This is a genomic window from Paraniabella hibiscisoli (assembly GCF_022512515.1).
Classification (GTDB): domain Bacteria; phylum Bacteroidota; class Bacteroidia; order Chitinophagales; family Chitinophagaceae; genus Niabella; species Niabella hibiscisoli.
In genome coordinates, this window is the sequence record NZ_JAKWBK010000001.1 from 2,243,469 (window position 1) to 2,356,491 (window position 113,023).

Here is a 113,023-nt window from a genome sequence, read left to right on the forward strand (position 1 = left end):
AAGTTGTCCCATTTTTTATTATTTTCGGTAACGTAAATCGAAACAACCTGTTGCGCAACCTTTTATTGATACTATATTTTATACCTTTTTTGTGGCGCAGGACGCACACTACATGAACTACCTGCATTGCAGGCTGGTGAATATTGCACAACCTGTTAGCCAGCAGTGCGATTGTGAGCAGCTTTTAACTTCTTCGGAAAACGAACCAGCATCCCCTGAAAAACAACCCGCAAGCCACGTACATGCACATCTCGATGTATATTTTTATCATGCTAAGTTTTTAAAAGCAAACGAACCGTTCGTAAGTGATCATAGGCAGGCTTATCCTCTTTTGAGGGATCAGGTTTGCGAGGGCATATATCTACTTCCCTGGCGCCCTCCGGCATTTCTATCTTAAATAACATATATCAAATCAATCACGAAAGCTTTTCCAGCTTTCGTGTAATGCTGTATGGGTAACGCATGCCTATGCGCATACTATTTCTATTCAATCATTTTCAAATTATTTAAGATGCAAAAATTAATCGCCTCAATCATATTATTCTTATCCTTTCTTTTAGTAAATGCCCAGGAAAAAGCGGCACCCGATAAAATCATTTATGGCCAATGTAGTATTAACGATTTAAAACAAGCTCCTTACGCAAGCTGGTTTAATACAGGGTTTGATTCTTATATTCCTGATTCGCCGGTAATTGATCAGCTGAAAAGGATCGGCTATAAAGATGTTTCAATAGAAATTGTATTCGGTTCCTGGTGTGGAGACTCTAAAAGAGAAGTACCGCGGCTACTCAAGGTTTTATCTTCTGTTGCATTTCCTGAAAAACAAATAAAGCTTATAGGTTTGGGCGGCACTGATTCGATTTACAAAAGAAGTCCAAACGGAGAGGAGAGAAGGCAAGGGTATTTATCGGGTGCCTACATTTATTATTTATAAAAATGGAAAAGAAATAAGCCGTATTAATGAGTTCCCGGTTTATACATTTGAAAGAGACCTGTTGGCTATTCTTTCTGGTAAGACGTACACACCTAACTATGCAAGTTTTACACTCATCCATCAGTGGGAGCAAGAGGGTGTGTTGATCCATCGGCATACGAATATGCGAAGCCTGGCAGCCATGCTCAAGCCCTTTGTAGACAACGAGCACCTGTTAAACAGTGTAGGCAATTTATTTGTAACACAAAACAAAATAAAAGAAGCGCTAAGTATTTACAAAGCTAATTACCTATTATACCCGGAGTCGGATATTGCTATATCCGGGCTGGGCAAAGGCTTCTTGAAAAATGGAGAAATAAAAACAGCGATAGAATACCTGGAGTATGCTTTGCAGGTAAATAAAAAGCCTGAAAATGTAAAAGACATATTGAAGGTGCTGTATGAAGCCAAAGAAGCGGAACGCCTTAAGTAGAAAACGTTTATCAGGATCAAGCTGCCCCGGGGCAGCTTTTTTTATTATCCGGCACTGGTAATCAGTATGCTGAAAACGGATAGGATTAAATGTTTTTCTCTTGACTGGATGGGGGAAACAATTTCAAACGTTGTAATTAAGTATTAGTTGTTATCCATGATTAAAAACACTATTTTAGTTAGGATTATTAACGATGCCATAAACCTTCCAAAAAGGATTTAACAGACTTCTAAAACTTGTTTTGTACTAATCAATCGAAACTGTAGTTTATAACGATTCGCTGCAGCTTCATTTATTTTTTTTGAATAAACCTAAACCGATGCTGATAATAGCAGACATGCTGTTATTGGTATCTATTTAACGATTAAAGCTTTATTTATATGAGAAAAAACAATCAGTTATTTTTCAGGGCAGGCTTGTGCCTGTTATTATTCCTCTGTATTTCGTTTGTTTCTTTTGCTCAAAATGCGAGGCCGGTGTCTGGAACCGTCAAGGATGATAAGCAGCAGCCGCTTGCGTCAGTGAGTGTTATGGTAAAAGACTCTAAGCTGGGCACCATAACTGATGAGCAGGGGCACTATTCTATTCAAAACGTGCCGGCAGGCGCTACCTTGGTATTTAGCTATACGGGGTATCCAGCGCAGGAAATCAGGCTAACGAATCAGCCCAGTATCGATGTGGTAATGACGGCCAGCTCATCCGACATGAATGAAGTCGTTGTAATCGGCTATGGTACCGCGCGGCGTAAAGATTTGACAGGTGCTGTAGCATCTGTACAAGCTACCAAACTAGAGAAGGAAGCCCCCGATCGGTGCAGGATCTCTTGCGGGGAAATGCAGCTGGTATGGTTATCGGTCAAAGTAACCCTGGCAATACCGCCCGTGGTGACGCCGATATATTGGTGCGTGGATCTGGTACGCTCAAAGCAGGCAGTAATCCGTTAAACGTAGTAGACGGCGTTATCTTTGACGGTACATTCGCTGACATTAATCCCAATGACATTCAATCTATCGACATCTTAAAAGATGCGAGCGCTACAGCTGTGTTTGGTGCAAAAGCTGCTAACGGCGTGGTATTGATTACCACTAAAAAAGGTGCAGCTGGTAAACCCAGGATTACGCTCAACGCAAATTTAGGATTTGTAGAGGCCGCCGGGATGCCCCGTGTAATGAATGGGGAAGAATTTTTAGCCTGGCGATACGATTATGAGATTGGAAGAAGAACCCAGGCTTTTCACAACCAGTATCCCGAAATGTTTATCGATCCGAGAAAACTAAGTAGTAATATTAATCAACTAACCTGGTATAATTACGATAAAACAACTCCGGCTACTTCCGTAACAGATGAAGATCTGGTTCGCACCTGGTTGACCCGGCTTGAACTAAGAACGCCCGAAATAGACAACTACCTGGTTAACAAAGTAACGAACTGGCAGGACCTGGTTTTTAAGAAAGGTTTTCAACAGGATTATACTGCAGCTGTATGTATCTAATAGAAATGAAAATTCTAACTACTATTTTTCTCTGAATTATGTGGACAGAGAAGGTATTGTTGTTGGCAATCGTTTCACCAATTTCAGAACCCGTTTAAATCTTGAATCCAAAATTACTTCATTTTTAAAAGTAGGTGCCAATACCAACTTCGCGGTTAGGGATGAGGGATTTCTTCAGGCAGATTGGGGACAGTCTGCCATTATTTCTCCTTATGGGTCTAATAATCTTGACGATCCAAGCAGCCTTTATAGAAGGCTTCCCACCGGAGATGCAACACCTGTAAATCCATTTCATGACAACTTGTACAGAGATCGGAAGGATGCTTACAATACACTCAACTCTAGTATTTATGGTGTTATTACCTTACCTCTTGGATTCGAGTTTCAGAGTAATTTTACGCCTTCATTTACCTGGCGGGAATACTACAATCACGAGTCATCTAAAAACCCCCAATGGGCGGCTAATGGAGGTAGCAGCGAACGCACTTTCGAAAAAACCTATAACTGGCAAATCGATAATGTGCTTAGATGGAAAAAGCAATTCGATGATCATAAACTGGAGGTAACGCTCTTGCAGAACGCGGAAAAAGGACAGTTTTGGAGAACGAAAGCTACTGCCTCAAAATATACACCCAGCGATATTCTTGGCTACCACCGCCTGCAGGCAGGATCGGTACCGTTAAATGAAAGTAATGATACCTACCGGACGGGAGACGCTTTAATGGGCCGCTTGTTTTATTCTTTCAAGGATAAATATATGTTGACCGGTTCTGTGAGAAGAGACGGTTTCTCTGCCTTTGGAGCTCAAAACCCACGCGCTACTTTTCCTGCTCTTGCTTTTGCATGGGATTTCTCTGAAGAAGCATTTATGAAATCAACATCCAGCTGGTTAGATTATGGTAAGCTGCGACTATCATGGGGCAAAAACGGTAACCGTGATATTGGTCAGTATGAAGCCTTATCAGATATGACATCAGGTTTACACCCGTACATTGATCAGACAGGTAAAGTTTACCTATCCTCCCAGCTTTATGTAAACCGGATGGCTAACCTGGGCTTAAAGTGGGAAAGTAAATCATCCTACAATGTCGGGTTAGACTTTTCTATTTTCAAAAGCAGGCTGACTGCTACAATTGATGCGTATACGGCGACAACAATAGATCTGCTTGTAGATCGGGCCTTGCCGGAAATTATAGGATTCAATAGTGTTGCAGCAAATCTTGGACAGTTAAATAATAAGGGTCTTGAGTTTTCTTTGAATGGCAAAATCCTGGAGAAAAAGAATTTAGTTGGAATTCAGGACTCATCTTTATGATCAACCGGAGAAAAATAGTTAAGCTATATGGTGATATGATTGATGTGAAAGACGCCCAGGGAAACATCATTGGTCAGAAGGAAGCTGACGATATTAAAAACAGATGGTTTATTGGCCGCGATCCTGATCAGTTCTGGGATTACGAACGTACAGGTGTCTGGCAGAATGGTGAAGAAATTGCCGCAGCTAAATATGGAAACCAGCCAGGAGACTTTAAGTATAAAGACCAGAACGGAGATAGCGTAATGACGGATGCCGACAGGGTTTTTCTGGGTTATAAAAGCCCTCGTTTTCGCTGGACCTGGAGAAATGATTTTGACTATAAGGCGTTTACTTTTTCCATTTTTATTTACTCCAACTGGGGGCAAAGAGAGCAGTTTAACAGATCGGCTAACAATAACAGTTTTCCTGACAGGTCGAGTGATTATGTACAGCCAAGATGGACTCCCAATAATCCCATTAACGACTATGCACGGATAGGTTCCAGAAATATTGGTACCAACTATGTTGAACGGTCTTTTATAAGATTGGACAACCTCTCACTATCCTACGGTCTGCCGCAATCTTTTCTAAAAAAGATCAGCATTCAAAGTGCCCGGGTGTCTGCCGCTGTAAGAAATGTTGCCTTCTGGGCGCCTCACTGGAAATATGGTGATCCCGAATCGGGAGGATTTCGTACCCGGAATCCAGACGGGAATGAATATACGCCGGGCCAGCCCACACCTCGTACGTACAATTTGAGCATCAATTTAACACTTTAATTTTCCTCTTATGAAAAGGATTCTATTAATAAACATTTTCTTATTCTCTCTAATGGCACTATTACTGGCTGCCTGTAATAAAGAATGGCTCAAACCCCAACCGCTCTCCTTTTATGAGCCCGGTGTTGCTTTATCTGATGCGCAAGGCATGTATTCGGCCATTACCGCTTGTGAAAGAAATATGCGGCATGAGTATTTTGGCGATGCTGCACCTGCTATTACCGAGATCATACAATCTGAGGTGGCGGTTGAAGGAACAACAGATAAGGCCGGCCCTCAAATGAATATGGATATTTCCCTACTACCCGATGCGCAGCTGAATAGTAACGATTTCACAAAAGTGGGTTGGTACTGGTACGAGGGATATAAGGGCATTAAATACGCCAACCTCGTAATTGCGCGCATAAATGATGCTACGTTTAAAGATGAAAATGAAAAAATGCGGTTCTCGGGGCGGCCTATTTTCACAGAGCATACAGGTACTTTAAGCTAACACACCAGTTTGGAGATGTGCCGTATATCGGTGATGAAATCAACGAACCTAAATATGATTTTTATTCTTATGACAGATGGAGCATTTTGGAGAAAATGAAAAAGGATATGGAATTTGCCTACCAGTGGGTTCCTGAAAAAGTAGACAGGGGCCGCACTTCCAAATCGGCATGCGGCGTTTTACTCATGAAAATTTGTATGTCGCTAGCCGACTTTGATCGAGCCATTGCGGTAGGAAAAGAAATCGTGGCGCTTCATCCTTTGATGAAAAACAGGTTTACAGTCAATGCTACAAAACCTAGCACTAATTTGATGTTCGACCTGCATAGTGTAGAGGCGAAATTAGACATGTCAAATACAGAGGGTTTAATGTATGTGGTATCTTATCCGCTGGTGGACGGTTCTGATAGAATTCAAACCATGCGAAACGCTGTTCCCTTCTGGAATAGTGGAGCGATCATAACGCCCGATGGAAGAACAGGAACCAGTGTTGATCTTGCAGCAAATGAAACCGACGTTTCACTGAATTTAAACAAAGCTTATGGCAGGGGTATTGGCAGGTTGAGATCCACCTGGTATTTTACCAATGAAATATGGCGCGCCGATAAGGAAGCCAATGATACGAGGGGAATATTAAATAAAGATAGTTGGAGAAAAATGACAGATCTGCGATACAACCACCCGTCTTTAAAATCGGGCAATAACCAGTGGTACGCTAAAAATTTTGTAAAGCCGGCCGCCATGAGTGTAGAGGATACCATACGAACCTGGTACTCCTGGCCACATTATAAGGTTTTTGTTCCTGACCCAACACAAAGCGGGAATTGGGCCGGTGGCGAAACACCCTGGTATATTTACCGTTCTGCAGAGGTGTACCTGATGCTGGCAGAATGTTATTATTGGAAGAACGATCCTGCACAGGCAGCCATTAATTTGAATGAAGTACGCACCAGGGCCGGAGCAGCTACCTTAACCGCTGCTGAAATAAACATTGGAGAAATATTGGATGAAAGAGCGCGTGAACTGTATTATGAAGAAAACCGGCATATAGAGCTGGTGAGGATCGCGTATATCTATGCCAAAACAAAGAAGCCATGTGAAATATTTGGAGGCCGCGTTTACCAACTGGAGAATATAAGCGGCCCTGGAGGTAATAATGCCAACATAAAGCAAATGGGCGTCAACTTCTGGTATGACAGGGTGGTAAGCAAGAGTAATTTCTACAACAAAGGATTAAAGCACCGATGGGCTGAGTATAAAGTAAGTGTACACCATATGTTATGGCCAGTGCCGGCTAATGCGATCAATACAAATATTAAGGGAATCATTAATCAAAATATAGGCTACCCGGGCGCTGAGAAAAATGTAGCTCCATTAAAAGTGGAGTGATTTTAATAGAAAGTTCTTTTAAGTTTTCAGGTGTTGAATAAGGGATGGTTTTCGGCATTAAGGCTTCCGTAAGGGAGCCTTAATTATAGAGTCTGGTTTATTTCAAACGTTGTAATTTTAATAGATACTTGCGCTCTAAGTCCGAACCTTTATCTTAGTAGTCTCACATATATCAAAATGATTTTTGCTTGCCTGGCGATTGCAATATTGGATAGAACAAGCGCCGGCTTTAATCTGATCTTTTACGATAGTAAATTTTAAAAAATGTCGTCCAACACAAAAAAGGAAGAAGAAGTTTTCTAAAGAATTCTTTTACACTTACTGCCGGTGGAATATTGCTGCAGGGTGCGCCAACCATTGTTCCTTCTACAGTTTTTGGCAGAAATGCTCCCAGCAATAAGATCAATATTGCTCAAATAGGCTGCGGACGGATTGCCCGTACACATGATCTGCCAGAAACATTTAAGAATGATGTTGCCCGGATTATCGCCATTGCCGATGTTGACAAATACAGGCAGCAAAAGGGGAAGGAATTGATTGAAGGCTGGTATGCAAAAAAAACGGGCCAGGCAAATTATATCAACGTAAAACTGTACGACGATTACCAGGAGCTTCTTGCCAGTAAAGATATAGATGCTGTTATCATCAGTACACCTGATCACTGGCATGCGCAGCCTGCAATGGAAGCTGCTATGGCGGGTAAACATATCTATCTCCAAAAACCTACTTCGCTTACAATAGAAGAAGGCAGGCACATGAGTAATGTGGTAAGAGCCAAAGGCGTGGTGTTTCAATTAGGTAGTCAGCAACGGTCGGTTAATCCCTGGCCACAATTTAAAAAAGCGTGCGAGTTAGTTCGCAACGGCCGTATAGGAAAACTAAAGGAAGTACATGTGGGTTTGCCTGCTGATCCGCCCGGTGGCAATACAGCCGAAATGCCCATCCCCAAAGAACTGAATTATGATAAGTGGCTGGGGTCTACACCGTACATCTATTATACACAAGACAGGGTTCATCATCCTACTGACCTGGATTCACGGCCGGGTTGGTTGCGCCTTGAACAATTTGGAGCCGGCATGATCACCGGTTGGGGCGTGCACCATATTGATATTGCTCATTGGGGCATGAATACTGAATTGACGGGGCCAATAGAAGTAAGCGGCTCGGCACAGTTCCCAAAATCTGGTTTGTGGAATGTACATGGCGATTATGAAGTGGAGGCTAAGTATGCGAATGGTGTAACCATGCATGTGAATAGTAAAAATCCGAATGGTGTAAAGTTTGTTGGTACAGATGGGTGGATCTTTGTATCCCGCGGTAATGTGGGCGTTACAGCAACCGATCCCACCAGTGGCGACAAGTCTCAGCCTAGGGCCTTTAATGCCAGCAACCCGGCTATATTGCAATCGGTGATCCAACCAAATGAAATTCATTTGTATGAAAGTCCTGAGCAGCACCGCAACTGGCTGGAATGTATACAGAATAAAAAAACTACCATCAGTCCTGCGGAAATAGCGCATCGCTCCTGTAGCGCCTGCCTGGTGGCTTTTGCAGCCATGAAAATGGGAACTAAATTGTACTGGGATCCTGCTAAAGAAGTATTTAAAAATAATACCGAAGCCAATAAGCTGTTAAGCAGACCCCAGCGTCATCCTTATGGTACCAGTTATGTTTATAATAAATTCAAAAAATAGTATGATTCGCAATGTGTTCATTTTGTCTTCCGTTATGGCTTTAATGTCTTGTAATTTCAACGATACAAAGAAAGAAGAAAAGGCTGCTGATTTCACACTGGTAACACTGGATCCTGGGCATTTTCACGCTGCCCTGGTTCAAAAAACAATGTATCCGGGTGTAGATAGCAACGTGTATGTATATGCTCCGGAAGGACCGGATCTGCAATTGCACCTGGGTAGGATAAATGCTTATAATACAAGAGCAGATCAACCTACTCACTGGAATGAACAACTGTATACAGGGGCTGATTTCTTTCAGAAAATGATTGCCGAGAAAAAGGCAACATCGTGGTAATGGCGGGCAATAACCAAAAAAAGACAGAATACATTTTTAATACGGTTGATGCAGGCATGAACGTGTTGGCCGACAAGCCAATGGTAGTTAACAGTGATGGATTTGAACTGCTTAAAAAGCTTTTGCAAAAGCAGACGAGAAAAAGGTATTGTTATATGATATCATGACCGAGCGTTTTGAAATTAATACCATGCTGCAAAGAGAATTTTCACAGGTTAAAAAACTCTTCGGCGACCTGGAAAAAGGAACACCCGATAATCCTGCAGTAACCAAAGAAAGTGTGCATTATTTCTACAAGTTCGTTTCGGGTAATGTGTTACAAAGACCATCCTGGTTTATGGATGTAATGCAACAGGGGGAAGGGATTGTGGATGTGACCACTCATTTGGTTGATCTGGTGCAATGGGAAAGTTTCCCGGGGCAGGTACTGGATTATAACAAAGATGTGGCGCTTGTTTCAGCCAAACGCTGGCCCACCAATATGACGTTGAGTCAATTTGCCGCGATCACCAAACAAAGTGCTTTCCCGGAGTATTTGAAAAAGACCAGGTAAATGACAGCACTATAGGCGTTTTTAGCAATGGAGAAATTAACTATACATTAAAAGGGGTGCATGCCAGGGTTTCTGTTACCTGGGGGTATAAAGCGCCGGAAGGCACCGGAGATACTCATTATTCTATCATGCGAGGCACCCGTACCAACCTGATCATAAAGCAGGGGAAAGAAGAAAACTATAAGCCCGTTTTATATATCGAACCGGTTAATAAAAAAGACGCCGATTTTGAAAAAGATCTGAATGAAGCTTTACAAACCGTACAGGCTCAATTCCCAGGCGTTGTTATAGAGAAAACTGCCAAAGGCTGGCGAACAGTGGTGCCTGAGAAATACAATACCGGGCACGAAGCACATTTTGGCCAGGTTACAGAAAGCTATTTAAAGTACCTCAAGGAAGGCAAGCTCCCCGATTGGGAAGTGCCTAACATGATCACCAAATATTACATCACTACCTCGGCATTGGAGCTGGCAAAAAAATCTGCTGCTAAATAATGGAATGGATCAATCTGCTTAAGAATTGGAAACGTTGTATCGGCCTTGCAGTACTGCTGAACCTGCTGGTATTTACCTCCGCCAACGCGCAACGTATTGCTACTTTACGAGCCACAACAACGGGTAAGGAATTGTTTAATATACCTATGCAAACTGCATTGGATGCAATTACAACATTGCCCGATAGCAGCCTGCAATTAGTAGAAATACGAAATGGACAAAAAGTAAATATCCCTTTTCAGATTACTTCAACCAGCGATGGACGAAATCTGTGCTGGATGATAGCCCCTTCGGTAAAGGCAAGCAGGGTATTTGAGTTGATACGTGTTGCAGCCAAGGGGAACTTCCCGATGATACAGGCAAAGGAAAGCAACGGTGCATTAGTGCTGGAAGATAATGGGAAAGAGCTGTTGCAATATCATTTTGAAACAGTTTATCCACCGGCAGGTATTGATACTGCTTAAAGCGCAGCGGATTTATACATCCTTTAAATACGCCGTCAGGTCATGCTTTAACCCGAATTAATGCGCCCGACCACTATCATCATTGGGGTTTGTGGAATCCATGGACACATGTGCGGTTTGAAAACGAAGTGGTTGATTTCTGGAACCTTAAAGACAGGAAGGGGACCGTTCGCTTTTCAGGGTTTAATGCTATCGAGGCCGGCGCTGTATATTCAGGCTTTAGCGCTTTGCATGAGCATATTGTTTTTAAAAAGACGGTACCGAAAAGACGGCCATCAATGAAGTTCAAACAGTAAAGATTTACAAGGCACAACCCAACGATCAGTATTATATCCTGGATATTACTTCGCAATTGAGCTGTGCGGGTTCAAGTCCTGTGCTGTTACTGGAGTATCGTTATGGTGGTATAGGCATCCGTGCAACAGAGCAATGGGATAATAAAAACAGCACTACTTTAACCTCAGAGGAAAAGACCGTAAGGAGGCCGATGGCAGTACTGCCCGATGGTGTCTTACGCAGGGAAGTCTCGGCAATGATTTCGGGGGCTGGAAATGATGAGCCACCCCATCAACTATAATCACCCCGAACCACTAAGAGTATGGCCCGAAAACTCCAATGGCCGTGGCGATGTCTTCCTGAACTTTTCTCCCACTAAAAACAAAAACTGGTTACTGGAGCCTGGCAAGAGCTACCTGTTAAAGTACCGCTTTCTGATTTTTAATGATAAGCTTAGGCGTGCCCAGGCCGAAGAAGCATGGCAGTCTTTTGCGCATCCTCCTAAACTTCTTATTCAAAAATAAATGGCCGGATAAAACTGAACCGATGATGCTTAAAAATATAATGAAGATGAAATATAGTCTGATATTAATTTTGTTGATGATAGTTCTCCCGGCTGCTTCGCAGGCACAAACACCTGTTAACTGGAAGACGGTAAAGGTTTTGGTGTACAAAAAAATGGCAAAGGCTATGTGCATGATAATATACCTTATGCTGCACAGGCAATCATCGACCTTGGAAAAAAACATGGCTTTAAAGTAGATACTTCTTCCAGCCCGTCAGTAATGACCGAAGAGCATCTAAAGCAATATCGGATGCTGATCTTTACGAGCACCAATAACGATGTGTTCGATACAGATGCCCAACGCCTCGCTTTCAGAAGGTACATTGAAGCTGGTGGTGGATTTGTCGGGGTTCACTCAGTAACGGGCACAGAGCGTAACTGGCAATGGTTTAAAATGATGTTGGGAGGAACCTTCTCCTGGCATGCGTCCTTTCAAACATACACTGTACGTGTAATAGATACCAAACACCTGTCTATGAAAGGCACGCCTGCGGTATGGAGTAAAGCCGACGAATGTTATTTCGCCAAAGAGCTATACCGGGACCGACTCCTGTTATGGTTAATGATTTCTCAACCATTGATACCAGTAACGTAAAACAGAAAGAGCTACTTAATAAAAATGCGGGTGCTTTCGCCACTTATTTCCCCAGCGCCTGGTACTATAATTTTGATGGAGGCGTTACCTGGTGCACTACTTTAGGGCATGATAAAAAGATTATTCCGATCCGGTATATTTAAAGCATATCATGGGGGCATCGAATATGTGGCAAGTGCTGTTAAGAAAATTGATTTTTCAAAATCCTATGCAGTTTCTTTCAACGAACCGGTGAGATACTAATGCACAATAAGCTCGCAGGGTATTTTTATAGATACAGGCGGGGCCGATTCAGTAGGATTGTTGATAAGATTCATGAGCAGGTCAGCAGCTTTTAATCCCATTTCGTAGGAGTTCTCTTCGAGCGAAGCTTTGGGTTTGGTATCGAGGTACTTGATAAGCGGTAGATTGCCAAAACCAATGATGTCTATTTTACGAACCAGTTTCGGATGATGGATCTTTACATAATTGATCGCATCCAGGCTCACATATGTTTTAAAAACAAAAAATGCGGTGGGTGGATTTTTAACTTTCAACAGATCCCTCATCGCCCGATGCGTTTGCTCTTCAGAAAAGTCTACCTCCTGCAACAGCTCAGCGTCAAAGTCTATTTTCAGCTTTTCCAGGCCCTTTTTGTATCCTTCCAATCTTTGATGGCTGGTGCTCAGCATTTTGGGGCCCATTAAATGAGCAATACGACGATGGCCGAGTTGATATAGATAGTCAATGGCCAATGTGCCTGCATGTATATTGTCTGCAGTGACATTATTAAAAACAGGTTGACCAAATGAGCGGGTAAGGAATACTACGGGTATGCCGTTCTGTTCCAGCTGCGTAAACAGCTCGGGTTTGTTGGTGTTTTTTGAAATAGTGATGATCACCCCATCCACCCGGTTGCTGATGAGATTTTTAATGATCTGTTCTTCCTTATCGGCATCTTCGTGCGATTGGGCAATAATTACCTGGTATTTATGCTTACCGGCTATTTCTTCCACACCGCGTATGGCCGCTACAAAAAACTGGTCTATCAGATCGGGTATAACAATGCCAATAGTAAATGACTTGTTTTGTTTAAAATGCCTCGCAGCTTCATTGGGTACATAATTCCATTCCCTGGCCAGTTGCTGCACCCTTTCCTTCGTCAAATCACTAATATTAGCATGATTGCTCAGCGCTTTCGAAACCGTTGAAACAGACATATTCAGCTTTTTCGCTATGTCCTTTATAGTGATCCCTTTTTCACAGGCAAAATATACAAACTATTTCGGTAAGTTCCCCGAATTAGTGAACAGGGCGCTCAAAGGATATTTTTGGCTACGACTTATATATTTTGTTCTTTTGCTACCTTGTTTAATCAATTCTACATATAATGATACAGGTGGGCGGTACAAAACTGTCTTTGAAAGATTTCGAGGAAATTCTTCTTTATAAAAAGCCGATTGCCCTGGATAAGGCTGCTATTGAAAGAGTACAGGCATCCTTTGATTTTTTAAAGCAATTCTCCAATCATAAACTTATTTACGGCATTAATACCGGATTTGGGCCAATGGCTCAGTACAAAGTAAGTGATGATAATATTCTTCAGTTACAGTATAATCTCATTCGCAGCCATAGCAGCGGTGGAGGGGCGGTACTAAACCCTTTATTGGGTCGCGCTGTAATGATTGCCCGGTTGAATAACCATTTGCAAGGCTATTCTGGTGTGCATTTGGAGCTAGTCGAGTTAATGACCGCCATGATCAATGCAGATCTTGTTCCCTGTATTTATGAGCATGGAGGTGTGGGTGCCAGTGGCGACCTGGTGCAGTTAGCACATTTGGCTTTGGGATTAATTGGAGAAGGCGAGGTTTGGTACCAGGGACAATTAATGCCTGCTGCACAAGGATTTGAACAAGCCGGTCTGAAACCCCTGCAGGTGCATATCAGGGAAGGTCTTTCGCTCATCAATGGTACTTCTGCAATGACGGGTGTAGGATTATTAAATATCATCCGTGCGCACAAGCTGGTTGATTGGTCCGTTACTCTTTCGGCTATCACGAATGAGTTGATGGAAGTGTATGATGATCATTTCTCTCATGAGTTAAATATTGTAAAGCATCATAAAGGGCAGAATCATATAGCCGCGGCATTCCGCGAGGTTTTGGCTGGTAGCCAGATGATCCGTAGCCGCTCAGAGCATTTATACAATCCGGAAAATATTCAGCACGATGTGTTTGAAGATAAGGTACAGGAGTATTATTCCCTGCGTTGTGTAACACAGGTGTTAGGCCCTGTATATGATGCACTTATGCAGGCTGAAAATACCGTAGTAAACGAACTGAACTCGGTGAACGACAACCCGGTAGTGGATGTCGCCAACCAGAATATATTTCATGGTGGTAATTTTCATGGCGATTATGTATCCTTCGAAATGGATAAACTGAAGATCGCTATCACCAAGCTTACGATGTTAAGCGAACGCCAGCTCAACTACTTCCTCAATAGCAGGTTGAATCAAAAGTTTCCGCCATTTGTAAACCTTGGTGTACTTGGATTTAATTTTGGAATGCAGGGTATTCAGTTTACAGCCACTTCTACCACGGCTGAAAACCAAACCCTTTCATTCCCAATGTATGTGCATAGCATCCCTAACAATAATGATAACCAGGATATTGTAAGCATGGGCTTTAATGCGGCTCAGCTTACCAAAAAGGTGATCGACAACGCTTTCGAAGTTATTGCAATACAGGCCATGACCCTTTTGCAAGCCGTAGACTACCTGGAGTGCCAGGAAAAAATGTCGCCTAAAACAAAAGCGGTATATGATGCCCTTCGCAATATCTTTCCAAAATTTGTAGAAGATAGTCCGCTGTATAAAAGCCTGGCTAAAGTACGTACATGGCTGGAGGCCAATGCGCCAGCAACTGTGTATGGCTAGGTTTTATGTAACCGGCGGCAGTGTAAGTGGCACCGGTATTGCCACGCCCGCCTGTACCATTCGGGCAGGCTCAGTTGATCGTTCGGTTATGATATCAGCAATACAGAGGGGACTAAGGCCCAGCCAACCGAAAGGTCGGGACATGCGTTTCAATAGCAGCATTTACTATTAACAATTATCCATCAACTATTAACTAAATATGAACTGTGCTCTTGTAACCGGCGGCTCGCGTGGTATTGGTAAAGCCATTTGCATAAAATTGGCTACCATGGGTTTTTACGTTGTAATTAATTACAAAGGCAATCAGCAAAAAGCGGAGGAAACACTGGCTGAAGTAAGGGCCGCAGGTAGCGATGGCGAATTGTTGCAATTTGATGTAGCCAATCGCGAAGAAGTGCAAACAGTATTAAATGGCTGGATGGAAGCCAATACGAATAAAGTAATTGAAGTATTGGTGAATAATGCAGGTATTAAGGATGATGTACTGCTGATGTGGATGAAGGACGAACAATGGGATAATGTATTGGACACCAGCTTAGGTGGTTTCTTCAATGTAACGCGCATTATTGTTAATAGCATGCTGCGCCAGCGGTATGGCCGCATCGTAAATGTAGTGTCTCTGAGTGGTTTAAAAGGGTTAGCGGGACAAACCAATTACTCTGCAGCAAAAGGTGGTGTTATTGCTGCAACCAAGGCGCTGGCACAGGAAGCGGGTAAACGCAATGTAACAGTAAATGCGGTAGCACCCGGCTTTATCAAAACAGATATGACCGTAGATATTGACGAGGCTCAAATGAAGCAACTTATCCCTGCCAACCGTTTTGGTACGCCTGAAGAAGTAGCCCATGCAGTAAGCTTTTTTGTAACAAAAGAAGCGGGTTATGTTACCGGACAGGTGCTTTCTGTAAACGGCGGTTTATACACATAATGAGAAGAGCGGATCACAAGTGCCGCTAAAGTCTAATATCTGACATCCAGTATCTAACATCCAACACCTTACCATTTCATCAATGCACTGGCCCAGGTAAAGCCGCTGCCAAATGCAGACAAACATACCAGGTCGCCTTCTTTTACCTTACCGGCTTCCCAGGCTTCACAAAGTGCAAGCGGTACAGAGGCGGCAGTCGTATTGCCATATTTCTGGATATTGTTAAATACCTGGTCGTCACGCAAACGAAGTTGTTGTTGTATAAACTGTGCAATACGCAGGTTGGCCTGGTGGGGAATCAACAGCTTTAGATCTTCGGGTTGATAGCCATTCTGATTTAAGGCTTCATAAATCACTTCCGGCATTTTTACCACGGCTCTTTTAAAAACAGCCTGTCCGTCCATATAGGGAAAATATCTTCCTTGTCCAGCAACTCCTGCGTTATAAATATATTGCCATACGGACTTTCGGGAACAGGAGGCCTCCATTGAGGATTATGTACACCGGCATGAAAACCGGGGTTAGGCATGCTGAGTATCTCTGCGTCAGCTCCATCACTATGTAGATGTGTACTTAATATGCCGCGATCGGGAGTAGGAGAAGCTTGTAGTACCACGGCTCCGGCGCCATCGCCAAAAATTACAGATACATTGCGGCCCCTTGTGCTAAAGTCCAGCGCATAAGAATGAATCTCGGCGCCAATAACCAATATATTTTTATACATACCAGTTTTAATAAACTGGTCGCCGATGCTTAAAGCGTAAACAAAGCCACTGCATTGGTTGCGTACATCCAAAGCGCCAATCTCTCTCAGACCTAATAAACGCTGCACCAAAACGCCACACCCGGGGAAGAAGTAGTCTGGACTTAAAGTGGCAAAGATCAAAAAATCAATATCTTTTGCGGTAACGCCGGCACGTTCCATAGCGAGCCTGGCTGCGTTAGCACCAATAGTAGCTGTAGTTTCCTCAAAGCGGGTCGCATAGCGTCGTTCACGAATACCCGTACGCTCCTGTATCCAGGCGTCATTGGTATCCATCACCTTGGTCAGGTCGTCGTTGGTAACCACATTTTCGGGAACATATTTTCCTATTCCGGCAATAATCGTCGAGTTCATACTAACAAGTGTTATTGATAGCAAGATAATAAATACCTGCAATTTGTAACAGTTGTAGTGTGAAATAATTACAGTGAAGGAATGCTGTATTAAAGTGCCCAGGCTTTATCTCCTTTTTTATAAGGGTACGCGCCGTCATAACGACCCGGCGTTTCAACATAACGCAGGGCTTTGGTCATGCCTTCTTTGGAAGAAAAATAGCCCCAAAGCGTTAATTGTCGCATCATTGCAAAGTAATGAGGTGGATAGTTTTGTTTGATATAGCTTGCGCCGAAGTTATGTTTAGCTTCCTCAGCCTTAATCCACGCCTCCTGTTGTTGGTTAAACAGGTCTTTTTCTTTTTGTAAGCTTCTGTTTCTTTATACTCTTTGGCTTGCTGATGCAAGCTGGTCAGGAATGCTTCTTTTTCGCTAACTGATAAACTGGTAAATGCTTTTTGATACTGCTCTTTACAGGCAATTTTAAATGTCACGATCCCCTTAATAAAATGGTCCTGCTCTATTTTGGTATAACAGTCTGTTACAATCTGCTTCATAAATGCGCCCACCAGGGCTGCTTTGCCGCCGCCCGAATCGGGTGTAGTAGGGATAATTGTTTCTGCTATATCATCCAATAGGGTGAGGTCGTCGGCACTGAATAAGCTGGCTGAGGTTGAGGTATTTTTACAGCCGGATAAAAACACTTCAGCGCCAATAATGGCTCCTCCTAATAAAACGGAAACACTTGCTAAAGCCTCTCTTCTGTTCATAATTCTTAGTAGTTAGATTTTTAGACGATAGATAAAGAACATTAATTGGTAACTATTACAGATTTCCCTTTTTAAGTTCAGCTACGGCGTAATCTGCGGCACGGGCGGTAAAAGCCATATAAGTTAATGATGGGTTCACGCATCCTGCCGATGTCATAAATGAGCCATCTGTTACAAACACATTAGGCGCATCCCAAACCTGGTTCCATTTGTTTAGTACAGAAGTTTTCGGATCATTGCCCATACGCGCGGTGCCCATTTCATGTATGCCTTGTCCCATCACGCCATCCTTGTCAAATCCGTACACATCCTTCACACCTGCTTTTTCGAGCATTTCCTTCCCATCTTCTACTATATCCTTACGCATCTTTTTTCATTGTCTTTTAATTCTGCATCTATCGCCAGGATATTTAAACCCCATTTATCCTTCCTGTTTTTGTCGAGCGTAACCATATTCTCGTAGTAAGGAAGTACTTCACCAAAGCCGCCCATCCACACCCCCAGTTCCCGGGTTCGCTAAGTGCTTCTTTTAATGCAACACCCACCGCTATATCGTCCGCTGCTTTCGAACCCCTGTTTCTACCGGCGCCGCCCTGGTAACCAAAGCCGCGGAGATAATCTCTCTTTTCATTGTTCAGGTTCCTGTAACGTGGTATATAAACGCCATTCGGCCTGCGGCCGTACACATAATGATCTTCATAACCCTCAATTCTGCCTCCTGCGCCTGAGCCTAGGTGATGATCCATTAAATAATGGCCCAAAGCTCCACTGCTGCTGCCCAGGCCATCGGGCCATACATCTGTAGCAGAGTTAAGCAACAGCCAGGTACTATTAAGGGTGGAAGCATTTACAAAAACTATTTTAGAGCGGTAGGTATAAGTTTGATTGGTTTCTGCATCCAGCACTTCTACACCCGTTGCCTTTTTTTGATCCTTGTCGTATAGTATTTGTGTAACTATACTCATGGGGCGAAGGGTGAGATTACCTGTTTTAACAGCTGCCGGCAGGGTTGATGACTGGGTGCTGAAATAACCACCAAATGGACAGCCAAATTCGCATTTATTGCGGTATTGACAAGGTGTTCGTCCGGGCACCGGGGCAGTTAGGTGTGCACATCGGCCAATAATCATACGGCGTTGATCGTTATATTCTTTTTAATGCGGGCCGCAATATCTTTTTCAACGATGTTCATCTCCATAGGAGGTAAAAACTGTCCGTCGGGTAACTGCGGGAGGTTTTCTGTACTTCCGCTTACACCAATGAATTTTTCTACTTTATCATACCAGGGCACAATTTCCTTATAACGCAGGGGCCAGTCGATCTCTATTCCATCTTTTGCGTTGGCTTCAAAATCAATATCGCTCCACCGGTAGGTTTGCTTCCCCCATAACAAAGAACGACCACCCACCTGGTAGCCACGAAACCAGTTGAATTGTTTGATTTCTGTATAAGGTGTTTCGGCATCATTGGCCCACCAGTCCAGGTTCTTCTCATTAGGCCCAAACCCTCTGATGCGATTTACATAAAGCTCTTTCTGGGCTAAGGTAAGATTGCCATGATGAGGGAATTCCCAGGGACCTTTTGCAGTATTTACATAGTCTTTGATGTGTTCTACATTCTTGCCCCGCTCCAGCATCAAAACTTTTAATCCTTTTTCGCAGAGTTCTTTAGCAGCCCATCCTCCGCTAATGCCTGAACCAACAACAATGGCATCGAAATACTGTTCTTTCATAAAATTCAATCGTTTTAATTATTATAGCACTCAATGGTACGAACAGCTTTGGTCGTATTCAGTAAATAAAGGCAAGTTCCCTTGAGTAAAGCGAAAATATAAATTTTCTACGAATTGAAACCGATTTCATTTTTAAGTAGCAAAACCTAAAAACCCGGATAAACGTATCCACGTTAATATTTGGGTATATGTCGTTTCTTAGACTATTTCACACGTTTCTGTAGATCATCTACTTTCAGGTTCATCATACGTCCCACTTTTTCTTTATTGCGGTAGGTGATGATGCGGAGCTGCGATGCACCTTTTGGAATGATCAGCGGTTCTTTGTAAGCCGGGTAAAAATTATCGGGAGGTGAATTGTCAAAGCTATAATGCATGGTTAAGCCGCTGATCTCTGGTGTGAGCTCAACTGCGTACTTGGCATTAGCCAGTTTTTTAACTGTTACAGCCGGATCATACATTGCGGGAGAATAGTTGGTTTCCGCATATTGTAGTCTTTTAAAATGATCTTCGGTTTTAGCTACAAAGCCATCCCAGTTCTTTTTTCTTCAGAAGACCATAATGACTCTGCAATGGCAAACCCACGCGGCCAGGTCATATATTCCGCATAGCGCATGGTATATACCTGTTCGGTCCATAAATTGGCTTGTCCTCCCAAAATATATTTCGCATTTGCCCCCTTAGGCAGTGGATTAAACTTATAAGACTGGTTTAAAAGTAGCTTCGCATACACGGGAGATTCTACGGATACATCGCCCTGCATATAATCGATATATGCAAAAGTGGTTGGGCTCATTACTACATAATGGCCTTTTTGAGACGCTTCTATGCCAGCCTTTTCTCCGCGCCAGCTCATAATAGCGGTAGAGGGTGATACACCTCCTTCCAGCACCTCATCCCATCCCATCATTTTCTTGCCCTTTGCTTTTACAATAGTTTCAACCCTTTTTTCGAAATATGCCTGTACTTGTGGAATGGTCTTTAATCCTTCCCGCTTCATCAAGGCCTGTACCTGTGCATTCTTTTCCCAGAAATTATGCGGAGCTTCATCGCCACCCAGGTGTATATATTCAAAAGGAAAAAGTTGAGCTACTTCGGTAAGCACTTTATCCATAAAACCGTATATTTTTTCATTAGCCGGGCAAAGCGTATTATCTAAAAGCGCAATAGGAGGGGCGCCGTGCGACCAATCCATAATGGGTTGACCATAACGGGGCTGGTATTTATCCGCTCCGGGTGTGCAGGATAACTCGGGATAAGCGGCAACAGCAGCAAGGCTATGACCGGGAACATCAATTTCTGGAATAATATTTACGAAACGCTCACTGGCATATTGCACGAGTTCTTTAATGTCTTCATGCGTGTAAAAGCCGCCGTAGGTTTTAGGCTCGTTAGGTTCAGGCGCTCCAAAGCTGTTAAAGGTACCTGTTCTGTCGATCCTCCAGGCGCCCACTTCGGTAAGTTTGGGCAGGCTTTTAATTTCCAAACGCCAGCCTTCGTCATCGGTTAAGTGAAAATGAAGCATGTTGTATTTGTACCGAACCATGGCGTCAATATATTGCTTTACTTCATCTACTGTAAAAAATGCCGCGATACATCCAGCATCAAACCCCGCCAGTTGAGTTTAGGCTGATCTTTGATCTCTACTACAGGTATTTCCCATTTAACGTTCTCAACGGGTTGTTTACTTTCAATAGCGGGTGGTAGCAATTGCAATAGGCTTTGAACACCATAAAATAGTCCCGCTGGTTTATTGGCTTTTATTAAAATTTTGGTTGAGTTAACAGATAAGGTGTATCCTTCACCACCTAACTGATTCCCCGGTACAAGCTCTAATAATATATTGGCCTGTTTAATATCTGTAGTGGTTGATGCAGTATAACCGGTAGCCGTAGACAATTTTTGCTGCAGGAATTGTATTGTTGGTGATAGTTCTTTAGAAGCGGGTGCTGATATCCTGATCTCCTTGGGTAGCTCAAAGCTTCCCGACCCCTTAATAAGAGATGCAGGTTCGGGGATGACTTTTACAGATTGTTGAGCGTGGACCGTTAGATACGAAGCAAATAAGAGGAGGATAATAATAGAAAAAAGTTTTGTCATACAGAATTTTTTACGAGCGATAGCAATAAAATTGAAGATACGGAAACTGTACAAATGAGAAGATGCTAATGGGCTTGTGTGTATTTTTAATACAAAAAATTACAATGGTTATATAATTAGCATGTTAAGGGTGACTATCTTGCACCAATTTATTAAGAATTACAAAGAATTTTTTCTGCTTTATGATGATTCAATTTATAATACTGCTAATAGGCATCATCCTTTTTGTATACCTGGCGTTCTCTGCTCTTAAAAAAAGAATAAACCTTTAGTAGTGCCATTACCTGCAAAGTATAAAGATCTATTACAGCAGCATGTGGCTTTTTATCAAAAGCTGGACGAAGAACAAAAAGAAGCATTTGATACAAGAGTTCAACATTTCCTGGCAACTACAACTATTACCGGGGCGGGCACGGAGGTTGAAGACCTTGACCGGGTGCTTATTGGCGCCAGCGCCATCATCCCCATATTTGGCTTTCCCGATTGGGAGTATGTGAATTTAGAGGAAGTACTATTGTACCCGGAAACTTTTAGTCAATCTTTTGAGCAGCAGGGTAGCGGAAGAAATATATTAGGGATGGTAGGCACGGGTGTAATGAATAACACCATGATCCTTTCTAAACACGCGTTACGTGAAGGGTTTAGCAATAAAACCGATAAGAGCAATACGGCTATTCACGAATTTGTGCACCTGATAGATAAAACAGATGGAGCGACAGATGGTATACCCGAGTTGCTGTTAAAACACCAGTATGTAATGCCTTGGCTCAACCTGATGCATAAAAACATAAAAGAGATACAGGCCGATAAATCTGATATTAATCCCTACGCAACCACTAACCAGCAAGAGTTTTTTGCTGTTGCGGCCGAGTACTTTTTTGAACGACCACAATTAATGAAAGAGAAGCATCCGGAGCTGTATGGTATGTTAGAAAAAATGTTTCATTCGGCAGTTCATCCTTAGTTGTCAATCTGGCAGTAGTAGTTATCTACCAGCTTACCCGTCTTAAAAGAAGCGTACGATGGTTGTCTAAAAAAGCCACATAATAGCTTTTGCCAATTTCTTCCGCCGAAATAAAGGCTCTGGCGATTTTATACTTCGTTGTAGTAAGTGCCGCTTGGGTTTCTGGTGAAAGCCTGTTGTCCCTGTTCGATTCGGTAAATCCTATGGCCGGCAGGTGGTTCATGAGCCGGTTGTATATTTCCTGGCTCGTCTGCACAACAAAGACGGAAGTATAATCTCCAAATTGATCGGGGAAGCTCGCCGATTTATAAAGAAACCTGGCTTCTTCAGGGAACGGCAATCGGGTTATCTCCTTATAATCAGTTTTATAAAATGACTCATGGGGAAAATCGCTGTCCATACCATATAGGTAAATCCTAATAGCGGAATCAACGTGGCATATTTAAGCAGGCTATCGTGGTACTTGTTCTTAACATATCTGTATGCCAGGTAAGTAAACACGACAGGCGCAACCAGAAGCAAGAGCAGGATTAATAAAAATAAGGCACCCATACAATGACAACTCCAATGCTATTGACCCGCCCAGGGTGTGCCGAATATACCAACAGCTAATTCTGCCCATATTATAAAACCTATAAAAAGAATCACTGCTGCAGTAAGCAAACGATAAGGCATCCTTTTTATTTTTCTTAAAGCCAGTTCAATAACAAGTCCGGTACTGAGTAATAAAACGCCGGCTACTACGAAATCTGATGAACTCCAATTGACTTCATTACTAAACTGCATGGCAATTGCTGGTATTGTTAGTAAAAATGCAACAGCGCCTATAATGCCGGCTAATCTTTTATTTTGTGTAATCATTTTTTATTTTTTAAAAGTACTTTGAATTGCAAAGTAAATGAATGTTTGTAATATCGGCAAAATATTTTTTTAACCAATACAATGCCTCGGAGCAATACGGGTTTCAACAATTCTTCTTTTTGTCTGTTGTACTTTTGCACAGATTTTTATGAGTACCGCAGCAACTATTATCCAGCCCCGAACATTTAAAAATGTAAAACAACTACCAGAAGCTAACAGGAGAATAGCCACCTGGATATCTTTTCTGCTCATACCACTTTCGGGACTGATCACAGATATCTATATTCCATCCATGCCGCACATGGCTCAGGACCTGCACCAGCCGGAGCATAATATACAGTTAACCCTTACTTTATTCCTGATCAGCTATGGCGCATCCCAGTTTATTACGGGCAGCCTTATTGATAGCTTTGGCCGCTTCCGGCTCACTTTGTTTTCACTGGTCGTATTTATTTTCAGCAACCTGGTAATTGTTAATACCCGGCAAATAGAAATGATCTATGCTATGCGCATTGTGCAGGGCATTACCACCGGATTTATTGTGGTGTCTAAACGCGCTTTTTTCGTTGATGTATATGAGGGTGAAAAACGAAAGCATTACCTCAGTATTATGTCTATTGTTTGGTCATCAGCACCTGTTATCGCCCCTTTTATAGGCGGATACCTGGAGAAGTATTTTAACTGGCAGGCCAATTTCTACGCCCTGGCAGTATATGCGCTCATAATGCTGGTATTGGAGTGGGTTTATTCAGGTGAAACATTACAGAACAGGCGTATTTTCAAAGGAGGACAAATATTAAAAGATTACCGCTTCATGCTAAAAGATAAAAGCTTTGCCTGGGGTATTGCCATGTGCGGCCTGTCCTATGGCGCAACAATGGTCTTTAGCTTGTCAGGCGCTTTTATTATCGAACACCGGTTGCATTTTTCCCCCGTAGTAGCCGGTTATGCTGCGCTGTTAATGGGCCTGGCCTGGATGACCGGTGGTTTTATTGGTAAGGCCTTGCTTAATAAACCCTTTTTACCTAAACTAAAAGTCAGTAATGTGCTGCAGCTCATTTTCGCAGTAGGAATGATCGGCATGGCTACATTTTCTTATAATATTTATACCTTATTAAGCTTTGCCTTTTTGGTACATATTTGTGTGGGTTTCATCTTTAATAATTATTTCGCCTTCTGCCTGGGACGGTTTCCTGCAATGGCTGGGATGGCCAGCGGACTTACGGGAGGTGGTGTATATATTGTTACCTCAGTTGCGAGCTATACCATCGTAGGTTTACTGCAACCACAAAATCAACAAGACCTGGGCTATAGTTACCTGGTTACAGGCATCTTATCATTTCTTATACTTCATCTCCTTTTAAGAAAAGTAAAAGCAAAGTAACAAGCTACTCGGGTAAAACTAATGAATAGGATTTGCCGGCCTTTATCGTTAATGAGTTACCACGCAACCAGGGATTTAATGTTCTCAACACTTTATAAGTAGTGCCGTTACTACGGGCAAAATTGACCAGGTTAGGAATATTTTGGCTGACGTTTACCGTTCGGGTTTTTAACTCAGTATACCGGTAGCTGCCAGATAAGTCATACCCCAGTTCATCTGCATTAGAGAGTAAATGTTTAAAAGTTAGAATGCGGAAAATATAACGATTGGTTTCTTCGGGCAAAACGAGGTCGTAATAATCGTTGGAACCTTGTTGAGTGGCTCTTTGGTTATAGCCTCCCATACCGCAGTTGTAGGAAGCCGCAGCAGCGGTCCAGTTGCCAAATTTATTATAGGCTTGCTTTAAATATTTGCAGGCCGCTTCAGTAGATTTTATGACGTGGTAGCGCTCATCCACCGTTCCCGATACCTCCAGGTTATAACCAGGCGCTGTAGTAGACATAAACTGCCAAAAGCCCGTCGCACCTACTTTTGAAATAAGATTTTGCAGGCTGCTTTCTGCAACACATAAATATTTAAAATCGTCCGGAACATTATTAGCCTTCAATATCGGTTCTATTTGCGGAAAGTAACGCTCTGCCAGCTTGAGAATATATACTACATTCTGTGGCTGAAAATAGTTATAGGTGAGTTCTCTATCTAATTGTTCTTTTATTTCCCAACGATCTAAAGGAACTGTTTCCCCGGCAAAACTCATACTTGCGGGTAATACTGGTGCTTTATACAAACCAGGTACAGCTATTTTTTCCACGCGGTCGGGCTTGCCTTTAAAGCCCAGTGCACTCATTATAGTAAAACAAACACCTATGCCTGCAAAGAACATCACACCGGCAATAGTAATTTTTTTCATTAGTTCATATTTAAAGATAAAGGAGTGCCTCGCGTCGCGTTGAACCGGCTACCATGGCTCTTCTTCAAATATAAACATTCGCAAAGAATATGCCTCTCTAGTTCGAGGGTAGGGCTCTTTTAATCTGCCTGATATGTCGTTCGTTGTGGTAGATTACCACCCTCAGTGTATCGCCAAGCCTTAATTTAATGAAAGAGGAAATACTGATGGATGTTCTGATGGTGTTAAGATTTGCGTTATAGCACTGCTGCAATAAGTCCAGCATGGTTTGTAACTGAAGAATGAGTTGAGTAATTACCGATCTGTCTAAGTTGCTGTTCAAAGGATTCATTGCCGCAAATGTTTTCATCTTATTCAGCTTTTCTTTGGGGAGCATACTGTTTGCGAAATAATTACCCAGCCATCCGCTTTTAAATACAGGAGTAGCATACGCCTTGCTTTCTTGTATGCGTTTTCTTATTTCCGGTAAATAAAAATTGCCATACCGGTTTAAATGCTCAACACACTCTAATGCGCTCCAGTTGGTTGCATTGGCTTTTTGGGTTAATGCCCGATCAGGAAAAGCCTGTAACTGCTGAATAAAAGACAGATGCTGTTGGGTTAATTCAACCAAAGCATCCAGTAATTGTGTTGCCGCTATTTTCATATTGCAAAAATGAGCATAGCTGGTTCGCTAAACATTGATAAATGTCAACGTTTTTTCAATCGCGATAATGTTTCGGCGCTCATGCGCAGATAAGCAGCAATATACTTGTTCGCAACTTCCTGGAATAATTGAGGGCTTCTTTTTAGTACCCGTTCATAGCGTTCGCGGGGCGATTGTATCAGTAAATCCTTTTCGCGCTCTATCTGCTGCACCACCAGGCCTTCCAGCATCTTTATCCATAATAAAGCGCCTTTTTCATTTTGTTGTATAAATCCGTTAAACGATTTTTTAGAAACGATCTTAACCTGGCATTTCTTTATAGCCTGGATATAAAATTCAGAAGGGCGCTCTGTCAGAAATGAATCCAGCGAAACAATAATATTGCCTTTATAGCCAAACCGAACAATACGCTCCTCGTCTCCGTCAACAATATACGCATATACGGTTCCATCCTCTATATAGTAAATATTGGTATCTGTTGAGCCTCCTTTTTTAAAAAGTCACCTCTTTCCAGGGTAATGGTCTTTTCAAATAACCCATTAGAATCCAGTAGTGCTGCAATATCAGGAGGCTTCATCATCTTTAAGAGCGCTTGTTAAATATTTATTGATTGGTTGAATCAAATCTATTTTCTAATTTCACCGGCAAAATACTAATTTATGAATGAAGATGTAATACTGGTATCGCAGGCTACTGATGTAGAAAGAGCCGTTTTTTATAAAAAAACCTACCTGCATGTAGCAATGGCCATTTTAGCTTTTATGGTAATAGAGGGATTTTTACTGAGATCAGTTCCGCAGGAGTTTATAAAGCAAATGATGTCCGGAAGGTTTATCTGGATGTTTATTATAGGGTTATTTTGGGTAGGTAGCATATTAGCAGATAGGCTTGCTTTTTCTGTTAGCCGGAATATGCAGTACCTGGGTTTAGGGCTGTTTGTTTTGCTGGAAGCGATTATTTTTCTTCCTGTTCTTTACATAGCATTAGTAATGACCGATGGTGCAGCTGTAGTGCAACAGGCTGCTGTAATTACCCTGTTTATGTTCGGTGGACTTACAGCTGTAGTTTTTTTGACAAAAAAGATTTTTCATTTTTAAGATCTGCCCTGGTTATTGGAGGTTTTGTAGCATTAGGACTAATTGTTGCAGGCGCTATTTTCGGCTTTAACCTGGGTTTGTGGTTTTCGGTTGCTATGGTAGCACTGGCTGCCGGCAGTATTTTATACCAAACCAGCGAAATAAAAAATAGGTATGCTACCGGGCAATATGTAGGCGCGGCTTTACAGCTTTTTTCTTCGGTAATGCTGCTGTTTTGGTATATTTTGAGAATTTTAATGTCGAGAAGAGACTAAAAACTGGTTATACTTTAATACAACAAGGCCCCGTTAGTTACGCTTACGGGGCTTTACTATTTTAGGTTATCTGTATATTAATAATAGCACGATGTAGGTTTGGCTCAATAAAAGCCGTACCTTTGCGGTTTTTTTGGGGGAGTAAATTTTTTATGAATTTGCAAAATTCCCAAGATTTCAACCTAAAGGCATGAATTTAAGAAACATAGCTATTATAGCACACGTAGACCACGGTAAAACTACCCTGGTAGATAAAATATTACACGCTACCAAGGTGTTCCGTGACAACCAGGATACAGGTGACCTGATAATGGACAGCAACGACCTGGAACGTGAACGTGGTATCACCATTTTTAGTAAGAACGCATCGGTTACTTATAAAGATTTTAAAATCAATGTAATAGATACTCGGGTCACGCCGATTTCGGAGGTGAAGTAGAGCGTGTATTGAAAATGGCTGATGGTGTAATTCTTTTGGTGGATGCTTTTGAAGGCCCCATGCCACAAACCCGTTTTGTGTTACAAAAAGCTTTGGCTCTGGGGCTTAAGCCAATTGTAGTTATTAATAAAGTTGACAAACCTAACTGCCGCCCTGATGAGGTGCATGATGCAGTTTTTGACCTGTTTTTCCACTTAGATGCAACTGAAGAGCAGCTGGATTTCCCTACCTACTATGGTTCGGGCAAAAATGGCTGGTTCAACGACTCTTTAACCGAGATCGATAATATCGATCCTTTGCTGGATGGTATCATTAAATATGTACCACCGCCGCAAATCCACCACGGAACTCTGCAAATGCAGATCACTTCCCTGGATTATTCATCTTTCCTGGGTAGAATCGCTATCGGTAAAGTAGCTCGTGGCTCTATTAAAGAAAGCCAGCAGGTTGCTTTGGTACAGGCTGATGGTGCTGTGAAAAAGATTCGTGTAAAAGAATTGTATGTTTTTGAGGGAATGGGCAAGAAGAAAGTAGCTGAAGTACATGCCGGCGATCTTTGCGCTGTTGTAGGTATCGAAGACTTTAATATTGGTGATACAATCGCAGACGTGGAAAATCCGGAAGCATTGCCTGTTATCAGTGTAGACGAACCTACTATGAACATGTTGTTCGGTATCAATAACTCTCCTTTTTATGGTAAAGACGGTAAATTTGTTACCAGCCGTCACTTGCGCGACAGGTTGACAAAGGAAATGGAGAAAAATCTGGCTTTGCGTGTTGAGGAAAGTGAAGGTGGGGAAAGCTTCCTGGTTTATGGTCGCGGTATCCTGCACCTGGGTGTATTGATCGAAACCATGCGCCGTGAAGGATATGAGCTAACCGTAGGTCAGCCACAGGTATTAGTAAAAACAATCGATGGTAAAAAGTATGAGCCATACGAGACTTTAGTGGTAGATGTGCCTGAAGAGTTTGCGAGTAAGGTAATTGATCTGGTTACACGTCGTAAAGGCGAAATGCTGATCATGGAAACCAAAGGTGAAATGCAGCACCTGGAATTTGACATTCCTTCCCGCGGTTTGATCGGTTTACGTACACAAATGCTGACCGCTACTACCGGTGAAGCAGTAATGGCGCACCGTTTCAACGATTATCAACCCTGGAAAGGAGCAATTCCCGGCAGGAACAACGGAGTGTTGATCTCTAAAAACCAAGGCAAAACCACAGGTTATTCTATCGATAAATTACAGGATCGCGGTACTTTCTTCGTAGATCCGGGTGAAGAAGTTTATGCAGGCCAGATCTTGGCGGAGAACATCAAGCCAGGCGACCTGATCGTTAATGCTACGGAAGAAAAGAAATTAACGAACCACCGTGCCAGCGGTAGTGATGATGCTACCCGTATTGCTCCTAAAACATTACTTACATTAGAAGAATGTATGGAGTATATCCAGCATGATGAATGTATCGAGGTTACTCCTAATTTTATCCGCATGCGTAAGGTAGTGCTGGATGAGATTGAGCGTAACAGGCAGGCTAAGAAAATGTCTGCTGACGCATAGTCTTATAATTCAAATACTTATACTTAAATCCCGGTCATTTCCGGGATTTTTTATTGATATGAAATGTAAATTCCGTCAGTATATTGACTGAATTAATATAAATACCGTCAGTATATTAACTTAATTAATATAAATTCCGTCAGTTTAGTTATATTTGTATAGTGTTGAACCGCGCCTTGTTTAATAAAATGTTATCGGATTGCTCCCGGCAAAAGGTCTCCCTGTTAGTGGGAGCCAGGCGTGTTGGAAAAACAGAGCTATTGCTAAAGATAAAAGAACATTTTTCTACCGACTGTATATGGCTGAACGGAGAAGACGAGGATACGGAACTGATTTTAAAGGAAAGAACGGTTGCCAATTACACACGCCTTTTAATGGGCAAAAAATTGTTGATCATTGATGAGGCGCAATACATACCCGATATAGGCCGGAAAGTAAAATTGATGATAGATGAGATAAAGCCACTTCATATTATCATTACCGGCTCCAGCAGTTTCGACCTGCAGCAAACCGCCGGAGAGCCTTTGGTAGGGCGCACATTAACTAATATTATGTATCCTGTTGCACAAATGGAGCTAGCCGCAACTGAAAATACATTGCAAACCAAACAAAACCTTGCAGACCGGTTGATTTTTGGCAGCTATCCGGAAATATTGAGTATTTCATCTATTATGGAAAAGCAGCAGTATCTTAAGGAGCTGGTGAATACTTACCTGCTAAAAGATATCCTGGCCTTTGAAGACATCAGGAATCCTCAAAAGATGAAAGACCTGCTGATGCTACTGGCCCTGCAAGTGGGAAAAGAGGTCTCCCTCGAAGAGCTCGGAAGAAACCTGGGGATCAGCAAGAATACTGTAGAACGGTATTTGGATCTGCTAAGTAAAGTGTTTGTTATTTACAAGCGGGGGGCTATAGTAAAAACCTTCGTAAGGAAATTGTGAAAAGTAGCCGCTGGTATTTTGTTGACAATGGGGTGCGTAATGCACTTCTTAACAACTTTAATTTACTGCCCCTGCGGCAGGATGTGGGGTTGCTCTGGGAAAATTACATTTTGAGTGAGCGTATGAAATACAACGACTATCAGTTCAGGGTTGTAAATAGTTATTATTGGCGAACCTACGATCAGCAGGAAATTGATTTAATTGAGGAGTCGAATGATTTTTTAGAAGCCTTCGAAACAAAATGGAAAGAAAAACCAGTTAAAATACCTGCTGCATTTGCCAAAGCTTATATAGGTTCCGCCTTTCATGTTATTCATCAAAATAATTACCTGCCATACATTACATAAAGCGTAATTTTGCCTCCTGATGAAAAGGATTGTTGTAATTTTTATTTTTCTGTTATCAGGCTTAAGTGCTTTTGCGCAATGTTCTATTTGTACCAAAACGGCACAACAGTTAGGTGATGGGCCTGCACATGGCATGAACAGCGGCATCATTTACCTGGCTTTTATTCCTCTTTTAGTAATCGGCATTGTGGGTTACCGCTGGTGGAAAAGTGAGAAAGCTTCCCGCAAATAGCAGGTTCGTGGAATAAAAGATAGCATTAATCGATTTTTTTGAAAATGGTACTGGAAATAGTTGCAAATTGCCCTGCAATAGATCAACTCGTTTTTTAAACATTTTAAAATATCATTCCAATGCTTGAGCAAATCCTGGACCTTGTTAAACAACAGGGCCAACAATCTGTGGTTCAAAACACCGAAGTACCTAACGAAAGAAACAATGAAGTTATGATGGAAGCTGCAAGCACCATAACCGGAGGTCTTCAAAATATGCTAAGTGGAGGCGGGTTACAGAATATTATTTCCATGTTTTCAGGTGATCAGTCGCAAGGGCGCAATGGCATATTAAGTAATCCCATTACCAGTATGATGGTAGGCCATTTGGCTAACAACCTGATGAAAAAATGAACCTCAGTCCCGCAGTAGCGAACACTGTAGCTAATAATATTATCCCCGGCGTTTTAAATAGTCTTGTAAGCAATACCCAGCAGCAGCGATCCTGCTAATGCAGGGTTTAACCTTAATAGTCTTATAGGGGAATTAACAGGCGGCAGTAAAGCAGCTCCTCAAGCCAATGGTATTGACTTCCAGGGACTTATTGGCCAATTGGGAGCAGATACCAATGGCGATGGTAAAGTAGATTTATCAGACATTATAGGCGCCGTAAGCCGTCAGTCGCAAACCCAGCAACAAGCCCAACGCCAGAGTGGTGGAGGTATTGCAGATTTGATTCAGGGTTTCTTCAAATAAATTCTTTTATTGTGAATTTGGCATAGTTTCTGCTACTATTTAGTCAGTTCTTTAGTCACAGAATTTAATTCAAAAAGGCTTTTAAATTACTTTAACAAGTCTTTCAAAATAAAAAATGCTCTTGTACGTTTTTAATGTATAAGATTTAAGATAGTCAATTTTCTCATAAGCAGTTAGTTTTGGTTGCGACCCCTGTTTCCACAGGGGTCTATTTTTTCTAAATACTTTAAGACTAAAAACCAGACCTGCGATTGCACCAGCGCCATCTGCAACTACATCCCAGAGATCATAATCGCGGTGAGGCACAAGGTACTTCTGAACGAGTTCCATCAGGTAGCCTAGTAAAATACCCGCCAGTGTAATCCATATAAATTTTCGGACGAGGTTGCCGGAATGCTTCTTTAAACTTACCGCCCAGCACCATAAAACAACAAAGAGCGCAAAAATTCCAAAATGCACCCATTTGTCAAAATAAGGAATACTTAAAAAGGAAGATTCTTCAGGAAGGTCAGATCCGGGTATGGACAGCAGGAAAACAATAATGGCCGACCAAAAAAGGGCCGGCCAAAAACTATTCACTAATTTTTTCAAATTCATCTGTTTAGTATAACAAAGGGATTATCCCGTTACGGCTTCGTAGCCCGCAGCATCCAGCAAACCATCAACATCTGCAGGGTTGTCTACCGTCATCTTGATCATCCAGCCCTCACCATATGGGTCGGTATTCACCAACTCAGGCGCATTTCCTAAAGCCGGATTTAATTCGTTAATGGTGCCATCTACAGGCAGGTATAAGTCAGATACTGTTTTAACCGCTTCTACCGTACCAAAAACTTCGTTCGCTTTCAGCGCTTTTCCAATTGTTTCTACCTCAACAAAAACAATATCGCCCAACTCACGCTGTGCAAAGTCTGTAATGCCGATGGTTGCAATATTGCCTTCCAGCTTAATCCACTCATGGTCTTTAGTGTAGCGCAATGTATCAGGATAACTCATAGCTATTTAATTGTTTAATTTTTGAAATACAAATATGGGTAAAAGCATTGACTTTATTTTGAAACTGTCATTTTTTTGTCATTCGGTATTTCTGTTAGATAAGTGGGGTCAATATCTTTTCTTTCAAACTGTAACATTCGGGCATTTTATCCGAATTATAGTAAATGCAGGATGCTGCCAAACCATTTAAATGTTATTTCATCACTTTTAACGGACGTTTTATACCATTTACCGTAAAATGCTTTGCATCGGATGGGGCTGAAGATAGCTTTGCTGCACAAACCAATTTTATGCGATCGTTATTTTTGTCTTTATTTTTTACCGGTGTTGTATGCTTTGCCAATGCCCAAACCGTAACCGGGAAGATCACTGATGCTGATACCAGGCCAATGCCTAATGTATCCGTTTCTCTCTTAAAAGCCGCCGACTCAACTTTGGTAAAGATGAACCTTACAGATAAGGACGGCAAATACCAGTTTGAAAAGGCCGAAGAAGGTAAATACCTGGTAATGGCTACCAATGTGGGCTACGTGCCAATGTACTCACCGCTTATCAACCTAAATACAGGTAAGGATACTAAACAGGATATCGTGTTAGAAAAAGCCAGCACTCAAATGGCTGGCGTAGTAGTTACTGCCAAACGACCGATGGTAGAAGTGAAAGCCGGTAAAACAATCGTAAATGTAGACGCCTCACCCACCAATGCAGGTTTGAATGTTCTGGAGATACTGGAAAAATCGCCTGGTGTTTCTGTAGACAACGATGGCAATATCAGTGTGAAGGGTAAAGGCGGTGTTCTGGTGTTGATTGATGATAAACCTACTTATATGAGCTCCACTCAGCTGGCTACCTTTTTAAGGAGTTTGCAGGCCAGCGGACTTGACAAGATCGAGATTATGACCAATCCGCCGGCCAAATATGATGCGGCTGGAAACTCAGGTATTATCAATATCAAAACGAAGAAGGGTACGATCAAGGGAATAAATGGAAATGCTAACTTAAACTATGCTAATGGATTTTATTCCCGTTACAACGGTGGATTGAATCTTAACTACAGGAATAACAAGGTAAATTTATTTGGCAGTTATAATGGCGGGCACTGGGCTAATAAGAGCACGCTGACGCTTGACAGGAAGTTCTTAGCGGAAGATAACTCAACGCTGAAAGGTTCTTCGGACCAGGTTTCAGAAAGAAGTAATGGTGGCGATTATCATAATGCTAAAATAGGTATGGATTACTACTTCAATAATAAAAACGTGGCAGGTGTAGTTGTGAACGGGAATTTTGGTAACTGGAAGGAAACCCAAAACAGTAACTCCAATTTGCGTGATGCATCGGGTGATATAGAATCCAGAATCAAATCGCTTGCGATAAATAAAACGAATTCCAATAATATTTCTACCAATCTTAATTATAAGCATACTTTCGATTCCGCAGGTCATGAACTGAGCGTGGATTTTGATCAGGCTTACTATAAGAACCAGGGCAGTACCTATTTATTAACCAAACCTCTTAATGCGGCGGGACAGCAATCATTTATAGATATTTTTCTTTTAGGGGATATTCCCTCCGAAATCAATATTTATAGCGGTAAAATAGATTATGTAAAATCTTTATCAAAATTCTTAAAGGTTGAAGCCGGGCTTAAATCAAGCTTTGTAAATACGGATAACAGGGTAATGTATACCCGGAAAGACAGTATGGACTGGATGAATGATGCTAAGCGCAGCAACCATTTTATATATAAAGAGAATATCAATGCTGCCTATGCCATTTTTTCATCGACTCTTAAAAAATGGGAGCTGACAGCAGGATTAAGGGTTGAGAATACGGTTGCGAAAGGACATCAGATGCAAAATGACTCGTCTTTCTCAAGAAATTATACCAACCTTTTCCCTAATGCCGGTGTAACATTTAATGCAAGCGAAACTCACCAGTTAAGCCTGAGCTATAGCCGTCGTATCACCCGTCCCGACTATGACGATCTGAATCCATTTGTGTTTTTCCTCGACTCATTAACCTATGGCCAGGGTAATCCTTATCTGCAACCACAATTCACCAATAATATAGAGTTGAGCCATACATTTAAGAGAGTACTAACTACCACTATCAATTATACGCAAACCAATGATATTATAGCTGAAATGCTGAAACAGGATACAGAGAACAAGATCACTTTTCAAACCAAAGAAAATTTTAGTAAGATGAAACAGCTGGGTTTAGCGGTATCGCTGAATATGCCCGTAGTTAAGTGGTGGACGTTAAACCTGTATGCCAATGTATTCAACAATCACTACACAGGTATTTACAGCAACGGTAAACGAAATGACCCGGTAGACATTCAGCTTACAGGATTTACCGGTAATATGTCTAATACTTTTACCTATGGCAAAGGTTGGTCCAGCGAAATTAGTGGCTGGTATGGCACCCGTTTTATGGAAGGGTTGATGGTGAGCGGGCAGATGGGCGCCCTGAATGCTGCCCTGGCAAAGGAAGTACTTAAAAAGAAAGGAACCGTAAAACTGGGCGTAAGAGATATTTTCAGAACGCAGATTTTTAACGGATACGCTAAATATAGTGACGTGGATGTGGATATCCAGAATAAGCGGGACAGCCGGCAGTTTACGCTCACCTTCAACTACAGGTTTGGTAACAACAAGGTAGCGCCTACCAGGAGGCGAACCGGTGGCGCCGGAGACGAGCAGAACAGGGTGAAAAGCGGTGGTAACTAAAAAGCGTTCAATTTATATGTAGAGAAGCTGTCGGGCAACCGGCAGCTTTTGTTTGTAATGTACCATTTATCAGTTGGTTAGAGTTGAACAACGGCTTATTTAAGCAGTTGACCGATACGGATTGCCATTTAACCGGATTTTTTTACCATTTATCGGCAACTACTTTTACGACAGTTATTTTACAGGTAGGTTTGCATATCGAAAATTATCAAATCAAAGTTTTTTTATGAGAATTCTAGTGTTGATCTTATGCCTGGGTGTGCTACTACCAACTACGGCAAATGCGCAAAAAATTTCCGGAACAGTTAAGGATGCAGATAGCAAACCATTAAATGCAGCCACCGTTACCCTGTTGAAAGCTGCGGACTCTTCTATTGCGAAGCTGAACGCTTCAGACAAAAGCGGTAGCTATACGTTTGAGCATATCGAGTCGGGAAAGTATATAGTGCAGGCGACAGCAGTAGGTTATACAAAAGCCTATAGCGCTCCTTTTGAGTTGGCTGGCGCCGATAAGAATGTTCAGGACATTACCTTAACTAAAGTTGCAACTGAAATGTCCGCTGTGGTAGTTACAGCCAGGCGGCCAATGATCGAGGTGAAAGCAGATAAAATGATTGTAAATGTTGAAGGCACCGTAAATGCTACCGGTAATGATGGTATCGACCTGTTAAGAAGATCTCCTGGCGTCCTGGTAGATAAAGATGATAACATCAGCATGTCGGGCAAAAATGGAGTGGAAGTGTATATCGACGGAAAACCAAGTCCGTTAAGGGCGCTGATCTGGGTAATTACCTTCGTTCTTTGCAATCGTCCAGCATTGAGAGTATAGAACTGATCACTAATCCCGGTGCGCGCTATGAGGCTTCAGGTAACGCCGGTATTATTAATATCAAATTGAAAAAAGATAAGGCATTGGGCACCAACGGAACGGTTAATGCTGGTTATAATGTGGGTGTATTTGCTAAATATAATGCTGGTATATCGCTCAATCATCGCAGCAAAAAGGCCAACTATTTTGGTAACTACAACTACAGTCGAGGTTTAAACTACAATAAGCTTACTTTATATAGGGAGATTAGTGGTCTGAATAGCACTAAGGATACCATTTTTGACCAGGTGTCAAATATGAAAAGCCAAAGACAGGCACATGGTTTTAAGGCGGGAGTAGATTATTACCTGAACACTAAAAATACATTGGGTGTTATTTTAAGTGGTAATATTTCCGATAACACCAACAGAACCAACGGCCCGATGAGTATTACACCAAGAGGTAACGCCGTGCCTGATCGTATACTTGAGGCCAATCCGGTAATGGAAGGTGATCGTAAAAACTACAATGCCAATGTAAACTACAAGTATGCAGATACATCTGGTCATCAATTGAACATTGACCTGGATTATGGCCGTTATGAAAACTATACCAACCAGTATATTCCTAATATTTACTATACAGGCGATCATGCTACGGAGATCTCAAGAAATATTTACAGGATGGTTACGCCTACTGATATTAATATTTACTCGTTTAAGGCGGATTGGGAGCAAAATGCCTGGAAGGGGAAGTTAAGCTACGGTACTAAAATCGGGTTTGTTGAAACGTTCAATGATTTCAATAGGTTTGATGTAAATGGCGCTTCCGAAGTGCTCAATATCAAAGAGTCAAACGTTTTTGATTACACGGAGAACGTGAATGCATTGTATGTAAATTATAACCGCCAGTTTAAAGGATTTATGATACAGGTGGGTTTAAGAGGCGAGAACACCAATTCGAATGGCGTTTCTACCAGCGAAGTGACTGCCGACTCTACTGTGAAAAGAAGCTATACAGATCTTTTCCCAAGCGCGGCTATTACGTTCAATAAAAATCCCATGAGCCAGTGGAATTTTACATTCAGCCGTCGTATAGACAGACCTAATTACAGTAACCTGAACCCTTTCAGGTTTGCGTTGAATGATTATACTTATCAGGAGGGTAATCCTTACCTGAAGCCACAGTATACAAACAGCTTTGGTATCACGCATACCTTTAAGTACAAGCTCAATACTACTTTAAACTATAGCCATATTAAGGATCTGTTTGCACAGATTCTGGATACAGCTGAAGGAAGTAAGTCATTTCAGATTACACGTAATTTGGCTACCCAGGATATAATAGGTCTTAATGTAAGCTATCCATTTAGCTATAAAAACTTCATGCTTTTTTCAAACCTTAACTCCAACTACTCTATTTATAAAGCAGATTTTGGAGGAGCAGGCAGGGATATAAAAGAAGAAGTGTTTAGCTATACAATTTATACGCAGGGATCGTACAAATTTGCTAAAACCTGGACCGCAGAACTTACGGGTCTTTATATCTCTCCTTCTATATGGCAAGGTATTTTCAGAAGTAAAGCAATGGGTTTTGTGGATGCTGGTATGCAGAAAACCATAATGCAGGGAAAAGGAACCATTAAGGCAAGTGTAAGCGATATTTTCAAAACCATGCGTTTCAGGGGCGATGCCAATTATGCAGGAGCTTTGAACAGGGTAGGAGCTAACTGGGAATCTCGCCAGTTTAAAATTAACTTCACTTACCGCTTTGGTAGTGCACAGGTTAAGGCTGCAAGACAACGTAAAACAGGTTTAGAAGAAGAAAATAAACGTACAGGCGACGGTGGAGGAGCACCGGGCCAGCAGTAATAAAAGCTTAGTTTTGTTGGTTTAGTAAAAGTTGCCGGCTATTGTTGGCAACTTTTTTGCATTATAAAGGTTATGAAATGCTCTTTATTTTTTTAGTATCAGCCAGTTGGCTGTTAAGTTGTAATAACTCATCTAACCTGGGTAAAAGCAGCGATGAAAAAGACGCTGTTGTTGATCCCGTAATGGTGCGTGATTCTGTTGTGATTGTGGATAGCATTACATCTATGGATACCGCCTCTGCCATAATGCCCGCCGAAACTGTTATACAGGTTCAAATTCCTGCGGAAACTTTACCGGTGACAAGGTTGCCTAAAACGCTTACATCAGATCAACAGTCCATACATGTTACCATAACGGATTTAGAGGTAGGTCAGCTGCGGATCAGTATCAATCATAGTAAACCCGATGTCAATATTCGTATCAGCCAGGTGATCCGACCTGATGGAAGTATGGACGGTCCGTTTGGCCAACAATTGGTTTATGATATTAAACAACGAGGTAACTACACGGTCATTATCAATAAGAGTAATATGGCTTCAGGCTCGCAGGTGGGGGATGTCTTTATTACGATGGAGCGCTAATCAATTAGGTATGATAATTGCCTTTTATTACTGGGCAATTGATGTTGAATAGCTTTTAGCTTATTTTATTTTTTAACATAAAAATTTTAAGATATGGACAACAAAAACCTGAAAGAAGAAGAACTAAAAAGGATAAAAAAACAGACGAGCATGCAGATGCGTCAGTTAAGCCTGATCCTGAAACCCTGGGTAAAACAGACCCACAGGAAGATATGAAAGGTCCGGTGTCTTCGTTAATGCAGAAAGGCAGCAAGGTGATGGAAAGTAATGAAAGCAAAGAGAACGCCAGCAAGAGGCACGACGATAATATGTAGCAGGCAAACATGCATAGAGCGCAGGCTCTATGCATAAATATCTTCAATATCGTTTTTATATTTCTCCACTATTACTTTGCGTTTCAGGCTCATCTTAGGGGTCATTTCTCCTCCATGTACACTCCATTCAGTAGGTAAAAGCACAAATTTTTTAATTTGTTCAACATGATTGAAATTGACATTGTGGTGGTCAATTACTGAGCGGAAAAGATCATGTATTTTTTGATCTTTTACTATTTCAGCATGGCTCATTTCAGGTACCCCATTCTCTTTCATCCAATCTTTAACGGCAGTAAATGATGGAATAATCAGGGCGCTTACAAATTTTCTCTCGCTACCCAAAACGATGATCTGCTCGATGAATTTGCTTTCCTTCATCTTATTCTCAATAGGTTGTGGCGCTACGTATTTACCACCGCTGGTTTTAAATAACTCTTTTTTACGGTCGGTTATTTTATAGAAGCGGTTTTCGATAATGGTGCCGATATCACCCGTGTGCAGCCACCCGTCTATAATAACCTCTGCTGTTAACTCAGGATGTTTATAGTACCCTTGCATAACACTGGCGCCTCTTACCAGAATCTCGCTATCTTCTGCTAATTTAACCTCTATGCCGTCAATGGGTGGACCTACTGTGCCAAAAAAGGTTTCATTGTTTTGCTTACGGTTTACACATATCACCGGACTGTTTTCTGTTGGTCCATAGCCTTCGTAGATAGGAATGCCTGCTGCGTTAAAGATGCGTAACAATTTTTCGGAGGCAGCAGCACCGCCTGTGATGATAAAGCTGATATTTCCTCCAAGCGCTTCCCGCCATTTACTGAATACCAGCTTCCTGGCAATATTTAGTTTGAAAGAGTACAATCCTCCCGGAGGAGTACGGTTATCATATTTTAAGCCCAGTGCTACACTCCAGGAGAACAGCGATTTTTTGATACCGCTTAATTCATTGCCCTTGGCCATAATTTTCTCATACACTTTTTCCAGTAAACGAGGCACGGTGGTAAAACCATCCGGCTTTACTTCTCTTAAATTATCGGCAATCGTTTCGAGGCTTTCGGCATAATAAATAGAGATGCCACTAAACAGGTAGATATAGCTTACCATTTTCTCGAAAATATGGTTCAACGGGAGAAAGCTCAATACCTTGGTTTGAGGCTGATCCGGAAACGGGAAACTGGCTTTGGAGAAAAACACGTTGCTTACAATATTGCCATGGCTAAGCATAACCCCCTTTGGAGTGCCGGTAGTGCCGCTGGTATAAATAATGGTAGCCACATGTGTGTTAGGTATTTGTTTCTTGATGGCGGCCGCCTGTTGCAAATGCTCATCAGATGCCAGGTTCAATAATTCTGAATAATGAGCAGCCCCGTTTACTTTATCAAAAGTATAGATGCCTTGTAGGAAATCACTTTTTAATGATTGGATTTTGGTTAGCAGTTCCCCGCTGCTCACAAAAATATATTTAGCTTCTGATTCGTTTAAAATATATTCCAGCTCCTGCGTGCTGGTAGTAGGATACATCGGAATAAGTATGGCGCCTATTTGCTGAACTGCCAGATCGGTAAAGATCCACTCAGGACGGTTGTTGCTGATAATGGCTATTTTATCACTGGTCTCAGGGGTGAAATTATTTCCACTTACTCCTTTGGCTAAAAGCCCCGCCGATAACCGGTCAGCTATATCTGCTACTTCCTGTGTTGTATAAGCCTTCCATTGCCCCTGCTCTTTGGCACAAAGCATATCATTCTTGGGGAAGTTTTTTAGCTGATGGCCTACGGCGTCAAACAATCGGTATTCTGGATAATTCATTCAATTATTTTTTCTTATGGCTAACACAATGATAAAATTTCCTTTCGCATTCCACTGCAATGTTAAAAAGGCCATTGCGTTCAGGTTCACATGCTTCAAATCAATTAATGACATACAAGTTAAGAAAAATAGTTAAGAACAAAGTGCTTTAGCGGCTCAATATCTGGCAATAGCGCATAAAAAAACCACCCATATACAAGGTGGTTTTTAACTTGCTTTAAAGACCTTTATTTAAGTGCATAAGTTTGTCCTACAGGCATTTTAAATATGCGGGAAGTGTGAAACGCTGTAAACTTATCATATTCCTCCTTGTGTGTTTGTACCCATTTTTCGAAACCAGTCTGGTTGTCTACAGGGCCAAACATCCATTGATTATAAGCGTCAAACAGTCCGTCCTTCATCAGCTGCTGATGGTAATCAAATAAACGGAAAGGGAAATTTTTAGCATACGACGCATTCCAGTCTAAAATAAAACGGGTGCGGATCATTGCCAGGCTTTCAGGCGTAATGCCCTGTGCAGATATGCCCGATTGCTTAGCAAAAGTTTCCATTACAGCTCTCGCAAACGCGTTTTTCTGGTTGGCTGCATCGGCTTTCAGGTTATTAGAGATGAACAGCTTTTGCTTATAAGCGTCCAAAACCATTTTCTTGATACTGTTGGACTTTGGATTTAAGCTTTCCATATTAGCGTAAATCTCACCATAAATAATGGCCCATATCTTATCGTCCTGCTGCTTGTAGTAGTACACTGCAGCATTATAGTAATTGCCTCCGTAAGATGGCGCTGCCTGTATTCCCTTTTGCCATTGATCTATAGCGCCCAGAGGGTTTTTCATTACCTCCATTAACTCGCCATAATCGTTGTGTAACGGACCGTTGTTAGGGAAATCTTTCAATCCTTCCTTGTACATTCTTTCAGCCTCCTTGTAATTTTCCTGGGCTTTGTAAACATTACCGGCTAGTTGGTAAGCCGATGGGTCACAATCGGGGCTGGCAATTACCGGCTTAATAGTTTCCAGGGCCTTGTTGTAATCCTTTTTATAGTAGTAGGCCAAAGCCAGATCTTTCTGGAGGTCAACATCATTTTTATTATTCTCGCTTGCTTTTGTTAACACCAGCACAGCATTGTCGAGATCGCCGGACTGCATAAAGTTGCGGGCGCGCTGGCGCTCAGACGAAATTGTGTTTTGTGCAGTTAATGTTACACAAGCAGATATAAATAAGCTTGTTACAAATAATTTTTTCATTCAATACAAATTTTGATACCAAAAAAGGCAAAAAGTAAGCCGGAAATAACGGCCATGCCTATTGCAGATGCAAAAGTAGGCGAAAGGGTGGCAGCTCAGGAAAATTTTCTTTAAACGGGCTTTTTGGGGCGATTATTGAATATACATAATCCACTGAATGTTAAAACATTTTGAAAGCGAATACTTTTTATAGGCAGAAAGTTACATTTGTAAGTATTAAAAAAGAATAGATGAAGATTGCATTAGCGCAACAGAATTATCATATAGGAAATTTTGAATCCAACGCCAATAAAATTATAGAAGCCATTAAAATGGCTAAAGAGGAGAGGGCTGAACTGATCGTATTTTCAGAGTTATGCATTTGTGGTTATCCTCCCCGGGATTTTTTAGAATTTAATGATTTTATCAATCAGTGTTATGCAACTATCGACAAGATCAAAGAACATGCTGATACGATAGGGGTGCTGGTTGGTGCTCCTGCCAGAAATCTCGATCCGAAGGGAAAAGATCTTTTCAATGCGGCATTTTTGCTTTACAATAAGCAGGTTCAGGGCACGGTCCATAAAACGCTCTTGCCTACTTATGATGTGTTTGATGAAGGACGCTATTTTGAGCCGGCCTACAATTGGAACGTGCTGGAGTTTAAAGGCAAAAAACTGGCGGTAACCATCTGCGAGGACATATGGAATATGGGCACCAATCCGCTGTACCGTACCACGCCCATGGAAGAGCTGATACCATTTGCACCTGATGTAATGATCAATCTTTCGGCTTCTCCATACAATTATGCACAGGATATTGTACGAAACAGCATAGTAAAAGCACACGCCATAAAATACAAATTGCCCATGCTTTATTGCAATACGGTAGGCTCTCAAACGGAAATAGTTTTTGACGGCGGTAGCCTGGTATATGATGATGCAGGTAATAAGGCTGGTGAGTTGAAATATTTTGAGGAAGATTTCCGGGTATTTGATCTGGAAGACCTGGTGAATCAAAAAGCAGCCGGGGAGCAGGATGTAAGGGTTTATTACGCTGCTTCAGAAGTAGGTGTAGGTAAAAATGTGTTAGAGTACCTGGCTGACGGTAAAAGTATCGAAGAAATATATGCTGCCCTGGTATTGGGTATAAAGGACTACTTTTCGAAAATGGGTTTTACAAAAGCTATTATTGGCTCTAGTGGTGGTATTGATAGTGCCGTAACTATTGCGCTTGCCGTTGAGGCTTTGGGGAAAGATAATGTAAGGGCTGTTTTAATGCCTTCGCAATATTCCACGGGCCACTCTGTAAGCGACGCCGAAGAGCTGAGCAGGAACCTGGAGAATCCTTACAATATTATTCCTATCAAAAATATTTACGATGCTTTTCTAACGGAGCTCCAGCCCTTGTTTAAAGATCTGCCATTCAGTGTAGCGGAAGAAAATATTCAGAGCCGTACAAGAGGGAATTTATTGATGGCTATCGCCAATAAATTAGGATATATCTTATTGAATACTTCCAATAAGAGTGAGCTGGCAACGGGCTATGGAACCTTATATGGAGATATGGCCGGTGGCCTGGGGGTACTGGGCGATGTGTATAAAACACAGGTATATGCCCTGGCACGTTATATCAATAAGGATAAAGAGATTATCCCCGAACACATTTTAACCAAAGCTCCATCAGCCGAGCTAAGACCCGATCAAAAAGATAGCGACAGTTTACCTGAATATGACGAGCTCGACACCATTCTTTTTAAATATATAGAGGAACGGCAGGGACCAAAAGAATTGATCGCACAGGGTTTTAGCGAAGCGCTCGTTACAAGGATTTTAAGGATGGTGAATATGAATGAGTATAAACGAAACCAGTTTTGTCCCATTATACGTGTAAGTTACAAAGCATTTGGTGTAGGCAGGCGTATTCCCATTGTGGCAAAATATTTGAGTTAAGGACGGCAGTTGGTTTCATTTTTAAGCCCACATTACAACAACCGGTTTTTATAAAGTGATCACAAGCCGATCTAATTCATTAATAATGATGATCAATTGATTCAGATATGTTGAAAACAGCAGAAGATATTAAAATACTAAGCGGTAAAATAGCTGAAGCAAGCAGTTTTGTAGACCGTTTAAAGGAAGAGGTAAGTCATATTATTGTTGGGCAGGCGCACATGCTTGACCGGCTATTGATAGGGCTGTTAAGTAACGGACATGTGTTGTTAGAAGGAGTGCCAGGTTTGGCCAAGACGCTTACTATTAAATCGCTGGCAACGGCGATACAGGCTAACTTCAGCAGGATTCAGTTTACACCCGACCTGTTACCTGCTGACGTAATAGGCACACTCATCTACAATCAGCAGCAGAATGATTTTGTGGTTCGCAAGGGCCCCATTTTCGCCAACTTTATTTTGGCGGATGAAATTAACCGTGCACCGGCAAAAGTACAATCTGCGCTTTTAGAAGCCATGCAGGAAAGGCAGGTGACTATTGGAGATAAAACGTATAGGCTGGAAGAGCCTTTCTTGGTGCTCGCCACGCAAAACCCGTTGGAGCAGGAGGGCACTTATGCGCTGCCCGAGGCGCAGGTGGACAGGTTTATCATGAAGGTTATTGTGCGGTATCCTGAAATGCAGGAAGAGCAGCTGATTCTACGGTCTAATGTCCAGTCGGTAAAAATGCCGGAAATCAAGCCCGTAGTCACTGTCAGCGATGTGTTACATGCGCGGGATTTGGTAAGAGATATTTACCTGGATGAGAAAGTAGAGCGATATATACTGGATATCGTTTTTGCTACCCGTTATCCCGGCCGCTACGAATTAAAAAAGCTGGAGCCGCTGATTGCTTACGGTGCTTCTCCGCGGGGTAGCATTAACCTGGCCCTGGCAGGAAAAGCGAGAGCCTTTTTAAATAAAAGGGCATTTGTAATGCCTGAAGATGTAAAGAGTATTGTACACGATGTATTGAGACATCGTATTGGCCTTACTTACGAAGTTGAAGCCGAAAATATCAATGTAGAAAATATAATCGACGAGATCCTAAGTAAAGTAAATGTGCCATAATTAGGTTGATAAGGTAACTGTCAGCTGTCATCCGTTAACTGTCATCTCAAAACATGCGCTCCACTGCCGAAATATTAAAAAAGTTCGTGAGCTTGAGATAAAAAGCAAGAAGCTGGCCCGGGACCTGTTCTCGGGGAGTATCATAGTGCTTTTAAGGGCAAGGGTATGTCTTTTAAGGAAGTACGTGAATATGCGGCCGGTGATGATATTCGTTTTATCGACTGGAATGTATCAGCCAGGTTTGGACATCCTTACAGTAAGATTTTTGAAGAAGAGCGGGAGCTGACTGTGATGTTGATTGTAGATATAAGTAACAGCTCTTTGTTTGGTACGCAGTACGGTTTTAAAAGAGATCTGGCCACAGAGATCGCTGCAGTGTTGGCTTTTTCAGCAGTCAGCAACGGAGATAAAGTAGGCGCTATATTTTACAGCGATAAGATGGAGATGTATGTGCCTCCTAAAAAAGGAAGACAACATGCTTTATTTATTGTTAGAGAAATATTGAGTCTCGAAGCCAAGGGGAAGAGTACGCGTTTAAATACAGCATTGAAGTATTTTACCAATGCGATAAAACAGTCTAGTATTGCCTTTATCCTGAGCGATTTTATCGATTCGAATTATGAGGATACTTTGCGGGTTGTGGGAAAAAGCATGACCTGATAGGTGTGAGGATCTACGACCAGATGGACCAAACCCTGCCCAATGCAGGACTCATGCAACTATTAGATGCGGAGACTGGCCAGACACAGTGGGTGGATACCGGTAACGCCTACGTTCGGAAAATATATGAAGAGCAATTTTTTAAAGCTACCGAGTATAGTGTAACTGTTTTTAAAAAGGCTGGAAGCGATTTGCTGCATATAAAAACGGGCGATGATTATGTGCGGGTTTTACAAAGATTTTTTAAAAGCAGGATTAAATAGTTGATTGTTTAGATGGTGAGTTTGAGCAGTAAAATAATAAATAGCCGCGGCGATCGGAAGCATACGCCATGGATCATCGTTGCTGCGATTATGTTTTTAATGGGGTGGTTTTCTGATGCCGTCAGTGCACAGCCTGTAGCCGTGCGCGCTTATACTGATAAAAGTAAAGTGCTGCTGGGAGAACCTTTCTGGTTGACGCTCGAAGTAAAAACATTGAACGGGGTAAAAGCGCCCACATTCAAAGTTGATAGTATTGCTCACTTCGAGTTTTTGGTGAGAGATAGCTCCCATATATTACAACAGGGAGATACAACTTTGTACCAGCAATACTTTCAGTTAACCAGTTTCGACTCGGGGCGCTGGGTTATTCCTCAGTTTACGCTACGGGCTTTTGTGAAAACGAATAGCCTGCTGATGGATGTGGTTTTCACTGATGATTTTGATCCTCAAAAACCTTATAATGACGTTCAGGCGATAAAAGATGTACCTTTTAAAATGGATGCAGAGTTGGAACGCTGGTGGTACCTGGGAGCGGCGCTATTGATTTTGCTGGCACTGCTCGTTTACTGGATTACGCAGCCGCGACAATCAAAGCCGGTAGTCAGTTCTGTTTCATCTGTAACAGCCTATACAAAGGCTATACAAAACCTGGGTAATCTGAAAGCGGAGAAGCCGATGAGAAGCGTTTTTATGCCCAGCTGGTGGAAATTTTCAGAACCTATATTTTAGAAAGGACGGGTATTAGTTCTTTGCAGCAGACCTCCAATGACCTGGTGGAGAAAATAAAACCTTTGATGGCGGACGAGGCGAAATATGATAGTTTATTGCAGGTATTGCATTTATGCGATTTCGTGAAATTTGCAAAATATCATCCTGATGATAGTGAGGCTGCATCTGCATTCGAAGTAATTGAGGGATCAATAAACTATATAGAATCTGAATTGAAGAAACCTGTTAACAAGTCTTAATAAAAAATAAACAAGGCGACTGGCTCATGTTTTTATGATTTATGATTGGTTAAGAAATATCACGTTTATATGGCCTGAGAATTTTATTCTTCTTGGGATCATTCCTTTTTTAATATGGCGATATATTAAAAATGAGAAAACGGATAGGGGTTCCTTCACTGCCTCTGCTATTAGCGGAAGTACACCCGCCACATTTAAAACCCGTTTCAGGCATACACCTTTTATTTTGCGCATATTAGCGCTAACCTGCCTTATAATGGCTTTGGCAAGGCCACAGCACCAAACTCAAAAAAGCCGATCAGAAGGAGAGGGGATAGATATTGTTTTATGTATGGATGTAAGTGGTAGTATGGGCACCACGGATGTTCAGCCATCGCGCTTCCAGGTGGCTAAGGAAGTGGCTATTGAGTTTGTAAAAAACAGGCCGGTAGATAGAATGGGGCTGGTGATTTTTGCCGGTGAAAGCTTTACCAAGTGCCCTATTACTCCCGATAAAAATACGGTGCTCAACCAGTTGCAGACCTTGAAGATAATGGATGGCGGATACCTGGAAATTGGCACTTTGATCGGCGAAGGGTTGGCGATGTCAGTTAATCGAATTAGCAAAGGTACCAGTAAAAGCAGGGTGGTTATTTTATTGACAGACGGAAAGGAAGATGCGCCTCCAACACGTATTGTAGATCCTGAAACGGCAATGGAAATTGCCAAAGCAAATCATGTTAAAGTGTACTGTGTCGGATTAGGCTCTGCTACCAGTACCTCAGAACAGATGGTTAAGGATGTTGCCGGAAATATCGTTCGTAACTATATAGATGAAGGTCTTTTAACCAGGATCGCAACAAGCACGGGGGCAAATATTACCGGGCTACAGATAAGGCTTCATTACAAGCCATATATGGGCAAATAGATCAGCTCGAAAAATCAAAAGTAGAAATTATCCGTTATAAAGATGTGCAGGAAATGTTTGTACCTCTTGTGTTGGCTGCCCTTGCATTTATGATGTTAGAGGTACTTCTTAAGTATACCCTGTTTAAGAAATTTCCCTGATCAGTTAAGCAGCTTTTTGATCTTAATAGCTAAGCTGGCATCGACATTAGGTTTTAGTGGAATGCTCAAATAAAAGCCTGCAAAGGGTTTGCTTGGTTCCGTTACCTCGTCCTTCGGTGATTTTTTCCTTTTTAACCGATTCTTTTTCAGGAAGCTTAACAAAAAGAATACACCCTTTTAACGATAAGGAAATACGGATGCAATAATTTTCGGTATGGAAATTTATATTTATTGAATATTCATTTAAAAAATGAATGGACAAGTTATTAGTTTATTAAAGATTAAAATAAGATGAGAAAAAAATTTTTGTTATTAGTTTCATCTTTGTATATTCGATTTGTTAAAGTGATTTAACGTTGTGCTTAGCTTGAGTGTATTTAAACCAAAAAGTTTTTAATTTTTTTAAACCAGACAAAATCTGAACAAACAACAGGTGTTCTCTAAACGCCATTGATTTCCCCTTTTTGATATTGCGTAACGATTGCAGGGACTCATTGGATTTTTTTGCTAAAACGTTTTTGTATATGGCTGTGTATTTTCCGGCCCGGGTCTTCTTTGCCCTTTAAGAACCCCGGATAGGGATTGAACTGCTTATAAATATTTTGAGTTTTATTTATTCAAACCTTTAACTATTATTAATTATGAGGCTTATTTGGCTACTTCCATTTATGCTTTTTTGTGTCGCCGCACAGGCACAAACCAAAACAGTTTCCGGTATTGTAAAAAATGCGGAAGATGGAGCGGTGCTCTCCGGTGTTACAGTTAGCGTACTTAACAAACAACAACTTACGACTACAAACCCTAATGGTGAGTTTCAGATCGAAGCATCCGTTGGAGACACACTCTTATTCTCTTTTATAGGAAAAATGGATTTTAAGGAAGCGGTTGGAGATAAGAGCGTGATACAGGTGCTGATGCAGGGTGCCAAAAACGATATGGATGAAGTAACCGTAGTGGCTTTTGGTAAGCAAAAGAAAGCCAGTATTGTGGGCTCCATCACTACTGTGAATGCGAAAGACCTTCGTGTTCCGGCATCCAACCTTACCAGCTCCTTTGCAGGCCGTATACCAGGCGTTATATCCTATCAACTATCTGGTGAGCCGGGAGCTGATAATGCGCAATTTTTTGTAAGGGGGTGACGACTTTCGGTTACCAGGCTGCACCGTTGATTTTAATTGATGGATTTGAATCCAGTACAGAGAATCTTGCCCGCCTCCAGCCTGATGACATCGAGTCTTTCTCGATCATGAAAGATGCCCTGGCCACCGGCATGTACGGTGCGCGCGGTGCCAATGGTATTGTTATGATTACTACAAAAGGTGGAAAGGAAGGCCCTGTAGGTTTTAACGCCAGGGTGGATGTGAACGTAACGAGTCCCGTTAGTACGGTAAAAATGCTGGACGGGGTAACCTATATGAAGCTTTACAATGAAGCGCGCATAACGAGAGACCCTATTCTAGGTCCTTTTATTCCCAGCAAAAAATACAGTCCACTATAGACAATGAAAACCCAATGATCTACCCCAATATTGATTGGTACAATACCATGTTTAACCGTTCGGTTACCAATATGAAAGCCAATGCAAACGTGTCAGGCGGTGGGCAGGTTGCCACTTACTATGTATCAATGGGTATGGATAAGGAATCGGGTTTGCTGAAGACAGATCAGACTAAGAACTACAGTAACAATATTAATATTGAACGCTATTTTATCCGCTCCAATGTGATCTTTAAATTAACTCCTACTACTAAACTGGATACGCGTATACAGGGCCGTTTTATGGGGTATAATGGTCCCGCTGTTCCGGCTGCAACGCTTTTCCGTATGGTGATGAACACCAACCCGGTAGACTTCCCGGCAATATATGAGCCAGATTCTGCGAACACGTTCACCCAACATACACTGTTTGGAAACAGCTTTGTGGGAGGCGCGGTTAAAATAAATCCCTACGCAGAAATGGTACGTGGTTATGAAGATCGGAATGAAACAGATATCACCGCACAGGCTATTTTGCAACAGGACCTGGGAATGGTGTTAAAAGGTTTAAAAGCGCAGGTTCGGGTTTCTGCCAATACTTTTGGAGCCTATTCAGGATTACGTCTGTACAGCCCTTATTACTACGACCTGGAATCTTATGATCCCATCAGCGGCAATTATAAGTTGTTTCCTCTGAACCCCACTACCGGGCAGCCATACCTAGGTAATATCATCCCTGGAAGAAACTCAAGTGGTCGTTATTATTACGAGGCTATTGTTAACTGGGAACGCACTTTTGATAAACATTCGGTAGCTCTTACAACCGTAGGAACTATGGAAAAAAACCTGCTTACATCTGGATCCAGCACTTCTATCTTTGAAGCATTGCCTGAGAAAAATGTAAGAAACTCCGGGCGTGCCAACTATACCTATGATCGTCGCTATTTGCTGGAGTTTGGGTATTCTTATATGGGGTCTGAAAAATTCACCGGTAGTCAACGTTGGGGTTTCTTCCCCACCGTGGGAGCAGGCTGGTCTGTTTCTAATGAGTCCTTTTGGGAGCCGTTGAAAGATGCGATCAGTACATTTAAACTGAGAGGTTCCTGGGGATTGGTAGGAAATGATGCTATTGCTGGCCGGGCCGACCGTTTTTATTTCCTGTCTGATGTTTCGCTTCCCGGGGAGCATCTTCCATCAATTCTGGTTACAGGTGGGGTACTTCCTTTATGAATTCTTATGCAGGGTACGTTATTAACCGTTATGCAAACCCTGATATTACATGGGAGCAGTCCGAAAAAATAAACTTGGGCCTTGACGTGAATTTTATGCGTGAGTCTTTAAAGTTTATTCTGGACTTTTATCAGGATAGACGGAGTCGGATATATATGAGGCGGGAGAACTTTCCTGCTACAGCCGGGCTTGAAGCTCCGATCAGTGGTAACGTAGGAGAAGTGCTTTCCAGAGGTTTTGAAAGTTCATTGGATTATACCAAAACCTTTGGCGATCTGTGGCTTTCGGCAAGGGCCAATTTTACCTATGCCACTAATAAATTTGTGAAGTTGGATGAAAGAAATTTCCCTGATCAATATCTTAAAAGGCTTGGTTCGAATATCAACCAGCAATGGGGATTGATTGCAGAACGACTTTTTGTAGATGAACAGGAAATACGGAACTCTCCAAAACAGGATTTTGGCGGTTATCTGGCTGGTGATATTAAATACAAAGACGTGAATGGAGATGGCATTGTTAATTCTAATGATAGGGTGCCATTAGGGTTTCCGCAGGTGCCCGAAATTCAATATGGTTTTGGTATTTCGTCGGCTTATAAAATGTTCGACTTCGCTTTCTTCTTTAACGGAAGTGCCAGGGTTTCATTCTTTATCGATGCCACTGCAACCAGTAATAACGATAGGGCTGGTATTGCTCCATTTGCCAACAGGAGAAATGCGCTGCAAATTATAGGTGATGATTACTGGAGCGAGACCAATCCTAATGTACATGCTTTCTGGCCCAGGCTATCTACTTTCCCGGTTGAGAACAATATTCAACAGTCATCATGGTGGCTGCGCGATGGGTCGTTTCTGAGATTAAAGTCTGTAGAGTTAGGTTACAGCTTAAGAAAGCTAAAACGCCTTGGAGTTAAAGAAGGTAGCCGCTTTTATTTGAGCACAGAAAACCCGCTGGTTTTTTCCTCGTTTAAACTCTGGGATCCTGAAATGAGAGACAGGGGATTGGGCTATCCAACCAACAGAAGATTTAACGCCGGTATTCAATTGACATTTTAAAAAAAACAGCACATGAAACTTTTTAATACAACTGTTTTAGCTATTATACTAATTGCTGCTATTTCCTGTAAAAAGTATCTGGATGTAGTGCCGGATAACACGCTAAAGGTGGAAGACATATATGATACCAAAACAGACGCATGGAATGCGCTTGCGAGAGTTTATAACTTCATCCCAAGGGATGATGATACCCATTTAAGTACATGGACGTTGGGTGACGAGTGGCTGGGCCGTCTTGATCTTAACGACAATACCGGTAATTTACGCGCTATGCGCATTATGCGCGGGTTACAGTCTCAAACAGCTCCACAGTTGGGTTTTTGGTCAGGAACAGAAGGTGGAAAGCCCTTGTACAGGGGTATACGCCAGGTGGATGTATTTCTTGCCAATATTGACAAAGTACGTGATATGCAGGAGGCCGAAATAAAAGAATGGAAGGCACAGGTAAAAATGTTGAAAGCTTACTACATGTTTTTATTGGTAAAGCATTACGGGCCGATTGTTATTCCCGATAAAATGGCACAGCCTGAGTCGCAGCCGGATGAACTGTTTCTCCCCGAAGGAAAGTGGAAGAATGCTTTCAGTACATTCTGGGTCTAATCAATGAAGCTATACCTGATCTGGTAGAGCGCACAGACGCTAATAATGCCGGCCAGATAGATCAAATGGCAGCCAAAGCTATAAAAGCTAAAGTACTCTTCTTCAGAGCCAGCCCTTTCTTTAACGGTAACAGGGAATATTTTGGAGATTTCATGGATACAGATGGCAAGCCATTTTTTGACGTAGAATATAAGCAGGAAAAATGGAAAGAAGCATTAGATGCTGTTAACGATGCCATCACTACTGCCGAAGCCAACGGTAAGCGCTTATACCAATATACAAGGGAACCTTATGCTTATGATCGCGATGCATTTACCCGTAATGGCGATAATATGAAAACCTTATATAACCTCAGGATGCTGGTAGTTGATCCATGGAATGAGGAGCTGGTATGGGGATACTCTAATCTTAATTATTATGACCAGGGTGAATTCGCTCATTCGTCCAATATCAGACTTCCGGCAGGTTATGAGGGAGTTGTAAACACCGCTGCATTTTCATGGCAGTGGATGGGCGCTTCTTATCAAATGGCCGAGCGTTATTACACTAAAAACGGGTTGCCTATTGAGGAAGATCAGACTTTCGATAAAAGCACTATGCATGAAATTATAACTACACCGGGAGCCGCTGCACCTGAGTACACGCCTTTGCTGGGAATTATGCAGCCTGGTGCACAAACCATTCGGTTGTATACCAACCGGGAGCCCCGCTTTTATGCTAATCTGGGTATAACCGCTGGTTACTGGAGGGCTCATATCGTGCGTGTTAATACCATGATGTTCTCTGGTACCGATGGTGGTTTTAACTCATCTGTAAATAACACCGATTATATTGCTACAGGTATAGGTGTTCAGAAATTTGTGCATCCAGAAAGTCAATCGGGGGCCTGGCAGCGGACAATAAAATTTCCTTATCCACTGGTGCGTATGGCCGACCTGTACCTGATGAAGGCGGAGGCTTTGAACGAGTCTTCCGGTCCAAGCGGACAAGTGTATGAGGAGATCAATAAGGTAAGACGTCGTGCTGGCGTGCCCGAAGTTCAAGTGGTTTGGGCTGATCCCAGCTTATGCAGGAGCCCCGGTAAGCATCTCAGCAAAGAAGGATTACGCGACATCATCTTGCAGGAACGATCGATAGAGTTTGCTTTTGAAGGACAATACTTTTGGGATATGCTCCGCCATAAAAGAGCTGTTACGGCGTTTTCTTTGCCCATCAAGGGATGGACACATACCGGTACGACAGCGGCTACTTTTTTCGTACTCCAGGATAAACAGCCAAGAAGGTTTACCATCACAGACTGCCTCTGGCCGATAGATTTGAATGAAATGAACACTAACGGAAAATTAATTCAGAATCCCGGCTGGTAAAGCCACCGGTTTTGTTGATGCATAAATAATAAATCGATATGAGAAATAAACTGATTATAGCAACGGCGCTCGTTGTGTTGGCTTTTTTGTAAGGTGTGGTAAAGCAGACCGGTTTGAGAACGCAAATGGAGATAGCACACCTCCCGGAAAAGTAACGTTGAAGCAATATAAACCACTGTTTGGAGGAGCGAGATTTTTTATACTATACCCAAGGATGAAGACCTCCTTGGCGTAGAGGCAGTGTATACCAATAAAAATAATCAATCCTTTACATTTATGTCCTCGTATTTCATCGACTCCCTGGATGTGTACGGCTTTGGAAGCATGGACGAATACACCGTGCAGCTATATGCAGTGGATAGGTCGGGTAATAGAAGTGATGCGCTTGATGTAAAAGTTACGCCGATGGAGCCGGCCTATACCCGGGTAGCTAAAACCATCCAGGCAAAAGCAGGATTTAGTTCTTTCTTTCTTGATTGGCAAAATGAATTAAAACAGAACATAAATGTTTATGTAGAGTACGAGTTCAACCAGGGAGGCGGCGCGAGAAAACTCACCAGCGTATTTTCATCTAATCTACCTGCAGACCGGCGTTTCATTAATAACCTGGTTCTTCCATCAAATGAAAAGGTGAAGGTGAAAGTGAAAGTAGAGGACACTTACGGTAATGCGACTGAATTTGTTGACAAAGGAGAGTTCGGTTTACTGGAAGATATCAAAATCCCCAAGCAGGGGTGGACTATACCCAATCCTAATGATTCGGTTGGCGGAGTGCCTATGATGTTCGGGAATGGCCTTGAAGGAAGATCGCTGAAGGTAATCGACGATATCATAGATAGGGGAGATAACCTGAACTTCCTGCATACACAGAGCCGGGGTAAAACAGGTCGTTCCGCGGATGGTAATATGCCATGGAATTTTATTATTGACCTGGGAGGTTATTATGAGATTAGCCGTATCATAACAACGCAGCGACATTCGGGTGGATTAGCTAATGTTACACGCGGACAATACTACCGTACAGAGAGAATGGGATGTATAATGTATATATATGGGATGAACCCACTCAAAAATGGGAGCAGGTGTTTAAAGACTATAAAATCCCGGTTCCGGTTGGATTAACAGAACTTGAGTTTGTGAAGTTTGGAGAAGCGGGCGATATGGCTTACATGTATCCTGATAATCCCCGTTACACTAAAGCTACCCGCAAGTTCCGTTTTGAAGCTGTTAAAGGTTTTTCAGGAAATTATACCCTCGACGATGCTAACTGTCTTTCGGAAATAACACTCTACGGCAAAAAAGCTCAATAAGAACCCTTTCAAACATCAATATTATGAATAGCAAGATATATTTAACCCTGCTGATTGTTCTTACGGTAGTAATGTCATGCAGCAAAATGTATGATAATATAGAGAAGTATGCCGGCGAAGTGGTGTACCCTGGAAAATATGATACAATTATTGGCAGGATCGGGTATGAACGTGTAGAAATAGATTTGATAAAAGCGGGTAGGATACCAGCCAGTCAGGTTAAGCTTGGTAAAGCAGTAAAAACAATAGTAGAATATGATGACAAAAAAATTGTTTTAGATACGCTGGCTTCCTGGCTCAATATAAAAGATCTTAAAGTTTCAAAACTATATCGCTTCAGGGTATATACGCAAGATGATGAGGGTAACGTATCGGTACCGCAACAGATCGCACTAATACCTTATACACAAACTGATCTGTCCAATTTGGTGATCACTTCTCCGCAGGCGCTTACAGCCCCATCTGCCGCTATATTTACCTGGCCTGGCAATCTTAGCACAGCGCTGCTTAATTATTATGGCCTTAAATATTCGTACAAAGATAAAGGGGAGTTACCAGGGAGGGTGAACGTGCCCAGAATCCCAGAGTGTTAATGGCCAATTTGAATGCAGGGGCCGCATCTACCATTGACTTTAGTTACAAGGTCATTCCAAGGGTGAATGGCGTTCCTATATTGGATACGGTGTGGACAACGCGTACCATACAGGTTAACACGCCGGTAGGCTCTGCTTCGTTTACACCAACTGAATTGGGACTGTTGACAGCTAACGGCATATCTTCTTTTGTTTTTGATGCTGCAGCCAGTGTTCAAAAACTAACCTTCCCAATACATACAGTAACTCTGCAGGATCTTTTCTATTTTCCCGGACTTAAAGAAATTGATTTAACCGGAGGCTCCATTTTTCAAATGACTAGCAATACCTACAATAGAAACGGCGTATTGGATACAATAGGTAGAGGTCCATTTATGCCCTTTACCCGCCGTGCAGGAGATATGCCGGCAGCCAGTACCCAGTACCTGTTGGATTTATTAGATTTAGGTACACTTACTAAAGTTAAATATAGGGCAAACTCAATGGGGATAGACAATCAGCTGGCGCCTTATGTGGCCAGAGGTTTGGTTGAAGTAGTAGGGCAGCCTGATGAGGCCTTGATTCCTCTACAGCCTTTTTTATTGGATGGTGTAGTTCAGGATGCCAACTGGAAATTAGATGTAGAAGCACCTGCGGCCAGTTACCCCGCGGGCACGGGTTTGCAAAATGTAGTTAAGGCAACCTTGAGGGCTAAAAACGGGACATTGGTTTTGCAAATTCCAAAAGAGTATGAATTTGAAATGGCCAACTATAGGAGTTTGAAGTTTAAAGTTTATGGTCCGCCAAAGTCTGCAATCTCTGGCATTTATGCTCCGTATAACAGGTTGTGGATGAGAATTATGAACTACTCATTTGCATTCACTACCGAAAGCGCTTTTGGTCAACAATTATGGGAGTATGGAAAAGATGCTTTTACTATTAGTGATGCTAACCTGCAAACATGGACAGATATAACTGTAGACCTTTCACAAAGCGTAGGTAAACATAATCGGGTTATTGCTATCAATATTGGAGGTGAGCCTTCCCTCACATGGGCTCCCACACAGGATATCGTTTACTACTTTTCGAATTTCAGGTTTTCAAAATAACTTCAGTCCTCTAATAAATACAAAGAGCCCGTGATTTTTCAATCACGGGCTCTTTTAATGGATCAATCTTTTATTAGAATTTACGGTACTGTCCTTCCAGAAATTTATTCGCTTCGGTTTCTTTGAACCGCGCATTCTTTCCGTCCCAGTTCAAAGTTTTATTGGGGAATTGAGCGGCTATAACGCCCAATAATATAACTTCTGTTAGCTTGGCTGAGTAGGAGAAGGGGGCACTACATTTGGCCTTACCCAGGCAGGCATCTACAAACTCATGATAATGTTTTTGCCCCTCAACGTCATAACTTACTGTGGGTTTACCTGCTTCGCCTTTAGTGTCGTACTTTTTGATATCAATGGTTTGGTAAGCATCATTGATAATTAGTTTGGGCAGTTGCATAAAGTGCGGTAATAAAAGGCGCTGCCCGTTTTCACTAATAAACATAGCGCCCTGATCGGGTAATGTTTCACCGTTAGGAAGTTTTAACTCATCCTGTAATTCCGGTGCGCTTTTACCATCATACCAAACCCACTCAAGTGTTTTAGCCGTATAAGGTGTACCGGGGAAAACATATACTACGTGGTTTTTCTCAGGATGACCGAAACCATTAGGCGCACGACATTCGTTTTTCACCGTTAAAGGAACACCCAGCTTTAAAGCGTTATAAGGTGTGTCAAAAATATGAACGCCCATGTCGCCCAAGGTTCCGCAGCCATAGTCAAGGTATTTACGCCAGTTTCCCGGGTGATAAAATCCTTTTTTATAAGGTCTTTCCTTTGCGGTGCCCAGCCACAGGTTCCAGTCCAATCCATCGGGTACCGGATCGCTTCCCTCCGGCTCAGGTCCGTCGTATCCCCAAACTTTTGGCGACCAGGCAATTACTTTTTTAACTTTCCCGATAATACCTTTCTGAATAAGTATGCTGGCTAATTTATAATCGTAAAAAGAATGTACCTGGATACCCATTTGTGTAACAAGTTTTTTCTGGGCTGCTACCTTTTCCATTTTGCGCGACTCAGAAATATAGTGGGTAAGCGGTTTCTGGCAATAAACGTTCTTGTTCATTTCCATAGCCATAAGGGCGACTGGGGCGTGAGCATGGTCGGGCGTTGATACTACAACGGCGTCTATCTCTCCGCCAATGCTTTTAAGCATCTCTCTGTAATCTGTAAATATCTTTGCACCTGCGTAGGTACCCTTTACTGCATTGATCTTGTTCATATCCACGTCGCAGAGTGCTACTACTTCTACCGCAGGGTGCGAAGCAATATCTTTTAAATCGGCTGTGCCCATCATTCCCAACCCAACCTGGGCAATTCTTAATTTCTTGGTTCCCGAAGCAATGGAAGATAATGGTAGCAGAAATGCTAAACTACCGGCCGCAGTAGTTTTTATAAATTCTATTCTTTTCATCAGTTTTTGTTTTTAATAATGGCTTTTCGTTGATGATATTTATTTAAGAGGGTTTACTTTTATATTTCTGAACCATAAGGAGCTGCCATGGTACTGCAGACCGATATAGCCGGTTTTAAACTTACCGTAGTCGGGGCTTTTAGCCCATTTGCCGGAGTTTTTCCGGGTCTTCCAGTCATCCGAATCAGGATTGAAGCTCACTATTTTAACACCATTCAACCAGTGTTCAATTTTGCCGGGGGCTACAACAATTTTGGTTGTGTTCCACTCACCTGCGGCGTGTAATACCTTTTTGCTTTCATCAGCCGGGTGCATGGCATAGTCGGCGCCTGTCTTTTGCCAATCCTGTAACTGTTCGGGATGTTTTGCACCGAACTGGGCGTTGTAGTCTTTTAAATTACTATGCATACTGGCATAATTCTCATCATCAATCAGCTGGTATTCAGGCGAGATATTGGATGGGCCACCGTATCCCTCCTTTACATGATAAAAGATGCCGCTGTTGCCTCCCTTACCGATTTTCCAGTCTATGGTCAATTCAAAATACTCAAACTCCCGTCCGGAAAAAATAATATCACGGCTGCCTTTATAAGAAACATCATTTACTTTTTCATTGATCTTATCGTTATCTACCCAAAGCATATTGTCGCTTAATATCCAACCGGGAGGAAGTGTTTTACCACCGTAGCCACGCCACTGGGAAGCATTTTCTTTATTGAGTAAATTGAGGGTTTTCTTCTTTTGGGCGAAAGTATCGAAAGCGCTTCCCATAAGAAGAATAAACATCCAGATTACCGGATTTGTTACTGTTTTGAACTTCATAATAAATGGCACTACATGTTAAAAGAAGGAATATTCAGATAGCCTGTTTATTCGCAACCTCCTAAAAATAGCGAACAATTTCCTTAGTCTGCTAATCACCGCGATATTTTCTTCTATTGTCTTTGGTAATACTTTTTCTTTTTTCGACTCGATCCTTCTTTCAATAGAAGCTTTTGACACTTTGGTAGCAATACGTGACTTCTTTTTAAGCAAAGCTTTGGCAATAGCTTCGTTTATTTTTCTTGTCGCATCCGTTTTGTTTTCCAGCTGGGTGCGATAGGTTTCTGACTTTACCCATAAATATCCTTCGTTATTGATACGATTCGCCAGCTTCTCATGTAACAGTTGCTTTTGAGCTGCTGATAATAGTGCGGAGTCATCGATATGAAAGCTGGCTAATACCGCTGTTTCTACTTTATTTACGTTTTGCCCTCCCTTGCCCCCACTACGGGTCGTTTTGAAAAGAATTTCTTTTGATACATCCATAATATTCAATTGTCAGGCTAAACCTACAAGAAATTTTTCAATCCTAAAACGAATGCAAACCAGGAATGAGAATCCCGGGAAGGTTTTCATCGTTTTGGGAAATCCTGCAACAGGGTTCCTGCAGCAATAATAAATTTTACAAGGGACATTAGATTGTATATTTTGCATACATGAAATGAGCCGTAAATGTCCTAGATATCCAGGACAATGATTATTTGGCGAATTCCCTGCCTGCCAACAGGCGGGCGTCTGACAAATAAACTATAAAAAATGAACAGATGAAAGTGGTGATTCAGAGAGTGCAAAGTGCATCGGTAACTATCGATAATACCGTTCAGGCTGCTATTAATAATGGCCTGATGATATTGCTGGGTATTGAAGACCAGGATAATGAGGAAGATGTTCAATGGCTGAGTCAAAAAATAACGCAGTTAAGGGTGTTTAATGATGCCGATGGTGTAATGAACTTATCAGTAAAAGAAGTAGCGGGCGATATATTATTAGTAAGCCAGTTTACCTTACATGCATCCACAAAAAAGGTAACCGGCCCTCCTACATTAAGGCCAGTAAACCGCCTGTGGCAGTACCGCTGTATGAACAGATGATTGCCCGGCTACAAAATGACCTGGGCAAAACCATACAAACAGGCGTATTTGGCGCCGATATGCAGGTACAGCTTATTAACGACGGCCCGGTGACTATTATTATCGATACAAAGAATAAAGAATAATATGACGATCAACGAAGCGCAACAACAGGTAGACCAATGGATAAAAACCATCGGCGTTAAATATTTTGGTGAGTTAACCAATATGGCTATTTTAACGGAAGAAGTAGGCGAACTGTCAAAGCATATGGCACGCATTTATGGCGAACAATCTTATAAGAATGGTAAAGTTTATACCGAAGAGGAGCAAAAACAAATGCTTGGCGACGAAATGGCCGATGTTTTGTGGGTAGTGCTTTGCCTTGCCAATCAAACAGGCATTAATCTTACGGAGGCGTTGAATAAAAACTTTGACAAGAAAACGATAAGAGATGCGGAACGGCATGCCAATAATACAAAATTGAAATAAAGGTTCATGAAAAAGACCTGGACTATCATCAAGCAATCAGTTGGGGAAATATTCGATATGCGCATTTTTAAATTAAGTGCAGCATTGGCCTACTATACCATCTTTTCTATTCCTGGCTTGCTGATCGTAGTATTATGGATAGCAGATGTTTTTTCAGGGCATGATGCTTCAGTAAGGGAAAGCCTCTACGGTCAAATACAAAGCCTTGTTGGCAGAGATGCAAAGGTGCAAATTGAGGCAACGATTCGGGAAGCTTCAAGTGACATTACCGGCAAGGGCTTTTCAACCATCGTAGGATTAGGTACACTAATCTTTGGAGCCACGAGCATTTTTGCCGAGATACAGGATTCCATTAATGTAATATGGCGTCTTAAAACTAGGCCCAAGAAAGGTAAGGGTTGGTTAAAGCTGATCATTGACCGGCTGTTGTCATTTTCTGTGGTCATTTCCTTAGGTTTTCTGCTGTTAGTATCGTTATTGGTAAATGGACTTATGGATATTTTTATCGATCAGCTGACTAAAAATATTCCCCAAACAAAAGTAACTATTGCGTACCTGTTAAACCTTGGTATTACTTTTCTGATTATCTCTTTTCTATTCGGGCTGATCTTTAAAGTGTTGCCGGATGCACGTATCCGATGGAAAGCTGTTCGTGCAGGGGCAATTGTAACTGCTATACTTTTTATGTTCGGTAAGTTTTTGATCAGCTACTACCTGGGCCACAATAAAATGACCTCTGCTTATGGCGCTGCGGGATCCATTATCGTTATATTGCTTTGGGTGTATTACTCTGCGGTTATTCTTTATTTCGGCGCTGCTTTTACAAGGGTGTTTGCTATACATAACGATATGAATATTTATCCGAATCAATACGCTGTTTGGGTAGAGCAGGTAGAAGTAGAACACGAAGATTCTATTCAAAATCTACATAATGATAAAGTGGTGGCAGCGCATGAACATGATGTTGTAATGGAGATTGATCCTGAGGCTAACCTTCACAAAAAATAACTCCTTTTAGTAACTGCAGTAGTCATCCCAGACATTTTTACCAGGCGGGTTTGCTTTTGTTTTCAGGAAAATAAATTTCTCCAGGCAACCTTTCTTACCTGATCAGCATTTATACTATCATATAACCTGAAGTAAAGCATTTTGGAAATAGTCGTTAGTGAATGTAAAAATGGGAATGCCAGGGCGCAAAAACAATTATTTGACTGCTATGCAAAGCTTATGATGGCTGTTTGTGTCAGGTATGTAAGAGATTGGCATATTGCTGAAGACCTGATGCTGGGCGGTTTTCAAAAGTTCTTTTCCCGTATTGCTGTGTTCGAGTACTCTGATGAAAGAAATCTGAAGGCCTACATCAAAAAAATTATGATTAATGAATGCCTGATGTACCTGCGATCCTTAAAGATTAACTATACGCGGAATGAACTTACAGCAGACGTTCCCTTGGATCAGGAAAGTATATTAGATAAACTGGCGGCTGATGAATTATTTAAGTTGATATCGGAGCTTCCTGATGGTTACCGGACGGTATTCAATCTTTTTGTAGTGGAAGGACTGAGCCACAAAGAAATTGCTTCGGAATTATCCATTTCTGAGGGAACCTCAAAGTCGCAATTGAATAAAGCGAAAAAGCTGTTGCAGCAATTTGTTTTAAAAACATAGATCATGAATGAGTTGGACGAAATAAGGAGAAAGTTAGAGGACTATAGCCTGGATGGCTATAATGTAAACAGTGGCTGGGATAAGTTGCAACAACGCAAGGGTAGAGGCCGTTACAGGATAATAAAAATGATCGCCGGCGTGGCTGCCGCTTGTGTGGTCCTGGTAGCAGGCTACTGTTTTTTGAAACAAGAATATAATGAGCCTAAGCATCATAAGGTAACCGTTTCTGGAATAGAAGTTCAAAAGCAGAGAGAGCCCATAATTGCGGATACGGTAACGAAAAGCATGAATAGTGCAAATGAGATCCGTGCATTACAAAAAACTTCAAACCACTTAACAAGGCATAGAGAAAAAGCGCCTGTAATAACTCAGGAACTACAAGCTGCAAAAGAAAAGCCTGTTGCTCCAAATGAGCAGACGTTAATCCGGGAAAAGGATGTGAATATTGAAAAGGCGCCTGTAATTATCGCTCAAAGGGAAAGCCCGAACAATAAACCGCTGGAGATCGTTTCAGAAGAAAAGCTGCTGGCCATGGTATCGGCCGTAGTGAAAACCGAACCTAAGCAAAGTAAACTCAAACATTTTTTTATCAGCAGAGGTGAACAGCAAGAATATACGACGGAGAAATACTCTTCTGACCAGCCAATGTTTCAACCAGAAATTTTTAATACTATGAAATCGAAAAGTATTGTGATAGCGATAAGCTTACTCGTTTTGGGGTTGCAGCTAAATGCGCAAAAAACCTATTGGGAAATGCCTGCTGATTTATTTGAAAAAGAAGGCGCTAAAGGTATTACACTTGATCTTGGGGGAACGAATAAACTGGTTGTATATGCACATGATGCGCAAACCATCGACAATGGTGTGGATTTTAAAAGCATCCTTCAATCTTTTTTCGATAATTATGATGTGATCAAAGATAGCGTCAATGCCTACATCTCCAACAAGGTGTTATACTATTATAACCCGGGCGGTAAAAACGGGCTGACTGTTATTCCCGGAGCTGAAACGGGCAAAGCATTATCTGTGGTTGATGGCAAGGCATACAGGGTTAAAAGAACCATGGATACCATTAATATTTATCCAAGAAAGCCTAAGACAATTAACGAGGCAGCCGTTTTTTCATTCCGCGTAAACCAAATAGAAGACCTGAGGGCTTACATTACATCTGATCTGATAAATGATTTTATTAAGAAGGTTGATCAGGAAATACAGGAGGAGCGTACTACAGGTAAGAATTCTGGCGGAAAGCAAGGCCAGCCCAATATGGTAGGTCTTGCTTCCAGGTATAAAGGCACATTTCGTATCGTTAACAACCAAATTGAAGGAGACATAGTACCTGAAAACCGTAAGATGAACAATCTGTCTTTTTCTGTAAGTGCGGATCTTCAAAATTTCAAGAGCTACATGGCCCCATCTTTTAATACGAGCATTGATTTGTATTTCAAAGGCCAGGGTTACAGAAGGATACTTCGTTTAGCTTTATATTGGGAACCCGTCTTTTTGTTTGATAAAGGCCCGGATGATAAGCTAAAAACCTACCGAAACGATTTTGTCGGCTTTTTATATGAATACCGGAGAGGAAGTGTTAGCCCGGATAAGTTAAGCTTTTATGCTCCGTTTTCCGCCTCCTACCTGGTTAAACGAAGAGGAGATTTTTTTGAGAAAAATACTTTTCGTTTGGGTATCGGTGGTATTAAATATGGAGCAGCAACTGTAAGACCATTTATGTATTTCAATAGCTTTTTTAAAGACGTTACGCCAGGCGTGCAGCTTTCAGTTGGTTGGGGGCGATAGGAGAAATTAAATGCCAGAGGTATGCCGGTCATTTTTTGGTATCGGTTGCCTGTTCGTAGCAGAGCTCTATTATTTTCTTAAACGTATTTAAATAGCGCTCCTTACCTTCTTTTTTAGTGATGTCTATTTCGCAGACTGTCGTGCCCAGTATTTTACCATGAAGGATCATATAATAAATTGCAGATACAATAGTGCCTGAAACAGCCCGGAAATCAATATCGCTATCTTTAAATACGAGGTCAGCTTTTTTGAAAACGGGCGCTCCGAAAAGCTCCCTGTTATTGGCTATCGTTTTTAATGTTTTATTTTTTTCGCTGATACCCCAAAGGATGATCTTTTGCATTTCGGGGATTTTTCAAAAAACGGAAGTCCTGTTCCAGAATTGAAACGATCTCCTCTTTTTCGAGCGGAGTGGTTGTGTCGTAGGAGGTGCCTTCCATTTGTTTTATCTGGATATTCCAGAAGTCTCTTTGTTCCAGGTACTCTTTGATCAGTCCTTCAAGGCCACCAAAGTAGCGGTAAATCAGTTTTTTAGAAACACCTGAAACAGTTTCGATCCTGTTGATTTTTATATGCTGAAAGCCTTCTTTGATCAATATACTTCCAACAGCTTTGATCAGCTTTTGCTTTGTTTTTTCCTTGTCGTATATTTTTCCCTGATGCGTTTTCCTTTTCATGTAAACTGATTTACTTCCCAAATATCGATGGATTTCTCAATCCTCGCAAAATAATTGCAGAGGGCGGTATCATCTGATATGGAATAAAAGTTGTGGGAACCAGATTTATATTTGTCCCTGTTTGGTGAAAAAATATTTTTAAATCTCTTCGCTAATTTGTATTTTAGTGAAACTCAGGGGCCGCTCCCTGAGTCTCTTTGTGCCGTTACTAAGTTCTATGAAAAGATGTTGTGTGAGTAGCTAAGAAAGCTATTACACATAAGGCTGCTAACCTTGTTATAGGTGATAACGATAAGGTAATGTAAGTTTTACCTGCAGCCAGTAATATACGTGATGCTAGTTGGTGGCTATTATTTGATATATACTCCTGGCTACCCGCTCACCATCCATGGCTGCGCTTACAATGCCGCCCGCATAGCCAGCGCCTTCACCACAGGGATAAAGGTTCTTAATCTGCGGATGTTGCAGTGTAGCTGTATCTCTTGGTATTCTCACGGGTGATGAAGTGCGCGATTCGGTTGCTACCAGAATGGCTTCATTGGTATAGTATCCCTTCATCTTTTTACCAAACTCAACAAATGCTTTTTGTAAAGCACCGTGTATGAAGCCAGGCAGTACCATGCTCAGGTCTGAGCTATTGATACCCGGCAAATAAGAACAATCGGGCAAAGTAGAGGAAAACTTATTGGTGCAAAAGTCAACCATCCGCTGAGCCGGGGCTTTTAAGGAACCGCCGCCCGACTCAAACGCTTTTTGCTCCACATCCTGCTGGAAATTTAATAAAGCAAGAGAATCAATATCAGTAGATTTTGAATTTTTAATAACATCAGCCAGCTGTACCTGCACTACGATGCCTGAATTGGCATAAGGGTTATTTCGCTTAGACGGCGACCAGCCATTTACTACGATTTCGTTGGGCCCTGTAGCTGCCGGAGCAATAATACCTCCCGGGCACATACAAAAACTAAATACGCCTATATTGTATACCTGTTGTACCAGGCTGTAAGATGCGGGAGGCAAATATTCGCCTCTTGTGTCACATTTATACTGAGCGGTATCGATTAAACGCTGGGGATGCTCTGCGCGAACACCTAATGCAAATGGCTTTGCTTCAATTAAGATATTTTTCTCATGCAATAAATAAAATATATCACGGGAAGAATGGCCTGTAGCCAAAATAGTAGCTGCTGCTTCTATTTTACTGCCATCCTGTGTAATGACACCTTTAAGCGTATCCCCCTTAATAATAAAGTCAACAACTTTTTGATCAAACAATACTTCTCCCCGCAGGCAATGATCTGGTCTCTCATGGCTGTGATGATCTTGGGGAGTTTGTTGGTACCAATATGCGGATGAGCTTCGTACAGTATTTTTCTTCAGCTCCAAAACGTACGAAAAGATTTAATATCCGGTCGATATCGCCTCGCTTATTACTTCTGGTGTACAGCTTCCCATCGCTGTAAGTACCGGCCCCACCTTCTCCAAAGCAGTAATTACTTTCAGGATTTACAATCCCTTCCTTGTTCATGGCCGCCAGGTCGCGCCTGCGCGATTTCACATCTTTACCGCGTTCCAGTACAATAGGTTGTATACCGTCTTCAATCAGTTGAAGTGCGGCAAACAGCCCGGCGGGCCCGGCCCCTATCACAATAACTTTTTTATCCGCCTTGCTCACATCCTTAAACGAAAAGGACTGAAGTTCCCGTTGCCGGTAAGGCTCATTGATGAAAGCATTCACTTTTAAATTGAACCAGGGCTGCCTGGAACGGGCATCTATCGAATGCTTTAATATAGTGAAACCTGTAACGCTGGCTGGATCAATATTTTCACCGACAGCTATTTGCTGTAAAATGAAAGCATGGTCAGCTGCCTCCTGTGGAGATAATTTGAGTTGAATAGTTTTCTGCATGTGTTGTCAGGTTTTTATCCTGAAGAATTTCTACAAAGAAAAGAAGAAAAATGGAATGTGGCATAGCGGGCTTTAACCGGCATTGCGGTGCAGTTATCAGAGGGATAGATCAGGGCTTATCTACGCTCATATCTACGTACACTATTTTATAGCGGTTTCCCTTTCTTGAGCTTCTGAAAATCCGGTTTAGTAAGAAGCCTGTACCGCCCACGCCTGTGGCAATGGCCACATTTCTGGCATTCCGGTCATCCAGTAAAGGGTCGGCTTTTTCTATCAGGCCATTAATAATATTCAGGGCGGTATAACCAAACCCGCCAATGGCTGCCATTCCTCCAAGCTTGCCCAGATAATGGTTTCGATAGCTGGCCTTGGGTGTATTAATATATTTAATGCCTTTATAATGAAGCTGTAAAATATAGGTAGTTACCGTATCATAACTAACGGTGCCGAAAAGATTGGTATAAGGAGCGGTAGTGAAATAACGCAGGTAAATGCTGTCATTTGCAATTTTATGGATCAGGGCATCGTAGCGCCTGCCGTCAACCGCAAGAAACGAGATGTTTACTCCGGCATAATAGTTTTTTACCGGCACGCCATTTTCTTTCTTACAGAAATAAAATCAGGCACTTGCGCAGCACCCGCCAGGGTAACAGTTAAAAAGCAGGAAAACAACAGCAGCCGTAACATTTGCGCTAAAGATAGCAGGATTCAACCAATCCGAATCTATCCGAATTGTTAAAGCAATAAAAAATTTCTACAAATTCATACGCTTCGCAAAGCCGGTGTTCAGGTAAGGCTTTAGCTCGGTAAAAGGTATCCATACTTTGATTTCGCCATCTGCGTAAGAGGCTATTTCATAAGGCGAATAAGAGAATCCGAGACCTTTAGGGGAGAAATAAAAATTATCATTGGGCTCCAGCCTTTTCACAAATAGTCGGGTATTTAAAGGGGTGGGGGCCGGAACCGCATACTGCTTCCGGTAATTTTGCTCCAGGAGTTGCTGCATGGTTGTCGAATCTATGGATAGCAGATCCTGCAGCGATAACTGCTTTTGGGAAGTAGCATCAAAACAATACATGCTTGTTCCATAATTACCATGTGCGCCACCGGTATAAGCATAGCTATACATGCTTAGTACCAGGTAACCGTTTTGATTATATATTACATTACCGATACTCTCATACTCCCGGTTTAGGAAATAATGAGGACCATCATCTGCAATACCAACAATACTGCTATCTACTTCTGCAGTATAGCCGGCAACCGCCTGCTGTACCTGGTTGCTTACTACTTGTTGCATCGATTGCCCGGCATTGTTTTTCTTATCACTGCCTAAAAAGCTTTTTACCTGCTCATTCAACCATGCCTGGTTGTTATCAGCTGCGGCTATAACAGTTACTGATGTTTTAAGCGTAGGCGTATCTTTTTGAACTTAAGGTATTGGGCGGAGTCAACCGCACCTATTGCCACCACATTTACGGATGGTTGAATAGTGGATTCCTTCAGGTCGATAGGGTAAGATTTTGTTTCGTCGCCGCTGGTCCAGCTTCCCTTAATGCCATCGCCCGAAATGGCCAAAGCCAGGGAAGGTGATTTGCCCGATGTTATGTTCGTGATCTCTATCAGGTAAATACTATCTCCGGATGTTTTTTCCCAGTTCCGGGAAAGGAAGATAGTTTGCCCTTGTTCTGTATAGTAGTAATTGGCATCAATGCGATCTGCCGCTTTTACGATATTCATCACCACCGGTTTCCCGGCAATGGTGCCTTCCAGAGTTTTAAAAAATAAGCGTCTGTAAGCCTTTGCGTTGTTAAAACACTGTCTTCTGAAGCTGTACCTGTATCAGCAGGCTTTTTGTCTTCATTCTTACAGGCAAACAAAGCCAGTAATAAAATGGAGCTGATAAAAATCCGGTTATACATATAATAAGGTTTGGATCGTTCTGAAAATCATTATTGTTCTACAAAAATTCATGCCATAAATGGCCTAAACATAATTGTTGGAAACCGCGGCAAAATTACAACAGGCTACCTTAATTTTACGCCTCTAAATCGTTTTTCTGTTTACCAATTTGATGAAGTATAATGTTTTCTGCAGTTTAGTTTTGAGTAGGTCTTCCTTAGCCAATAGCCCTTTAGATATTCGCTACCTGGTAGTTTGCTTACTATTGTCAGTTCCTTTGTGGTCGGCTGCGCAGGTCACGCCGGTAGAGGCGGGCCAGGTGTTAGCTGAGGACACCGTATTTGCAGAAGGCCGGTTTGACAACGCAATGACTGCTGCGGTTGTAAAGAAACGTTTATTGGAGCCTCCCACCAATAAGGCAACCATGCTGAACCTCATCAATACGGTGCCGGGTGTTCGGATGGAAGAAAGATCACCAGGTAGTTACCGGCTTAACATGCGTGGGAGTGCCCTTAGGTCTCCTTTCGGAGTAAGAAATGTAAAAATTTACTGGAACGATATTCCGTTAACTGATCCGGGAGGTAATACCTATTTTAACCAGCTTACGTTGAATAGTTTTTCGGACATGACTTTTGTAAAAAGCACCGCTAATACCAGCTATGGGGCAGGTACGGGAGGTCAGGTACTGATCAGGAACAGGCCGCTAAAAAACAAACGAGGCCTCACTAGACCTAATAGGGGTAGTTACCAGTTGAAGGGACTGTTTGCTTCAGGTACTCTTGCAGGTGAAAAGATGGCTTCAAGAGTTAGCTATTCGCATAACGAAACCGATGGTTACCGGGATCAATCAGCGATGCGCCGCGATCATTTCTCGTTAAGCAGTGAATTCAACATATCGGATAAGCAGCAGCTAAGTGCTCATGTTTTATTTACTGATATGTATTATCAAACGCCCGGAGGACTTACCCTGAGCGAGTTTCAGACTAATCCACGATCTGCAAGGCCGGCCGCGGGTATTTTTCCTTCGGCTATAAATGCCAAAGCGGCCATATTTCAACGCAATTTTACTGCAGGCATTGGGTATAAAAACAGCTTCAACTCAGTTTTCTCCAATAGCACAACCATTTATGGCTCTTACAACCGCATTGAAAATAGCGCTGTCAGGAATTATGAAATGCGTAACGAGCCTCATTTTGGAGCCAGAACGATTTTTAAACTGGATAAAAAATACGACAACGGTAACCATATCGATTGGCAAAATGGTGCTGAGCTGCAATCGGGTAATTTTAATATAAAAGTATCGGGCAATAAATTAGGCGTTGCAGATACGCTGCAAACCAATGACGATGTACAAACCACGGTGTACAGCGTTTTTTCCCAGCTGGTGTTCGCTACCGCTAATAAATGGAGTTATAGCGCCGGATTAAGTTATAATAAAAACCGGATCGCTTTTGAACGATTGAGTGATTATCCTGTTTTAAACCAGCCGTTTTCTTTCAGTACCGAGCTCATACCCAGGTTCGCTGTTTCTAAAGCATTTGGTGGCAACAATAGTATAGGCGTATTGGCTTCTAAATCATTTTCACCTCCAACAATAGCAGAGCTATTACCTTCTACAGGTATTATTAACACATCGCTGCAGGCAGAAAAAGGCTGGAATTATGAATTGATAGGGAAGATTCATTCTTTACCTCGTTTACAAATGGAAGCCAGTGTGTTTGCTTTTCGTTTGAAGGACGCGTTAGTGCAGCGACGCGATGAGTCGGGCGCAGATTATTTTACAAATGCAGGGGGGGCGCGACAAAACGGAGTGGAATTATTTACCGGGTATAATTATGTTCGCCGCAGTTCATTTATTGAAACAGGATGGCTTACAGCCGCCTATACTTATAGCCATTTCAGGTATGCTCATTTTGAGAAAGATGGAAATGATTTTTCCGGCAAGACATTGCCGGGTGTGCCATCTAACACCTTTTCTATTTGGGGCGATGCTTATTTAAGGAATGGGTTTTATCTGATAGGCTCTTATTACAGCGCATCTGCTATTTTTTTGAATGATGCAAATACTGTTTCCGCCAGCCCTTATCATTTAGTAGCCGGAAAAATTGGATATGTAATTACGGGTAAAAAACTCAGGGTTGATTTTTATGTGGGGGAGATAACCTGCTCAATCAAGCCTATAGCCTGGGTAACGATATCGCGGTTTCGGGCCGATATTACAATGCCGCCCCGCGCAGAAACTATTATGCGGGAGCGGCATTTTCTTACAAGTGATAAGATTACCTGAAAGTAGCTACCGCCATATTAGCGGCTTCGTAAGCCATTTTCTGATTATAGGTAAGGGTAATGTTTTTAATATTAATGAGGTCTACGATCGTTCCCACAAAACAAAGACCCGCAGTGAAGAAGTATAAAATACCCAGCCCGATATCCCCGGTAATGATCCTGTGTATACCGGCAAAGCCTACAAACCCTAGTAATGCAAGCACCAGCATTAATGTGCGATCTCTCCTTTTGCCCTGGAAAATGGCCAGGAAGGTTTGTTGCTGCTGTTCGGTCATATTTTGGGTGAGTTGCATGATCGTTGCCATTTCATCGTATTCCATATCAGGAAACATTCGTAAAAGTTGTTGCTGGTCCATAGTTGTTTGTTTTGTTGATTGTATATATTGCTTTGCAGCTTTGATAAAAAATGATGAGGGTGGCGGGTATGCCTAAGATATGTTCCTGTATAGATCTTTGAAAATCAAAATGCAGGGCATAATGTATGGCATGACCGAGCCCACAGCCCGGGCACCAGGTAAACCCCAGGTTTTTTAAAATGCAAAGCGAGGTGGTATTATCCACTTTCATAACCCCCAGCAGTATCAGGGCACCGTTCCAAAGGATTACCTCGCTATATTTTTTAAAAACCTGAGCATTGTGCTTTAAAATTATAACATAAAATTAATCACTGCAGCCTGCGCGGCATAGTGCTGGTCGGTGAATTGTGATTAAATGGCGGTGAAATGTGAATTGGAAATGGTAAGACGAAAAGGATGATGACTTCGTTCATAAAAAAACAGACGATAAACCATCGTTCACGGTCTATCGTCTGTCAATTACTATCAATCGGGTTTTAATTATTATTTTCTAAGCGCCCATTTGATCATTTCTTTCCAGGTTGGTTTTTTACCATACATTAAAATACCGGTGCGGTATATTTTTCCGGCAAACCATACCATAAAGAGAAAGCTGGCTACAAGTAAAGCCATACTTAATCCCAGTTGCCAGTAAGGCACGGTACCGGGTACACCGTAAGCTACGCGGGCCATCATTACGATCGGGGAAGTAAAAGGAATGATGCTGGTCCAAACCGCTACGGGGCTGGTGGGATCCTTCATGGCAATAGTGAGCATAAAAATGGCGAAAATGATAATAAGAGTGATAGGGAAAGATAATGATTGCGCTTCCCGTACATCTTCGTTTACTGCGCTTCCTACCGCCGCATAAATGGATGAGTAGAAGAAGAATCCGCTTAAAAAGTAAAATGCAAACAAAGTAAGTAAGAGACCCATATTAACGCTGCCAAAGACTTTTTGGGCATTGGCTACCATTTCACCCATGGAAGGGTTGGCCTCAACCGCAGCCTTACTTACATTGAAAATAATAAACACAAACGCTATCCATAACAGAAATTGAGTAAGTGCTACCAGTGCGATCCCTACTATTTTGCCCAACATGAGTTGAAAAGGTTTTACAGAAGATACCATCACCTCGGCAATACGATTGGTTTTTTCTTCCATCACACCCATCATTACCTGTGAGCCATAGATGAGCAGGATGAAGTAAACCAGGAAACCCGCCGCATAGCCTATTATCATAGCAAAAGTGCCATCTGAGTTTTTGTCTTTCAGGTTTTCGGCAGATACATTTAAGTGGCTGCCGGTAAGGGTTTCGCGCTTTTGCATGTCGATGCCCAGTTCCTCGTATTTAATGTCATTCCAGATGTTGTTGAGTTTAGATTGCACTTCCGGAATAGCGCCCAGGGTTCTGTTGGATTTAACAGAAATGTTTCCCGGTGTTTTATCCACCATAATATGGGCGGGAATAACAACATAGCCATCATATCCTTTTGTTTCAAAGCTTTCAGATAATTTTTTTGGGTCATCCTTTACGAGGGTCAGCACATTGGATTTACCGGCCTCATTGGCTTCTGCATTTTTTCGGCAGTAAATTTACCTGAAGAGTCTACTACAGCAATTTTTAGTTTGGTAGATGATTTGGCGCCGATATAGGAAGTGCCGAATATCAACCCCAGGTATAATAGCGGGAATAGCAAGGTGGAGATAATGAAAGTTTTCTTGCGTACGCGGGTTAAAAATTCGCGTTGTATAATTAGGAATGTCTTATTCATGAGTTGTGTTTGGGTATTAATTAATCAATTTCCTGGAAACGGCGGGCCAATGGGGTGCCTTCTACCTGCCGGATAAATATGTCGTTTAAACTGGGTAGTATTTCGTTAAACGATTCTATTAAAATTCCTTTTGATAAAAGATATTGCAGCATTTCATTATTATCCCGGCCATCTCTTTTTTGAACAATGATACTGTTGCCTGTTGCTCCTTTAATAGAAAAGACTTCGTTGTCTTCCAATGCTACACTATTTTCAGTAAATGCTATTTTGTACAGGTCTTCTTTAAAGTCCTGTTTTACCTGGCCTACCGTTCCGTCCAGTATCTTTTGTCCCCGGTTTACCAAAACAATATGGTCACAGATTTCCTCTACCTGCTCCATACGGTGTGTGCTGAATATAATGGTGGAGCCGTTTTTCGCAAGGTTAAAGATCTCATCCTTGATCAGGTTACTGTTCACCGGATCAAGGCCACTAAAAGGTTCATCGAGTATTACCAGCTTGGGGTTGTGCAGAACGGTTGTTACAAATTGCAATTTTTGCTGCATACCTTTTGACAGGTCTTCCACTTTTTTGTTCCACCAGCTTTCCATTTCAAAGCGGGCAAACCATTGTTTAATTTTTTCGGTAGCTTCTTTTTTACCGAGTCCCTTTAATTGTGCCAGGTAAAGGGTTTGTTCACCAATCTTCATTTTCTTGTATAAGCCACGCTCTTCGGGCATATAGCCGATTTTCGCGATATCATTAGCCGGATCAAAGGGTTTGCCGTCAAAAATGATCGAGCCGCTATCCGGATAAAAGATACCGGTTATCATCCTGATCAGTGTGGTTTTACCGGCTCCGTTAGGGCCAAGCAGTCCGAATATCTGTCCCTGCTCAATACTAAGGCTAATATCGTCAACGGCTTTCTGCGTGGCGAAATACTTTTTAAGATTTTTTACTTCAAGTAGCGGCATTGTAGAAATTTATTGGTGAGTAAGTACCCTTCAAAGATAATTTGTTACAAATTATACCATTTTTATTTTGCGACAGGTATTTGAACCGGATGTTTAAAGTCAATATTTTAGTTTGTTATTGCTTTATTAATGTTGTAACGGTGAAATGAAGCGGTATTTCCCGCAACTTTGCAGCTTATTGGCAAGTATATGAACAGGAAATATTTTACACTTTCAGCTCTTCTAATCGTTATCATCATATCTGTATCCGGATGGGGGTATCTGGTGCATCGCACGATTGCTCAGTTAGCTATCTATGAATTGCCTAAACCGATGCAGTCTTTTTTATACGCATAAAGATTCGTTAGTGTACGGCGCCCCAAGACCAGACGTAAGACGCAACCAGGACGAATCGGAGGGGAGTAAGCATTATATGGATATGGAGTATTTTGGCGACTCAGCGTTTAGTACGGTTCCCCGTAAGTTTGAGGACGCAGTAGCAAAATATAGTTTTGATACGCTTAATAAATATGGAACCCTGCCCTATGTAGTAGTAGAGTATATGGGCAAATTAACTAATGCTTTCCGTTCTCAGAACGCAGACAGCATTGTGTTTTATGCGGCAGACCTCAGTCATTATATCGCAGATGCCCATGTGCCTTTACATACTTCTATTAATTATGATGGACAACTTACAGGACAAAATGGTATTCATGATTTATGGGAAACGACTGTTCCCGAGGTGGAGATTCTAAACTATAAATTAAGCAGTCGCCATAAAGCGAAGTATCTGGCTTCTCCCGAACAGGAGATATGGAAGATTATTGAGCATACATTTTCGTTACTGCCGGAGATGTTTGCGCAGGAGAAAGAAGTGTCAAAGAATTTTACAGATTCAACCAAATACCGCTGGGAAGTTCGGTGGGGTAAGAACAGGAGGTTCTATACAAGCGCCTTTGCCAAAGAGTATTCCCGCGCCTTAAAAACTTCTATCAACGACCAGCTGATTGCTTCTTCTGACGCATTGGCTGACTTCTGGTACACCGCCTGGGTGAATGCCGGTAAACCCAATCTGGAAAAAATATTGGAAAAAACCTACAATAAGCGCGGTTTTAAAACAGAAAGAAAAGCCTTCCTGAAAAACCAGCTGGTAGCTAAAAAGATCCTGATCTCTACACAAAAAATGACGAAGGATTAAATCGGGTATCGCTGATAGCAGATGCTGGTACCTGGATACAAGATACCGGCTTGTTTTCTATTTTCACATTAAGATTATTTAAGTGATTCGCATTGGCCTTATATCAGATACACATAGTTTTTTAGATGAGCAGGTATTTAAGCATTTTGAAAACTGTGATGAGATCTGGCATGCCGGTGATTTTGGAGTGGCAACGATAGCCGATCAATTGAAGGCTTTTAAACCCCTGCGCGGTGTTTATGGTAATATTGACGGAGCAGATATCCGCTCACAATTTGGCGAAATATCCGTTTTTACGATTGAAAATGTGAAGGTGATGATGAAGCATATAGGCGGCTATCCACCAAAGTATAATACGGAAACGAAGAAGCAGGTAATTGCCGAAAAGCCCCAACTATTTATCAGCGGTCATTCTCATATACTCAAAGTAATGTTCGACGATCCACTTCAATGCCTTCACATGAATCCGGGCGCTGCCGGTAAACAGGGGTGGCAGAAAGTGCGTACGCTCATCCGGTTTGTGATTGACGGGAGTAATTTTAAAGATTGCGAAGTGATTGAGCTGGGGAAGAAGTAGTGAATGGTGAATAGGAGAATGGAAAGTGGCGAGTAGCGAGTAGTACTCCCTAATTATTTTTAGCATTACCACCTTAAGTCCCTGTCAACAGCCAACCAGCAACTGTCCTCTTATCAGAACCCTTACTAGCCGTTAACTACTCCCTACTAGCTTCTACTAAAACCATCCTCTTCCTTGTCCTACTTCTCTGAAAGGCCATGGAATAGACGCCAGCATTATAATAAAAGAGATCACGTAAAACAAAACCGTTTTGCGATGTTTGGTAGCATCAGGTATATTCTTTTTAGCGAAAGATTTGCCTACATGCACCAATGCTATGGCCACGATCATTCCCAAAAGATGTTCTACAGCAAAGAAGCGGTAAACCGGGGCTTTCATAATATCTCCCATGGGCATTTGCTGAAAAAGTTTTAAACCGAAGGTTCCGGTAAACCATTGAACTAATCCAATCAGCAGGTTAATATCACAACAGATCATTAATAACAGGCCCGCAGTAGCATGTCCTTTGGTAAAGGGTTTATTACCTGCACCGAGGCTCTTAAAAATGGCCACTAAAAACAACAATACAATCGCCCAGCGTAAAAACTGTGTAAATGTAATAATCCGGTTTGCATAGTTTCGAGATTTGTGGGGGCGAAAATAGGCAATTGTTACGGATTTACTAGGGGCTTAACGCTTAAAACATTTACTTTGCAGCACTTAAACAGTGAACTATGGCTTTGATTGCTCCTTCTTTATTAGCCGCCGATTTTTTAAAATTACAGGCAGAATGTGAAATGGTCAATAACAGTGCGGCAGATTGGCTGCACCTGGATGTGATGGACGGTATGTTTGTACCTAATATCAGCTTCGGTCCAATGGTAATTGAGTTTGTGAGTAAAATCGTTAATAAGCCTTGTGATGTGCATTTAATGATCGAGCAACCGGCACGTTATGCAGAGCAGTTTAAAAACGCAGGGGCCGATCATTTAACGATCCATATTGAAGCCTGCCCTATGCTGCACCAGGATATTACACAAATCAAATCACTAGGTATGAAAGCGGGCGTAGCTGTTAATCCGCATACACCTGTTTCTTTACTGAGCGATATCCTGCACGAGGTGAGTATCGTAAACCTGATGAGTGTAAACCCGGGTTTCGGCGGACAAAAATTTATTACCTACACCCTGGAAAAAATAAAGCAGCTGAAGCAAATGATCCGTGAGCGCAGCCTGGATGTATTGATTGAGATCGATGGTGGTGTTACTACAGAAAATGCCAAAGAGATCATTGATGCCGGAGCCGATGTGCTGGTGGCTGGCAGTACTGTTTTCAGAGCGACCGACCCGATAGCGGCTGTTGAAAAGCTAAAATCTGTATAGAACTTACCTTATCTATTTATTGCGCTAGCGCCACTTATTACCAAAAGTGTCCCAGCTGGTGATGCCTATTTTAAATTGCAATGGCGCCTGGAACTGGTTGGCAAAGGCGCTGGAGGCATAAACGCCCAGCTTTATCTTTTGAAAATTTTGAAAGGGCAGTTTAAATACCCGCTCAATACCGGCAAAAGCTTCTACATACCTGAGGTTTCTTTCAGGCGCAATTAAAAATCCGGCGCCAGTCACTTCCCTTAATCCCAATTTTTTGAAAACCGGTATTTTATTAAGAAGGGCTCCGTTAAATTCATGAAAGTAATGCCCCTCATAAAATCTTTTAAAAGTGGCAAAAGTGGAGTCCATGGATTGAAAACCCTCCACCGGGTTCATAAATAAAATAGGGTCTCCTCTTCTCTGCCATTTATAATCCACCAACCTTAGGTCTTTTGTATTGAAGAAGGTGCCGGTTTTAAGATTATACTGGGCATTTCCTATCAATCCCATCCGCAATTGTTGCCGTATGCCTAGTTCGTTATAATCAAAATTTACCTGGCTGCCGAATAATTGCGGAATACCTTTTCTCCATTTCATATAAAACGTAGGCCATTTAGGTTCTAAGACGATTTTTTCCAAAGGCTCTCTAATGTAAGGTTGTAGTGGAGTGTAGCTAAGCTCTATATCTGCATAAAGCGCATTGTAGGCTTCAAAAGAAGGAGCCGCGCCTGTTGGCTCTAAAAGTACTTTCTGAAAGGCTGAGTCAACAAAGCTGTACGTTTTATAACCTGCGAGGCTCCTGCGTAAAGCCATACTTGCATTGGTTTTAATATAAAGACCGTTGATTATTTCGCGCGACCATCCGGCACTCAATGCGTTGTCCAGGTAATAATTGCTTCGCTTGAGTTGATTGATCCACGCATCGCCCGAAAATATGGTGGCAAAATCTCTCGATAACCCCAGGCTATAACTGCCCTGGTTGAAAGGGTTGTATCTCCTGTTAAGTTGGATACGACCGTTAATATCCTTGTTAAGATAACCATAGCTCACATTGGTATGAAGCCATACAGTTCGCCTGAGGCTATCGCTTTTATAAAAAGAAAAAGGCAGCTGAGTTCTGAGCCCTCCAAAGCCAAAGGCAATCGTAGATACTATTGCAGGCAGGTTATAACGCACACCCTTTTCATGATAACTTAATGTTTGTCCTTTGTAAAGGATGTTTTTCCAGTTGGCCTTATTGGTTTTTTGATCGATCGAATCCAGGTAAGCCTTACTATGAGTTACCACATATACGCTATCAGTATATTGTATCAACCTGAGCTCTTTATGGGTAAGTGGCTCAGTTCGTACCGAGGTCCAGAAAGAGCTGTCGCGGTTGTAAGCATCCCTTGTAGCTGCACTAAGCTCAGGACCAAAATGTTTTTTGTCGAAAGTCTTATGGAGTTCATAATCACGGTAGTTTACTGTTGTGGTTCCTGAGGCTTTACGTCTTTTGGTGTTTGAATGATAGGAGAATACCTGCTTGTTCAGCATCCATGCCTGGTTATTAATCACCTCGTATTCTTGCGCTACCTCAAAAAAATCGTATTCAGGTAAATGATAGCTAGGGAAAGATAGCCTGGTGCTTATTATGGCCCAGGTACTGTCGTATATAACAATCTCACCGGATACGGTGGCATTGCTGAGGCCGCCTGGTTTTATACCTATCGTATAAACATGGTAGTTGCCACGTTTTTCTGTTTTTAAGGTTTTAAATTTGTAGGCCATTAAGCCGCTATAACTAACAGGAGAAAGAAAGGGGTGACAGACAGGGCGGGTACTTTTACCAGGTTGTCGTAAAAGTTGAAGCGCCCCTGTGTGGTGGATGTGTAGAACAGGTTATTAGTATTGCCCCTGCGGGTTACGCCCGTTCGCTCTTCTTTGTAGCGGGATGCATTTTCGTAATCAAGTCGCAGGTATATTTCACTCATTGATAATGGAGGCGGTGGCGTCTTTGCGTGTAGGGTGTCTTTAACGGGCTTTTTCTTCCTGGGTTTTCGTGTTGTGGAATCTTCTTGTACGGCTTTAATATAGATATTGCAGCTATAGGCTCCTGATGCGGCCTGCAGCGCATCTTTATGCCTGATTACCTGCCTGATATATTCCTCTGCTCGGTCTTTTGCTTTGGCTTTCACTGTAACTGCAGACAGGCTATTCTCTGTTTCTTCTAAAATAACCGGGTAAAGGACATTCCCCTTATTGATTACCACCTTAACCGTTTTAGTGTAATACCCGATCATAGATATAATGAGTTCATATATACCGCTGTTTAATTCAATGCTATATCTGCCATCTTCTTTGGTAAGTATGCCGGTTGGCCGGCCTTTCAATTGCACACTGGCAAAGGCCAGGGGTTCAAGCCTCATATTGGTTACAGTGCCCTCGAGGCGATATTGCGCACCAACATTTTGATACAATAATGTTAAAGGAATAAGCAGTATGAACTTCATCGTTGCAAAAATGTTATCACCATGTTATAAGTATTTCCCAATTAAAGAAGATTTAACAAAATCCACAATTGTTGATAAGTTAAATGCTGTTCTTTTGATTGAAGAAAAGTATATTTGAGATAGAAGGGCAGGCGTTTTGTAAAGATGCTCAAAACGACGAAAAATAAGCCGGTTAGCCCTTTGCCGGGAGCCTTAATGATAAACTATATTCGATTTGACAGAAACAATTATTAACCTCGAAACAGTTAACCCATTAGATTTTTTTGGCGTTAACAATGCAAAGCTCGACATCCTTAAAAAGAAATTTCCTTTACTTAAAATTCTTTCCCGCGGTACGCAAATAAAATTGAGCGGTGCGCCCGAACAAATAAAAGCGGCTACGGAAAAAATTAAACTGGCCATTTCCTATCTGGAGAGAAATGGGAGTATGAGTAATAATTATTTCGACCAGATTTTGGGTGGCGACGATGTTGAAGTAATCGACAACTTCATGGAGCGAAATCCGAATGAAGTGTTGGTATTTGGTCCTAACGGTAAAAGCGTAAGAGCAAGAACAGCCAATCAGAAAAAACTGGTACAAGAGGCCGAAAAGAACGATGTCGTTTTTGCTATTGGCCCGGCAGGTACCGGTAAAACTTATACGGCTGTGGCGCTGGCTGTTCGTGCTTTAAAGAACAAGCAGGTAAAGAAGATCATTTTAACCAGACCGGCAGTAGAAGCAGGCGAAAGCCTGGGTTTCTTACCCGGTGATCTGAAAGAAAAGATCGACCCTTACCTGAGGCCGCTGTACGATGCGCTGGATGATATGATACCCGCAGACAAGCTGGGGTATTTTATGACCACGCGTACCATAGAAATAGCGCCGCTGGCTTACATGCGCGGGCGAACGCTAGACAATGCCTTTATTATTCTCGATGAGGCACAAAATGCTACTGATTTGCAGCTTAAAATGTTTTTAACCCGTATTGGTGCTAATGCAAAAGCCATTATCACCGGCGATATGACACAGGTTGATTTACCTAAGAACCAGCGTAGTGGTTTAAAAACCGCGGCACGCATCCTGCGTAATATACCTGGTATCGGATACATTGAACTGGATGAAGAAGATGTAGTAAGACACCGTTTGGTTAAAGCCATTATTAAGGCATATAATGCGGAGCATGAAAGAAGCGCAGAAGGAGATTATTCGAAGTAATAAAGGTAGAACCCATTTTGCCTTCAGAGGTATCCGTTTAGGCGGATGCCTTTTTCTTTTTGTATACTCGCCTGTAATATCAGTAAGAAGCCCAACTTAGAGAAGAGGATAGAAAGAGTACAAATGGTAGCTAAGAGCGGGGATGTAATTGTGCGAAATGGCAACGATGAAGTGAGTAATACGGCACGCAGCTTTAATAGGAAAGATAAAGCCTATTCTCATTGCGGGTTGATACAGGTGGAGCGGGATACCCTATTTGTGTATCACGCACTGGGAGGTAATTATAACCCTTCCCAAAAGCTTTTGCGGCAAACCCTTGCCGACTTCTGCGCTGATGATGACATGGATAAGGTTGCAGTATACAGGTACCCGCTTAATAACAAAGAAGGCCAGGCGCTGAGCCAATGGATACACGAGCACTATTCAAATGGTCTGTTATTCGACCTCTTCTTCAATTTTCAAACAGATGATAAAATGTATTGCAGTGAATTTGTGTTTAAGGGGTTGAATACAGCAAAGAATGACAGTCTGCGCAACTTACTGCCACAAAAGGAAGAGGCTATATATGTTGCTATTGATGACCTGTATTTGAATGAGTGGGCAAGCAAGATATGTATTGTTGATTTTTAGGTATACCTGGCATTAATACTGTGTATTGATTTGCTGAATTTAAAAGAAAGCGGATTGCTCTATTTAGATGATTGCATACATTTGATGGATATGTATTCCGATCAGACCCAACGCAAGATACAATTGTATTACGCAGCTAATTATTTGTTTGAGCAGGGGAAATCTCATCCCGTGGTGATAAATATGTTGTCGAAATATGAACCAGATGTCCGCTTGCTGACAGAGATGGCTGATCAGGCAATGGAAGATAAATGGCGTAAGATATTCAATGAAACCCAGCGATTGTTTTCGGAAGGAAAAACATATGGAGAAGTGGTAGATGAAGTGAGACACATGGAGTCTGATGAGGAAATTCTTCATTTTATTTGTAACAGCTGGTACAGGGTCAAAACCTTATATATTGATCACCTGATTGATGCTCCAACTAATATAACCGAAGGAATAGAGGGTGTCGCTTTCTGTTCTATCGGAGTGTGTGCTGTATTCTATTTTGATGCCTTTTTATTATCGAAAATTGTATGGGTAGGAGGGCTTTTGACTTCATTGGTTACCTGGCTTTACGGTTTACAAAAAAGATCGATCAAGGGGCTCAAGAAGATCATCGAAGAGGATTACGCTCAACTGGCCAATTTGAGATAGCACTGATTAAGCCATTACTGATACCATCTTCAACACCTGCTCGCCTAATTCCTTGTTACCTGTTATTTCAATTGTGTCGGCCGCTTGCTCTGGGTTCCAGCTTTTAGAGAATAATTTCCATGCGGTATTGGGATCGATGATGACCGTTGAGTCGGGTATTTGATTGTTGTTACCGCTGCTCAAAACCCATTCAGTCGCCGTTTTTGTAATATTCCACTGACCACCAATATCGGTTGATACAATAACTGTTACAGTCGTATTTTCTGCGGCTTCCGTATTGCTGAAAGTATAAGGAAGCGCATACATGAAAGTGTTCAGGAATGGATAAAATAACTCTTTGGTCATAATTCCATCCTTACTAACCGCATCTCTTATCTGTTGCTGGTGCAGAAATTTTTCCGTGTACTCCCTGGCAATGTGAAACCAATTGGAAGACGTTTCCTGTCCGGCCCAGCCAACTGAGAATACGGCATTTTCAAAAGGATCCAATTCCTGGAGATGCGCTGTATATTGCTTTCCCGTGATGGCTAACAGCTCAATTAAAACACGTGGACTGAGTCTGTTAGTAGCTGCCGTCCAGGTCATGTTCAACTGATTTAGAAAAGAAACTAAGTCCTGGTACGAATGGATATGATTAGACTGATCACCAAAATATTGATCTCGTGAAATAGATAACCCTCTCAAATTGCCGTCAAGCAAATGAGATGCAACATCCTTTACTTTCCAAAGCTTCGCGACAGTGGGTGCATTCCATTCTGCTTCGGTCAGTGAGTCTAAAAGCTCAATGAGCATCCTGTCTAATTTAGGAAAAAGTTCGAGCGTCTGGATTTTAGTTTCGTCTGTCATTGCCTGGTGGTCTGTCAGCATTTTAGGTTACTGGTTGTTCACTATATAATTCAACTCGGTTACTCCACATGTGAATGATTGGGTAGATAGTAGCTTTAGTTTTATGGGGTCTTCTACGTTCGCAAACAATGGAATACCCTGTCCAAGAACAATAGGATTGACGAATAGCCAGTAACCATCTATCAGACCTTGTTGCATTAGTGAATGAGTGGCTGAGGGACTTCCGAAAATAAGGATATCCTCACCTTCCTGCTGTTTTATTGCATTAATGCTGTCAGCAAGATGATCGCTGATGACTGTAGTGTTGTGTAGTCCTGATGTTTCCAGGGTTTTCGATAAAACGATTTTATGAACTTTGCTATACCATTGCGAGTGTTCAATATCATGTTTAGAAGCATTAGGCTGATCGGCAGCCGTAGGCCAGTAACTCTCCATCATCTGGTAAGTTACCCTTCCGTATAAGGCTGCATTGCTTTTGCTGATCCTTTCGCCTACATGATCAAAGATCTCCTGGTCTACTTTGATCCAATCCATTTCTCCATTAGGTCCTGCTATAAAGCCGTCGAGGGAAATGTGTACAAATGAAATGAGTTTTTGCATGGGGTGTGTTTTAAAATGATTATTGTTAATTGCTCTTCTTCTCAAATGTACATAAACAATATGCTTATATATTATTTTAAGTGTCGATGAAAAAGTGTTATGATTTAACCTGGTCGATCTGTTCGCCATAAAACAAAAATGGCCGTCATTACTGACAGCCATTATATAGAACGAAATTGGTTGCTTACAAAATCAGTAAAGCGTCGCCATAGCTAAAGAACCTGTATTTGTCTTTGATGGCTTTTTTGTAGGCTTCTACCGCCAGGTCGTATCCTGCAAAGGCGCTGGTCATGATCATAAGGCTGGTTTTAGGCAAATGGAAATTGGTAACCAGGGAGTCAGCGATATTAAACTCATAAGGAGGGTGAATAAACATATTCGTCCATCCTTCCGAAGGTTTTAACATCTTCTGCGCAGTAAATGAAGACTCCATAGCGCGCATCGTAGTAGTGCCGATAGAGCAGATACGATGCCCGGTTTCTTTAGCCTTGTTTACAATTTTACAAGCCTGCTCTTCGATGCGGAAATATTCAGCATCCATTTTATGTTTGCTCAGGTCTTCTACCTCAATAGGGCGAAAAGTACCTAAACCGGTATGCAAAGTAATTTCTGCAAAACGAACTCCTTTAATCTCCAGGCGCTTGATCAGCTCACGGCTAAAATGCAATCCCGCTGTAGGAGCTGCTACTGCACCTTCGTGCTTAGCATAAACCGTCTGGTAACGTTCTTTATCATCCTCATCTGGTTTACGCTTAATATATTTAGGAAGCGGTGTCTCTCCTAATACTTCCAGTTGCGCACGGAAGCTTTCTTCATCGCCTTCCCATAAAAATTTGATAGTACGTCCACGGCTGGTGGTATTGTCAATTACTTCTGCTACCAGCTCCTCGTTATCGCCGAAGTATAATTTATTGCCCACACGTATTTTCCTTGCCGGGTCTACGATCACATCCCAAAGACGGTTCGGCTTGTTCAGCTCACGTAAAAGAAATACTTCGATCTTAGCGCGGTTTTTTCCTTGCGGCCGTACATGCGTGCCGGAAATACCTTTGTATTGTTTACTACAAATGCATCCTTATCGTCAAAATAGTCCAGGATGTCACGGAAATGTTTGTTTTCGATCTCACCTGTATGGCGATGAACCACCATCATACGGGCATCCTCTCTTTTTTGCGGGGTGTTGGGCGATAAGGTTTAGCGGAAGGTCAAATTGAAATTGTGAAAGCTTCATGTAGAGAATTCTTTTTAAGGTTTGAAAACCAATAAACCGATAGATTGAAGCGGAGACGGGTAGTGAAAAACACCTCAGTATCAGGCATTTTTGTGCTGCCGAGCCCCGGTCTTACGGCACCGGTTTTCGATTTTGTGGGTGCGAAGGTAACAAATTCCATCCATATCCGGTATTTTATTTTGTTACATTGCGAGAATGTTGTATTTAATCCACTTTTGGTATGGCCTTAATTAATCTTTGGGTGTAGGCGGTTTGTGGTTTTTCGTAGATGTCATCAGCAGCCCCCATCTCTTCGATCTTTCCCTTGTTCATAACAATAATACGATCACTAATATAACGTACTACGCTCAGGTCATGACTGATAAAGACAATGGTAAAGCCAAATTCTTTCTTAAGATCATTTAGCAGGTTGAGTACCTGGGCCTGTACACTTACATCTAATGCCGAAACAGATTCATCACAAATGATAAAGGAAGGCTGCAACGCCAATGCCCTGGCTATAACGATCCGCTGACGCTGGCCACCGCTGAATTCGTGCGGGTATCGGTTATAATGTTCGGGTAAGAGGCCTACTTTTTGAAGTAGCTCCACCACTTTTTGCTTCCTGGCAGTGGCAATTTGATGATGATACCATGCACCAGTAGCGGCTCTTCTATAGCGGCACCTATTTTTTACGTGGATTTAAAGAAGAGTAGGGATCCTGGAAAATGATCTGTAACTGCTGCCTGAGCGCTCTGAGCCGCGAGGTGGAATAAGAGCCCAGGTCTTCATTTTTATAGACAATGCTACCCTTAGTGGCTGGTATTAGTTGCAATAATGTCCGGCCTAAAGTGGTTTTTCCGCAACCACTTTCACCCACAATACCCAGGGTTTCGTTTTCATATATATCAAAGCTGATATCGTCTACTGCTTTTGTATAGCTAACCGGGTTGCCCAGCCAGTTCTTTTTTGTGTATAATGAACGGATAGGTTGCGTACGCTGATTAATTCCTTTTCAGGAGTGATCTGCTCCTGGTTGTTAGTAATAGTAGCAGGTGCAATAAATGCTTGCCGCTTTTTGTCAGTATCTAAAAAATCGGCTACTACTGGCAGTCGGGCCCCCGTTGATGGTTGACTGGCCTGCAGGCGATGAGTGCTTTGGTATAAGGTTGTTGAGGATTGGAAAAAATATCTTTTACGGAGCCCTGCTCTATGATGTTGCCCCTGTACATGACGATTGCCCTGTCGGCAATCTGTGCAACCACGCCAAGGTCGTGCGTGATGAATATAACGCCCATGCCTGTTTCTCGCTGCAGTTCTTTAATGAGTTCCAGTACGCTTTTCTGTACGGTTACATCCAGTGCAGTAGTTGGCTCATCGCAAATAAGCAATGAGGGCTTGCAGCACATAGCCAGGGCAATCATTACCCGCTGCTTTTGACCGCCGCTGAGTTGATGCGGATAGCGGCTATAAATACCCCCGGGATCAGGGAGCTTTACTTTTTCGAACCACTCAATCGCTTCTTGTTTTGCCTGGTACCTGCTAATGTTCTTGTGATTGAGTAAGGCCTCCGCTACCTGTTGGCCGCAGGTAAAGACGGGGTTGAGCGATGTCATCGGCTCCTGGAAGATCATCGATATTTTATTGCCCCTGACCTGCCGGAGCTCTTTGTCATTTAGGCGCAATAAATCGGATGAATGATGACCATCTTCGCTAAAAGGATCTGTCCGCTATTGACTACCGCGGGAGGGGAGGGAAGCAGCCGGAGGATGGATAAGGATGTAACGGATTTGCCCGATCCGCTTTCGCCTACCAGGGCAACGATCTCGCCTTGCTTTACTTCGAAAGAAATATGCTGAAGTGCATTATTGACGTTGTCTTCCGTAATAAAGCTAATCGACAGATCTTGTATGGATATAAGTGGTGCGGTCATTTATTTCTTTACCACCTCCAGTACTTTTATATTTAATTTTTTAGCCGGGGTAGGATAGTAGGCCATGCACACCATGCATCGGTTGGGACGATCGTTGTCTAACTCAAAATAAAACTCGTCGCCCACTTTAAGTCCCTCAGGCAGATCGCAGGGGTTTTTAACGCCAAATGCATTGGTATAAGTAGAATCCGTTTGCGGGTTGGTCCAGCTGGCTTGCACCAGGGAGGTATCTTTGTCCCCTTCAATGAGGCTGAAGGTATAGTTAGAACAGATTCCCGAAACCTCAAAGCGGGCTTTCATCTTTCCTTTATTGTGGCTTACCGGCGTAGTTTTGTTACTACAGGAAGTAACAGTTACCAACAAGATGGTTGCGAATAAATAGAATTTCATATAGAGTTTTTAATCAATTGCTGCATAAACCGTGCAGGTTTTATGGTACAACTTCAATGTTTAAGCTTTTGGATGGAGTTCCTGTTATGGCAATATTACAAATGATACAATCATTCTTCACCGGTTTCTTTACAATCCTGAATCGGAAAGACTCGCCTTCGCGGATACCGGAAGGGAAATCGCAGTTATTGCGTACCATAAAAGCTTTTTGGTAAATACGATTGCCAGACTCCCAGTTGTTATCCACCAGTTCAGGATCAATATAACCTTCCGTAATGATGCAAGCGTAATATCTGGCGCAGCTGGAGCTACTTTTTACTATTGCAGTATATAAGGTTCCGCCAATATGCTCGCTGGTTTTGTTGCATTTGAATGCGCAAAGGGTAATGACCAAAAGGAATGCGGCTCCAATAGCTTTATAATTCATTGAGAAATAGTTTGTACTATCACAACGCATAAATCTTGTTGTCTGCAACAGTTGCCCGCTAAAATCTCAAATGCCTGATCGTTTGCCTGTTTTCAATCAATTGCCTCAGCGATTGTATGCCAATTTTTAAATGGTTCTCCACATAATCAGCAGTTACCTTTTTGTCGCTTTCTTCTGTTTTAACGCCTTCCGGAATCATGGGCGAGTCACTTACGAGTAATAAAGCGCCCGTGGGTATTTTGTTGTAGAAGCCAACGCTGAAAATTGTGGCTGTTTCCATATCAATGGCATAAGCTCTTATTTTCTGCAGGTATTCTTTAAAAGGCTCATCATGCTCCCAAACGCGGCGGTTGGTAGTATAAACAGTACCTGTCCAGTAATCGGTATTGGCTTCCCTGATTGTAGTACTTACTGCCTTTTGCAGAGCGAAAGCGGGTAGGGCAGGCACTTCCGGTGGGAAGTAATCGCTGGAGGTTCCTTCTCCACGTATTGCTGCAATGGGTAAAATAAGATCTCCTACTTTATTGCGTTTCTTAAGCCCTCCGCATTTTCCTAAAAACAATACTGCTTCAGGTTCAATAGCGGACAGGAGGTCCATTACGGTAGCGGCGGTAGGGCTACCCATCCCAAAATTAATAATAGTAATATTTTCCGCAGTAGCACATTGCATAGGTTTTCCTTCACCTACAATGGGTACATCATTCCACTCGGCAAACATTTTTACATAGTTGCTGAAATTGGTTAATAACACATACTTTCCGAAATTATTAAGGCTTTCTCCTGTGTAACGTGGCAGCCAGTTTTCTACAATTTCCTGTTTTGTCTTCATATATATTGCTTTAGCTAAATTAAACTTTTATTTTTGGACTGATGATTTTAATAGAGTATCCCAGGCCCGATTTTAAAATTGAGCTTCGAAATGACCAGCCTTTTATTTTCGATACCATTCGGCGGAAATGGTTATTGCTCCAGGATGAGGAATGGGTGAGGCAGAACTTTGTTCAATACCTTTTGCAGGTTATGCGCTATCCCAAATCTTTGATTGCGCTGGAAAAAGAAATATACCTTGGCGATCTGAAAAAGCGTTTTGATATATTAGTTTACGATTATAACCACAAACCATGGATGTTGGTTGAGTGTAAAAGAGAAAAAGTTCCTATTTCTGAAAATACCGTGCACCAGGTACTTCGCTATAATATTTCGATGCCGGCAGAATATTTGATTGTCACCAATGGTAACCAGAACTATGGATGGCAGAAAAAGACGGGCAGTTGCTGTCTATTTCGTCACTTCCTGAATTTATCACTCACCACTAAATCCTTACTGCCCGGTAAATAGGTATAAAATCCTTCTTCTGTTTTTACGCCGAGCTTTTGTGCTGCAACCATATTTACTAAAAGAGGACAAGGCGCATATTTAGAATTGCCAAATCCGTTATACAGCACCTGCAGAATAGAGAGGCATACATCCAACCCAATAAAATCGGCGAGTTGAAGCGGTCCCATGGGGTGTGCCATGCCCAGCTTCATAATCGTATCAATCGCAGCCACATCAGCTACGCCTTCGTGTAAAGTGTAAATGGCCTCATTAATCATAGGCATTAAAATACGGTTAGCTACAAAGCCGGGATAGTCGTTAGCTAGTGCGGGTGTTTTTCCCAGTTGTTTGCTTAGCTCCACAATGGTGCCGGTTACAAAGTTGCTGGTAGCATAGCCATTGATCACTTCTACGAGCTTCATAATGGGGACCGGGTTCATAAAATGCATACCAATAACCTGTTGAGGTCTTTGGGTAACCGATGCTATTTTGGTAATGGAAATAGAAGAGGTGTTACTGGCTAGTATGCAATCCGGTGGTGCAGCTTCGTCGGCCAGTTTAAATAATTGCAGCTTGATGGCTTCGTTTTCGGTGGCAGCTTCTACCACCAGCCGGGCCGTAGCTACCCCATCCTTTATATCCGTTCGTGTTTGTATATGTTGGAGGATCACCGTTTTTTGCTCTTCGTTGATCAATTCTTTTGCAATCTGGCGATCCAGGTTTTTAGATATTGTATTGAGGGCTTTTTGTAATTGCTCCGCCGAGATGTCGATCAGCGTTACATTAAAATGATGTTGTGCAAATACATGGGCAATACCATTTCCCATGGTGCCTGCTCCAATAACAGATACATTTTTTATCATACAGACTCTTTAGTTATTGGAAGATAATAAAAGTATCCAAGACTTTTGGCTGAAGTTGATGGCCTGGGAATCAGATTGAATGGTCTCACAAATAGTGCAGCGATACCCTGTCCTTTTTTCATGATATGAGAAATGATCCTTAAACGGTTTGCCAATTGAGAGAAGTTGGCGGTGCGCGGTATTGCTTAAAAGTGGAGCTTTTGTGAGAACAAACGCTTTTGCCCTAAGTTTGCAGTATGATGACCAGTAAAAAAATTATCTATGTTATTTTAACGCTGCTGCTGGCAGGGGCTTTCCTGTTTTTGCGAAACAAGCCGGAAGCTCATAGTGATGACCTGGCGAGTGATGGGATTATTTCGGGTATCGATAGCCTGACACGGGAAGACGTGGTAGTGCCCTATGTAAAAAACAGCAGCAGTTGCCTGTGTATTATATAAAAAGAATGAGGCCAGGGAGAAAGGATGGGATGCCTCGGCAGGTAATCTTTGTGAAGTGCTGCCCGGCCGGGCGATAGGTGGAGATGTATTCTCTAACAGGGAAGGAGGATTGCCGTCGGCAGAAAAAAGAAAATGGTTTGAGGCAGATTTAAATTATAAATGTGGCCGGCGCAATGCAGATCGGTTGCTTTATTCAAACGATGGATTGGTGTATGTTACCTACGATCACTATAAAACATTTCAGCAAAAATGAAGCAGGTGAAATTTGATTTTGAAAGGATAGGGACCGTCGATGACTTTTACCTGGTCGCTAAGCGTGAGTTGGAGTTGCCTGAATATTTCGGGAAAAACCTGGATGCTTTATGGGACAGTATTACCGGCGACATAGCGCTACCCTTGTCAGTTCAGTTTGTCAATATTTCCATGACACAATTAGAGACTTTTGAAAAACTGATCAGCTTATTCGAAGAGGCTGCCGAAGAACTGGGAGATGATTTTACCTTTGAATACTACCTGAAACCGATGTACTAAGGTGTAAATCCCTGCTGGTCATTATTGATCTCCAGCCAGTATCCGTCAGGGTCCTGCAGCCATAGCTGCTTAATCCCATCGGGCCTAGTAGTTACTCCGCCTTTCTTGCCGCCTGCGTCTTCCCAGCTAAGCTCATTCTTTTTGAGTTTTGCTATAAAAGCATCTAAGGATGGAACGCTAAAGCAGATATGATGGTTTTTATAGTATTCCTTTTTTGATCTGCTCCAAGGATCAAATGCAGCGATGTATGTGGCCCGGTTTTCAGCCAAACATGTTTGCCTATTTTAAAAGGCTCTTCTATCTGAGGCAGTCCAATAATGTTTTTATAGAAATCAGCTGCTTTTTTAAGGTCCATTACAAACAGCGCCTGGTGGTTTAAGATCGCTACTGCCTTACTGCTATCCTGTGCCTGGGTTTGGCTAAGGCCCATCAATAATATGAAAGCTATCAGCCCAAGCTTCAGCCATTTGGTAAAAAGGGTCATACTACTTCTTTTTAAAGAGTTCGTCTTTGGTAACAATTTTTACTTTGTCGCCATCTTTAAGCGTTTGGCTCACCATATTATATGGGCCGGTAACGATCATGTCGCCAGGCTGTACGCCATTGGTTACTTCAATATAATTAATATCCTGTATGCCTGTCTTTACTACTCTCTTTTCACAATGCCATCTTTCATCACAATAAACACTACTTCCTGCATATCGCTGGCGTTAGTTTCCGCTTCATCAGCATCCGTGGTATTTGCTTTTTCATTTTCCTTTTTTGCTTCCGCGATGCTCTTGTCACTGTCTTTGATACGAGCGTTCACCGAAGCTATTGGAACGGCAATAACATTGTTTTTTTGCTTGGTTTTGATGTCGGCGCGCGCATTCATGCCCGGTCTGAAAGGGAATCGAGATTTTCCTGATGGATCGATGAGGTCCTGGTAAGAGCTTTTATCCAGGCGAATTCTTACCTCGTAATTGGTGACTTCAGTAGTAGTGGTAGCCGCGCCGGTTGCAGACTTTACACTGCTGGCTATTTTGGTAACAATGCCTTTAAACTTACGATCATTGTACGCATCCACTTCGATGTCTGCATGATCGCCTATATTCACTTTTACAATATCATTTTCACCCACGTCCACCCTTACCTCAATGGTGTTCATGTCAGCGATGGTCATCATTTCGGTTCCGGCCATCTGGGCAGTTCCCACTACGCGTTCACCCTTTTCTATTTTTAGGGAGGATACCACTCCGGTCATCGGAGCAACAATAGTTGTACGGCTCAAAGTAATATTGGCAGTTGTAAGGCCTGTTTGTGAAGACTGAACTCCAGCCTGCAGACTGCGAATATTTTGAAGCGCTGCATCATAATTGGCTTTAGCGGACGACAGACCTGTTTCAAACTGTTCAAATTCGGCCTTAGATATAACGCGATCGTTATACAAGGTTTTATTGCGATTGTATTGCTGTTCTGCCTGATCCATAGTAGCTTTTAATGCTCCCAGTGCCGCTTTGCTATTAGCAACGGTGGCCTGCGACTGGCCCACTTTTGCGGCTGCTTCGTCCCTTTGTAATACATACACTTCAGGATAAACCCTGGCCAGCAGCTGTCCCCGGGTTACGCTATCTCCCTCGGCCACCGTAAGTTCGGTAACCTCGCCACTGATGTCGGGGCTTATTTTTACTTCATATTCAGGATAAATCTGCCCGCTGGCTGTTACGGTTTCGGTAATAGAACGTGACGCGGCTTTTTCAGCCGTTACGTCAAGGACTCCTTTGCCTTTATTCATATTTACGATAATCAAAAATGCGAGCGCTAAAACAGCCCCGGAAATGATCAGTATTTTTTCCAACGTTTACTCATTGATATATATAATTTGAATCCAGATAGCTATCAGGATGTGGTTGAAATGACTGCCCTGCTAAAGTTTTAATCCTAAGCCCTTATAAAATTCTAACAATTTAATTTTAAAAACATAATCATACTGTGCCGACACCAGGTTTATTTTGGCCCTGAACAAATTATTCTGGTTTAAAATAAGGTCAATAGGCTGTAATAATCCTACATCAAACCTTTTTCTGGCAAAATCGTATGCTTTTTGTGCAGACTCTACCGCTACCTGCGTAGCATTATATTTTTGAATAGCCGCAACCGCATTGGTATGCGCCTGGTAAATATCCTGTTTTAAGGTACGGCTGTCCTGTTCTTTCAATAATTGCTGGTTTTCTACATCCAGTTTAGCCTTTTGCCAGTTGATGCGTGCCGATCCTCCGTTAAAAATAGGAATATTCAAAGCCAATCCGGCATTTTGGCTGAAGTTGTTGCTAAGCTGTCTGAAATAGGTATTCTTATCAAAACCCTGTGGTACCCTGGTTTCTGAATAAACTGTATAATCCGTTTGATTGATATTTACAATCCCTGCTGGAATGGCGGTCATGATATAATCTTTCGGAATAATCCGTTGCGCATTCGAATAACGGGAGCTGAGCCCGCCAAAAAAGGAAATGGAAGGATACATCCCTGCTTTGGCTACTGCAACATTTCTTTCGCTGGCCAGCAAATTCAGGTTATTGATTTTTTGCTGGGGCAGGTTTTCTAAGGCAGATTGATACACGAGGGCCGGATCCAGGTCGGCAAGCGCTTCTAACGGGATGGCTTCAACGGGTGGTATCTCTATATCAAAAGGAACATCCGCATCCAGGTTGATCAATGCCTTCAGCTGTAGCAAAGACAAAATATAATTGGTCCTCGCAGTGATCATATTGGAACTATCTGTTGCATATTGGGTTTGCGCTTCCGCCTGGTTCAATTCGGGCAAGGCGCCCGCGGTTACCTGTTTTCTGATATTATTAAATTGCTCGCGGCTTTGGTCAACCTGAACCTGGCTGATATTAATTTGCTCTTTGTTGAGCAAGGCTGCCAGGTAAGCATTGGCAACATTAAGCGATACATCATTTTTGGCTTTTTCCAACTTGGCTGCACTAGCCTGGGCCAGGTAATTATTAGCTTTTACGGTATTCTTTTTAGCAAACCAGTTAAAAAGGTCTAGTCCTACATCCAGTCCGTGGTTGGCAAAAAGAATCTCATTTGTGGTAAACTGGTTAGAGGTAGGATCAATGGATCGTCCAAACTGCAAACCGGTGCTATGTTGACTATTAATTCTTGGGTATAACGCTAATATACTTTGGTGGTGCGTTAGCTTGTCAAAACGGACTTGTACATCAGCCTGTTTTACAGAAATATTGTTGACAACGGCATAATCCACACAACGTTTTAAAGACCACTTTTCCTGGCCCATCGTTATACTGCAGACTGCAATCAATAATAATAACACAAAAGATAGTCTCTTCATAAAATAAGCTAAATATTAGTAAAAATAAGATAGAATGCAGATATTACCTATACCGGGGTATTGGTTATGATTCAAAACTTCCGGAGTGGAATTTCCATAGGGACGCGTAAATGTTATCGGAACGCAATAACTCTTCGTGCACGCCTGATTCTACGAGCTTTCCGTTTTGCATAACCAATATGGTGTCACAAGTTCTAATAGTTGATAAACGGTGCGCTATAATGATGAGGGTTTTACCCTGTTGTTGAAACCATTGTAAGGCCTGTTTCGTTAAGATTTCGCTGGCTGGATCCAGGCTGCTGGTGGCTTCATCCAGTATTAAAATTTCGGGGTTCCGATACAAGGCTCTTACAATAGCCAATCTTTGGCGCTGGCCTCCCGACAGGTTTACGCCCTGTTCATTTAAAAGAGTGTGGTAGTTAGCGGATAACTTTTCAATGAATTCGTTAATTCCTGTTAGCTTGCATAGAAAAAGTATTTTTTGAATATCCGGTTCATATTCTCCGATGGCAATGTTTTCAATAATGGTTCCTGCAAACAGATCGATATGTTGTGGTACCACACCAATTAGTTGCCGCAGGCTTCTGTTAGAAATATGGTTCAGGTCCAGATCACCGATGGTAATACGACCTTCTTTGATAGGATAGAGGTTTTGCAGCAGGGACATTAGCGTAGATTTGCCGCTTCCGCTCTCACCTACAATGGCGGTGCTTTTTCCTTTTTCAATAGTCAGGCTCAGGTTGGTAAATACCTGTGACCTGGTGCCGTACCTGAAGGATACGCCTTCGAAAACAATATTGCCGGTTAATTCCGGAGTGATATGAACCTTGTTCGTATTATTGGTTTCCGTTTCGAGGTCAATGATCTCGAATAAACGATCAGCGGCAATTAAAGCATCCTGTATATTTTTATTGGCATTTATAAGCGAAGCTGCCGGGCCGGTTAAATACCCGATCAATGCATAGAAAGAAAGTAATTCGCCGGGAGAGAGTTCTCCTTTTATTACAAAATAGCTGCCCGCCCATAACAGGATAATGGTAAACAGCCGTGTGAAGAACTCAATGGCGTTTCCCGTATATAAACCATATACAGATGTTGTATAAATGGTTTGAAGTAATTTATAAAACAGGCTTTCTGTTTTTTCACTGGCATGTGCTTCCAGGCCGAATCTTTTGATCGTCCCGGCTGCGGTAAGACTTTCCACCAGTTGAGTCTCCAGTTCTGCACTATCTTCCATTAAAGTGCGCTGCCATTTTTTATTGATCTTGTTGCTGATAAAATAGAGGAGCGCGTAAACCGGTATGATCAGCAACATAATGGCTGCCAGTTTCCAGTAGTATAAAAACATCAGGCTGATGGAGAAACCGATAATGAGAACGTTAACGACAAGGGAAAGTGAAACGTCGTTTACAAACATTCTTATTTTAACTGCGTCGTTCACGCGACTTATAATTTCACCCACGCGCATAGTATCAAAAAACGCTGGGGCAATTTAAGCAGGTGCTTATAATATCCCAGTATCAACCGGGCATCTATTTGCTGGCCGGTTTGTAAGGCAAACAACGATTTATAATACCCTATCACCAGTTGAAAGATAAGTATGATAATCATAGCCATACTCAAAAGATTCAATAACCTGAGATTGCCTTCTACAAGTACAAAATCGATTATTTTCTGTAGATAGATCGAAGTAGATAATCCAAGTAAGGTGTAAGCCATGGCTCCAACGACGGCCTGTGCCATCACAGAACTATGCGGTTGTATTAGCTGCCAGAACCTTTTGATATTGGAGATTTTTTCGTTGCCTGTGGCAAAGCGTTCTCCAGGTACAATCAATACAATGACACCCGTCCAGCTTTCTTTGAATGCTTCGTGGGTTTGCTTGTACATTTTGCCATCAGCCGGATCCATTATAAGGATGTACCCGGAGGTTACTTTGTAGATCACCACATAGTGATGCAATTGATTTTTGAGGGTAAGGTGAGCAACGGCGGGGAGGGGTATTTTCAAAAGACTTTCAGGAGGACCTTTAGCACCCTTGGCCTGGAAGCCTAGCTTTTCTGCTGCTTCTACCAGGCCCAATACATTAGTGCCGCGTTTATCGGTGCCTGCAAACTGCCGGATACGACTGACCGGCAATTGGAGTTGATAGTGTGCCGCAATGGAAGCGAGGCAGGCGGCGCCACAGTCAGTGATATCTCTTTGTTTAATTTTTGATGCTTTTCTCATAGGTGTTAAACTGATTCGCCTATAGTTGGTTTGCCATGAATAATACGGCCCAGAGGAGTACGCCGGTTGTGCCGGTATATTATCCTGCGTTTTTTGTGTTGGGCGCGGCAGGATTCAGCCAATCATCAATCTTGTCGAACAGCAATTGCCAAAGGGTTCTTTCAGCTATCACAAAGCGGGCCTGAAAGGATAGTCCTTTTTCAGCCTTCCGCTAAACCCGTTTTTTAAGTGTAGTTGTGTGGTGTCGAAACTACAGCGGATTTTAAATACGGCTGCTCATCTACCATAGAGAAATCATTGTCGATGCTCAGTATCTTCCCTGTAACCACACCAAAATAGTTGTAATCAAAAGCATCCACCTGGAACCGGGCAGCCTGCCCTGTTTTAAGTAAGCCCACATCCCTTGTATTCACATAGCACTCTGCAACCAGCTTACTTTCAGGGGATATTGTAGCAATGATTTGGCCTGCCTGTACTACGCTGCCTTCGTATAAGTTATTGAAGCCTTGAATCACTCCACTCACAGGTGCTTTGATCTGGTAATTCTTTTTTCAGCCAGTATTTTGTTGCCGGTAGCATTGAGCTGCAATAATTCAGCTTCATAATTGGCCAGCTCCTGCTGCCACTGGGCTATCTGGTTGCGCGTAAAAGCCTCGTAAGCCGCTTGTAGTTTTTCGCTTTCCACCTGCTTATCAAAAGCCTCTTTAGGTGCAATCACTTTGTCATTTAAAAGTGAGTTATTCATATCGAGTTCGTGCTGCACTTTTTTAATGGAAGCTTGCTGATCTGCCAATTGGTACTTAAACCGGTTGAGCTGTTGTTTATACAGGGCACTGCTTAAGCTGCTAAAAGCAACATTGCCGCTGGAAGCGGTTAGTATTTTCAGATCATGTATAAACTGCCTGCGTTGGTTAATATCATAATTGTTGCTTACTGCCTGCACGGGCGATACCTCATCTTTAATGGAGACAATTACAGCACCGGCCTCTACCAGCTGCCCCTCTTCATAAAAGAGCTTTTCCACTATGTCCGAAACAACAGGTCTTATTTCACTGCGTTCTGTTATAGGACGTGTAATGCCGTTCGCACGGGTGGAGATAGTAGTGGAAATAAATGGTAGCGATATCAAGGCCCCGATCACCATTACTAAAATAGTCAGATAGATGATATAGGTTTTGGGTGTGTTCATCGATTAAAAGGGTGTTTACTATTGTGCATTAAACCCGTCAATGAAACCTTGCCTGGCATCTTCCCAATTGAGGAAAAACCATATTAAGAAGAACACAATAATGATTATGTAGATGGTTCGTTTATTGAGTTTCATAATGGGATTTGGTAATGATATTGAAGATGTTAATTACACTTTTAGTTGTTCTAAGCGAAATGTTTCTTTATAATGAAAACACATAGATTGTAAAGTAAGTGAATCAATACAACGGATAAGTAAGGATAGAATTTAGCTTTTTTGAAATATAGATAGCTGTAGTTGAGCGTAACTCCACCTAAAAAAGCATTTACACGGTATAGCCAATTATAGCCATGCATCAAAGCGAACAATAAGCTACTACATATTATAAACAGACAATTTTTATTTTCGTCTTTTATAACAAGGTCTTTCGTTAAATAAAGGAAAACTCTGTAAGAATAATACTGAAAAAAAGGGACTCAAAAATTGGAACAAGTATTATGCTAACAATTACCTCCTCGATTGTCGAATCCCAGACGATGGCATTGCTTGATAAAATGCCTTTTAAATAGTTGTATGATAAGTAAGAGATTACAATCGAAAGCAAAAGATTTATACTTATTATAAGGAAAATGAACTTGAGATACTTACCTAAAGTCATTGCTTGAAATTTTAGAATAAGATAGAGCGGGGAAATTAGATATAAAGTAGCTGACAGTTTTCTTCGCTGAGATTTTCTTCAACTGCATAATGGAAAAAACAAGGCTGCCTTGACCTATTGGGGCAGCCTCTTGTGAAGAAAAACTTTATTTATAAAAGTATTTTGAGCCTTCCGAAGCCCCAGCGATAAAGGCGCGGAACCCATCCCAAACAGCTCTTGCTGTGTAAACACCATAGTAAGCTATATCATTAGCAAATGAGGTGTCCTGTGACGGAGTCTTGCCCCCATAAATATCTTTTAATTCTACTTCAGTCAATTCTTTTAGCTCTACAATATTTTCCATGATTTAAAATTTATTATGTTAGCGAGGATTGTTTTTGTCATAATCTTGCCAGGCACTCGTTGCTCCGCTTTTAATGTCTTCCCAGTTGTCGATTACCCATGCTGCAAGGCCACCCCATCCCAGCTTTTTTGCCCAGGACGGAACTTTACCACCATCGACAATAAATTTTTCTTCTGGTGTTAAGCCAGTTAACCCCAATTTTTCCAGTTCGATTGTTTGTGTCATAAATTAGTTTTTAAAGTGTTTTCAGATACTCGTCTTAAGTGCTTTGCGGGCACAGGGCATACAGCATTGCTCCCTCATGGTGCGTCCACCAATCTTTGATTTTTAATACTAAGTGGTGTTCGAGATAAGATGTTAGCTTCTATATCACGGCCAGCTTTCCATATGAAGTTACTATCAAAAGATGTCCAAAAGCAAACCAATTTTGATATATAATTATCTATTTTTTATATATTTTATATTTGCTATTTCTTGAAAGCTTTTGTGACTTATGCAATATTGATAATGCAGCAGACAACTTCCTGATTAACTTTTACCCATTCATAGTAGAACATCTTTAACATAATGCCATAAACAACAAATATGGAAAATACCCATTGAGAGACGGAGCACCGAAATAAGAAATACGAATAGAAAACAAGATTCACATAATATGATCAGCAAGGCAAATTGGACCAGTTTAACTAAAGTCATTAATTACAATGTAATCAATACCGGGATTTGCTTGTAAAAAGTAAAGCAGCCATATTTATAGCTGCTTTACTTCGATTAATAGCCTTTGGTCTTTCTCGATAGGTTACGTTAAATACCGTTTATAAACAATTTTCTTTTACGTAACTTGCAGTGATCAAAACAAGAGCCTGTCTGTCTTATTCACCGGTTGTAGTCGTGCAGATTAGGTGTTTTTATTGAGTAGCAACGACAGCCGCGGTAAAAATAAAGAGAGCAGCTAAGCTGAGCAACCCAAAATTCTTATATGTTTATCAGTTTTTTATATAATTTTGTTTGAATATATGTTACCTATGATACATCATACATTAAAACAACTAAGAAAGAGTAAAGGAGTTACCCAAACGCAAATGGCTGAGCTGCTGCATAAAAGCCAGAATGCCTATAGTTTACTTGAGTCCGGGCAGTCGAAGATCGATGCAACGTTAATACCGGATATCTGCAGGGTATTTGACATTACACCCAACGAATTCTTTGGCTTTGAGCGTACCGTAAAAACGGAACACAAGCAGGTGGACCTGGTAGAGATCATCCGGCTTTTAAAAGCAGAACTGGATAAGAAGAACGAATTGCTGAAGCTTTCCCTGACAGCCTTGAGTGAAGTAGAGAAAATAACGGAGAAGAATAAAAGCCTGATCAGTTTTCTGAATATCACAAAAAACTACTTATCGTCCCAGGATAGCTGTTAAAGTGCTGAAAATAAAAAAAGTTCCGGAATCCGGAACTTTTTGAGTATCGTTTAAAAGGTAATTATCCTTTGTTGCGCCTTGATCTACATCCTTTTAGCACCTAAATAACGGGCCGCATAATATTTCTCGTCTAAGCCACTTACCGTTACACCGTTGCTGGATGAAGCATGTGCGAATTTATTATTGCCTAAGTACACGCCTACATGCGATACACCACCTCTTGTATTAAAGAAAAGTAAATCACCCGCCTGCAAATAAGCCATAGAAATAAATTGTCCTGCTGCTTTGAATTGCTCCCGCGCAGTTCTGGGAAGATCTATATCAAATGCTTCCTTATACACCTCCCGTACAAAAGCGCTGCAATCAATGCCGCTTTTGGTAGTACCGCCAAAACGGTATTTAGTGCCGTACCATTCATCAATAGCTCCCAAAAGAGTCATACTGGGAAGCATTCCCGGCAACATTTTCAAAAGGGTACCATATTTAGACTGCAAACTGGACGGTGCAAAAAACTTTTGGGCTGCTTCTAACAGACTTTCTTTTGTACTGTTTGATTTGGGCCTGATGCCGTTGATCTCATCCTCTATGGACTGGGCTGATCTTGCAGCAGTTGGTTTAGTTGGGTCTAGCTGGGCAAATGAACTGTTTACAAAAAACAAGCAGATTAACCCTAACACACAAACTCGTAGCATAAACTTAAATCCTTTTTATTGTTTTCATCCTGTTCTTAGAACCGGAATTAATTGTCAATTTTCTGAATCTTATTAAAAACGTCAAAAGGACAATATTATTGTACGATATGCCAATTTTTTTAAAAATAATTAAAGTGCTGTTTATGAATGATTTGCGATTTTTTTGTGCGTTTAGAACCCTGTTTTCGTCGACGGATGTCCCGTTTTTCAGGGTTTAAATTTCCTTTTTGAGTATCCTTTTCCACACTTGCATGTTTTTATTGAGACGAATTGACAATTGTTTAGCGTGCGAACATGCTTTATGATGTGCTTCCGGGTTGATATAAAAATGGTTGGACTGGTACAATAATACCTCAACTTTGTTCACCTACCCGCGTTATTGTAGTTGCTCTGCGGGGCCGATTGTGCATAAACAATTTGGGTAGCAAAAGAAATTTATTGCACATTGCAAGATGAATCCGGGGAAGGCCAGAAAGGCCCGAATTATCTTACGGATCATCACATTTTGACAAGATAGCTGTAATAATTACAGTGTTCAAAAAATACACGGATGAAATTCTCGCATTTACACGTTCACACACAATACTCTTTACTCGATGGTGCGGCTCCCATCGGTAACTTATACAAAAAAGCTATCAAAGACGGAATGCCGGCATTGGCAATCAGTGACCATGGAAACATGTTCGGCGTTTTCCAGTTTGTAGCGGAAGCCTATAAAAATTTGGATGAAAATGGAAAGCCGAAAGTGAAGCGGTGGTTGGCTGCGAATTTTATGTAGTAGAGAATCGCCTGGAGAAAACTTTTACCAAAGACAAAAAAGATAAACGGTATCACCAGATCTTACTCGCCAAGAATGAACAAGGGTATCGCAATCTTACCAAATTAACTTCACTGGGATTTATCGAAGGTTTATATGGTAAATACCCGCGTATCGATAAAGGATTGGTTGTTCAATACCATGAAGGGCTGATTGCCACCACCTGTTGCCTGGGTGCTTCGGTGCCGCAGGCGATATTGAGAAAAGGAGAGGCAGAAGCAGAGCAGGAATTTAAATGGTGGCTAGACCTTTTTGGAGAAGATTTCTATGTGGAGCTGCAACGACACGATATTCCCGACCAGGAGAAGGTAAACGAAGTGCTGATACGGTTTGCCGCAAAATATAAAGTGCCCATTATCGCCAGTAACGACTCGCATTATGTTGACCAGGAAGATGCGAACGCGCATGATATCCTGCTTTGTATTAATACCGGTGAAAAGCAGGCCACACCTAAGTTTAAGGGTGATTTTGGTGATGAAGATGCCAATAGTAAGGGATCCCGTTTTGCATTTGCCAACGACCAGTTTTATTTTAAAACAACGGAGGAAATGACGCATTGTTTCATGATATTCCTGAGGCAATTGATAATACCAATGCTATTGTTGATAAAATTGAGCTGCTGGACCTTAAGCGCAGCATTTTACTTCCTAATTTTCCTATTCCTCCGGAATATAAAACGCACACGCAGGACCAAAAAACTGAGAAAGGCGATACCATGAGCGCAGATTCCCTCAACCAGTGGGAGTTTCTGAAACACCTTACTTATGAAGGGGCAAGGGAGCGCTATGGATTGGCATTTGAAGGTGACGTAAAAGAGCGGATCGATTTTGAGCTGTTTACCATCAAAACCATGGGATTTGCCGGTTACTTCCTTATTGTAAGTGACTTTATTAAAGCCGGCCGGGATAGCGGGGTATTCATCGGGCCGGGTCGTGGTTCTGCTGCCGGTTCAGTGGTGGCTTACTGTATTGGTATTACCAATATTGATCCTATTAAATACAACCTGCTTTTTGAGCGTTTTCTCAATCCTGATCGTAAATCCATGCCGGATATTGATACGGATTTCGATGATGAGGGACGCCAGAAAGTAATAGACTATGTAGTACAGAAATACGGCAAAAGCCAGGTAGCGCAAATCATTACCTACGGTACGATGGCGGCTAAAATGAGTATCAAAGATGTGGCGCGTGTGATGGATCTGCCATTATCAGACTCCAATGCCTTAGCCAAGCTGATACCGGAGAAGCCGGGTATTTCTTTAAAGCGCGTATTACATGCCCCAATGTCTGCTAAAGATGGAGAAAAGTCTTTGTCTGAGAAAGAAGGGCTGGCTTCTGAAGATCTGGATAGTGTAAGAAGAATAAGGGAGATATATAACGGCAGCGATTTACAGGCTAAAGTATTGCATGAGGCGGAGATTCTGGAAGGATCGGTGAGGAATACTGGTATACACGCTGCGGGTATCATCATAGCGCCCAAAGATCTTACCGAATTGTTGCCGGTAAGTACGGCGAAAGATTCCGATTTGTGGGTTACCCAGATAGAGGGTAGCGTGATTGAAGAGGCCGGCGTAATTAAGATGGACTTCCTGGGGCTGAAAACCCTTACCATCATCAAGAATGCGTTGCAGCTAATCAAATTAAATTATGGAATTGAGATAGATATTGACAGCATACCACTGGATGATGAAAAGACCTACCAGCTCTATCAAAAAGGCGAAACCAACGCGACGTTCCAGTTTGAAAGCCCGGGTATGCAGAAGCACTTACGCGATCTGAAGCCCGATAAGTTTGCGGATCTGATTGCGATGAACGCCTTGTATCGCCCGGGCCCGCTGCAGTATATTCCTAACTTCATCAAACGGAAGCACGGGGCGGAGGAAATCTCGTATGACCTCCCTGAAATGGCAGAATACCTGGCGGAGACCTACGGTATCACGGTTTACCAGGAGCAGGTGATGCTGCTAAGCCAGAGCATTGGAGGTTTTAGTAAGGGAGATGCGGACGTATTGCGTAAGGCAATGGGTAAGAAACAAAAGGCAGTTCTTGATAAAATGAAGAAGCAGTTTATCGATGGGGCCGTACAGAAAGGACACCCTGCTGATAAGCTGGAGAAAATATGGACCGACTGGGAAGCCTTTGCCCAGTACGCCTTCAATAAGTCGCACTCTACCTGTTATGCCTTTGTGGCTTACCAGACAGCATATTTAAAAGCACATTATCCTAGTGAATATATGGCGGCCGTTTTAAATAACGCCGGTTCCCTCGAAAAGATCACCTTCTTTATGGAAGAGTGTAAACGCATGACATTGGAAGTATTGGGGCCTGATATCAACGAATCGTTGAAAGGCTTTGCCGTAAATAAAAAGGGAGATCCGCTTTGGCCTGGGCGGACTAAAAGGTGTGGGTGAAGCAGCTGTGGAGAGTATCATTGCTGAACGTGAAAACGGGGCGTACCCCAGCATTTTCGACATGGTAAAGCGGGTGAATCAGCGTACTGTAAATAAGAAAACAATGGAGAGCCTGGCTTATGCCGGAGCTTTCGATTGTTTTACTGACATCCACAGGGCACAGTACTTCTTTACGCCGCCTAATGATAATATGAACGGGCTGGAGAAGATCATTAAATATGGTCAGGTATGCCAAACCCAGTCACAAACCAGTTCAAACACTTTGTTTGGTGACCTGGCGGAGTCGATGGAAATACAGGTGCCCAAAATAGCTGAGTGTGAACCCTGGCCCTTAGTGGTGCAGCTGGATAATGAAAAAGAGGTAACGGGGATTTTTGTAAGTGGGCATCCGCTGGACGATTACCGTTTTGAGATGGAGAACTATGGTATATCGAAGATTGGTTATGTAAACGAATTTAAAGAGGATAAAGAAAAAGTAAACTCCAGCGCTACTTTTAAAATAATGGCCCTGGTGAGTGATGCTCAGCATCGTGTGGCCAAGAGTGGTAATAAATTCGGAAGTTTTGTGATAGAAGACTATAGCGGTAAGCTGGAACTGGTACTTTTTTCAGAAGATTACCTGAAGCATTCAGCGATATTGCAGCTGGGCGCCACAGTTTACATTACCGGCTTTTTCAAACAAAGGTTTAATGGTGATTTCGATTTTAAAATATCCTCTATTTGCCTGGCCGAAAGTGTAAAGAAAAATATGACCAAGAAGCTAACCTTGCAATTGCCTGCCACAGATATTACCGGGACTATGATTGATTTTGTGCAGCAGAATCTCAAATCCAATAAAGGACCTTCGGCTTTGAATTTTAAAATAGTAGATGAAACAGAAAATATCGAAGTAGAATTATTGACCAACGGGAAGGGCTTTGAAATGAACAGCGAGTTGATTAACTTTTTAAATGATAAAGAGAACTGGAAAGTGAAGGTGGAATGTAATTAGGGAGTGGCAAGTAGTGAATGGTGAATAGGAAATGGTGAGTAGGGCGAAGTTACCTGTTCAGCTGTTTTGCGGAACGATAAAAATTTCGATCATTTATGGATGAACTTATAATTCATAAAGCTCAAATTGCAGAGCATGGTTTTTCGGTTATTGAATCCGTTTATACTAATGAAGAAGTCGATGCCGTATTGCAAATCATTGGCAAGGCCGATACATCCAAAGATACTTTTCGCCAATCGAATGATCTTTTCGCGATCCGGCAGTTTTTGAAAGAGCTGCCGGACGTATTGCCTGTTTTACTGAATGGTAGATTAAAGGCGCTGATCAGTAATTTGTTGGGAACGCATTATTTTATTGTCAAAAGTATTTATTTTGACAAGCCCGAAAGCTCTAACTGGTTTGTTGCTTATCACCAGGATCTGACGATCTCGGTTGATCGGAAAACAGATATACCTGGGTTTGGTCCCTGGACGGTAAAGCAGAACCAATTTGCCGTGCAGCCTCCATTATCTATATTGGAAAACAACTTCACCCTCCGTATTCATTTAGATAATACCACTGAAGAGAACGGTGCGCTAAAAGTGGTGCCAGGGTCGCACTTAAAAGGCGTATACCGGCCCGAAACCATCGACTGGACTACGGAAAGAGAAGTTAGTTGTGCTGTTCCTGAAGGAGGAGTAATGATTATGAAGCCACTATTATTACATAGCTCCGGCCGAACGACCAATAACAATAAAAGAAGGGTAGTGCATATTGAATTTTCAGCAACAGAATTGCCGCAAACCTTGCAATGGTCAGAACGTATAAACCTGGATGATTGATCCTTATATTGGCAACAAAAACAACTTCAACTTTTTGATATCCTCTCTTGTTATTATTGCATGAAAAAACAATGAACTGGCAGGAATATGTAGATTATACCCATCAGCTTTTAACTATTGATCCACCACCGCCACCTTACGATAATCCAGATTATCATCATTACACCCTGATGAATGAAACCCGCATGAAGCGTTGGGTGAAAACCAATCCTATTACGGAGGAAACGGCCGATGTTATAAAAGCAATTGATCAACCACAAAATTGGGTGGTGATTACCGAACCCTGGTGTGGGGATGCAGCTCATATTGTGCCCATATTGTACCTGATGAGTTCATTAAACAACAAGATCAGCTTTGAGCTGCAGCTACGGGACAGCGGATCAGAAATTGATCAGTATTTAACCAACGGTTCAAAGTCCATTCCTATTTTAATAGTTAGAGATGAAAAGGGAAACGACCTGTTTCATTGGGGACCGAGACCAAAAGAAGGGCAGGAAATGTACCTGGGACTGGCTGCTCAAAAGGCCGATTTTGAAGTGGTTAAAAATGCTATTCAAACCTATTACAACGCAGATAAATCTTTAAGTACCCAAAAAGAAGTAGTGGCTTTATTGAAGGCGGCGTATAATACACAGTAATTCACCAGCCCCATGCTACCGCAATACGTACACGCACCAGTTTGGAATTGATGTTGGGAATGCATTTAGTAGCAGTTTTTTAACCGCAAAGAAAGGTGGGCGTAAAGGATACGTTGAGGTATAATTCAATTCTGGTGAATTAAATATGGAGTGCCTATTATACCTAACAACTCTGCGATACCTCTTTTCTCCTCTTCTTAACGGTTAAATATTTTAACTGTAGAGCATAGTGGTATTACTGTGTCATATATGTTTATTGTGCGTAATGCTTCTGGCCGTATTTTTAAACCTATATTTACGAGGCAAGGTTGAGAAAATGAAAAAAATATTAAAACGTACAGGAAGGGTGTTATTATATATTGTTTTATTGTTGATCATCTATGTAGTGGCGGCGCTGTTAATACCTTTTATTCCGGTTAATAAAAATAAGGACTATCAATCACCCAATGATCTGACGATTTACATCATGTCGAATGGAGTTCATACCGATATTGTAGTGCCTGTAAAAACAGAGTGGGTTGACTGGACCAATTATATAAGTTATGCGGATACAGATCTTAAAGACACTACTTACTCCTACGTAGGCATTGGCTGGGGCGATAAAGGTTTTTACCTGCAAACACCCACCTGGGCTGACCTGAAATTTTCAACCGCCTTCAAGGCAATGACGGGTTTAAGCAGTTCGGCCATTCACGCCACTTTTTATCAGAGTATTGTTCCCGATTCTACCACGGTGGCCATTAATATCAGTAAAGAAGATTATAAAGACATGGTAGCGTTTATTACGAAAAGCTTTGACTTTAATAAGGGGGAAGACCGTCCCAATTCCAAGTGTGAATGACGGGTATGGGAATATGGATGCGTTTTATGAAGCAAAAGGATCTTATAACCTATTTTATACCTGCAATACCTGGAGCAATAATGCGTTAAAAGCCGCCCATCAAAAAGCAGCGCTGTGGACGCTGCTTGATAAAGGTATTTTCAGGCATTACCGGTAAGTTGTGCGCAACAGCGGTAATGGTTACTGTGTATTCAATTCTAATATGCGGCTGGTACGCTCTCTCACTTTTGCCAGTAATTCCGGGTTATCTTCCAGCTGCTGACCATAAGAGGGGATCATTGTTTTTAAACGATCAACATTATCACCCGCTCTATCGGGGAAGCACTGATACAATAACCGCAACATGATTGATACCGCGGTAGAAGCGCCGGGAGAGGCGCCTAATAAAGCCGATATAGTTCCATCTGCTGAAGTAACAATCTCTGTTCCAAACTGCAGGGTAGGACCGTTTTCGGGATCGTTTTGAATCACCTGCACCCTTTGACCGGCTTCCTGCAGCTTCCAGTCTGCATTTTGAGCTTCAGGATAAAATTGTTTCAATACACTCATCCTGTCGTCAAAGGATAAACTTAACTGCCTGATCAGGTATTTTTCCAGGTCGATATTTTTGATACCCACTTTGATGAGCGGGAAAATATTCCAGTATTTCACGGTTCCGAAAAGATCCCAGTAAGAACCTTCTTTCAGGAATTTGGTGGAAAAAGTGGCAAAAGGACCAAACAGGATCGCTTTTTCACCATCAATGATACGCGCGTCGAGGTGAGGGACACTCATTGGGGGAGCGCCTACTTCGGCCTGGCCGTATACTTTGGCGCTATGTTTTGCACTGATCGCCGGATTCTTACATACCAGCCACTGGCCGCCTACGGGGAAGCCACCATATTTTTACCTTCCGGTATATCCGATTTCTGTAGTAATTCTAATGAGCCTCCACCTGCACCGATGAACACGAATTTTGCCAGTACATTATATTTTTTACCCGAACTCAGGTCTTTAACTTTGATCAGCCAGCGACTATCTTTTTGCTGCTTTAGCTTTTTTACTTCGTGATGTAGGTGCAATTCAGCCTTACCCGTCTTTTGCAATGAATTCACTAATGCTCCCGTAATAGCGCCGAAATTTACGTCGGTACCTAATGTAGAATAGGTAGCCGCAATTTTTTCAGTGTTGTCCCTGCCGTCGGTAACGAGTGGGGCCCATTGTTGTATTATATTAGGATCTTCGGCGTATTGCATCTCCTTAAATAAGATGCTTTTTTGCAATGCTTTGAACCTTTTCTTCAAATAGGTTACATCTTTATCGCCGCGGACAAAACTCATGTGTGGGGTAGAGCGGATAAAATCTTTTGGATTGGCCAGCCTTTCCTGTTCAATTAAGTAAGCCCAAAACTGTTTGGACACTTCAAACTGCTCCATAATAGAGCGGGCTTTGTCCGTATGTACTACTCCTTTAGCGTCCTCAGGTGTATAATTAAGCTCACATAAAGCTGCGTGTCCGGTGCCGGCGTTATTCCAGGCATCAGAGGCTTCTTCTGCAACATCTTTCAATCTTTCAAAAATATGGATCGATTTGTCCGGTGCCAGCTGGTTGATTAACATACCTAAAGTAGCGCTCATGATTCCACCGCCAATAAGGGCTACATCCGTTTCAATTGTTTCTTTCATCCGTATTTCGTGTTTTAAGTTATCGGACGGCTGCCGCTTGGCAAACCAGAAACGCTGCGGTACTATAAAGAATTATAACACGCATCGTTTTTTGCGAAATGCGGCGCGAAAATAATACGAATTGTCCAGCATACCTAAAGGAATACTGGATTAAATTAAAATCTAAAGCGGTTTTTGACGAAAAACTGACACAGAATTAGAAAATGATTAGAAATGTTAATATTAAATTAATATTATATGGATTGGGAGACTTTGCGCTAATCCTCAATCATTTCACTCAACTCCAACCAGCGCATTTCTTTTTCATCCAAAAGACCCGATATTTCGCCGATACGGTTAGATAGCTGCTGTAGTTCTTCGTAAGGAAGGTTTGCGTCATTTAGTTGAGTGGTGATCTTTTCCTTTTCTTTGGTCAGATCTTCCATTTCTTTCTGCAATAACTCAAACTCACGTTTTTCTTTAAAAGAAACTTTTTCTTTTCAACAGGAGTTGCTTGCTGAGGCGCAACTGTTGGCTTTACTGTCAACTGTGCACTTTCGCCTGCCATCTTCTTTTTATCTTCCTGCAGGCGATATTGTGTGTAGTTGCCAGGGAAATCGCTGATGACCCCTTCACCTTCAAATACCAGCAAATGATCTACCAGGCGATCCATAAAATAACGGTCGTGGCTTACGATCAGCAAACAGCCCGGGTATTCCATTAAGAAGTTTTCCAGTACACCTAGTGTAGGCAGATCCAGGTCGTTGGTCGGCTCATCCAGGATCAGGAAGTTGGGATTGCGAAACAGGATAGAAAGCAGGTGTAGCCTGCGTTTTTCGCCCCCGCTTAGCTTGCTGATGTAAGTGTATTGTTTATCAGGATTGAAAAGAAACAATTCGAGGAACTGGGCAGCGCTCAGTGTTCCACCCTTAGCCAACGGAAAGTGTTCTGCAATATCTTTTACGAACTCGATCACCCGCATATCGGTTTTAACCTGTAATCCCTGCTGTGAGTAATTGCCGAATATGATCGTATCGCCGATATTAACCTTTCCGCTGTCAGGCTCCTGCAAGCCTTGTAAAATATTTAAAAAGGTAGATTTACCTGCTCCGTTCTTGCCAATGACACCCACCCGCTCACCTTTGCTAAAGGTATAATCAAAGCCTTCCAGTATTTTTTTGTCTCCGTAAGCTTTGTATAGCTTTTTCAGTTCTACTACTTTACCTCCCAGGCGGTTCATCTTCATCTGCAGTTCCACCTGCTCATTGGTTACCTGCTGTTTAGCTTTTTTTCTACGTCGTTGAAACTGTCCTGGCGGCTTTTCGACTTGGTGGTGCGGGCTTTGGGTTGTTTACGCATCCACTCCAGCTCGCGCCGGTAGAGGTTTTTAGCTTTGTCGATGCTCGCGAGGTCATTTTCGATACGTGCGGCTTTTTCTCCAGGTAGTTTTCGTAATCGCCTTTGTGAACGTAAAGGTTGCTACCCTCCATTTCCCATATCTCTTCACTCACAGCATCTAAAAAATAGCGGTCGTGGGTTACCAGTAGTAAGGTTACTTTTTCTTTATTTAAAAAATGCTCCAGCCATTCTACCATTTCCACATCCAGGTGGTTGGTAGGCTCATCCATGATCAGCAACACGTGCTTATGCTCAAAGCCAATATCAATAAGGGTTTTGGCGAGAGCAACCCGCTTTTTCTGTCCGCCGCTCAGGTTTTTTACCACCGCGTCCAGGTGGTGTATTTTTAGCTTGCCGAATATCTGCTTTACTTTGGAATCGAAATCCCAGGCATTCAGTTCATCCATGCGTCCAAGCGCGTCAGCTATTTTATCTACATCTTCGGCTTCACTGGCCGATTCGTAATCTTTAATTGCGGTAATTATCGGATTGTCATGAAAAAAACGTTGTCAGAGATCGTTTTTTCCAGATCCAGGTCGGGTTCCTGCTCAAATAATACTACATCTACATCTTTGCTGATCCATAGTTTGCCTTTGTCGGGCGTTTCTTTACCAGCGAGAATTTTTAATAAGGTGGATTTACCTGTACCATTGCGTGCTACCAGGGCTATCTTATCGCCTTCTTCTATATGAAAAGAAATATCAGAGAACAGGGGCTGTATGCCATAACTTTTTCTAAACCTTCCGCAGAAACATAATGCATGGCGCAAAAGTAAGTAAGATGCACAGTTACTGCGCTATTTTCAGCAGAATGTCTGATTGGTCATCAGCAGGGTGTCGTAAATCTACCCCTATTGCACGGATTTAAGTACAGTAACTATTGCTGTATACAAAGTGATTATATAGACTTTAGAAGTCCGCCATCTACTGGAATGCTGGTGCCGGTAACATAAGCGGCCTGTTCTGAAGCCAGAAATGTGATTACATTGGCTAATTCTGCCGCGGTTCCCAATCTTTGCAGAGGAATATCAGTAATAGCTTTTTCTTTAATTGCCTGGGTAGTTGCGTTTGTGGCTTCGGCCTGTGCCTCAAAAAGTTCTGTTAGCCTTTCTGTGTCGAAGTTCCCGGTGAGGATATTGTTAACCGTGATATGGTGTTTCCCCAGATCGCGCGAAAGCGTTTTACCCCATGCCACTACTGCAGCCCTGATGGTATTGGATAAAGCCAGGCTATCTACCGGTTCTTTGGTTGTTCTTGAAGTCAGGTTAATGATCCGCCCAAAACCCTGTTCCTTCATGTGTTTCACCGCCAATGCTGTAGTGTGTTGTACGGTTTGAAATAAAAGATCAAAGGCTGCCTGGTAATCTGCCCCTGTCTTTTCAAGCACCGTACCTGCTTTGGGACCATTGGTATTGTTTATAAGAATGTCCACGGTGTGATTACTGAAATAGGCCTCAATAATTTGCTTATAGTTAGTAAGGTCGGCAAAATCTACTACCAGGTACCCGTGCTGTTGTCCTTCAGCAGCAGGAAGCCTGGCTATAAGGGTGCGAAGTTTTTCTTCATTACGCGCCATTAGGGTAACCGTTGCTCCACTGGCGGCTAATTGCCAGGCTATCGCATAACCAAGGCCCTGGCTGGCGCCACCAACCAGGGCTGTTTTATTTTTGAGTGAAATGATCATGAGAAATTTAAAATATTGACTGTAGAATAGGAAATGATGACTGAATTATTCAATGCGTCTTTTTGTTTCCCTTTTTACATTTACAGGCTTCCTTTCTTTTTCAGCTCTGCAAAGAAATCGTCGAGGTTAATGCCCAGCGATTTTTCAAAAGCAGCTTTCATGTCTTCCGGCTGCGGATGTTTATGCTTCCAGGTTCTGAAATATTCCTGGAAGGCTGCATCTATTTTATCGCGGCCAAACATCTGCTCCAGTTCATATAACCAGATCGAAGCCTTTATATAGGAAATGAGTCCATACTCCTCCGATGTTTTAAAATCAGCTGCAGGTTGGTCCATCTCCGCCTCCATTGGTATGGATGAAAGGGCCCTGTAAGCGGTTTTCTGAAATTCGTCCAGTGGTAATTGTTTCATCTGTGGAGGCATCTGGTCACGGAAAATAGAATTATACCTGTATTTTTCTGCCTCATACCTAAACTGGTAATAAGTGTTTAAGCCCTCGTCCTGCCAGGTATGCAGGCGCTCATTGCTTCCCAGCATGCTCATAAACCAGTTATGACCAATTTCATGGGCGATTACACCATCCAGGTACTCTTTGCTTGCATCGGGTACCGTAATAATCGTGATCATCGGGTATTCCATACCACCGCTTGAGTTGTTTTTAGGCCCTTCAAAAACCTGAACCGTAGGATAGTCATATTCACCTATTTTCTCGCTGTAATACCGGGTGCCGTCTTTGGCATAATCGATGCTGTTATTCCAGATCGTATTAGGTTTGTTTTTGTAGTAAGTAAACGCATCTACAATTTTACCCGAACGCAACTTCAGGGTGTCGTATTGTATCACCACCCCTTTTTCAGCGAACCAGGCAAAGTCGGGTACATTTTCTGCATGATAAGTCAATGTTTTATTGCCCGCTTTTCCTTTATACAATTCGGGTGTACCGGTACGGTTGGCGGTATTTTTAGAACCAATGGTTTTATATTGGTTTAGCTCATCTTTATTTTGTAACACACCACTCGCGCCTACAACGTATTCGCCGGGAAGCGTAATATTTACCTTGTAATTAGCATATTCACTGTAGTATTCTCCCATGCTTAGGTAAGGAAACTCGTGCCAGCCGTTTTTGTCGAATACAGCGGGTTTAGGATACCACTGGGTAGCCATGTATTGTCCATCGGCATAACCAGACCGTGAGAAATAGGAGGGGAGTTTTACCAGGAAATCAGTAGAAATGGTGGTGGATTCGCCGGGCTTCAGTGCTTTCGGCAATACTACTTTTATGATATCTATATAATTGGGATTGCTATGTGGTGCTGTTTTGGCCACTTTCCCGTCTACTTTAAAATTCAAACCATCAATTTCTCCACGGGTGACTTTGGTCAAATCTTCTTCAGAGGTTGGATCA

General features: G+C 42.1%; 134 protein-coding genes and 12 pseudogenes (1 of these 146 running past the window's edge). 78 read left to right on the forward strand and 68 right to left on the reverse strand.

The features are described 5' to 3' along the window. Positions 1-511: 511 nt before the first annotated feature. The 19 genes and pseudogenes from MKP07_RS14230 (at position 512) to MKP07_RS14310 (ending at position 11,976) form a co-directional block, all read left to right on the forward strand. Entirely contained in the window at positions 512-934 is a 423-nt protein-coding gene (locus tag MKP07_RS14230) for a hypothetical protein (protein WP_240847786.1), read from the forward strand. Continuing rightward, complete coding sequence (locus MKP07_RS14235) at positions 912-1,406, forward strand: tetratricopeptide repeat protein (protein WP_240847787.1); 495 nt, start codon at positions 912-914, stop codon at positions 1,404-1,406. The genes MKP07_RS14230 and MKP07_RS14235 overlap by 23 nt, the downstream gene beginning before the upstream one ends. Before the next feature lie 476 nt (positions 1,407-1,882). Next, positions 1,883-2,350: a carboxypeptidase-like regulatory domain-containing protein gene (locus MKP07_RS14240; protein WP_240847788.1), complete on the forward strand. Its 468-nt coding sequence runs from the start codon at positions 1,883-1,885 to the stop codon at positions 2,348-2,350. Next, positions 2,251-2,898, forward strand: coding sequence for a TonB-dependent receptor plug domain-containing protein (locus MKP07_RS14245; protein WP_240847789.1), 648 nt, complete (start codon positions 2,251-2,253; stop codon positions 2,896-2,898). Before MKP07_RS14240 ends, MKP07_RS14245 begins: the two co-directional genes overlap by 100 nt. Positions 2,899-2,938: 40 nt before the next feature. Next, complete coding sequence (locus tag MKP07_RS14250) at positions 2,939-4,213, forward strand: SusC/RagA family TonB-linked outer membrane protein (RefSeq protein WP_240847790.1); 1,275 nt, start codon at positions 2,939-2,941, stop codon at positions 4,211-4,213. Then, positions 4,210-4,974 carry a SusC/RagA family TonB-linked outer membrane protein gene (locus MKP07_RS14255; protein WP_240847791.1) on the forward strand — a complete coding sequence of 255 codons (765 nt, stop codon included), beginning with the start codon at positions 4,210-4,212 and terminating at the stop codon, positions 4,972-4,974. The genes MKP07_RS14250 and MKP07_RS14255 overlap by 4 nt, the downstream gene beginning before the upstream one ends. 10 nt (positions 4,975-4,984) lie before the next feature. Further along, complete coding sequence (locus MKP07_RS14260) at positions 4,985-5,467, forward strand: hypothetical protein (protein ID WP_240847792.1); 483 nt, start codon at positions 4,985-4,987, stop codon at positions 5,465-5,467. A 5-nt stretch (positions 5,468-5,472) separates the two neighbouring features. Beyond that, positions 5,473-5,592, forward strand: a pseudogene (locus MKP07_RS14265) (hypothetical protein); the annotation flags it as partial. Positions 5,593-5,886: 294 nt separating this feature from the next. Continuing rightward, a complete protein-coding gene (locus MKP07_RS14270) occupies positions 5,887-6,855 on the forward strand; it encodes a RagB/SusD family nutrient uptake outer membrane protein (protein WP_240850832.1) in 969 nt (322 codons plus the stop codon). A gap of 335 nt (positions 6,856-7,190) precedes the next feature. Then, entirely contained in the window at positions 7,191-8,549 is a 1,359-nt protein-coding gene (locus MKP07_RS14275) for a Gfo/Idh/MocA family protein (RefSeq protein ID WP_240847793.1), read from the forward strand. A 1-nt stretch (position 8,550) separates the two neighbouring features. Next, a complete protein-coding gene (locus MKP07_RS14280; RefSeq protein WP_240847794.1) occupies positions 8,551-8,886 on the forward strand; it encodes a hypothetical protein in 336 nt (111 codons plus the stop codon). After that, positions 8,886-9,053, forward strand: a complete 168-nt coding sequence (locus tag MKP07_RS14285; protein ID WP_240847795.1) for a hypothetical protein — start codon at positions 8,886-8,888, stop codon at positions 9,051-9,053. Before MKP07_RS14280 ends, MKP07_RS14285 begins: the two co-directional genes overlap by 1 nt. Positions 9,054-9,076: 23 nt before the next feature. Continuing rightward, positions 9,077-9,933: pseudogene (locus MKP07_RS14290) on the forward strand (putative oxidoreductase C-terminal domain-containing protein). Further along, positions 9,933-10,397, forward strand: a complete 465-nt coding sequence (locus tag MKP07_RS14295; RefSeq protein WP_240847796.1) for a hypothetical protein — start codon at positions 9,933-9,935, stop codon at positions 10,395-10,397. Before MKP07_RS14290 ends, MKP07_RS14295 begins: the two are co-directional and overlap by 1 nt. 56 nt (positions 10,398-10,453) lie before the next feature. After that, positions 10,454-10,693 carry a DUF6807 family protein gene (locus MKP07_RS38535; protein WP_317236014.1) on the forward strand — a complete coding sequence of 80 codons (240 nt, stop codon included), beginning with the start codon at positions 10,454-10,456 and terminating at the stop codon, positions 10,691-10,693. Positions 10,694-10,695: 2 nt separating this feature from the next. Then, a complete protein-coding gene (locus MKP07_RS38540) occupies positions 10,696-10,974 on the forward strand; it encodes a DUF6807 family protein (protein WP_317236015.1) in 279 nt (92 codons plus the stop codon). After that, the gene (locus MKP07_RS38545) at positions 10,949-11,197 is read left to right on the forward strand and encodes a PmoA family protein (protein ID WP_262919301.1); all 249 of its coding nucleotides are present in this window, start codon (positions 10,949-10,951) and stop codon (positions 11,195-11,197) included. Before MKP07_RS38540 ends, MKP07_RS38545 begins: the two co-directional genes overlap by 26 nt. A 168-nt stretch (positions 11,198-11,365) precedes the next feature. Continuing rightward, entirely contained in the window at positions 11,366-11,833 is a 468-nt protein-coding gene (locus MKP07_RS14305; RefSeq protein ID WP_240847797.1) for a ThuA domain-containing protein, read from the forward strand. Then, positions 11,794-11,976, forward strand: coding sequence for a hypothetical protein (locus MKP07_RS14310; protein ID WP_240847798.1), 183 nt, complete (start codon positions 11,794-11,796; stop codon positions 11,974-11,976). Before MKP07_RS14305 ends, MKP07_RS14310 begins: the two co-directional genes overlap by 40 nt. Before the next feature lie 96 nt (positions 11,977-12,072). Here the strand turns inward: MKP07_RS14310 and MKP07_RS14315 are convergent, their stop codons facing one another. Beyond that, positions 12,073-13,065 carry a LacI family DNA-binding transcriptional regulator gene (locus tag MKP07_RS14315; protein ID WP_317236016.1) on the reverse strand — a complete coding sequence of 331 codons (993 nt, stop codon included), beginning with the start codon at positions 13,063-13,065 and terminating at the stop codon, positions 12,073-12,075. Positions 13,066-13,202: 137 nt separating this feature from the next. On the opposite strand from MKP07_RS14315, the gene MKP07_RS14320 reads away from it, so the two are divergent. Beyond that, positions 13,203-14,750, forward strand: coding sequence for an HAL/PAL/TAL family ammonia-lyase (locus MKP07_RS14320; RefSeq protein WP_240847800.1), 1,548 nt, complete (start codon positions 13,203-13,205; stop codon positions 14,748-14,750). A 199-nt stretch (positions 14,751-14,949) separates the two neighbouring features. Continuing rightward, positions 14,950-15,678, forward strand: a complete 729-nt coding sequence (fabG, locus tag MKP07_RS14325; protein WP_240847801.1) for a 3-oxoacyl-ACP reductase FabG — start codon at positions 14,950-14,952, stop codon at positions 15,676-15,678. Between the two features lie 68 nt (positions 15,679-15,746). Here the strand turns inward: fabG and MKP07_RS14330 are convergent, their stop codons facing one another. The 8 genes and pseudogenes from MKP07_RS14330 to MKP07_RS14365 all read right to left on the reverse strand — a co-directional run bounded on the left by MKP07_RS14330 (position 15,747) and on the right by MKP07_RS14365 (position 21,375). Next, complete coding sequence (locus MKP07_RS14330) at positions 15,747-16,082, reverse strand: 3-oxoacyl-ACP synthase III family protein (protein WP_240847802.1); 336 nt, start codon at positions 16,080-16,082, stop codon at positions 15,747-15,749. Next, the gene (locus tag MKP07_RS14335; protein WP_240847803.1) at positions 16,046-16,795 is read right to left on the reverse strand and encodes a 3-oxoacyl-ACP synthase III family protein; all 750 of its coding nucleotides are present in this window, start codon (positions 16,793-16,795) and stop codon (positions 16,046-16,048) included. Before MKP07_RS14335 ends, MKP07_RS14330 begins: the two co-directional genes overlap by 37 nt. Positions 16,796-16,884: 89 nt before the next feature. Then, complete coding sequence (locus MKP07_RS42525; protein ID WP_394803568.1) at positions 16,885-17,022, reverse strand: gluconate 2-dehydrogenase subunit 3 family protein; 138 nt, start codon at positions 17,020-17,022, stop codon at positions 16,885-16,887. Further along, positions 17,019-17,543, reverse strand: coding sequence for a gluconate 2-dehydrogenase subunit 3 family protein (locus MKP07_RS14345; RefSeq protein ID WP_240847804.1), 525 nt, complete (start codon positions 17,541-17,543; stop codon positions 17,019-17,021). Before MKP07_RS14345 ends, MKP07_RS42525 begins: the two co-directional genes overlap by 4 nt. A gap of 55 nt (positions 17,544-17,598) precedes the next feature. Beyond that, positions 17,599-19,275 (reverse strand): annotated as a pseudogene (locus tag MKP07_RS14350) (GMC oxidoreductase). A gap of 203 nt (positions 19,276-19,478) precedes the next feature. Next, positions 19,479-19,736 carry an FN3 associated domain-containing protein gene (locus MKP07_RS14355; protein WP_240847805.1) on the reverse strand — a complete coding sequence of 86 codons (258 nt, stop codon included), beginning with the start codon at positions 19,734-19,736 and terminating at the stop codon, positions 19,479-19,481. Positions 19,737-19,795: 59 nt separating this feature from the next. Beyond that, a complete protein-coding gene (locus tag MKP07_RS14360) occupies positions 19,796-20,821 on the reverse strand; it encodes a beta-N-acetylhexosaminidase (protein WP_240847806.1) in 1,026 nt (341 codons plus the stop codon). A gap of 26 nt (positions 20,822-20,847) precedes the next feature. Further along, the gene (locus tag MKP07_RS14365; protein WP_240847807.1) at positions 20,848-21,375 is read right to left on the reverse strand and encodes a beta-N-acetylhexosaminidase; all 528 of its coding nucleotides are present in this window, start codon (positions 21,373-21,375) and stop codon (positions 20,848-20,850) included. A 274-nt stretch (positions 21,376-21,649) separates the two neighbouring features. Here MKP07_RS14365 and MKP07_RS14370 point away from each other — a divergent pair, with 274 nt between their 5' ends. After that, complete coding sequence (locus MKP07_RS14370; RefSeq protein ID WP_240847808.1) at positions 21,650-22,339, forward strand: M90 family metallopeptidase; 690 nt, start codon at positions 21,650-21,652, stop codon at positions 22,337-22,339. A gap of 25 nt (positions 22,340-22,364) precedes the next feature. Here the strand turns inward: MKP07_RS14370 and MKP07_RS14375 are convergent, their stop codons facing one another. Both MKP07_RS14375 and MKP07_RS14380 read right to left on the reverse strand, forming a co-directional pair. Then, positions 22,365-22,739, reverse strand: a complete 375-nt coding sequence (locus MKP07_RS14375) for a hypothetical protein (protein ID WP_240847809.1) — start codon at positions 22,737-22,739, stop codon at positions 22,365-22,367. Between the two features lie 170 nt (positions 22,740-22,909). Continuing rightward, on the reverse strand, positions 22,910-23,200 hold the full coding sequence (locus MKP07_RS14380; protein ID WP_240847810.1) for a hypothetical protein: 291 nt from the start codon (positions 23,198-23,200) through the stop codon (positions 22,910-22,912). Positions 23,201-23,348: 148 nt separating this feature from the next. On the opposite strand from MKP07_RS14380, the gene MKP07_RS14385 reads away from it, so the two are divergent. Continuing rightward, positions 23,349-24,584 carry an MFS transporter gene (locus tag MKP07_RS14385; RefSeq protein ID WP_240847811.1) on the forward strand — a complete coding sequence of 412 codons (1,236 nt, stop codon included), beginning with the start codon at positions 23,349-23,351 and terminating at the stop codon, positions 24,582-24,584. 4 nt (positions 24,585-24,588) lie between these two features. On the opposite strand, the gene MKP07_RS14390 is transcribed toward MKP07_RS14385, so the two are convergent. The 5 genes and pseudogenes from MKP07_RS14390 to MKP07_RS38555 form a co-directional block, all read right to left on the reverse strand. Further along, the gene (locus tag MKP07_RS14390; protein WP_240847812.1) at positions 24,589-25,494 is read right to left on the reverse strand and encodes a lytic transglycosylase domain-containing protein; all 906 of its coding nucleotides are present in this window, start codon (positions 25,492-25,494) and stop codon (positions 24,589-24,591) included. Positions 25,495-25,591: 97 nt separating this feature from the next. After that, positions 25,592-26,140, reverse strand: coding sequence for a DinB family protein (locus MKP07_RS14395; RefSeq protein ID WP_240847813.1), 549 nt, complete (start codon positions 26,138-26,140; stop codon positions 25,592-25,594). Between the two features lie 44 nt (positions 26,141-26,184). After that, positions 26,185-26,370 carry a cyclic nucleotide-binding domain-containing protein gene (locus tag MKP07_RS14400; protein WP_240847814.1) on the reverse strand — a complete coding sequence of 62 codons (186 nt, stop codon included), beginning with the start codon at positions 26,368-26,370 and terminating at the stop codon, positions 26,185-26,187. A gap of 87 nt (positions 26,371-26,457) precedes the next feature. Continuing rightward, positions 26,458-26,607 (reverse strand): annotated as a pseudogene (locus MKP07_RS42530) (hypothetical protein); the annotation flags it as partial. Next, complete coding sequence (locus MKP07_RS38555; protein WP_262919302.1) at positions 26,595-26,720, reverse strand: hypothetical protein; 126 nt, start codon at positions 26,718-26,720, stop codon at positions 26,595-26,597. The gene MKP07_RS38555 and the pseudogene MKP07_RS42530, both read right to left, overlap by 13 nt. 181 nt (positions 26,721-26,901) lie before the next feature. Here MKP07_RS38555 and MKP07_RS42535 point away from each other — a divergent pair. From MKP07_RS42535 to MKP07_RS14440, 8 genes and pseudogenes are all read left to right on the forward strand, one after another. Continuing rightward, a pseudogene (locus MKP07_RS42535) lies at positions 26,902-27,491 on the forward strand (Bax inhibitor-1/YccA family protein). A gap of 190 nt (positions 27,492-27,681) precedes the next feature. Continuing rightward, positions 27,682-27,930, forward strand: a complete 249-nt coding sequence (locus tag MKP07_RS43775) for a GTP-binding protein (protein WP_262919303.1) — start codon at positions 27,682-27,684, stop codon at positions 27,928-27,930. 14 nt (positions 27,931-27,944) lie between these two features. Beyond that, positions 27,945-29,489, forward strand: coding sequence for a GTP-binding protein TypA/BipA (locus tag MKP07_RS38565; protein WP_262919304.1), 1,545 nt, complete (start codon positions 27,945-27,947; stop codon positions 29,487-29,489). 188 nt (positions 29,490-29,677) lie between these two features. Further along, positions 29,678-30,430 (forward strand): ATP-binding protein, encoded by a 753-nt coding sequence (locus MKP07_RS14420; protein WP_240847816.1) that lies wholly within the window; start codon positions 29,678-29,680, stop codon positions 30,428-30,430. Beyond that, positions 30,427-30,777, forward strand: coding sequence for a DUF4143 domain-containing protein (locus MKP07_RS14425; protein WP_240847817.1), 351 nt, complete (start codon positions 30,427-30,429; stop codon positions 30,775-30,777). Before MKP07_RS14420 ends, MKP07_RS14425 begins: the two co-directional genes overlap by 4 nt. Positions 30,778-30,796: 19 nt before the next feature. Further along, positions 30,797-31,009 carry a hypothetical protein gene (locus MKP07_RS14430; protein WP_240847818.1) on the forward strand — a complete coding sequence of 71 codons (213 nt, stop codon included), beginning with the start codon at positions 30,797-30,799 and terminating at the stop codon, positions 31,007-31,009. A gap of 119 nt (positions 31,010-31,128) precedes the next feature. Further along, positions 31,129-31,401, forward strand: coding sequence for a hypothetical protein (locus MKP07_RS14435; protein ID WP_240847819.1), 273 nt, complete (start codon positions 31,129-31,131; stop codon positions 31,399-31,401). A gap of 198 nt (positions 31,402-31,599) precedes the next feature. Continuing rightward, on the forward strand, positions 31,600-31,743 hold the full coding sequence (locus tag MKP07_RS14440; RefSeq protein WP_240847820.1) for a hypothetical protein: 144 nt from the start codon (positions 31,600-31,602) through the stop codon (positions 31,741-31,743). A gap of 81 nt (positions 31,744-31,824) precedes the next feature. Here MKP07_RS14440 and MKP07_RS14445 read toward each other — a convergent pair whose 3' ends face one another. Together MKP07_RS14445 and gcvH are read right to left on the reverse strand one after the other, a co-directional pair. Further along, positions 31,825-32,334: a VanZ family protein gene (locus tag MKP07_RS14445; RefSeq protein WP_240847821.1), complete on the reverse strand. Its 510-nt coding sequence runs from the start codon at positions 32,332-32,334 to the stop codon at positions 31,825-31,827. 27 nt (positions 32,335-32,361) lie between these two features. Further along, on the reverse strand, positions 32,362-32,739 hold the full coding sequence (gcvH, locus tag MKP07_RS14450) for a glycine cleavage system protein GcvH (protein ID WP_114792445.1): 378 nt from the start codon (positions 32,737-32,739) through the stop codon (positions 32,362-32,364). Between the two features lie 164 nt (positions 32,740-32,903). Here gcvH and MKP07_RS14455 point away from each other — a divergent pair, with 164 nt between their 5' ends. The 5 genes from MKP07_RS14455 (at position 32,904) to MKP07_RS38570 (ending at position 38,947) form a co-directional block, all read left to right on the forward strand. Further along, positions 32,904-35,471 carry an outer membrane beta-barrel family protein gene (locus tag MKP07_RS14455; protein ID WP_240847822.1) on the forward strand — a complete coding sequence of 856 codons (2,568 nt, stop codon included), beginning with the start codon at positions 32,904-32,906 and terminating at the stop codon, positions 35,469-35,471. 226 nt (positions 35,472-35,697) lie between these two features. After that, positions 35,698-36,300, forward strand: a complete 603-nt coding sequence (locus tag MKP07_RS14460; RefSeq protein ID WP_240847823.1) for a carboxypeptidase-like regulatory domain-containing protein — start codon at positions 35,698-35,700, stop codon at positions 36,298-36,300. After that, positions 36,273-38,150 carry an outer membrane beta-barrel family protein gene (locus MKP07_RS14465; RefSeq protein WP_240847824.1) on the forward strand — a complete coding sequence of 626 codons (1,878 nt, stop codon included), beginning with the start codon at positions 36,273-36,275 and terminating at the stop codon, positions 38,148-38,150. Before MKP07_RS14460 ends, MKP07_RS14465 begins: the two co-directional genes overlap by 28 nt. Positions 38,151-38,227: 77 nt before the next feature. Continuing rightward, the gene (locus MKP07_RS14470; protein ID WP_240847825.1) at positions 38,228-38,731 is read left to right on the forward strand and encodes a hypothetical protein; all 504 of its coding nucleotides are present in this window, start codon (positions 38,228-38,230) and stop codon (positions 38,729-38,731) included. A 93-nt stretch (positions 38,732-38,824) separates the two neighbouring features. Continuing rightward, complete coding sequence (locus MKP07_RS38570; protein WP_262919305.1) at positions 38,825-38,947, forward strand: hypothetical protein; 123 nt, start codon at positions 38,825-38,827, stop codon at positions 38,945-38,947. A gap of 125 nt (positions 38,948-39,072) precedes the next feature. Here MKP07_RS38570 and MKP07_RS14475 read toward each other — a convergent pair whose 3' ends face one another. Both MKP07_RS14475 and MKP07_RS14480 read right to left on the reverse strand, forming a co-directional pair. Then, positions 39,073-40,857, reverse strand: coding sequence for an AMP-dependent synthetase/ligase (locus tag MKP07_RS14475; RefSeq protein WP_240847826.1), 1,785 nt, complete (start codon positions 40,855-40,857; stop codon positions 39,073-39,075). Between the two features lie 227 nt (positions 40,858-41,084). Further along, positions 41,085-42,104 carry a tetratricopeptide repeat protein gene (locus MKP07_RS14480; RefSeq protein ID WP_240847827.1) on the reverse strand — a complete coding sequence of 340 codons (1,020 nt, stop codon included), beginning with the start codon at positions 42,102-42,104 and terminating at the stop codon, positions 41,085-41,087. A 230-nt stretch (positions 42,105-42,334) separates the two neighbouring features. Between MKP07_RS14480 and MKP07_RS14485 the strand changes: the two genes are divergently transcribed. The 17 genes and pseudogenes from MKP07_RS14485 to MKP07_RS14570 all read left to right on the forward strand — a co-directional run bounded on the left by MKP07_RS14485 (position 42,335) and on the right by MKP07_RS14570 (position 56,801). Continuing rightward, a complete protein-coding gene (locus MKP07_RS14485) occupies positions 42,335-44,035 on the forward strand; it encodes an NAD+ synthase (protein WP_240847828.1) in 1,701 nt (566 codons plus the stop codon). A 107-nt stretch (positions 44,036-44,142) separates the two neighbouring features. After that, positions 44,143-45,144, forward strand: coding sequence for an AAA family ATPase (locus MKP07_RS14490; RefSeq protein WP_240847829.1), 1,002 nt, complete (start codon positions 44,143-44,145; stop codon positions 45,142-45,144). Positions 45,145-45,309: 165 nt separating this feature from the next. Then, a pseudogene (locus MKP07_RS14495) lies at positions 45,310-46,067 on the forward strand (DUF58 domain-containing protein). Between the two features lie 21 nt (positions 46,068-46,088). Beyond that, positions 46,089-46,796, forward strand: a complete 708-nt coding sequence (locus MKP07_RS14505; protein ID WP_240847832.1) for a hypothetical protein — start codon at positions 46,089-46,091, stop codon at positions 46,794-46,796. Next, positions 46,769-47,035 carry a DUF4348 domain-containing protein gene (locus MKP07_RS14510; RefSeq protein ID WP_240847833.1) on the forward strand — a complete coding sequence of 89 codons (267 nt, stop codon included), beginning with the start codon at positions 46,769-46,771 and terminating at the stop codon, positions 47,033-47,035. Before MKP07_RS14505 ends, MKP07_RS14510 begins: the two co-directional genes overlap by 28 nt. 34 nt (positions 47,036-47,069) lie before the next feature. Then, positions 47,070-47,249: pseudogene (locus tag MKP07_RS14515) on the forward strand (vWA domain-containing protein); the annotation flags it as partial. A 42-nt stretch (positions 47,250-47,291) separates the two neighbouring features. Then, positions 47,292-47,942: a VWA domain-containing protein gene (locus MKP07_RS14520; RefSeq protein WP_240850839.1), complete on the forward strand. Its 651-nt coding sequence runs from the start codon at positions 47,292-47,294 to the stop codon at positions 47,940-47,942. Between the two features lie 808 nt (positions 47,943-48,750). Beyond that, the gene (locus MKP07_RS14525) at positions 48,751-49,221 is read left to right on the forward strand and encodes a carboxypeptidase-like regulatory domain-containing protein (RefSeq protein ID WP_240847834.1); all 471 of its coding nucleotides are present in this window, start codon (positions 48,751-48,753) and stop codon (positions 49,219-49,221) included. Continuing rightward, positions 49,218-49,580, forward strand: coding sequence for a TonB-dependent receptor plug domain-containing protein (locus MKP07_RS14530; protein WP_240847835.1), 363 nt, complete (start codon positions 49,218-49,220; stop codon positions 49,578-49,580). The genes MKP07_RS14525 and MKP07_RS14530 overlap by 4 nt, the downstream gene beginning before the upstream one ends. A gap of 14 nt (positions 49,581-49,594) precedes the next feature. Further along, entirely contained in the window at positions 49,595-50,788 is a 1,194-nt protein-coding gene (locus MKP07_RS14535; protein WP_240847836.1) for a SusC/RagA family TonB-linked outer membrane protein, read from the forward strand. A 155-nt stretch (positions 50,789-50,943) separates the two neighbouring features. Continuing rightward, a complete protein-coding gene (locus MKP07_RS14540) occupies positions 50,944-51,843 on the forward strand; it encodes a SusC/RagA family TonB-linked outer membrane protein (RefSeq protein WP_394803569.1) in 900 nt (299 codons plus the stop codon). A gap of 12 nt (positions 51,844-51,855) precedes the next feature. Continuing rightward, a complete protein-coding gene (locus MKP07_RS14545; protein ID WP_240847838.1) occupies positions 51,856-52,443 on the forward strand; it encodes a RagB/SusD family nutrient uptake outer membrane protein in 588 nt (195 codons plus the stop codon). Continuing rightward, complete coding sequence (locus tag MKP07_RS41180; RefSeq protein ID WP_240847839.1) at positions 52,410-53,810, forward strand: RagB/SusD family nutrient uptake outer membrane protein; 1,401 nt, start codon at positions 52,410-52,412, stop codon at positions 53,808-53,810. The genes MKP07_RS14545 and MKP07_RS41180 overlap by 34 nt, the downstream gene beginning before the upstream one ends. A 240-nt stretch (positions 53,811-54,050) precedes the next feature. Further along, on the forward strand, positions 54,051-54,932 hold the full coding sequence (locus MKP07_RS14555; RefSeq protein WP_240847840.1) for a DUF4959 domain-containing protein: 882 nt from the start codon (positions 54,051-54,053) through the stop codon (positions 54,930-54,932). Beyond that, entirely contained in the window at positions 54,893-55,120 is a 228-nt protein-coding gene (locus tag MKP07_RS14560; protein ID WP_240847841.1) for a hypothetical protein, read from the forward strand. Before MKP07_RS14555 ends, MKP07_RS14560 begins: the two co-directional genes overlap by 40 nt. A gap of 23 nt (positions 55,121-55,143) precedes the next feature. Further along, the gene (locus MKP07_RS14565; protein ID WP_240847842.1) at positions 55,144-55,713 is read left to right on the forward strand and encodes a DUF4998 domain-containing protein; all 570 of its coding nucleotides are present in this window, start codon (positions 55,144-55,146) and stop codon (positions 55,711-55,713) included. Further along, positions 55,713-56,801: a hypothetical protein gene (locus MKP07_RS14570; RefSeq protein WP_240847843.1), complete on the forward strand. Its 1,089-nt coding sequence runs from the start codon at positions 55,713-55,715 to the stop codon at positions 56,799-56,801. The genes MKP07_RS14565 and MKP07_RS14570 overlap by 1 nt, the downstream gene beginning before the upstream one ends. 73 nt (positions 56,802-56,874) lie before the next feature. Here the strand turns inward: MKP07_RS14570 and MKP07_RS14575 are convergent, their stop codons facing one another. The 3 genes and pseudogenes from MKP07_RS14575 to arfB form a co-directional block, all read right to left on the reverse strand. Beyond that, positions 56,875-58,212 carry a Gfo/Idh/MocA family protein gene (locus MKP07_RS14575; protein ID WP_240847844.1) on the reverse strand — a complete coding sequence of 446 codons (1,338 nt, stop codon included), beginning with the start codon at positions 58,210-58,212 and terminating at the stop codon, positions 56,875-56,877. A 39-nt stretch (positions 58,213-58,251) separates the two neighbouring features. Beyond that, a complete protein-coding gene (locus tag MKP07_RS14580; RefSeq protein WP_240847845.1) occupies positions 58,252-58,998 on the reverse strand; it encodes a 3-keto-disaccharide hydrolase in 747 nt (248 codons plus the stop codon). A 54-nt stretch (positions 58,999-59,052) separates the two neighbouring features. Then, a pseudogene (gene arfB / locus MKP07_RS14585) lies at positions 59,053-59,505 on the reverse strand (alternative ribosome rescue aminoacyl-tRNA hydrolase ArfB); the annotation flags it as partial. A gap of 293 nt (positions 59,506-59,798) precedes the next feature. Between arfB and dtd the strand changes: the two are divergent. The 5 genes and pseudogenes from dtd (at position 59,799) to MKP07_RS14610 (ending at position 64,061) form a co-directional block, all read left to right on the forward strand. Next, positions 59,799-60,250 (forward strand): annotated as a pseudogene (gene dtd, locus MKP07_RS14590) (D-aminoacyl-tRNA deacylase). A gap of 1 nt (position 60,251) precedes the next feature. Beyond that, a complete protein-coding gene (locus tag MKP07_RS14595) occupies positions 60,252-60,596 on the forward strand; it encodes a nucleotide pyrophosphohydrolase (RefSeq protein WP_240847847.1) in 345 nt (114 codons plus the stop codon). 6 nt (positions 60,597-60,602) lie between these two features. After that, the gene (locus MKP07_RS14600; RefSeq protein ID WP_240847848.1) at positions 60,603-61,604 is read left to right on the forward strand and encodes a YihY/virulence factor BrkB family protein; all 1,002 of its coding nucleotides are present in this window, start codon (positions 60,603-60,605) and stop codon (positions 61,602-61,604) included. A 141-nt stretch (positions 61,605-61,745) separates the two neighbouring features. After that, positions 61,746-62,264, forward strand: coding sequence for an RNA polymerase sigma factor (locus MKP07_RS14605; protein ID WP_240847849.1), 519 nt, complete (start codon positions 61,746-61,748; stop codon positions 62,262-62,264). 3 nt (positions 62,265-62,267) lie between these two features. After that, positions 62,268-64,061, forward strand: coding sequence for a hypothetical protein (locus tag MKP07_RS14610; RefSeq protein WP_240847850.1), 1,794 nt, complete (start codon positions 62,268-62,270; stop codon positions 64,059-64,061). A 28-nt stretch (positions 64,062-64,089) separates the two neighbouring features. On the opposite strand, the gene MKP07_RS14615 is transcribed toward MKP07_RS14610, so the two are convergent. The 8 genes from MKP07_RS14615 to MKP07_RS14650 all read right to left on the reverse strand — a co-directional run bounded on the left by MKP07_RS14615 (position 64,090) and on the right by MKP07_RS14650 (position 68,569). Continuing rightward, positions 64,090-64,404, reverse strand: coding sequence for a hypothetical protein (locus tag MKP07_RS14615; protein ID WP_240847851.1), 315 nt, complete (start codon positions 64,402-64,404; stop codon positions 64,090-64,092). Continuing rightward, positions 64,364-64,738, reverse strand: a complete 375-nt coding sequence (locus tag MKP07_RS14620) for a TetR/AcrR family transcriptional regulator (RefSeq protein ID WP_240847852.1) — start codon at positions 64,736-64,738, stop codon at positions 64,364-64,366. The genes MKP07_RS14615 and MKP07_RS14620 overlap by 41 nt, the downstream gene beginning before the upstream one ends. 336 nt (positions 64,739-65,074) lie before the next feature. After that, positions 65,075-66,013: an NAD(P)/FAD-dependent oxidoreductase gene (locus tag MKP07_RS14625; RefSeq protein ID WP_240847853.1), complete on the reverse strand. Its 939-nt coding sequence runs from the start codon at positions 66,011-66,013 to the stop codon at positions 65,075-65,077. Between the two features lie 31 nt (positions 66,014-66,044). Continuing rightward, positions 66,045-66,647, reverse strand: a complete 603-nt coding sequence (locus tag MKP07_RS14630) for an FAD-dependent monooxygenase (RefSeq protein WP_240847854.1) — start codon at positions 66,645-66,647, stop codon at positions 66,045-66,047. A 109-nt stretch (positions 66,648-66,756) separates the two neighbouring features. Next, positions 66,757-67,239, reverse strand: a complete 483-nt coding sequence (locus MKP07_RS14635) for a hypothetical protein (protein ID WP_240847855.1) — start codon at positions 67,237-67,239, stop codon at positions 66,757-66,759. A 162-nt stretch (positions 67,240-67,401) separates the two neighbouring features. Continuing rightward, a complete protein-coding gene (locus tag MKP07_RS14640; protein ID WP_240847856.1) occupies positions 67,402-68,007 on the reverse strand; it encodes a DUF3298 and DUF4163 domain-containing protein in 606 nt (201 codons plus the stop codon). Positions 68,008-68,042: 35 nt separating this feature from the next. Beyond that, positions 68,043-68,387: a hypothetical protein gene (locus tag MKP07_RS14645; protein ID WP_240847857.1), complete on the reverse strand. Its 345-nt coding sequence runs from the start codon at positions 68,385-68,387 to the stop codon at positions 68,043-68,045. After that, complete coding sequence (locus tag MKP07_RS14650; RefSeq protein ID WP_240847858.1) at positions 68,387-68,569, reverse strand: hypothetical protein; 183 nt, start codon at positions 68,567-68,569, stop codon at positions 68,387-68,389. The genes MKP07_RS14645 and MKP07_RS14650 overlap by 1 nt, the downstream gene beginning before the upstream one ends. A gap of 182 nt (positions 68,570-68,751) precedes the next feature. Between MKP07_RS14650 and MKP07_RS14655 the strand changes: the two genes are divergently transcribed. Next, complete coding sequence (locus tag MKP07_RS14655) at positions 68,752-70,836, forward strand: TonB-dependent receptor (protein WP_240847859.1); 2,085 nt, start codon at positions 68,752-68,754, stop codon at positions 70,834-70,836. Here MKP07_RS14655 and MKP07_RS14660 read toward each other — a convergent pair. The 5 genes from MKP07_RS14660 to MKP07_RS14680 all read right to left on the reverse strand — a co-directional run bounded on the left by MKP07_RS14660 (position 70,829) and on the right by MKP07_RS14680 (position 73,898). Continuing rightward, entirely contained in the window at positions 70,829-71,191 is a 363-nt protein-coding gene (locus MKP07_RS14660; RefSeq protein WP_240847860.1) for a TM2 domain-containing protein, read from the reverse strand. The two genes, MKP07_RS14655 and MKP07_RS14660, sit on opposite strands and share 8 nt — an antisense overlap. After that, positions 71,157-71,402 carry a DUF2752 domain-containing protein gene (locus MKP07_RS14665; protein WP_240847861.1) on the reverse strand — a complete coding sequence of 82 codons (246 nt, stop codon included), beginning with the start codon at positions 71,400-71,402 and terminating at the stop codon, positions 71,157-71,159. The genes MKP07_RS14660 and MKP07_RS14665 overlap by 35 nt, the downstream gene beginning before the upstream one ends. 272 nt (positions 71,403-71,674) lie before the next feature. Next, entirely contained in the window at positions 71,675-72,718 is a 1,044-nt protein-coding gene (locus MKP07_RS14670) for an ABC transporter permease (protein ID WP_240847862.1), read from the reverse strand. Next, on the reverse strand, positions 72,712-72,945 hold the full coding sequence (locus tag MKP07_RS14675) for a hypothetical protein (protein ID WP_240847863.1): 234 nt from the start codon (positions 72,943-72,945) through the stop codon (positions 72,712-72,714). Before MKP07_RS14675 ends, MKP07_RS14670 begins: the two co-directional genes overlap by 7 nt. Positions 72,946-72,965: 20 nt before the next feature. Continuing rightward, positions 72,966-73,898 carry an ABC transporter ATP-binding protein gene (locus tag MKP07_RS14680; RefSeq protein ID WP_240847864.1) on the reverse strand — a complete coding sequence of 311 codons (933 nt, stop codon included), beginning with the start codon at positions 73,896-73,898 and terminating at the stop codon, positions 72,966-72,968. Positions 73,899-74,244: 346 nt separating this feature from the next. On the opposite strand from MKP07_RS14680, the gene MKP07_RS14685 reads away from it, so the two are divergent. Beyond that, positions 74,245-75,075 (forward strand): zinc dependent phospholipase C family protein, encoded by an 831-nt coding sequence (locus MKP07_RS14685; protein WP_240847865.1) that lies wholly within the window; start codon positions 74,245-74,247, stop codon positions 75,073-75,075. 82 nt (positions 75,076-75,157) lie between these two features. Then, positions 75,158-75,652, forward strand: a complete 495-nt coding sequence (locus MKP07_RS14690; RefSeq protein WP_240847866.1) for a metallophosphoesterase family protein — start codon at positions 75,158-75,160, stop codon at positions 75,650-75,652. Positions 75,653-75,808: 156 nt separating this feature from the next. On the opposite strand, the gene MKP07_RS14695 is transcribed toward MKP07_RS14690, so the two are convergent. After that, a complete protein-coding gene (locus MKP07_RS14695) occupies positions 75,809-76,204 on the reverse strand; it encodes a hypothetical protein (protein ID WP_240847867.1) in 396 nt (131 codons plus the stop codon). A 161-nt stretch (positions 76,205-76,365) separates the two neighbouring features. Between MKP07_RS14695 and rpe the strand changes: the two genes are divergently transcribed. Then, positions 76,366-77,013: a ribulose-phosphate 3-epimerase gene (gene rpe / locus MKP07_RS14700; protein ID WP_240847868.1), complete on the forward strand. Its 648-nt coding sequence runs from the start codon at positions 76,366-76,368 to the stop codon at positions 77,011-77,013. Between the two features lie 24 nt (positions 77,014-77,037). On the opposite strand, the gene MKP07_RS14705 is transcribed toward rpe, so the two are convergent. Further along, entirely contained in the window at positions 77,038-78,768 is a 1,731-nt protein-coding gene (locus MKP07_RS14705; protein WP_262919306.1) for a DUF5686 family protein, read from the reverse strand. Next, on the reverse strand, positions 78,768-79,490 hold the full coding sequence (locus tag MKP07_RS38580) for a carboxypeptidase-like regulatory domain-containing protein (protein ID WP_262919307.1): 723 nt from the start codon (positions 79,488-79,490) through the stop codon (positions 78,768-78,770). The genes MKP07_RS14705 and MKP07_RS38580 overlap by 1 nt, the downstream gene beginning before the upstream one ends. Positions 79,491-79,704: 214 nt before the next feature. Here MKP07_RS38580 and MKP07_RS14710 point away from each other — a divergent pair, with 214 nt between their 5' ends. The 3 genes from MKP07_RS14710 (at position 79,705) to MKP07_RS14720 (ending at position 81,954) form a co-directional block, all read left to right on the forward strand. Next, entirely contained in the window at positions 79,705-80,685 is a 981-nt protein-coding gene (locus MKP07_RS14710) for a PhoH family protein (protein ID WP_240847869.1), read from the forward strand. A gap of 123 nt (positions 80,686-80,808) precedes the next feature. Then, a complete protein-coding gene (locus tag MKP07_RS14715; RefSeq protein WP_240847870.1) occupies positions 80,809-81,315 on the forward strand; it encodes a YiiX/YebB-like N1pC/P60 family cysteine hydrolase in 507 nt (168 codons plus the stop codon). A gap of 54 nt (positions 81,316-81,369) precedes the next feature. Continuing rightward, positions 81,370-81,954, forward strand: coding sequence for a hypothetical protein (locus MKP07_RS14720; protein ID WP_240847871.1), 585 nt, complete (start codon positions 81,370-81,372; stop codon positions 81,952-81,954). A 6-nt stretch (positions 81,955-81,960) separates the two neighbouring features. On the opposite strand, the gene MKP07_RS14725 is transcribed toward MKP07_RS14720, so the two are convergent. The 10 genes and pseudogenes from MKP07_RS14725 to MKP07_RS14770 all read right to left on the reverse strand — a co-directional run bounded on the left by MKP07_RS14725 (position 81,961) and on the right by MKP07_RS14770 (position 88,189). Then, complete coding sequence (locus tag MKP07_RS14725; RefSeq protein WP_240847872.1) at positions 81,961-82,821, reverse strand: maleylpyruvate isomerase N-terminal domain-containing protein; 861 nt, start codon at positions 82,819-82,821, stop codon at positions 81,961-81,963. A gap of 6 nt (positions 82,822-82,827) precedes the next feature. After that, complete coding sequence (locus MKP07_RS14730; protein ID WP_240847873.1) at positions 82,828-83,400, reverse strand: dihydrofolate reductase family protein; 573 nt, start codon at positions 83,398-83,400, stop codon at positions 82,828-82,830. Positions 83,401-83,584: 184 nt separating this feature from the next. Beyond that, positions 83,585-84,552: pseudogene (queA, locus tag MKP07_RS14735) on the reverse strand (tRNA preQ1(34) S-adenosylmethionine ribosyltransferase-isomerase QueA). A gap of 283 nt (positions 84,553-84,835) precedes the next feature. Next, positions 84,836-85,225: an ABC transporter ATP-binding protein gene (locus tag MKP07_RS38585; RefSeq protein WP_317235822.1), complete on the reverse strand. Its 390-nt coding sequence runs from the start codon at positions 85,223-85,225 to the stop codon at positions 84,836-84,838. Between the two features lie 70 nt (positions 85,226-85,295). Next, positions 85,296-85,490 (reverse strand): ATP-binding cassette domain-containing protein, encoded by a 195-nt coding sequence (locus tag MKP07_RS38590; RefSeq protein ID WP_317235823.1) that lies wholly within the window; start codon positions 85,488-85,490, stop codon positions 85,296-85,298. 223 nt (positions 85,491-85,713) lie between these two features. Then, a complete protein-coding gene (locus tag MKP07_RS38595) occupies positions 85,714-86,295 on the reverse strand; it encodes an ABC transporter ATP-binding protein (RefSeq protein WP_262919308.1) in 582 nt (193 codons plus the stop codon). Next, positions 86,286-86,543 carry an ATP-binding cassette domain-containing protein gene (locus MKP07_RS38600; protein ID WP_262919309.1) on the reverse strand — a complete coding sequence of 86 codons (258 nt, stop codon included), beginning with the start codon at positions 86,541-86,543 and terminating at the stop codon, positions 86,286-86,288. Before MKP07_RS38600 ends, MKP07_RS38595 begins: the two co-directional genes overlap by 10 nt. Then, positions 86,544-86,933, reverse strand: coding sequence for a hypothetical protein (locus MKP07_RS14760; RefSeq protein ID WP_240847875.1), 390 nt, complete (start codon positions 86,931-86,933; stop codon positions 86,544-86,546). Positions 86,934-86,973: 40 nt separating this feature from the next. Beyond that, positions 86,974-87,360, reverse strand: coding sequence for a hypothetical protein (locus MKP07_RS14765; RefSeq protein WP_240847876.1), 387 nt, complete (start codon positions 87,358-87,360; stop codon positions 86,974-86,976). Positions 87,361-87,418: 58 nt separating this feature from the next. Further along, a complete protein-coding gene (locus tag MKP07_RS14770; protein WP_240847877.1) occupies positions 87,419-88,189 on the reverse strand; it encodes an AMP nucleosidase in 771 nt (256 codons plus the stop codon). 41 nt (positions 88,190-88,230) lie between these two features. Here MKP07_RS14770 and MKP07_RS14775 point away from each other — a divergent pair, with 41 nt between their 5' ends. Next, entirely contained in the window at positions 88,231-88,698 is a 468-nt protein-coding gene (locus MKP07_RS14775) for a type I restriction enzyme HsdR N-terminal domain-containing protein (protein ID WP_240847878.1), read from the forward strand. Here MKP07_RS14775 and MKP07_RS14780 read toward each other — a convergent pair. Next, positions 88,647-89,540, reverse strand: coding sequence for a 3-hydroxyacyl-CoA dehydrogenase family protein (locus MKP07_RS14780; protein ID WP_240847879.1), 894 nt, complete (start codon positions 89,538-89,540; stop codon positions 88,647-88,649). The genes MKP07_RS14775 and MKP07_RS14780 overlap by 52 nt on opposite strands. A 236-nt stretch (positions 89,541-89,776) precedes the next feature. On the opposite strand from MKP07_RS14780, the gene MKP07_RS14785 reads away from it, so the two are divergent. Genes MKP07_RS14785 through MKP07_RS14795 form a run of 3 tightly spaced genes read left to right on the forward strand, consistent with a single transcriptional unit; the run spans position 89,777 to position 90,508 of the window. Further along, complete coding sequence (locus MKP07_RS14785; RefSeq protein WP_240847880.1) at positions 89,777-89,977, forward strand: hypothetical protein; 201 nt, start codon at positions 89,777-89,779, stop codon at positions 89,975-89,977. A gap of 55 nt (positions 89,978-90,032) precedes the next feature. Next, positions 90,033-90,230 carry a ribonuclease domain-containing protein gene (locus MKP07_RS14790; protein WP_240847881.1) on the forward strand — a complete coding sequence of 66 codons (198 nt, stop codon included), beginning with the start codon at positions 90,033-90,035 and terminating at the stop codon, positions 90,228-90,230. Further along, positions 90,227-90,508: a barstar family protein gene (locus MKP07_RS14795; RefSeq protein WP_240847882.1), complete on the forward strand. Its 282-nt coding sequence runs from the start codon at positions 90,227-90,229 to the stop codon at positions 90,506-90,508. The genes MKP07_RS14790 and MKP07_RS14795 overlap by 4 nt, the downstream gene beginning before the upstream one ends. Before the next feature lie 163 nt (positions 90,509-90,671). Here MKP07_RS14795 and MKP07_RS14800 read toward each other — a convergent pair whose 3' ends face one another. The 10 genes and pseudogenes from MKP07_RS14800 to MKP07_RS14840 all read right to left on the reverse strand — a co-directional run bounded on the left by MKP07_RS14800 (position 90,672) and on the right by MKP07_RS14840 (position 98,489). Continuing rightward, complete coding sequence (locus MKP07_RS14800) at positions 90,672-90,992, reverse strand: VOC family protein (RefSeq protein ID WP_240847883.1); 321 nt, start codon at positions 90,990-90,992, stop codon at positions 90,672-90,674. 162 nt (positions 90,993-91,154) lie between these two features. Next, positions 91,155-92,345, reverse strand: coding sequence for an HlyD family secretion protein (locus tag MKP07_RS14805; RefSeq protein WP_240847884.1), 1,191 nt, complete (start codon positions 92,343-92,345; stop codon positions 91,155-91,157). A gap of 69 nt (positions 92,346-92,414) precedes the next feature. Next, entirely contained in the window at positions 92,415-93,845 is a 1,431-nt protein-coding gene (locus MKP07_RS14810; RefSeq protein ID WP_240847885.1) for a TolC family protein, read from the reverse strand. Between the two features lie 64 nt (positions 93,846-93,909). Then, complete coding sequence (locus MKP07_RS42540; protein WP_394803657.1) at positions 93,910-94,803, reverse strand: peptidase domain-containing ABC transporter; 894 nt, start codon at positions 94,801-94,803, stop codon at positions 93,910-93,912. Between the two features lie 36 nt (positions 94,804-94,839). Beyond that, positions 94,840-96,074: pseudogene (locus MKP07_RS42545) on the reverse strand (peptidase domain-containing ABC transporter); the annotation flags it as partial. A gap of 224 nt (positions 96,075-96,298) precedes the next feature. Next, on the reverse strand, positions 96,299-96,598 hold the full coding sequence (locus tag MKP07_RS14825; protein WP_240847888.1) for an HlyD family efflux transporter periplasmic adaptor subunit: 300 nt from the start codon (positions 96,596-96,598) through the stop codon (positions 96,299-96,301). After that, complete coding sequence (locus MKP07_RS14830; protein ID WP_240847889.1) at positions 96,595-97,263, reverse strand: HlyD family secretion protein; 669 nt, start codon at positions 97,261-97,263, stop codon at positions 96,595-96,597. Before MKP07_RS14830 ends, MKP07_RS14825 begins: the two co-directional genes overlap by 4 nt. 185 nt (positions 97,264-97,448) lie before the next feature. After that, a complete protein-coding gene (locus tag MKP07_RS42550) occupies positions 97,449-97,679 on the reverse strand; it encodes a CPBP family glutamic-type intramembrane protease (RefSeq protein WP_394803658.1) in 231 nt (76 codons plus the stop codon). A 387-nt stretch (positions 97,680-98,066) separates the two neighbouring features. After that, positions 98,067-98,264, reverse strand: a complete 198-nt coding sequence (locus MKP07_RS14835; protein ID WP_240847890.1) for a hypothetical protein — start codon at positions 98,262-98,264, stop codon at positions 98,067-98,069. 18 nt (positions 98,265-98,282) lie between these two features. After that, complete coding sequence (locus tag MKP07_RS14840) at positions 98,283-98,489, reverse strand: hypothetical protein (protein ID WP_240847891.1); 207 nt, start codon at positions 98,487-98,489, stop codon at positions 98,283-98,285. Between the two features lie 800 nt (positions 98,490-99,289). On the opposite strand from MKP07_RS14840, the gene MKP07_RS14845 reads away from it, so the two are divergent. After that, positions 99,290-99,685 carry a helix-turn-helix domain-containing protein gene (locus tag MKP07_RS14845; RefSeq protein ID WP_240847892.1) on the forward strand — a complete coding sequence of 132 codons (396 nt, stop codon included), beginning with the start codon at positions 99,290-99,292 and terminating at the stop codon, positions 99,683-99,685. A gap of 83 nt (positions 99,686-99,768) precedes the next feature. On the opposite strand, the gene MKP07_RS14850 is transcribed toward MKP07_RS14845, so the two are convergent. Beyond that, positions 99,769-100,377 carry a C40 family peptidase gene (locus MKP07_RS14850; RefSeq protein WP_240847893.1) on the reverse strand — a complete coding sequence of 203 codons (609 nt, stop codon included), beginning with the start codon at positions 100,375-100,377 and terminating at the stop codon, positions 99,769-99,771. Positions 100,378-100,927: 550 nt separating this feature from the next. Here MKP07_RS14850 and MKP07_RS38605 point away from each other — a divergent pair. The 8 genes from MKP07_RS38605 to MKP07_RS38620 all read left to right on the forward strand — a co-directional run bounded on the left by MKP07_RS38605 (position 100,928) and on the right by MKP07_RS38620 (position 107,052). Beyond that, entirely contained in the window at positions 100,928-101,155 is a 228-nt protein-coding gene (locus tag MKP07_RS38605; protein ID WP_262919311.1) for a PHP domain-containing protein, read from the forward strand. Beyond that, positions 101,131-101,913: a PHP domain-containing protein gene (locus MKP07_RS41185; protein WP_317235824.1), complete on the forward strand. Its 783-nt coding sequence runs from the start codon at positions 101,131-101,133 to the stop codon at positions 101,911-101,913. The genes MKP07_RS38605 and MKP07_RS41185 overlap by 25 nt, the downstream gene beginning before the upstream one ends. After that, positions 101,805-103,604: a DNA polymerase III subunit alpha gene (locus tag MKP07_RS14860; protein WP_240850846.1), complete on the forward strand. Its 1,800-nt coding sequence runs from the start codon at positions 101,805-101,807 to the stop codon at positions 103,602-103,604. Before MKP07_RS41185 ends, MKP07_RS14860 begins: the two co-directional genes overlap by 109 nt. Next, entirely contained in the window at positions 103,597-104,595 is a 999-nt protein-coding gene (locus MKP07_RS14865) for a helix-hairpin-helix domain-containing protein (protein WP_240847894.1), read from the forward strand. The genes MKP07_RS14860 and MKP07_RS14865 overlap by 8 nt, the downstream gene beginning before the upstream one ends. Positions 104,596-104,690: 95 nt before the next feature. After that, positions 104,691-105,416 carry a phytanoyl-CoA dioxygenase family protein gene (locus MKP07_RS14870; RefSeq protein WP_240847895.1) on the forward strand — a complete coding sequence of 242 codons (726 nt, stop codon included), beginning with the start codon at positions 104,691-104,693 and terminating at the stop codon, positions 105,414-105,416. Positions 105,417-105,487: 71 nt separating this feature from the next. Continuing rightward, positions 105,488-106,054, forward strand: a complete 567-nt coding sequence (locus MKP07_RS14875; protein ID WP_240847896.1) for a thioredoxin family protein — start codon at positions 105,488-105,490, stop codon at positions 106,052-106,054. A gap of 316 nt (positions 106,055-106,370) precedes the next feature. Then, the gene (locus MKP07_RS38615; protein ID WP_262919313.1) at positions 106,371-106,895 is read left to right on the forward strand and encodes a DUF2459 domain-containing protein; all 525 of its coding nucleotides are present in this window, start codon (positions 106,371-106,373) and stop codon (positions 106,893-106,895) included. Next, positions 106,888-107,052, forward strand: coding sequence for a DUF2459 domain-containing protein (locus MKP07_RS38620; RefSeq protein ID WP_317235825.1), 165 nt, complete (start codon positions 106,888-106,890; stop codon positions 107,050-107,052). The genes MKP07_RS38615 and MKP07_RS38620 overlap by 8 nt, the downstream gene beginning before the upstream one ends. A 23-nt stretch (positions 107,053-107,075) precedes the next feature. Here MKP07_RS38620 and mqo read toward each other — a convergent pair. The 7 genes and pseudogenes from mqo to MKP07_RS14920 form a co-directional block, all read right to left on the reverse strand. Next, positions 107,076-108,559 (reverse strand): annotated as a pseudogene (gene mqo / locus MKP07_RS42555) (malate dehydrogenase (quinone)). A 257-nt stretch (positions 108,560-108,816) separates the two neighbouring features. Continuing rightward, positions 108,817-108,996, reverse strand: coding sequence for an ABC transporter C-terminal domain-containing protein (locus MKP07_RS14895; RefSeq protein ID WP_240847898.1), 180 nt, complete (start codon positions 108,994-108,996; stop codon positions 108,817-108,819). Next, positions 108,972-109,796, reverse strand: coding sequence for an ATP-binding cassette domain-containing protein (locus MKP07_RS14900; protein ID WP_240847899.1), 825 nt, complete (start codon positions 109,794-109,796; stop codon positions 108,972-108,974). Before MKP07_RS14900 ends, MKP07_RS14895 begins: the two co-directional genes overlap by 25 nt. A 34-nt stretch (positions 109,797-109,830) precedes the next feature. Beyond that, positions 109,831-110,343: an ATP-binding cassette domain-containing protein gene (locus MKP07_RS14905; RefSeq protein WP_240847900.1), complete on the reverse strand. Its 513-nt coding sequence runs from the start codon at positions 110,341-110,343 to the stop codon at positions 109,831-109,833. A gap of 74 nt (positions 110,344-110,417) precedes the next feature. Beyond that, positions 110,418-110,705: an ATP-binding cassette domain-containing protein gene (locus MKP07_RS14910; protein ID WP_240847901.1), complete on the reverse strand. Its 288-nt coding sequence runs from the start codon at positions 110,703-110,705 to the stop codon at positions 110,418-110,420. Between the two features lie 128 nt (positions 110,706-110,833). Then, a complete protein-coding gene (locus MKP07_RS14915; protein ID WP_240847902.1) occupies positions 110,834-111,619 on the reverse strand; it encodes an SDR family oxidoreductase in 786 nt (261 codons plus the stop codon). An 80-nt stretch (positions 111,620-111,699) separates the two neighbouring features. Then, a protein-coding gene (locus tag MKP07_RS14920; protein ID WP_240847903.1) for a M1 family metallopeptidase crosses the window boundary here: on the reverse strand, positions 111,700-113,023 show its 3' portion. Its footprint extends 251 nt past the window's final position; 1,324 of the gene's 1,575 nt are visible here — the last part of the coding sequence; its start codon lies beyond the right edge, outside the window — the gene reads right to left on this strand; its stop codon occupies positions 111,700-111,702.

Bases quoted from the DNA above. Each gene is read 5' to 3' on its own strand.
- MKP07_RS38565 (WP_262919304.1), top strand. From the start codon at position 27,945: ATGGCTGATGGTGTAATTCTTTTGGTGGATGCTTTTGAAGGCCCCATG.
- MKP07_RS14295 (WP_240847796.1), top strand. From the start codon at position 9,933: ATGGAATGGATCAATCTGCTTAAGAATTGGAAACGTTGTATCGGCCTT.
- MKP07_RS14320 (WP_240847800.1), top strand. From the start codon at position 13,203: ATGATACAGGTGGGCGGTACAAAACTGTCTTTGAAAGATTTCGAGGAA.
- MKP07_RS14355 (WP_240847805.1), bottom strand. From the start codon at position 19,736: ATGTATGATCCGGCTGTAACAGTTAAAAAACTGGCTAATGCCAAGTAC.
- MKP07_RS14545 (WP_240847838.1), top strand. From the start codon at position 51,856: ATGAAACTTTTTAATACAACTGTTTTAGCTATTATACTAATTGCTGCT.
- MKP07_RS14260 (WP_240847792.1), top strand. From the start codon at position 4,985: ATGAAAAGGATTCTATTAATAAACATTTTCTTATTCTCTCTAATGGCA.
- MKP07_RS14395 (WP_240847813.1), bottom strand. From the start codon at position 26,140: ATGAAAATAGCGGCAACACAATTACTGGATGCTTTGGTTGAATTAACC.
- MKP07_RS14565 (WP_240847842.1), top strand. From the start codon at position 55,144: ATGAATAGCAAGATATATTTAACCCTGCTGATTGTTCTTACGGTAGTA.
- MKP07_RS38580 (WP_262919307.1), bottom strand. From the start codon at position 79,490: ATGAAGTTCATACTGCTTATTCCTTTAACATTATTGTATCAAAATGTT.
- MKP07_RS14475 (WP_240847826.1), bottom strand. From the start codon at position 40,857: ATGAATTATCCAGAATACCGATTGTTTGACGCCGTAGGCCATCAGCTA.
- MKP07_RS14400 (WP_240847814.1), bottom strand. From the start codon at position 26,370: ATGCTGGAAGGCCTGGTGGTGCAGCAGATAGAGCGCGAAAAGGATTTA.
- MKP07_RS14665 (WP_240847861.1), bottom strand. From the start codon at position 71,402: ATGAAAGTGGATAATACCACCTCGCTTTGCATTTTAAAAAACCTGGGG.
- MKP07_RS14255 (WP_240847791.1), top strand. From the start codon at position 4,210: ATGATCAACCGGAGAAAAATAGTTAAGCTATATGGTGATATGATTGAT.
- MKP07_RS14840 (WP_240847891.1), bottom strand. From the start codon at position 98,489: ATGACACAAACAATCGAACTGGAAAAATTGGGGTTAACTGGCTTAACA.
- MKP07_RS14675 (WP_240847863.1), bottom strand. From the start codon at position 72,945: ATGAATAAGACATTCCTAATTATACAACGCGAATTTTTAACCCGCGTA.
- MKP07_RS14650 (WP_240847858.1), bottom strand. From the start codon at position 68,569: ATGTATAACCGGATTTTTATCAGCTCCATTTTATTACTGGCTTTGTTT.
- fabG (WP_240847801.1), top strand. From the start codon at position 14,950: ATGAACTGTGCTCTTGTAACCGGCGGCTCGCGTGGTATTGGTAAAGCC.
- MKP07_RS14390 (WP_240847812.1), bottom strand. From the start codon at position 25,494: ATGAAAAAAATTACTATTGCCGGTGTGATGTTCTTTGCAGGCATAGGT.
- MKP07_RS14620 (WP_240847852.1), bottom strand. From the start codon at position 64,738: ATGAAAAGGAAAACGCATCAGGGAAAAATATACGACAAGGAAAAAACA.
- MKP07_RS14520 (WP_240850839.1), top strand. From the start codon at position 47,292: ATGGCTTTGGCAAGGCCACAGCACCAAACTCAAAAAAGCCGATCAGAA.
- MKP07_RS14270 (WP_240850832.1), top strand. From the start codon at position 5,887: ATGCGAAACGCTGTTCCCTTCTGGAATAGTGGAGCGATCATAACGCCC.
- MKP07_RS38600 (WP_262919309.1), bottom strand. From the start codon at position 86,543: ATGACCGCACCACTTATATCCATACAAGATCTGTCGATTAGCTTTATT.
- MKP07_RS14525 (WP_240847834.1), top strand. From the start codon at position 48,751: ATGCTTTTTTGTGTCGCCGCACAGGCACAAACCAAAACAGTTTCCGGT.
- MKP07_RS14310 (WP_240847798.1), top strand. From the start codon at position 11,794: ATGGTTAATGATTTCTCAACCATTGATACCAGTAACGTAAAACAGAAA.
- MKP07_RS14875 (WP_240847896.1), top strand. From the start codon at position 105,488: ATGAACTGGCAGGAATATGTAGATTATACCCATCAGCTTTTAACTATT.
- MKP07_RS14470 (WP_240847825.1), top strand. From the start codon at position 38,228: ATGCTCTTTATTTTTTTAGTATCAGCCAGTTGGCTGTTAAGTTGTAAT.
- MKP07_RS14535 (WP_240847836.1), top strand. From the start codon at position 49,595: ATGATCTACCCCAATATTGATTGGTACAATACCATGTTTAACCGTTCG.
- MKP07_RS14830 (WP_240847889.1), bottom strand. From the start codon at position 97,263: ATGAACACACCCAAAACCTATATCATCTATCTGACTATTTTAGTAATG.
- MKP07_RS14770 (WP_240847877.1), bottom strand. From the start codon at position 88,189: ATGAAGACAAAACAGGAAATTGTAGAAAACTGGCTGCCACGTTACACA.
- MKP07_RS14715 (WP_240847870.1), top strand. From the start codon at position 80,809: ATGGTAGCTAAGAGCGGGGATGTAATTGTGCGAAATGGCAACGATGAA.
- MKP07_RS14680 (WP_240847864.1), bottom strand. From the start codon at position 73,898: ATGCCGCTACTTGAAGTAAAAAATCTTAAAAAGTATTTCGCCACGCAG.
- MKP07_RS38555 (WP_262919302.1), bottom strand. From the start codon at position 26,720: ATGATGAAGCCTCCTGATATTGCAGCACTACTGGATTCTAATGGGTTA.
- MKP07_RS14775 (WP_240847878.1), top strand. From the start codon at position 88,231: ATGATTTTAATAGAGTATCCCAGGCCCGATTTTAAAATTGAGCTTCGA.
- MKP07_RS14570 (WP_240847843.1), top strand. From the start codon at position 55,713: ATGGCCAATTTGAATGCAGGGGCCGCATCTACCATTGACTTTAGTTAC.
- MKP07_RS14780 (WP_240847879.1), bottom strand. From the start codon at position 89,540: ATGATAAAAAATGTATCTGTTATTGGAGCAGGCACCATGGGAAATGGT.
- MKP07_RS38570 (WP_262919305.1), top strand. From the start codon at position 38,825: ATGGACAACAAAAACCTGAAAGAAGAAGAACTAAAAAGGATAAAAAAA.
- MKP07_RS14540 (WP_394803569.1), top strand. From the start codon at position 50,944: ATGAGGCGGGAGAACTTTCCTGCTACAGCCGGGCTTGAAGCTCCGATC.
- MKP07_RS14870 (WP_240847895.1), top strand. From the start codon at position 104,691: ATGGATGAACTTATAATTCATAAAGCTCAAATTGCAGAGCATGGTTTT.
- MKP07_RS38615 (WP_262919313.1), top strand. From the start codon at position 106,371: ATGAAAAAAATATTAAAACGTACAGGAAGGGTGTTATTATATATTGTT.
- MKP07_RS14630 (WP_240847854.1), bottom strand. From the start codon at position 66,647: ATGCAGAAAACTATTCAACTCAAATTATCTCCACAGGAGGCAGCTGAC.
- MKP07_RS14335 (WP_240847803.1), bottom strand. From the start codon at position 16,795: ATGAACTCGACGATTATTGCCGGAATAGGAAAATATGTTCCCGAAAAT.
- MKP07_RS14580 (WP_240847845.1), bottom strand. From the start codon at position 58,998: ATGTTTATTCTTCTTATGGGAAGCGCTTTCGATACTTTCGCCCAAAAG.
- MKP07_RS14285 (WP_240847795.1), top strand. From the start codon at position 8,886: ATGGCGGGCAATAACCAAAAAAAGACAGAATACATTTTTAATACGGTT.
- gcvH (WP_114792445.1), bottom strand. From the start codon at position 32,739: ATGAGTTATCCTGATACATTGCGCTACACTAAAGACCATGAGTGGATT.
- MKP07_RS14795 (WP_240847882.1), top strand. From the start codon at position 90,227: ATGAAGCAGGTGAAATTTGATTTTGAAAGGATAGGGACCGTCGATGAC.
- MKP07_RS14385 (WP_240847811.1), top strand. From the start codon at position 23,349: ATGAGTACCGCAGCAACTATTATCCAGCCCCGAACATTTAAAAATGTA.
- MKP07_RS14760 (WP_240847875.1), bottom strand. From the start codon at position 86,933: ATGAAATTCTATTTATTCGCAACCATCTTGTTGGTAACTGTTACTTCC.
- MKP07_RS14595 (WP_240847847.1), top strand. From the start codon at position 60,252: ATGACGATCAACGAAGCGCAACAACAGGTAGACCAATGGATAAAAACC.
- MKP07_RS14490 (WP_240847829.1), top strand. From the start codon at position 44,143: ATGTTGAAAACAGCAGAAGATATTAAAATACTAAGCGGTAAAATAGCT.
- MKP07_RS14245 (WP_240847789.1), top strand. From the start codon at position 2,251: ATGGTTATCGGTCAAAGTAACCCTGGCAATACCGCCCGTGGTGACGCC.
- MKP07_RS14845 (WP_240847892.1), top strand. From the start codon at position 99,290: ATGATACATCATACATTAAAACAACTAAGAAAGAGTAAAGGAGTTACC.
- MKP07_RS14915 (WP_240847902.1), bottom strand. From the start codon at position 111,619: ATGATCATTTCACTCAAAAATAAAACAGCCCTGGTTGGTGGCGCCAGC.
- MKP07_RS14610 (WP_240847850.1), top strand. From the start codon at position 62,268: ATGAATGAGTTGGACGAAATAAGGAGAAAGTTAGAGGACTATAGCCTG.
- MKP07_RS14280 (WP_240847794.1), top strand. From the start codon at position 8,551: ATGATTCGCAATGTGTTCATTTTGTCTTCCGTTATGGCTTTAATGTCT.
- MKP07_RS14730 (WP_240847873.1), bottom strand. From the start codon at position 83,400: ATGCAAAAACTCATTTCATTTGTACACATTTCCCTCGACGGCTTTATA.
- MKP07_RS14660 (WP_240847860.1), bottom strand. From the start codon at position 71,191: ATGGACCAGCAACAACTTTTACGAATGTTTCCTGATATGGAATACGAT.
- MKP07_RS14725 (WP_240847872.1), bottom strand. From the start codon at position 82,821: ATGCTGACAGACCACCAGGCAATGACAGACGAAACTAAAATCCAGACG.
- MKP07_RS14835 (WP_240847890.1), bottom strand. From the start codon at position 98,264: ATGGAAAATATTGTAGAGCTAAAAGAATTGACTGAAGTAGAATTAAAA.
- MKP07_RS14785 (WP_240847880.1), top strand. From the start codon at position 89,777: ATGATGACCAGTAAAAAAATTATCTATGTTATTTTAACGCTGCTGCTG.
- MKP07_RS43775 (WP_262919303.1), top strand. From the start codon at position 27,682: ATGAATTTAAGAAACATAGCTATTATAGCACACGTAGACCACGGTAAA.
- MKP07_RS14480 (WP_240847827.1), bottom strand. From the start codon at position 42,104: ATGAAAAAATTATTTGTAACAAGCTTATTTATATCTGCTTGTGTAACA.
- MKP07_RS14905 (WP_240847900.1), bottom strand. From the start codon at position 110,343: ATGGATGAACTGAATGCCTGGGATTTCGATTCCAAAGTAAAGCAGATA.
- MKP07_RS14455 (WP_240847822.1), top strand. From the start codon at position 32,904: ATGCAGGATGCTGCCAAACCATTTAAATGTTATTTCATCACTTTTAAC.
- MKP07_RS14850 (WP_240847893.1), bottom strand. From the start codon at position 100,377: ATGCTACGAGTTTGTGTGTTAGGGTTAATCTGCTTGTTTTTTGTAAAC.
- MKP07_RS14230 (WP_240847786.1), top strand. From the start codon at position 512: ATGCAAAAATTAATCGCCTCAATCATATTATTCTTATCCTTTCTTTTA.
- MKP07_RS14765 (WP_240847876.1), bottom strand. From the start codon at position 87,360: ATGAATTATAAAGCTATTGGAGCCGCATTCCTTTTGGTCATTACCCTT.
- MKP07_RS14705 (WP_262919306.1), bottom strand. From the start codon at position 78,768: ATGGCCTACAAATTTAAAACCTTAAAAACAGAAAAACGTGGCAACTAC.
- MKP07_RS38605 (WP_262919311.1), top strand. From the start codon at position 100,928: ATGAAATTCTCGCATTTACACGTTCACACACAATACTCTTTACTCGAT.
- MKP07_RS14430 (WP_240847818.1), top strand. From the start codon at position 30,797: ATGAAAAGGATTGTTGTAATTTTTATTTTTCTGTTATCAGGCTTAAGT.
- MKP07_RS14375 (WP_240847809.1), bottom strand. From the start codon at position 22,739: ATGGACAGCGATTTTCCCCATGAGTCATTTTATAAAACTGATTATAAG.
- MKP07_RS38545 (WP_262919301.1), top strand. From the start codon at position 10,949: ATGATGAGCCACCCCATCAACTATAATCACCCCGAACCACTAAGAGTA.
- MKP07_RS14615 (WP_240847851.1), bottom strand. From the start codon at position 64,404: ATGCAAAAGATCATCCTTTGGGGTATCAGCGAAAAAAATAAAACATTA.
- MKP07_RS14420 (WP_240847816.1), top strand. From the start codon at position 29,678: ATGTTATCGGATTGCTCCCGGCAAAAGGTCTCCCTGTTAGTGGGAGCC.
- MKP07_RS14330 (WP_240847802.1), bottom strand. From the start codon at position 16,082: ATGGACGGACAGGCTGTTTTTAAAAGAGCCGTGGTAAAAATGCCGGAA.
- MKP07_RS42525 (WP_394803568.1), bottom strand. From the start codon at position 17,022: ATGATGCGACAATTAACGCTTTGGGGCTATTTTTCTTCCAAAGAAGGC.
- rpe (WP_240847868.1), top strand. From the start codon at position 76,366: ATGGCTTTGATTGCTCCTTCTTTATTAGCCGCCGATTTTTTAAAATTA.
- MKP07_RS14600 (WP_240847848.1), top strand. From the start codon at position 60,603: ATGAAAAAGACCTGGACTATCATCAAGCAATCAGTTGGGGAAATATTC.
- MKP07_RS14435 (WP_240847819.1), top strand. From the start codon at position 31,129: ATGCTTGAGCAAATCCTGGACCTTGTTAAACAACAGGGCCAACAATCT.
- MKP07_RS14360 (WP_240847806.1), bottom strand. From the start codon at position 20,821: ATGGTTCGGTACAAATACAACATGCTTCATTTTCACTTAACCGATGAC.
- MKP07_RS14810 (WP_240847885.1), bottom strand. From the start codon at position 93,845: ATGAAGAGACTATCTTTTGTGTTATTATTATTGATTGCAGTCTGCAGT.
- MKP07_RS14345 (WP_240847804.1), bottom strand. From the start codon at position 17,543: ATGAACAGAAGAGAGGCTTTAGCAAGTGTTTCCGTTTTATTAGGAGGA.
- MKP07_RS14575 (WP_240847844.1), bottom strand. From the start codon at position 58,212: ATGAAAAGAATAGAATTTATAAAAACTACTGCGGCCGGTAGTTTAGCA.
- MKP07_RS14380 (WP_240847810.1), bottom strand. From the start codon at position 23,200: ATGATTACACAAAATAAAAGATTAGCCGGCATTATAGGCGCTGTTGCA.
- MKP07_RS14485 (WP_240847828.1), top strand. From the start codon at position 42,335: ATGAAGATTGCATTAGCGCAACAGAATTATCATATAGGAAATTTTGAA.
- MKP07_RS14460 (WP_240847823.1), top strand. From the start codon at position 35,698: ATGAGAATTCTAGTGTTGATCTTATGCCTGGGTGTGCTACTACCAACT.
- MKP07_RS14645 (WP_240847857.1), bottom strand. From the start codon at position 68,387: ATGAATATCGTAAAAGCGGCAGATCGCATTGATGCCAATTACTACTAT.
- MKP07_RS14365 (WP_240847807.1), bottom strand. From the start codon at position 21,375: ATGACAAAACTTTTTTCTATTATTATCCTCCTCTTATTTGCTTCGTAT.
- MKP07_RS14800 (WP_240847883.1), bottom strand. From the start codon at position 90,992: ATGACCCTTTTTACCAAATGGCTGAAGCTTGGGCTGATAGCTTTCATA.